Raw genomic sequence first — 98,982 nt, forward strand, 5'->3', positions numbered from 1 at the left:
GGGTCGCGAACACTTCATCGCCAAGCGCAATACCTCTTCCGACATCTAGGCTGTTCCTCCGGCAGGTATTGCCATGGCCATCCACCGCTCGCGCCCAGAGCGTTGTCATTCAAATTGTGCTAATTTGCTTCGAGGTGGAGTGAGCCCTATGAGCGAGATGCGCAAGATCGCAGCGATCCTGGTGTCCGACGTTGTCGGCTATAGCCGGCTCGCCGGCGCCGACGAAGAGCGCGTGCTGGCGCGCCTTCGCGCCCTGCGCAGCGACCTCATCGATCCGACTATTGCCGTCTACAATGGCCGTGTCGTCAAGCGCACGGGAGACGGCAGCCTCGTTGAATTCCGCAGTGTCGTCGATGCCGTGCGTTGCGCCATCGAGGTGCAGAATGCCATGGTCGAACGGAATGCGGGCCTGCCGCCCGAGCGCCGCATCGAGTTCCGGGTGGGCATCCACCTTGGCGACGTGGTCGAGGAAAGCGACGGCGATCTTATGGGCGACGGCGTCAATATAGCTGCTAGGCTGGAAGGCATCGCCAAGCCAGGGGCGATCTGCCTTTCCGAAGATGCCTACCGCCAGGTAAAGGCGAAGCTCGATCTCCTTGTCATCGATCTTGGCGCGACACAACTCAAGAACATTGCCGAGCCAATCCGCGTCTATTCGCTTGAAGCTGGACGTGCCACTTCACCGATAATATCAGAGCAACCATCTGCTCACGGCAAGCCGTCCATTGCCGTGCTGGCATTCAACAATCTAAGTGGCGATGTCGAACAGGAGTATTTCTCCGACGGCATTAGCGAAGACATCATCACGGATCTCTCGCGACTGTCCGAGCTGCACGTGATCGCGAGGAACTCTTCCTTCGTCTACAAGAAGGCTGCCGTTTCGATACCCGAAGTGGCCAAGGCGCTTGGCGTTCGTTATGTGCTCGAGGGAAGTGTGCGCAAAGCCGGCAACAGGGTGCGGGTGACAGCCCAGTTGATCGATGCGACTGATGGCGGGCATGTCTGGGCAAACCGCTTCGATCGCGACCTCACCGATATCTTCGCCGTTCAGGATGAGCTAACGCTGGAAATCGTGGCAGCGCTCAAGCTGAAGCTCACGGCGGGTGAGCGGGATCGGTTGGCCAAGTCGCGTGCTGTGGACGTGAAGGCCTACGAATTTTTCCTGCGCGGTCGGGAGTTGGCATGGATTACTACCAAAATCGGCAACATAGAGGCGCGCAAGCTGCTTGAGCGCACGATCGCCATCGATGCCGGATACTCTCCGGCCTATGCGTTCATCGCTTTCACGCATTGCATTGACTACATCAATGGCTTTTCCAGTGATCCCGAGTATTCGCTACGGACCGGACTGGAGCTTGCGCAGCGTGCGGTGGCGATGGGCGAGGAAGAACCCACCGGTCATTGGGCGCTGGGTATAGCCTATGGATGGGGGGGTGATCTCGACCGCGGGCTGGCCGAAGCGCATCGCGGGCTCGCGCTTTCACCGAACTTCGCGGCGATGATGCTTCTGCTGGCGAGAATTCAGATATATCTTGGTGATGCTGCCGCCGCGCTTGAGACGCTTGATGCCGCCAAACGGCGGGACCCGCATCATCCACAGTTCGCCATGCAGTTTCAGGCCGACGCACATTTTTCCTTGGGCCAGTATGAGCAAGCTATTGTCGCAATTGAACAGTGGCTCACGCGAAGTCCGAATTCCGAGAGCGCCTATGCTCTGCTCGCCTCCTGCTATGGCCATCTCGGCCGGCTGGAGGCAAGCCGGAAGGCTTGGTCACGTGCACTCCAGATCAATCCGGATTTTTCAATGGAACGCCGCCGACGCATCCTCCCCTACCGCAAACCCGAAGACTTCGAGCTCCGCATCGAAGGACTGCGCAAGGCAGGATTGGAGGTCTGACACCCGGCTGCGCAGCGGGGGCATGGGCTATCGCTACAGGCAAATCTACTTTCCGCTTGAGCGTCCTGTTGCCGGACGCACGTAAAGCTGATCACGGAGATATTCCGCGTCTAAGGGGAGTTCGTTCATGGCAGTTCAATAGTCGCGGTCCCCTTTCGTCTGCTATGCGCCCCCAAAGCGGACGGTCGCCCTCCGAGAGGTTATGATGCTGGGTGGCCCTCCGATTGTGGGGCATCATCACAAATCTCATACCAGCTCGGCTTTTCCGAAGCGCCTGGTCGGCCTCTAAGCGCGGCCTCTACTTTCGCGAAGGCAGCTCTGCTGTGCAAAGCGGAAATGTTTTCCACATTTAGCCGCGATTGGCCCGAAGCAGGTGTAATCGAGCAGTCCCGCGAGGGGCACTGAGATGAAGGGAGACGACGATGTTTTATGCTGCTTTGGACGTGTCGCTCCGCTCTCGCGCCACGGCGTTTGAATTAGAGCCATTCTCAAATCACCCAAACGACGACCTTAAAGACGGCTGCATTGCGATATTCGCAGGGGAGAAAGCTCAAGGGACGGAGCTCGCTGCAATAATCGGCCTGTTGTCGGATCACGTCGAGGGGGAAGAGCAACGAGCTAGCCTGGAACACAACGAGCGCTACAAGGGTGGTTTGGCAGAGAAACGGGAAGCGGCCAAACAACGACTTTTGTCGGGTGCTGACTGTGGTTGGACACAGCTTGAATGTGCTCCGATATCGTACTGCCGCGCCAACGGGCGCACATATCGGCTCGCTCCAGCTCCAAGTAACCGATAGGACCTTCATCGTGTAAGCTCTTTGTCAACAGATGAGAAGGGGCATGGGCGGCAAGCAAATTAAGAAATCATTGGATACGTCGGATGAGAGGCAAGCTCTGCGGATGGCCAACGAGATCCGGCACGAACAGAAATATTGCCTCATGATGGGGCTGAGGGATTGGCGCGCCGTAGTGTTCCGCGGGAGATGAATGCATAGGACAAGGCTACGACGGCCAAAGCATCGAACGTCGCCGTTCCATCGACTGCCAGACTGCAACCTCCCCAAATACAATTTGGCTGAGTGATTATCATTTTCATTCGACGATCTCCCGGCGATAGCTGAAGCGATGGGCTGAACTGCGGGTATGTGGTTGGCAATCGGAGGCATGTCGCCTTTCGTTGCGACGTGAAAAGCTCTTCCATAGCTCAGGTAAGGTAACACCTACGGATCATCCGCCCCCGCATCGGCGCCGCAAAGGCAGATGCGGAGGTGCCTTGGCTGCAGAGGTTTCCGCGTTCGCGGTGGAGAGGACAAATCGAATGAACGATATCAAATTCACGTCGGGACTGTCGGCTGTGGCGGGTGCCCGGGTCGCTTTTCGTGGCACACCCTTCGTGGAGCGCACAGCGCCGCTGAACCAGAACGCTCTCTGGATGCGCTGGGACAGGAACATGGTCGTCGATGCCTATTCCGATATGGTCGAGGAACTGGCGGCGATCCGCACGCGGGTTGCCATGGGCGACATGTCGCCACTATCGAAATACGTCATCGCCGGCCCGGATGCCGAAATGCTGATGGACAAGCTCATCCCGCGCGACATCACCAAGCTGAAGATCGGCCAGATCTATTATGCACCGTGGTGCGATGAAAACGGCCACGTGGTCGGCGACGGTCTTGTCTTCCGCATGGACGAAACCACCTTCCGCGTCTCGGCCGATCCCGGCTTTACCTGGTGGAAGCAGCATGCCAGTGGCCTCGATGTGCAGGTCACCGACATCACCGACACCTACGGCATCCTGACCTTGCAAGGCCCGCGCTCCCGCGAAGTCCTTCAAGCGGTCGCCCAGTCGCCGTTCGAGGAATTACCGTTCTCCCGTCTGGCTATGGTCACCATTGCCGGCAGGCAAGTCGAAATCCTGCGCCAGGGTTTTACCGGCGAGCACGGCTATGAGCTCTGGGTCAAGGCCGAGGATGGTGTCGCCGTCTGGGACGCCGTTCAGGAGGCCGGAAAGCCCTATGGCATTCTCCCCGCCGGTGCATGGGCGCTGGACATTGCGCGGCTGGAGGCGGGCCTGCTGATCGTCGGCTACGATTACACCAGCGCCGGACCGGATGATGGCGGTGCGGGCATCCAGGCGGCCGGAAAATACCGGGCTTCGCCGTTTGATCTCGGCCTCGGCCGGTTAATCGATTTCCGCAAGAGCGACTTCGTCGGCAAGGCGGCGCTGGAGCGCATGCAGGGCGCGGGCGATCACCGTCAGCTCGTCGGCCTCGACATCGAATGGTCTCAGGCGGCCGGTGGCGCCGGTCTCGAAGGTGGCGCGCCTGGCAATCTCCGTCGGGTGCAGTGGTATCCAGTGCCGGTGTTTCATGGCGCGGCTGAAGTCGGCCACGCTAGCAGCGTCGCCTGGTCGCCGACAACCGGCAAGATGATCGGCTTCGGCCATCTGCGCGGCGATGTCGCAGCCGTTGGAACGCAGTTGACGCTGCGCTGGAACAAGGATGGCACGACGATCGACGTCAATGCCCGCGTCGTCGCTCTGCCGTTCCTCTCGCTCAAGCGAGCAGTAAACGGCTGAGTGAACGCTGTTGGCGCGGTGACACTCCGGTCACCGCATTCTCCTGAATGACGTGCCGGGTGGTTTGACCCACCCGGCCACCGAGAATTCCCAGACGTCGCCCTTCAGGGCGGCGCACGCCTCCGGCTTGTCTATTGAACCCCAGGGAAGATCATGACGAAAACCAGCGAAACGCTCGCCGAAAGACCCGCCTTGTCCGCCTGGGCCGCTCAAGCGGAGACATCCATCGAACTCGCTCCGGAGCAGGTGCGCAATTTCGCCCCGCAGGCCGAGCATTTTCCCCTGGGCTCGCGCGTCTTCCTGACCCATCTGACCGGCAAGCCGGAAGCGATGCAGATCGAGGCGGCACTGCGCGTGAAGGAGATGGGCTATGTGGCCGTTCCTCATTTTGGCGCGCGAAATTTCAAGACCGAGAAGGACTATGTCGATCTCGTCACCGCCCACAGCCGCAATGGCATCACCGAAGCGCTGTTTCTCGGTGGCAATCCGCCCCTGTTTGCCGGACCGATGGGCGAAGCAGCGCAGTTGCTTGCCCATCCGGTGTTGAAGGACAGCTCGCTCGGGACCGCCTTTGTCTCCGGTTACCCCGAGGGGCATCCCGATATCAACGAGGCCAGTTTGAAGGATGCCCTGCGCCGCAAGATCGATATCTGCAAGGATGCATCGCGCGATGTGCGGGTCGCCTCGCAATTCGCCTTCGATGGCAACATGATTGCTGCCTGGGCAAAGAGCCTGCATGATACCTATCCGGGACTTCCCGTTCATGTCGGTCTGGCTGGCGTCACCAGTCTGACGAAACTCATCAAATTTTCGATGATGTGCGGGGTAGGGCCATCGATCGCTGCTTTGAGGCGCTCCGCAAGCGGTCTGTTCAACATCATCGCCGACCGCAACCCGGCCGAAGTTCTGGATGCGATGGCGGCAAGTTATCCCGTGCCCGTGGCGCCGCTGAATTACCATTTCTTCCCGTTTGGCGGATGGGAGAAGACGTTGTCCTGGTTTGCTGATTATCAGGAGGCTCGCGGGTTGCGGGCAACCGGGCAATGAATTGCCAGACACTCATGCAATCCTTCGTCCTGACGCTGTCGTGCGAGGATCAGGCCGGCATCGTTGCCGCGGTGACGACGCAGCTTGCCAAGCTCGGCACCAACATCGTCGAAAGCAACCAGCATTGGGATCAGGCGTCCAACCGCTTTTTCATGCGCATCGCCTTTACGATCCCCGCCCAGGCATCGAAGGCCTCCATCGAAAAAGGCCTCGGCCCGGTGATGGAACGGTTTGGCATACAAAGTGCCCTGTTCGACCGCGGCCGCAAGCCGAAGATGGTGATCATGGTCTCGAAGTTCGACCATGCCCTGCTGCATCTGCTTTACCAGATCCGCGTTGGCTGGCTGGATGCCGAGGTCGCCGCGATCATCTCCAATCATGAGGACAGCCGGGAAACGGCCGAGTGGGCAGGTGTTGCCTATCACGTGCTGCCGGTGACGAAGGACAACAAGCCGCAGCAGGAAGAGCGAATTCTGGCCATTGTGGAAGAAACCGGCGCCGATCTGGTGGTGCTCGGTCGCTACATGCAGGTCTTTTCAGACAACCTTGCGCGACGATTGTTCGGCAGGGTCATCAATATCCACCATTCGTTTCTGCCAAGTTTCAAGGGAGCCCGGCCCTATCATCAGGCCTGGGAACACGGAGTGAAGCTTATTGGCGCCACGGCGCATTATGTCACCGCCGATCTCGATGAAGGTCCGATCATCGAGCAGGAAACCGAACGGGTGACGCATGCCATGAGCGTCGAGGACTTTGTCGCGGCGGGCCGCGACATCGAAAGCCGCGTGCTTGCACGTGCCGTCAAGCGGCACATCGAGGGCCGCGTCATGCTCAACGGACGAAGAACAGTCGTGTTCGCATAGAACCCGCAAGACTGAACGCAGCAACTACAGCCATGCCTGCCCGGCCATCGGGCGCCGATGCGAGGGACGATCGCAGATCGTCGCGCGCCGTGACATCAATAGGAGGAGCACGTGATGAAGAATGGAACGACACATCTTTTTGTACCCGGTCCGACCAATATTCCGGAGGCCGTCCGCCGCGCCATGAACGTGTCGATGCAGGACATGCGGGCGCCGGATTTCCCGGAACTCGTCCTGCCATTGTTTGCGGACCTGAAGCGCATCTTCAAGACCGACACCGGCACCGTCTTCATCTTTCCCGGTTCGGGCACCGGCGCCTGGGAAGCGGCCATATCCAATACGCTCAATCGCGGCGACCGGGTGCTGATGTCGCGTTTCGGCCAGTTTTCGCATCTGTGGGTGGATATGGCCCAGCGGCTCGGGCTTGATGTCGAGTGCATCGATGTCGAGTGGGGCGAGGGCGTGCCGGTCGAGGAATATCAGCGCCGCTTGAGCGACGACAAGGGTCACAAGATCAAGGCGGTGTTCGTTACCCATAACGAAACCGCGACAGGCGTGACGTCGGATGTCGCCGGCGTGCGCGCGGCACTCGACAGCACCGGCCACGACGCGTTGCTGTTCGTCGATGGCGTCAGTTCGATTGGCTCGATCGATTTCCGCATGGATGCGTGGGGCGTCGATCTCGCCATTACAGGTTCGCAAAAGGGGCTGATGCTGCCGGCAGGACTTGGTATCCTTGCGGCGAGCGAAAAGGCGCTGGAGGCGCACAAGCAATCTCGTATGGAGCGCTGCTATTTCAGCTTCGAGGATATGAAGGCGCCATCGGCGACCGGCTACTTCCCCTACACCCCGCCAACCCAGTTGTTGCATGGCCTCAGGGCCTCGCTCGATCTGATCTTCGCCGAGGGCCTGGATAACGTCATTGCCCGCCATCACCGCCTTGCCGAGGGCGTGCGCCGCGGCGTGCATGCCTGGGGCCTGAGGCTCTGTGCCAAGGAGGAGAAGTGGTGGTCTGATACGGTTTCGGCGATCGTCGTTCCCGAAAACATCGACGCCCGCCATGTCATCGCCAATGGCTATGCCCGATACCGCACCTCGTTCGGGGCTGGTCTCAGCAAGGTTGCGGGCCGGGTGTTCCGGATCGGCCATCTGGGTGACCTCAACGAGGTCATGTGCCTGGCTGCTCTGGCCTCGGCGGAAATGTCGCTCCGTGACGCCGGTTCGCGCATTGAAGCCGGCTCCGGTGTCGCTGCGGCGCAGGAATGGTACCGGTCCGAGATCGCTCGAAACGAACAGATGCTTCGCGACCGCGCGGCTTGAGGGGACAAATTGATGACAAAGCCAAAGGTAATCGTAACGCGGCGTTGGCCGCGCGAGGTGGAAGCCCGTCTCGCCGATATGTTTGATGTAACACTCAACGAAGCCGACCGCCCCTACGGCCAACAGGAGCTTCGCGAGGCACTGCGCCAGGCGGATGCTGTGTTGCCCACGGTGACCGACAAGCTCGGCGCCGACATTCTGGCAGCCGGTATGCGCACGAAGATACTCGGCAACTTCGGTGTCGGTTTCAATCATATCGACATTCCGGCGGCGCGGTCGGCGGGATTGGTCGTGACCAACACCCCGGCGGTGCTGACGGACGCGACGGCGGATCTGGCGATGACGCTGCTGCTGATGTGTGCACGGCGTGCGGGGGAGGGCGAACGGGAACTACGCTCGGGCGCCTGGAGTGGCTGGAGGCCGACACATCTGTGCGGGACGCAGGTCACGGGAAAGACGATCGGTATTATCGGAATGGGTCGTATCGGCCAGGCGATGGCACGGCGCTGCCATTTTGGCTTCGGCATGGATGTGGTGTTTTTCGACAGCTATCCGGTCGCCAATCCGGGTGTACCGGCGCGCCAGCTGGCAACGGTCGAAGAGGTTCTGGCCGCAGCCGATTTCGTGTCGCTGCATTGCCCGGGCGGCGGTGAGAACCATAACCTGATCAATCAGCAACGCCTTGCCTGCATGAAGTCGACGGCCATTCTCATCAACACCGCGCGCGGCGATGTGGTTGACGAGGAGGCATTGGTGCAGGCCCTGGACAAGGGCCTCATAAAAGGGGCGGGACTGGACGTGTTCAAGAGCGAGCCGGTCGTGCCGAGCACGCTGACGGATCGTCAGGATGTCGTGTTGCTGCCGCATCTCGGAAGCGCCACCAGCGAGACACGCATCGCCATGGGCATGCGGGTGATCGACAATCTGTCGGCGTTCTTCGAGGGACGCACCCCGCCGGACATGGTGACCTAAGCACACGACTATCAGTCCAATCACAACGACAGACAACGGGCGGACGCCAATTTGCGTCCGTCATTCTTGCCAGGAGACAAACAGAATGTCCGGCTTCTTCCAACGAAACCTCGAGCGTCAGGACCCTGTGATTGCCAGCGCGATTGCGCGGGAAATGCAGCGCCAGCGGTCAGAGATCGAATTGATCGCTTCCGAAAACATAGTCTCGCCCGCCGTGCTGGCGGCGCAAGGCTCGGTGATGACCAACAAATATGCAGAAGGCTATCCCGGCCATCGCTATTATGGCGGTTGCCAGTTTGTCGACGAAGCCGAAGCGGCGGCGATCGACCGTGCCAAGCAATTGTTCGGCGCCGCTTATGTCAATGTTCAGCCGCATTCCGGCGCCCAGGCTAATGGTGCTGTCATGCTGGCGATGCTGAAGCCGGGCGATACCTTCATGGGCCTGTCGCTTGCTGCCGGCGGCCATCTTACCCACGGCGCAAGGCCTACGCTTTCCGGCAAGTGGTTCAACGCAGTCCAGTATGGCGTGCGCCAGGACAATTGCCTGATCGATTATGAGGAACTGGAGGTCAAGGCGCGTGAATGCCAGCCGAAACTGATCATCGCCGGCGGCTCTGCCTATCCGCGCGTCATCGATTTTAAGCGCATCCGGGCGATCGCCGATGCCGTCGGTGCGCTGATGATGGTCGACATGGCGCATTTCGCCGGCCTGGTTGCCGGTGGCGTCCATCCCAATCCGGTGGAGATCGCCGATATCGTCACCACCACGACGCACAAGACGCTGCGCGGTCCGCGCGGCGGCATGATCCTCACCAACAATCCGGACCTTGCCAAGAAACTGAATTCGGCAGTGTTTCCCGGTTTGCAGGGCGGGCCGCTGATGCATGTCATCGCCGCCAAGGCGGTTGCGCTGGGCGAGGCGCTTGAGGACGGTTTCAAGGATTATGCTCGGCAAATGGTCGCCAATGCGCGCGCACTGGCCTCCACGCTCACCGAGCGCGGCTTCGATATCGTTTCCGGCGGAACAGACACGCATCTGCTGCTGGTCGACCTGCGCAGCAAGGGCATATCCGGCAAGGACGCCGAGGAAGCGCTTGGGCGTGCGGGATTGACCTGCAACAAGAACGGCATTCCTTTTGATCCGGCACCGCCGGCGGTGACATCGGGCATTCGGCTCGGAACGCCTGCGGCCACCACCAGGGGGTTCCGTGAAACGGAGTTCGTCCAGGTGGGAACGTTAATTGCGGATGTGCTCGATGCCGTGGGCAAGGATAGCGCCGCCGAGCAGCAGCGTGCGGCGCACGTGCTGGCGAAAGCGCTTTGTGCGGCGTTCCCGATCTATTGATTGATTGCCAAGCCCGGTGCTGCGGGAAATGCCGCGCCGGGCACTTGCATCCGCATGTCTTTGCTCTGATGATTGTTTTGCGAAGCGAGGGTTGAACGCGATATGATATTGGCCCTGCGAGTTTCGCAGCCCGAGAATTGAAAGTGACATGATGCGCCTGCCCCCGATCGATCTAGGCCGCGAGAATACGTTTGGCGAATTGACCTATGAAAACGGCGGCGAATACGGCCCGATAAAAGGCGATTATCTCGCCTTCATGATCGTCCATATCGGATCGGTTACGATCGAGGCGGATTCGACGATCACGACGTTGGAGGCGGGGCAATGCGCGCTGTCTCTGACGCGTGAGCATTACACTTGCACGGCCACTCCCGGAATTTTGACACATACCAGCTGGTGCGACAGTCGCCCGGAAAATGCAAGCTGGCTATATCAGGAACATAAGAACATAGCAGCAAGCATCGCCACATCGCGACAGGTGCAAACCATCGTGCAGCTGGGCGTCGATCTCGGTCTCGGTGATCAGGACAGCCGCAGCGGGCTTCGTGAAGCGCTCACGAATGCCCTGCTTAATGCGTACATTTATGAGGCCGAGGTTGTCGAGGCCGAACGCCCGATCCCACAGACCATCCTTCAGGCGCGTCGTTTCCTGGACGAGAATTTTGCCGCCGACATTTCAATCGAGAAGGTGGCGCGGCAGGTGCGTGTCAGCCCTCAATACCTGGTATCGGCGTTCAAGAAGCACCTGGGGGTGACGCCGGCCAGATATCTCTGGCGCTGTCGCCTCGATTATGGCGCCCATTTGTTGCAGCGATCCGGGTTGACGATCAGCGAGATTGCCTACCAGGTGGGCTACAAGAACCCCTATCATTTTTCCCGTCAGGTAAAGCTTGCCTTCAACTGCTCGCCAACCGAACTGCGCGAGCAAAAGCGCGAGGGCTAGAGCCGACAAACGGCCCGCCTCCCTGGGAAGGTTTCCCGCACCGCCCATGCGCAGGTGAATTGGCGGTATGTCTTCTCCAAGGGCAGGCATGGTTCTTTCCCGGCCGCGCCACGACAATCCCACCAGTCCGAATGCAGCCAGACGCGAAACACCAAGCCATCGCGTTTGAGCCCCGCATCCCGACAGACCGAACATTGCCCGCCGATCTCCTGTGTTCGCTTGCAGACAGGTCGCGAGCCAAGCATTAGCTGGATGGCACGATGGAAAACCTCTCCCAAATCGATCACATCGCTCTCGACGAATGGCACGTTGTCGGCTCGCTGAATGAGCTGCCGAGCGAGGGTTTGCACCTGACCATTCTGTTGGGTGAGCGGATTCTGGTCGGGCGGCACGATAACAGGCTCGGTGTCTGGCGACGCTGTTCCAGCGACAAGGCGGGGAACGATGCGCTCGTCCCTGGGGATGAGCTGCGCATGATCCAGCGTTTCGGCTACATCTGGACGACGCTGGGAAATCCGACGCGCGATCTCTTCGAGATTGTCGAGTTTAACGAGCCGGACCGGAACTCGGTGGTCCAGGGCGTGACACGCGTCAGCGTTTCCGCACCGCGTGCGGTCGAAAACTTTCTGGACATGGGGCATTTCCCGTTTGTCCATACGGGATTTCTGGGCGAAGAGCCGCACACGGAGGTCAAGCCGTACAAGGTCAACGTGTATTCCGAGCCGCCGGAAATTCTGATCACCGAGTGCGAGTTTTACCAGCCGCAGGCCAATGCGGATTCAGACACCGGTGCCGATACCGAATATGTCTACCGCATCCCGCATCCGTTCTGCGCCGTTCTCTACAAGACCGGTTCGACGATTGCAGAGCGCCGTGACGTCATCGCACTGTTCGGTCAGCCCGTCGATGAAGATTGCGTGCTCGTGCACATCGTCATCTGCCTGGCCACCGAAATCAACGATCTGGCGTCGATGCGAAAGTTTCACCAAACCATCCTCGGTCAGGACAAGCCCATCCTGGAAAACCAGGTGCCGAAGCGCCTGCCGCTGGATTCGCGTTCGGAGGTTCCGATCCGCGCCGATGCGGCTTCGGCGGCCTATCGGCGCTGGCTGAAGGAACGTGGCCTCCGCTATGGCGTGGTGATCGGAACGCATGCTCAAGCGATGTGATGGGCTATTTTTTGCCTGATTAACTGGAGATATGAAGAGCCGGAATATTAGCCATTGTTGCCGTGCATCGTTCATGAAAGCCTCGGCAACAGATTGGATACCTCTGTCAGCGACGACAAGAAAACCAAAGGGGAAGTCGTTGGCGTGAAAATCCGGTTTGTCCGAACGTCGTTCGCATGGAGTTGCGGAGCCTGGCGTTGCGGCAACCGGCCGTGAATTGAAACTGAGAGGAAATGATATGGTAATGACCCTTACACGTCGCGCCACACTGCTTGGAGCAACGGGCGCACTCTTCCTGTCCTCCTTTTCGCGGCCTATGGCCGCTGAACCGCAAAAGCTGAAAATTGCGATCATCATGGAGAGCAACCTTGATGTCGGCTGGTCAAGCACGCTGATCGAATCGCTCAACAAGATCAAAGCGCAATTGGCCGGCACAATTGATGTTTCCTGGGAGCATACCGACCCAATGTGGGGCGATGATGCCGAGAATGCGATGCGGTTTTACGCCGAGAGCGGCGAATACGACATCATCTGGGGACATGGTCGCTATTCGGACCAGGTCAAGAAACTCAATGCCGAGTTTCCCGACACCATGTTCGTGGTCGCTGGCTCCGGCAACCTGCCGCTAGGCGGCAACCAGTACTGGCTTTACAAACGGCAGTACGAGTCCTCCTACCTGCTCGGTATGCTCGCCGGCCGTACTACCAAGACAGGCGTTATCGGACTGGTTGGCACCTTCGCGGCGGACGACGTCAACGACGAGATCAACGCGTATTTCGACGGTGCACGTTCGGTGCGGCCGGAAATAATGCACCGGCTATCCTTTATCGGCTCATGGTCAGACAATGCGTTGGCGGCAGAACATGCCAATGTCCAGATCGCCGCAGGCGCCGATGTCGTGTTCATGTTGACCGACAACTTCAAACCCTGCCAGGAGCACAAGATCATGTGCTTTGCCAATATCACCGACCAGAGCAAGAGTGCTCCTGATGCAATTGCCTCGAGCGCGATCATCGACTGGCAGCCCGATCTTACATGGCTCATCGAAGAGTGGCAGAAGCACAAGGCGGGCGTGGCCTTTAACGGTAACATCGAACCGAAATGGTTCTCCATGGCGCAGGGCGGCGTCGATATCGCTCCCTTCCACGAATTCGATACGAAGTTGCCGGACGCAGTCAAATTGGAACTCGCAACAATGCGGCAGAAGATTATCTCCGGAGAATTCGTCGTTCCCATGAACACGGCCGAGCCGAAGTAAGACAGACTGAAGGCGGCCGGTACGATCGAATGGAAAATCTTCTCAGCGTCCAAAATCTTACAAAGCGATTTGGCCCCGTCATCGCCAATGACGGTGTCAACCTGGAGGTACGAAAGGGCGAAATTCACTGTCTTTTCGGGGAAAACGGGGCTGGAAAGTCGACCCTGTCGTCCTGTCTATACGGCTATTATCGTGCCGACAGCGGCGTGATCCGTTTCAAGGGCGAAGTTGCGGAGCTGAATTCGCCAGCCGACGCGCTTCGCCTGGGGATCGGCATGGTGCACCAGCATTTCGTGCTGGTAGCCAATTTCACTGTCCTCGAGAACATCATCGTCGGCAGTGCCGATGCTGGCATGTTTCTGACGAAGTCCAAAGCTCGCCAGAAGATTGGCGAGCTTTGCGACGCCTGCGGAATCAAGATCGATCTCGATCGTGAAATCTGGCAACTTTCGGTTGGTGAGCAGCAGTGGGTCGAAATCCTCAAGGCGCTTTACTTCGGTGCCGAACTGCTCATCCTTGATGAGCCGACGGCGGTCCTCACACCGCAACAATCAGACCAGTTGTTCCGCATCCTCGATGGTATGCGCCGCCGTGGCCTGTCGATCATTCTGATCAGCCACAAGCTGCGCGAGGTCATGCAATCAGATCGGGTGACGATCCTGCGCAAGGGCAAGGCCATCGCCACGGTGGAAACGTCGCAGACCACCGCGGAAGCAATCACCTCGCTGATGGTTGGCCACAAGGTCAGCAAGCATGTGAAGGACAGGTCTGTCCAGCCGAGCGGCGAGGTTCTCGCCGTTGATCGCGCCTGCGCGACCGGCGATTGGGGCGAAGATCTTCTCAAAGATGTGAGCTTCAACATCGGGCGCCATGAAATTCTGGGACTCGCCGGCGTTGCTGGCAACGGCCAGAAGGAATTGTTCGAAGCTTTGATGGGGGTTCGTACCCTGAGCTCCGGCACGTTTTCGCTCGAAGGGGAGGTGATTGCCAAACCGACAGCGCGGGAGATGCTGGACAGAGGTGTGGGTTTCGTGCCGGATGACCGGTTCCTTGAAGGGTTGATACCGGAATTCGGCACCGCCGAAAACCTGATCCTCGGATGGCAGCGCGCGCGGGACTACTGTCGCGGTCCGTTTCTCGATCGGCGCAAGATGGAAGACCTGGCGCGCCGGAAAATCGAGGAGTTCAAGGTGGTCACCGCATCGCCCGAGTTGCCGGTAGAGCGGCTTTCGGGCGGAAACGCCCAACGCGTCATTCTGGCGCGCGAGTTCCTGCATTCCAGAGGTCTGTTGCTTGCCAACCAGCCCACACGCGGGCTCGACGTCGCGGCGTCGGAATTCGTCTATGAAAAGATCCTCGAGAAACGTTCAGCCGGTTTTGCGGTGCTGCTTGCATCCGAAGAGCTGGACGATCTCTTGCGCCTGTGTGACCGCATCGCCGTTATCTTCAAGGGACGGATCATGGGCATTGTGCGGCCTGAGGAAACTACGCTCCTCGAGCTTGGAATGATGATGGCGGGTGACGCCAAAGACCTGCAACGGACAGTTCAATGATTTCGATTCAAAGACGCTCGGGCAACAGTCCGGGATGGAACGCTGCCTGCTATTCGGCAGCACTGCTGGGTGCCCTCCTGTCTTCCGCATTGTTGCTTGCCTTGTCGGGCGGCGATCCGGCGAAGGCGTTCTCGGCGCTTCTGGTTGGCGCCTTCGGAAGTCAGAATGCCCTGCTTGGTTCGCTTTCGAAGGCGACACCGCTGCTTCTGGTCGGCCTTGGAACGGTCATCGCCTTTCGTGCGAAGATCTGGAATATCGGTCAGGAAGGCCAGGTGTTTGCCGGGGCGATGATGGCCTATTGGGCAAGCCTCATGGTTGGGGGCCTGCCTTACTGGATGGCGCTTGGTGTCATTGCACTGGCCGGATTATTGGGCGGTGCCGCCCTCGGTATGCTCGCCGGTTACCTGAAGACCCGGTTCGCCACCAGCGAGGTCATCTCGACGGTCATGCTGAACTACATCGTTATCTTCTTTCTCGCCTACCTCCTGGACGGTGGGCCGTGGATGGAAACCGGCGTTACCGTCGCCTACCACCAATCGCCGCCCGTCAATCCGGCGCTGGAGTGGCCTGTCCTGTTCGGTCAGGGCGCTGGCAAGCTGCATATCGGCTTTCTATTCGCACTAGCCGCTTCGGTTTTCTGCGCCGTCCTGATCGAGCGGACGTCGCTTGGCTATGAAATCCGGGCCTTCGGCTCGAACCCGACGGCGCTGCGTTTTCGTGGCACCAACATTCGCCGGCTGTTGCTGGTGGTGATGTTGATGTCCGGCGCGCTTGCCGGGCTTGCAGGGGCGGGGGATCTGTTCGGCACATCCCATCGTTTGCGTGCCGAGACGTTGTTGGGCATCGGCAGCTCCGGCATTGTAGTTGCCATGGTCGGCGGCCTGCGCCCGACCGGCGTCATGCTCGCGGCCCTGTTTTTCGGGGCGCTCAAGGCCGGCGCCATCTACATGCGGCTGCAAAGCGGAACCCCGGCTGGACTAGTGTCTGCCATGGAAGGGCTGGTTCTGCTGTTCTTCCTGTGCGCCGCGGTGGCTACCAAATTCAAGATTGTAAGGAACCACGTACATGCTTGAACTCCTGCAAGGCCCTATGCTCGTCAGTATTCTGGCTGCCATGGTCCGAATTGCAACTCCGTTGCTATTTTCTGCGATGGGGGAACTCGTGACACAGCGAGCCGGCATCTGGAACATTTCCGTCGAAGGCACCATGCTGCTCGGCGCAGTGGTGGCCTATGTGGTCGCCTCGACGACCGGTTCGCCATGGCTTGCGCTGCTGGTCGCCATTCTTGCCTGCGCGCTGATCAGCCTGATCATGTCGTTTGTGACCATTGTTCTCAAAGCCGAGCAGTTCGTTGCCGGCCTGGCATTGAACCTTCTCGCATCCGGCCTCACCCTGTTTTGGTTCCAGAACTACGTAATTGGCCGCGAGCCGCCGAAATTCGCCGGCTTCGAACAGGTCGATATCCCCTATCTCTCCGACATCCCGGTTCTGGGACCGGTGCTGTTTTCCCAGCGTCTGCTGACCTATGTCAGCTTTCTCCTGCCGGTGCTGGTGTGGTTTTTTCTCTATCGGACCAGGTACGGTTTGGAAATCAGATGTGTCGGCGAAAACCCCAAGGCGCTTGACGTCAAAGGCCTTGGCGTCGGTCGCCGCCAGTGTCTGGCAATCATGTTCGGCAGCCTGATGTCCGGCTTCGGTGGTGCCTTCCTCATGCTCGGTTATTCCGACCGGTTCGTGCCGGACCTGATTGCCGGCCGTGGATGGCTGGTGGTTGTTGCGATCATCGCCGGCAACTGGATGCCGTTCCGGATCGTGGGGGCGATCTTCATTTTCGCCCTGCTCGAGGCGGTGGGCATCCATGCGCAGGTTGTCGGTGTTGCCATACCCCATCATTTCTTTCTAGTCCTGCCCTACGTCGCCTCGCTGATATTGCTTGCCGGCCTGCGTTCGCGCACGCATCAACCCGTGGGGCTTGGTGTGCCCTACAGTCGCGAATGATGCGATGTGAATTGCCGGCATGTCATGCCGGTTCCTTCCGAACCGGCCGTGCGAGCATGCATGGCCGGTTTTGACGTTTGTGCGCTTTTCCTAAAGCTTTGATATTGCAGTATCTGATCGCTTTGCGTCAGAGCGAGGACTGATGGTGCTCGTTGAGCGACCTCCACCGGATCGTTGAATTTCAACCTTAACTGCGGGCATCCGCGAGGCAATGATAGACATTCTACTCTGAACTCGGGTGTGGGACGGTAGCTTGAGACTGAAGCACGCCTGCTGCCTGGAGCCGATTACACATGTCGGCCGTTGTGACGGAGAGAACTCCATGATGGTACAACCTTGTAACGACCGCATTCTGCTCAATGACTGGCATGTCGTGGCTGATTGCTCAATGCTGGTTCCGGACGTGCCCTTTTCAACCCGGCTGATGGGGGTCGATCTCACCATCACGCGCAATGGCTGCGAAAGGGTCAGGATAGTACGCACCGATACGGGTGACGAGGTGTGTGCCGAGAAGCGATATGGTTTTACCTGGGCATGTCTTGGCAAGCCCGAGCGGGATCCACATTACGTCAGGGAGTCGGATGAGAGCGACCGTCATCTGGTCAGCGGCGGCTCCATCGCGGTCAAGGTGTCGGGGCTTCGCCTGGTCGAGAACTTCCTTGATATGGGGCACTTCCCGTTCGTCCATACCGGCTGGCTGGGCGAGGAGCCGCATACCGAGGTGTTGCCCTACAATGTCTCGGTCACCGAGGAAGACGAAATTCTCGCAACCGAATGCAGGTTCTATCAACCGATAGCGTCGCCGACTGCCACCGAAGGCATGCTGGTGGACTACACCTACAAGGTTATCCGGCCCTATACGGTCGCGCTCTACAAAAGCAACCCGGTCGATCCGGCGCGCAAGGATGTTATCGTGCTCTTCGTCCAGCCGGTCGACGAGGACAATTGCGTCGCGCATTCCTACCTCTGCTACCTGAAGGATGGCATGGACGCGGCAACGGTGCGCAGCTTCATGCAGCTGATCTTCGCGCAGGACAAGCCGATCCTCGAAAATCAAGTTCCCGGACGCCTGCCGCTCAACCCGCGCGCCGAAACGCCGATCCGCGCCGATGTCGTTTCTGTTCACTATCGCCGCTGGTTGCGCGAGCGGGGTGTCACTTACGGCGCGATCCCGTTGCACGCCTGATCGGGACCCGGCGTCAAACGCCCGAATTGAAGGATGAAAAAGATGAAACAGCAAAAGACGTGTTCGGACCCTGTCGTGCTGAACCTCTGGCACCCCCTGGGTGCGGTGGATGAAGTGCCTGTTGGTATCGTGGTCGATACTGTTCTGCTGGAAGTGCGGGTCAGCTTTTCGGTTGACGCCGATGGCGCGGTTTTCGTCTGGCGCAGCTGTGCCGGTCTGCGATCGGGCGACCGGTTCGTCCCGTCGGCTATCGATGCCGCCCTGCCTGCCAAAAGCGCCTATGGCTATGTGTGGACGTCGCTTGGTATCCCGACGGACGACATTTTCCCGATCCCTGAATATGCCGAAGCCGATCGGCGCAAGCTCAATGCCGCCACTTTCGGCGTCAATGTCTCCGCACCCCGCGCCATCGAGAACTTCCTCGACATGGGGCACTTTCCCTATGTGCACACCGATATCCTCGGCGTCGAACCGCACACCGAGGTGAAGGAATACGACGTCGAGATTTCCGTCGACCGCGACGAAATTATCGCAACCCGATGCCGCTTCTATCAGCCTATGGCCTCGATCGCGTCGGGCGGCGGTGCGGATGTGGACTATGTCTATCGTGTGCCGCATCCCTATTGCGCGGTGCTCTACAAATCGAGCCCGCTCGACGAGACGCGGATGGATGTCATCGCCGTGTTCCTGCAGCCGCTCGATGAGGAGCGCATTCGTGCGCATATGATGCTGTGCGTGCTGGACGACACGAATGCGGACAAGATCATAAAGCGCTTCCAGCAGACGATTTTCGGTCAGGACAAGCCCATTCTGGAGAACCAATTCCCGAAGCGGCTGCCGCTCGACCCACGGGCGGAAACGCCGATCCGCGCCGACAAATCCGCCATCGCCTACCGTCGTTGGCTCAGCCAGAAGGGACTGACCTACGGGGTCATTCCGGCTGCGAATTGAGCGACGACCATTGCCGAACCTTGATAGTGAATTGGAGAAACAGATGCAGAATGACACTCGGAGCGAATGGCATCCGATTGCCGCGACGACCGATCTACCGCTGCGCCACGTGTTCCATGGCCAGCTTTTCGGCAGGGAATTCGCCGTCTGGCGTGCCGACGACGGTTTCGTCAATATCTGGGAGAACCGCTGTCTACATCGCGGCGTCCGGTTGTCGATCGGGATCAACGACGGGCGCGAGCTGAAGTGCCAGTATCACGGTTGGCGCTACTCGAACCGCACTGCCGGCTGCACCTACATCCCTGCCCATCCCGCCGATGCGCCAGCCCGCACGATCACCAACCGCACATTCCCGGCCGTCGAACGCTACGGGCTGGTATGGTCGTCAGAGCAAGCCGTCGGCGAAAGTCCCGTTGTTGGCGGCCTTGACGAGGCAAATGTGCTTGCCTTGCGTGCCATTCCGGTCAATGCGCCCGCCGCGCGGGTCGTCGAGGCGCTTCGCTCCTATCGCTTCCAGCCAAGCGCACGGATTGATGGAGCGGATGCCGAGGTTTCGGTGGAAACCGCGTCGGCAACAGCAGTTGCACTGCGAGCCCGCGCTGATGGCGCCGAAACGTTCGGAGTATTCTTCGTCCAGCCGGTCGATTCCAACCGTTCTGTGATCCGCGGCGTTTTGGATGGGCAGATGGAGGGCGCGCAGCGTGCCGCCGTTCTGCGCCACCACAACGAACATCTGTCGGCACTGCGTGTTGCTGTCGAACGCAAGGCCTCGTCGATGCCGGCACCGGCACCGATCGAACCGGTCTTCGAACCGGTCTCGGAAGAGCTTGCGTCCATGCCTGAGCTGACGGCCCATGGCCGCAAGGCGGGCATTCGGGTCCAGGTCGCCAGGAAATGGCCGGCGGCCGATGGCATCATGGGTTTTGAACTCCGGCCGCTCAAAGGCCTGCTGCCGACCTTCCAGCCCGGCGCCCATATCGACGTGCACATGCCGAACGGCGATATCAGGCAATATTCGATCATCAACGGCCCCGGCGAGACGGATTCCTTCACCATCGGGGTCAAGCTCGAGCGGGATTCGAAGGGCGGCTCCATATGCATGCACGAAATCGTGCGCGAGGGCGACGTTCTGGCGATTTCGGAGCCGCGCAACAATTTCCCGCTGCGCCGCGATGCGCTGAACACCATCTTCGTTGCCGGCGGCATCGGTATCACGCCGCTGCTGGCAATGGCCCAGGCGCTCAAGAACCAGAATTTGACACATGAGTTGCACTACTTTGCTCAGAACGAAGGCCAACTCGCCTTCCCGGAGCGGATGAAATATCTCGGTGAGACCGTCAAGCCGCATCTCGGCCTGTCGCCGGACACCACTGTCGAGCAACTGCGCACGCTGTTGACGCCTTATCGCCGCGACACGCATCTCTATGTCTGCGGCCCGGGCCCGATGCTGGAAGCCACGCGTGCTGTGGCAGCTGAAGCCGGCTGGCCCGAGGAAGCCGTGCATTTCGAATACTTCAAGAATACCAAACCCATCGACGACAGTTCGAGCTTCGAAGTGGCGCTGGCGCGCTCTTGCCTGACGCTCAAGGTGCCGGCGGGGAAGACTATTCTCGAGGTTATGCGCGAGGCCGGGATCGATATGCCGTCCTCCTGCGAGCAGGGGGCATGCGGCACCTGCCTGGCAACTGTCATCGAGGGCGAGCCCGATCACCAGGACGTCTTTCTGAGCGCGTCGGAGCGGGCGTCTGGAACCAAGATCATGACTTGCGTTTCCCGCAGCAAATCGGCCCGCCTCGTGCTCGATATCTAAGGAAGAAATGATGATTACCCTTTACGATTACGAATTGTCGGGCAATTGCTACAAGCTCCGCCTGCTGATGGGCTTTCTCGGTATCGATCCCAAGATTGTGCCCGTCGATTTCTATCCCGGCCGCGAGCACAAGTCGGATTGGTTCCTGAAGCTCAACCCGCTCGGCCAGTTGCCGGTGCTTGAGGACGACGGCCTGCTGCTGCGCGACGCTCAGGCAATCCTGGTCTATCTCGCAGCCAAATATGACAAATCCAACAGCTGGTATCCGCTGGGCAATCCGGCTCTGCTCGGCGAGATCAGCCAGTGGCTGGCCTTTGCTGATGGCATCACCGGCACCGCATCCGCCGCACGCCTACATGATGCGCTGTTTTATGATTTCGATATCGAGGCGGCGCGTGCGGGTGCGCACCGGCTGTTTCGCATCCTCGACGAGCATCTATGGTTCGGCGAGCAGGAGGGACGCGACTGGATCTGTTCGGCCCGGCAGCCGACCTTGGCGGATATCGCCTGCTTCCCTTACGTCATGCTGTCGGAGGAAGGGGGCATTCCGCGCCAGGACTATCCGGCGATCCGGCGCTGGTGCGATCGTTTCAAACGCATCAGCGGTTTTACCGTCATGTCCGGTGTCTTTCCCGCTGGTCCCGCCCAGGCCGCATGAACAAGCAAAGGCCAGGCGCCTCGCCAGGCAATCTCGATTTGAATTTGGAGAAGAAAAATGGACGTACGCGCCGCCGTCGCCGTTCAGGCTGGCAAACCGCTTGAGATCATGACCGTACAGCTCGAAGGTCCACGGGCCGGCGAAGTGCTGATCGAGGTCAAGGCCACCGGCATCTGCCATACCGACGACTTCACCCTTTCGGGTGCCGATCCGGAAGGCTTGTTTCCTGCCATTCTCGGCCATGAAGGCGCCGGTATCGTTGTCGATGTCGGTCCCGGCGTGACCTCAGTCAAGAAGGGCGATCACGTCATTCCGCTCTATACGCCGGAATGCCGCGAGTGCTATTCCTGCACATCCCGCAAAACCAATCTCTGCACCTCGATCCGCGCCACACAGGGCCAGGGCCTGATGCCCGATGGCACCTCGCGGTTTTCGATCGGCAAGGACAAGATCCACCACTATATGGGCTGCTCGACCTTCGCCCAGTATACGGTGCTGCCTGAAATCGCGGTTGCCAAGGTGCGTGAAGACGCGCCGTTCGACAAGATCTGCTATATCGGCTGCGGCGTCACCACAGGCATCGGCGCGGTCATCAACACCGCCAAGGTCGAGATCGGCGCAACCGCCATCGTCTTCGGTCTGGGTGGCATTGGTCTGAACGTGTTGCAGGGGCTTAGGCTCGCAGGTGCCGACATGATCATCGGCGTCGATATCAACAACGACCGCAAGGAATGGGGCGAGCGCTTCGGCATGACCCACTTCGTCAATCCCAAGGAAGTTGGCGAGGACATCGTTGCCCATCTGGTCAACATGACCAAGCGTGGTGCCGACCAGATCGGCGGCGCGGACTACACCTTCGACTGCACCGGCAACACCAAGGTGATGCGCCAGGCACTCGAATCGTCGCACCGCGGCTGGGGCAAGTCTGTCGTCATCGGCGTCGCCGGCGCCGGCCAGGAAATCTCGACGCGTCCGTTCCAACTGGTCACCGGCCGCAGCTGGATGGGCACCGCCTTCGGCGGCGCACGCGGCCGCACCGATGTGCCGAAGATCGTCGACTGGTACATGGACGGCAAGATCCAGATCGATCCGATGATCACCCACACCATGCCGCTCGAAGACATCAACAAGGGTTTCGAGCTGATGCATTCCGGCGAAAGCATCCGCGGCGTGGTGGTGTTTTAGTCGAGCATTTGCCTTTGATCCTGCTGGGGCGTGATCATGCCCGGGACACATCTGATCGGCCGGACCGCTGCTTGCGGTTCGGCCGTTTCACTTTGAAGACCATGCCATAGTGCCGCAACGAACGAGGCCGGCCATGTTCGGGCCGGCCTCTATTTTCGGAAACCCCTGATAAGCGTCACTTGATCAGGTAGGGCTTTTCGTAAAAATGCTCCTCGAGGTTGAGGCCTTCGCCGCCGCGATCAACCACGGCGAAGTCGGAGGTGGCGTCGAGAGGGGTGAGAATTCCGTGCCAGATATTGCGGCCGATATTGACGCCTTGACCGGGAGCGGTCCTGAAGGCGATCGGTTCGCCGGGGCCTTGATCAGTCTCTTCGGCCACGACCACCAGAAACGGATTACTGCTCAGTGGAATAAACGCCTGGCTGCCGAACGGGTGCCGCTCGACCATCGTCAGTTCCAGCGGTAAAGCGTAATGCTCGGCGCGCAGCAGGCTGATCATCGGGCGTGCTTTTTCGCCCGTTGCCTCGATCCTGGCGAGGTCGTGATAACGCATGCATTTTCCCGCATTGATGGAGAAGCTTGCTGCGCCTTCGGTTTCGAGGACCTCGCCGAAGGGGGCGAATGCTTCGCGGGTCAGCGGCCGGATGGGAATCGTCTTCATGGGGTGTTTCCTTCATCAATGGGGCAGGTTCGTCTTCATGCATTCGCAACAGGGGGAGCCCGTTTGAAGCGAGATTGATCGTGTTGCGTACAAAATCCGGCAGGGCGTCCGTAACGGGGCATCTCCTCACCATGGCAACATCTCGGACAGGCGCAAAAGCGCGATCCTCTCCACCTGCCGGCAGGCGGCGTTGAACTCGGTCTCGCGGTCGTTGCCGACGCGGCTTTCGAAGGAGGTCAGGATATCGCCCTTGCTCAATCCCCGGACCGCGATGATGAAGGGAAACCCGAAAATTTCGACGTAGCGGCTGTTGAGCGCGTCAAAGCGTGCCCGTTCGGCATCGGTCAGGGCATCGAGACCGGCCGAGGCCTGTTCGCTGGTCGAGCTTTCGGTCAGGCGTCTGGCCTGCGCGAGCTTGCCGGCAAGGTCGGGGTGGGCTTTGAGTACGCCGAGACGCTCGGTTTCGTCGGCGCTGCGAAAAACTGCCGTCAACGCTGCGTGCAAGCCGATTGCGGTGTCGTTGGCGGGCCCGAGTTCATCGGCGAACGCGCGTCGGGCAATCCAGTCCGAGTGTTCGAACACGCCACCGAAGCGGCAGACGAAAGCCTCTTCGGTGAGCCGTGACGGGCGATCCTTGCCCGCCTGAAAGGGATGGGTTTGAGCCCAATGGCTGGCGATGTCGATCCGGCGTGCAAGCCAGACCCTGTCGTGGCTCTTGACGTAGTCGATGAACCGGCCAAGCGCGGCAATGCGCCCCGGCCGTCCGGCAAGCCGGCAATGCAAGCCGATATTCATCATTTTCGGTGCCCCGGCGCGCCCTTCGGCATAGAGCACGTCGAACGTATCCTTGAGGTAGCTGAAAAACTGGTCGCCACTGTTGAAACCCTGCGCGGTGGCGAAGCGCATGTCGTTGGTGTCAAGCGTGTAGGGAATGACGAGCTGGTGCTTGCCGTTGTGTTCGTGCCAGTAGGGCAGGTCGTCGGCATAGCTGTCGGAAACATAGGCAAAGCCGCCGTCCTCGGTGATGAGATCGACAGTGTTTTCCGAACAGCGGCCGGTATACCAGCCGAGTGGGCGCTCGCCGGTGACGATTTCGTGCAGCTGGATTGCTTCTGTGATCTGCCGGCGCTCTTCGTCTGGGTCCATGTCCTTGTGCTCGACCCATTTCAATCCGTGCGAGGCGAGTTCCCAGCCGGCCGCCTGCATGGCCGCGACCTGCGCCGGCGAGCGCTTCAGCGCCGTTGCCACGCCATAGACCGTCGCCGGTGCAGCGTTTTCCGTCAGCAACCGGTGCAACCGCCAGAAGCCGGCACGCGCACCATAGTCGTAGATCGATTCCATGTTCCAATGGCGCTTGCCGGGCCAGGGCTGCGCGCCGACGATCTCGGACAGAAAAGCCTCCGAGGCGGCATCGCCATGCAAAACGCAGTTTTCGCCACCCTCTTCGTAGTTGACGACGAATTGCACGGCGATATGCGCCCCACCGGGCCAGACGGCATCCGGCGGGGTTGCGCCATAGCCGTGCAGATCTCGGGGATATCTCATGCGGCCGCTCCTCCCTAAGCTTGCGATTGGCCGATTCCTACCCAGAAAACGTGTCCACCATTCCCCTCGAAATATTTGAAAGTCTCGAACGATCAGCCCGCTACTCAAGGGAAGTCGGCTCAAGGATAGTGGATGGATGAATGCAGTCCCGGGGAGGTGAAACCATGCAAACGCAAGCGGCAAATGGCGGTCGGCTGACGACCCATGTGCTCGACGTCGCGCGCGGCAAACCGGCAGAGAACCTGCATATCGAACTTTTCCGCATCCAGGGCGGACTGGCCGAACCGCTGGATTCGGCCAAGACCAACGACGACGGCCGCTGCGATGCACCGCTGCTCAGCGGCGAGCGGATGAAGCCAGGTGTCTACGAGCTCAGGTTTCATGCTGGAAATTACCTCGGCCGCACCACCGGTGGCGTGCCGTTCCTCGACGTCATCCCCATTCGCTTCGGCATCGCCGACGCGACGGCGCATTATCACGTGCCGCTGCTGCTTTCGCCCTACAGCTATTCGACCTATCGCGGGAGCTGAACCATGGCTGCTGACACTCGCAACATCATCCGCTTCCTGCTCAACCACCGGCTTGTCGAGCTGTCCGCCGTCTCGCCGGTTCAGACGCTTCTCGATTTCCTGCGCATCGACCGCAATCTGCGCGGAACCAAAGAAGGTTGCGCCGAGGGGGATTGCGGCGCCTGCACGGTGCTGGTTGGCCGCTTGCTGGACGGGCGGCTGAAATACGAATCGGTGAATGCCTGTATCCGGTTCGTCGGCTCGCTCGATGGCTGCCACGTCGTGACAGTGGATTCGCTCGCCGCCGCCAATGGCCCGCTGCATCCGGTGCAGCAGGCCATGGTCGAGACGCACGGTTCGCAATGCGGCTTTTGCACTCCGGGCTTCGTCATGTCGCTCTATGGGCTCTGGATGGAAAACCCCAAGCCATCGGTCAATGAGATCGAGAAGGCGCTTCAGGGCAATCTCTGTCGCTGCACCGGCTATGCCGCCATCGTCCGCGCCGCCCAGGCGGTTTCGGTCATCGGCGACCTCGATCAAGACCCCCTGGTGCGCGAGCGAGCAGAAATCAGCCGGCGGCTGGCCGCACTGAAGGACGGCAGGCGCGTGGTGATTGGCGAAGGCGCCGAACGCATTATCCTGCCGGCGTCCGTCGATGATCTCGCCACGGTGTTTGAGGCCGAACCCAAGGCGCGGATCGTCGCCGGCTCGACCGATGTCGGCCTGTGGGTGACGAAGTTCATGCGCGACATTGCGCCGGTCATCCATCTCGCCCATCTCGACGCGTTGCGCGGCATCGCGCTGGACGAAACCGGCGTCACGCTCGGTGCAGGCGTCAGCTACACCGAGGCCTATCCGGTCATATCAAAACATTTTCCGCAAATGCGCGAGCTTTGGGACCGCATCGGCGGCCAGCAGGTGCGCAATATGGGCACGATCGGCGGTAATATCGCCAATGGCTCGCCGATCGGCGACACGCCACCCCCCCTGATCGCGCTTGGCGCTTCTGTCGTCTTGCGCAAAGGCGGTGTGCGCAGGACCGTGCCACTCGAACACTACTTCATCGAGTATGGCAGGCAGGATCGGCAGCCCGGCGAGTTCGTCGAGGCCGTGCGCATTCCCTTTCTTGATAAGGCAACCTGCTTCGCCGTCTACAAGATCACCAAGCGGCGGGATGAGGATATTTCCGCGGTCTGCGGGGCTTTCCGCGTCGCGTTCGACGGGCAAGGCATGGTCGCCAGTGCGGTCATCGCATTCGGCGGCATGGCCGGCACGCCCAAGCGTGCTGCAAATGTCGAAGCCATACTGGCCGGCGGCGCCTGGAACGATGCGACGATCGAGGCAGCGGCGGCGGCATTGGGCGAGGATTATTCGCCGCTCACCGACTGGCGGGCCTCGGCAGACTATCGGCTTCTGGTGGCAAAAAACCTTTTGCGCCGCTTCTATCTGGAAACGCAGGATGAAAAGCTTGTGCGGCTGGATCACAAGACGACGCTGACGGTGTGAGGAGATGACACAATGAACCTGATGCAGCCCATCGATCGCATCCGCGGCGGCGTGCATGAAAATGAACGCCACGAATCCGGCCACAAGCATGTGACGGGCACTGCCGAATATATCGACGACATTCCGGAGCCGGCCGGTACGCTGCATGCCTATCTGGGCCTGTCGCAACGTGCCCATGCTGATATCCTGTCGGTGAACTTCGACGCGGTTCGAGCGTCCCCCGATGTTATTGGCGTCCTGACCGCGGACGACATTCCCGGCGAAAACGATGTCAGCCCGGCGCATAAACATGATGATCCGGTCTTCGCCCGCAACAGGGTCGAGTTTCATGGTCAGCCGATTTTCGCCGTCATCGCCACCACCCGCGATGCTGCCCGGCGCGCGGCAGCGAAGGTAAGGATCGAATACCAGGATCTTCCGCATGTGACCGATGTCCTCGAGGCGGCGGCGGCCAGTTATCCGCTGGTTATCGATCCGCTGAAGCTGCAGCGCGGCGATATCGCCGCCGGTTTCGCCAGGGCGAAGCACATCATCGAAGGCGAGATGCGCATCGGCGGGCAGGATCATTTCTATCTCGAAGGCCAGATCTCCTTTGCCATTCCCGGGGAAGATGACGAGATCACGATCTACTCTTCGACCCAGCATCCGAGCGAGACGCAGCATATGGTCGGCCAGGTGCTGGGCGTTCCGTCCAATGCCGTGACGATCAATGTGCGGCGGATGGGCGGGGCTTTCGGCGGCAAGGAAACGCAGGCAAACCTGTTTGCCGCTGTCGCTGCGGTCGCTGCCAGGAAATATCGCTGCGCGGTCAAGATCCGCCCCGACCGTGACGACGACATGACCGCGACCGGCAAACGCCATGATTTCCATGTCGGCTACAAGGTTGGCTTCGACACCGATGGAAGGATCGAGGCGGTGGATGCGGTGTTTTCGGCGCGTTGCGGGTTTTCGGCCGACCTCTCCGGTCCCGTTACCGACCGGGCGCTGTTTCACGCCGACAACTGCTATTTCTATCCGCATGTCCGGCTGCGGTCGCGGCCGCTCAAGACCAACACGGTTTCCAACACGGCGTTCCGTGGTTTTGGCGGTCCGCAGGGCATGGTCGGCGGCGAGCGGATGATCGAGGATATCGCCTATACCCTGGGCAAGGATCCACTCGAAATCCGCAAGCTCAATTTCTACGGCGGCGAGGGGCGCAATCTGACGCCCTACCACCAGACCGTCGAGGACAACATCATCGGGCGCATCATCGCGGAGCTGGAAACCTCCTGCGATTATGCCGCGCGACGCAAGGAAATTCTCGCCTTCAACGGCAAGAGCCGGATCATCAAGCGCGGCATAGCGCTGACGCCGGTGAAATTCGGGATCTCCTTCACCAAGACGGAATACAATCAGGCCGGCGCGCTGGTGCATGCCTATGCGGATGGTTCGATCCATCTGAACCATGGCGGCACCGAAATGGGGCAGGGGCTCTATACCAAGGTGGCGCAGGTGGTTGCAGACGAGTTCCAGGTCGATCTCGACAGGATCAAGGTGACGGCGACGACCACGGGCAAGGTGCCGAACACCTCGGCGACCGCTGCTTCCTCCGGCTCGGACCTCAACGGCATGGCGGCGGCCAATGCTGTCCAGCAGATCAAGGCGCGGCTGGTGGCTTTCGCCGCCGAGCGTTACGGTGTCAGCGAGGCGGATATCGCCTTTGAGCCGAACACCGTTCGCGTCGGCACTCAGCGTTTTAGCTTCGCCGATTTCATCAAGATTGCTTATGGCGCGCGGATACAGCTTTCGGCGGCGGGCTTCTACAAGACGCCGAAGATCCACTGGAACCGCGCCGAGGGTTGGGGCAGGCCTTTCTTCTACTATGCCTATGGCGCGTCCTGCTCCGAAGTCAGCGTCGATACATTGACAGGCGAATACCGGGTCGAACGCGCCGATATCCTGCACGATGTCGGCCGGTCGCTCAATCCGGTGCTCGACATCGGCCAGATCGAAGGTGCGTTTGTGCAGGGCATGGGATGGCTGACGACGGAAGAACTCTGGTGGGATGCCAAGGGCAAGCTCAGGACCCATGCGCCATCGACCTACAAGATCCCGCTTGCCTCCGACCGGCCGCGCATATTCAACGTCAACCTAGCCGAATGGTCGGTTAATCCGGAGGAAACGATCCGCCGGTCCAAGGCGGTCGGCGAGCCTCCCTTCATGCTGCCGATTTCGGTGCTCGAGGCGATATCGATGGCGGCGGCGAGCGTTGCGGACTATCTGATGCCGCCACGCATCGATGCGCCGGCGACGCCGGAGCGGGTGCTGATGGCGGTCGAACGGCTGCGGGCTGCGGCCAGGGGGTAAATTCGATGGCGGGGCTGCGAGAGGATATCAGGAGCTTCCTGCGCCGAAACCAGCAATGCATGCTGGTCGAGGTGACGGATGCTGCCGGTTCCACCCCGCGCGACACCGATGCCTGGATGCTGGTGGCAGCAGATGGTATCTTCGGTACGATCGGGGGTGGCCAGCTCGAATATATGGCCATCGATCAGGCTCGACGCGCGCTCAGGCAAGCGCGACCGGCTGACGCGATGAGCGTCCCGCTGGGACCTGAAATCGGCCAATGTTGCGGCGGTCGCGTCGGTCTGTCATTTGTCGCAATGAACCCCGAACTGGCGACACGTCTCATCGTGCGCAGCGACAGGGAATTGGCCGCGCGTCCGCATGTCTATGTGTTCGGCGCGGGTCATGTCGGCAATGCGCTTGCCATGGCCCTGTCGCTGGTCCCTCTGCGGATCATCCTCGTGGACACGCGGGAAGAAGAACTTTCGACCTCAAACGTTCCTGGCATCGAAACCTGTCTGACGGCGATGCCGGAAGCAGTGGTGCGTACCGCACCGAAGGGCAGTTCCTTCGTCATCCTCACCCATGACCACGCGCTCGATTTTCTGATCGCGGCGGAAGCACTGGGCCGGATGGATGCCGCATATGTCGGCATGATCGGCTCGAGAACCAAGCGTGCGACGTTCAGGAACTGGCTTTCGCGTGAGGTCGGCAATCCCGAGCGTTTCGACCGGCTGACCTGTCCGATTGGCGGCGCTGAAGTGAAGGACAAGCGCCCGGCAGTGATCGCCGTTTTGGCGGCTGCCGAAATCACGGCAGCAGCGCTGGGCTACAAACCATCGCGGGTTGATGGCGTCCGCAGCCGAAGTTTGAAGGAAATGAGAACGAGCTAGGGTTATTCCAGCATCTTGCCGATCATCCGCTGGCAGCGCTCGGCCATGAAGTCGATCATCAAGCGGACTTTGGGATCCTGAAAGCGCTTGTGCGGATAGATGGCCGCAAGCTGCACGCTTGTCGGCGGCGTATCCTCCAATATTTCCACCAGCGTGCCGTCGTTCAGATAGCTCTTCACTTCGAAAAGTGGCTTGTTGATGATGCCGCGTCCCTCGAGCGCCCATTGGGTCAGTACGTCGCCATCGTCGGAATCATAGGGGCCGCCGATCTCGAACTTGCGGGTTCCCTCCGGCGTCTGCAGGTTCCAGTAATATTCCTTGGAACCGGGATAGCGCAACAGCAGACAATCGTGCTTGTCGTCGATCAACGCATCGGGCGTTTGTGGAATACCGCGCTTCTCTAGATAGGCGGGGCCTGCGCAGACGACCCGCTGGCAGTTCAGGATACCGCGCATGCGCAGGTTGGAATCCTCCAGAACGCCGAGCTTGAAGGCTACATCGACGCCTTCGCTGAGAATATCGACATTGTGGTCGGAGAGGCGTAGGCGCACCTCGATATCGGGATACCTGTCGTGAAATTCCGGGATGCCCGACGCGACCAGCCGCCGTCCGATGCCGAGCGGCGCGGTGATCCGCAGCGATCCCTTGGGATTGTGCGAGAGATCGGCGATGGCGCTTTCGGCCTCGTCCACCGCCTCGATGATCTTGACAGCACCCTGATAGAAGACATGCCCATGCTCGGTGGGCGAAAGCTTGCGCGTGGTGCGGTTGAACAGGCGTACCCCGAGATGCCGCTCCAGCTCCTTGATGCGATTGCTGGCAACGGCAGGTGTGACCCGCTGGTCGCGGCCGGCCGAGGAAAGTGTGCCGAGTTCGACGACCCGGACGAAGACGCGCACATTATCGAGATAGGACATGAAATTCTCTTACCACACCGCAAAGCGAACCACAGCTGGATCGATCTTATAGATTTTTTTGAAAGTGTTGAGGATTAACCGGCATTTCGGAGAAGATCGCCTGATGGCAGAAGTCTCCCGAACAGGGGGAGCCAACATGTATGATTACGCCATTGCCTGGGACTGGCTGACTTTCGCCGTCCGTTGGCTCCACGTCATCACAGCCGTCGCCTGGATCGGCTCGTCATTCTATTTCGTCGCGCTTGACCTTGGTTTGCGCAAGCGACCGGATTTGCCTGCTGGAGCGTATGGTGAGGAATGGCAGGTGCATGGCGGCGGTTTCTATCACATCCAGAAATATCTGGTGGCGCCGGCCAACATGCCCGAGCACCTCATCTGGTTCAAATGGGAATCCTACGTCACCTGGCTTTCCGGCTTCGGCATGCTCTGTCTGGTCTATTATGCCGGTGCCGACCTTTATCTGATCGACCCGGCCGTGCTCGATGTCTCCAAGCCGATGGCGATTGCCATCTCGCTGGCTTCCATCGGCTTCGGCTGGATCATCTATGACCTGATCTGCAAGTCGCCATTGGGGCGCGACAACACGCGACTGATGGTGCTGCTCTATTTCATCCTGGTCGGCATGGCCTGGGGGTACACGCAGCTATTCACCGGTCGCGCAGCGTTCGTGCATCTTGGCGCTTTCACCGCGACGATCATGTCGGCCAACGTCTTCTTCATCATCATCCCGAACCAGAAGATCGTGGTGGCCGACCTCATCGCCGGCCGCACGCCGGACCCCAAATACGGCCGGATCGCCAAGCAGCGCTCGACGCATAACAACTACCTGACGCTGCCCGTGTTGTTCCTGATGCTGTCCAACCATTATCCGCTCGCATTCGGAACCGAGTTCAACTGGATCATCGCGTCGCTAGTCTTCCTGATGGGCGTTACCATCCGGCACTATTTCAACACACGCCATGCCAATGCCGGCAACCCGACATGGACCTGGCTGGCCACCGTGCTGCTGTTCATCGTCATCATGTGGCTGTCGACCGTGCCCAAGGCACTGACCGGAGAACCGGAACGGGTAACGGAGGCACAGCATCGTTTCATCACCGCGCAAGCATTTCCCAAGGTGCGCGACACGGTGCTCGGACGATGTTCCATGTGTCATGCCAGGGAACCGGGTTGGGAAGGCATCGTGGTCGCGCCCAAGGGCGTGATGCTGGAGAGCGACGCCGAGATCGCCGCGCACGCCCGGGAAATCTATCTGCAGGCGGGGCGCTCGCATGCCATGCCGCCAGCCAATGTCACCGCCATTTCGGCCGAGGAGCGCCAGTTGCTGGTCGCCTGGTATGAAGCGGCCGTAAAGGGAGGAAACCCTGAATGAACGAGTTGTTGATCCGCGGGCGTGTGCTCACTTTCGTTGACGAGCCGCAAGGCATCGATGACACCGCCTCCTATCGCTATTTCGAGGATGGCGCCGTTTTTGTCCGGACCGGCAAGGTCGCAGCGATCGGTGACTATTCCGATGTCCGCAAACACCTGGCCGCAGACGTGAAGATCGCCGACCATCGGCCGCACCTCGTACTCCCGGGCCTGATCGACACGCATCTGCACTACCCGCAGACACAGGCGATCGCCTCTTACGGCGCGCAACTGCTCGAATGGTTGAACACCTATATCTTCGTCGAGGAGCAGAAATTAGCAGGGCCGGAGCATGCTGCCTTCATAGCAGGGCGGTTCATGGACGAGTTGCTGTCGAACGGTACGACGACGGCTGTCGCCTATTGCTCCGTTCACACCCAAAGCGTCGATGCCTATTTCACCGCCGCCGAACAGCGCGGCATGCTGATGGTTGGTGGCAAGGTGATGATGGATCGCAATGCGCCGGAAGCGCTGCGGGACACGCCTCTGCAGGGTTATGACGAGACGAAGCGGCTGATCGACAAATGGCATGGCAGGGGCAGGGCGCTTTATGCCATCAGCCCGCGCTTTGCCATCACCTCGACACCGGAGCAGATGGATATGAGCCGAGCGCTCGTGCGCGAGCATCCCGATTGCTACGTCCAGACCCATCTTTCCGAAAACAAGGACGAGATCGCCTTCGCGACATCGCTCTATCCGGACGCCAAGGATTACACCGACATCTACGCCCGCTATGACCTGCTGGGCCGCAAGACGCTGCTGGGACATTGCATCTATCTGAGCGACCGGGAGATCTCCGTTCTGGCCGAAACCGGCTCCGTCGGTGTCTTCTGCCCGACATCCAACCTCTTTCTCGGTTCAGGACTGTTTGACCGCGATCGTTTTGATCGGCTCGGCGCGCGCTGGTCGGTGGCCACCGATGTCGGTGCCGGCACAAGTTTTTCGATGCTGGAGACGATGGATGAGGCCTACAAGGTGCTGCATCTGCAGGGCCAGCGGCTGTCGCCACTCAACAGTTTTTACCGGATGACGCTGGGCAATGCGCGTGCGCTCGATCTGGAGGATCGCATCGGTTCACTGCATGCCGGTGCCGATGCCGATATCGTCGTTCTCGACAGCAACGGCAAATCGGCGATGGAGCTTCGGATGCGAACGGCGAAATCCCTGGCCGAGGAGTTGTTCATCCTGCAAACCATGGGTGATGACCGCTGCGTTGCCGAGGTCTATGTCGCGGGCACGCCGATGAAGGGAAGGATCGGTACAGTGGCAGCGGCTGACGGTTCCATCGTCGGAATTCAGCGGGAAACGGCCTGACGCCGTCGCTTGTCCTTATCCCATCTGGGAGGGGGATCCGCCTATTTTCTAATGACGGAAGGATTGAGACATGCAGGCAATTGCGAATCCGAAAGCGTTTCTTGAAACGCTGTTTTACACGGCGGTCTCTGCCGCCGATCCAGCCAAAGTTCTGGCGGCCAGCCTGCCTGAAAAACCCCGAGGCCATACGGTCGTGATCGGTGCCGGCAAGGGGGCCGCCCAGATGGCGCAGGTCTTCGAACGGCTGTGGGACGGACCGCTTTCTGGGACCGTGGTGACGCGCTACGGCTATGCCGTGGATTGCGAGCGCATCACGGTCCTGGAAGCATCCCATCCGCTGCCCGACAACAACGGGCTCCTGGCTTCGAGGCGTTTGCTGGATGAAGTTGCCGGGCTCAACGAGGACGATCTTGTCGTCGCGTTGATCTGCGGCGGCGGCTCGGCGCTCATGCCGATGCCGGCCGGTACCCTGACGCTGGAAGACGAAATCGCTGTCAACAGGGCATTGCTCGATTCAGGCGCGCCGATCAGCGCAATGAATGCTGTGCGCAAGCATGTCTCGCTGATCAAGGGCGGGCGGTTAGCGGAGGCCGCTTATCCTGCAAAAGTCGTCTCGCTGGTCGTCTCCGATATTCCCGGCGACGATCCGGCGCTTGTCGCGTCAGGGCCGACCATCGCCGACAACAGCACGCGCGAGGATGCGCTGAAAGTTATCGCGCGTTACCGGCTGCCTCTTTCCGACAAGGTGATGGAGTTCATCCGCAGCGACGCTTCAGGTGCACCTTTGCCGACCGACCCACGGTTTTCGCGCAATACCGTGCATCTGGTCGCGTCGGCGGCCGTCTCGCTCGAAGCGGCGGCGGCCAGCGCGCGCGCGGCGGGCATCGAAGCCGTCATTCTATCGGATGCCATTGAAGGCGAGGCGCGCGAAGTCGGGCGCGTGCATGCCGCGATCGCCCGCGAAGTCGCGGCGAAAAACAGGCCTTTCCGCAAGCCGGTCGTCATTCTCTCCGGCGGCGAAACGACCGTGACGATCAAAGGCAAGGGCAAGGGCGGGCGCAACAGCGAGTTTCTGCTGTCGCTCGCGCTGGGCATCGACGGCATCGAAGGCGTGTCGGCACTTGCCGCCGATACCGATGGCATCGATGGCTCCGAAGACAATGCCGGCGTGTTCGCCGACGAGACGACCGTCGCCCGCCTTGTCGCGCATAATCTCGATACAGCGGCCTTTCTCGACAGCAATGACAGCTGGTCTGCCTTCGCGGCAATCGGCGATATTTTCAAGCCAGGCCCGACCGGAACCAATGTCAACGACTTCCGGGCGATCCTCATTCAATGAAAGAGTCGATAAACGGATGCCGGTGGTATGAGCGCCTACTCAGCGACGTTTGCGCGGTATTTTGCTACGGAATTTGCTATGGTTTCATGTTTCTACGAGAATAAATATGTATTTAAAATCAAATGTTTGTTTTGAATTTACGCGCAAGATGGCGGGTGTCGGGTGCGCCATTTCCGTTCAAAACTGCGAACACCCGGCCAAAAATCTTGCTGCCTGTGACTGCGTGGTGAATGGCAGCCCCGATAATCCTGATCTGTTTGTCGCCGACTTCAACTTCATCGACGATCGCCTGGATATACGCCTTGCGGAAGGGAATGTCGCCGGAGTGAATAGCCCCTAGAATTGTAGACCCCTTCTTTCCTAAATTTGAGGCAAGAAGAGCATCATGAGCAAATCGAATTTCAGCGAAGAGTTTAAGCGTGACGCGGCGTCAGATCACCGAGCGGGGCTATCCGGTTTCGGAGGTTTCGCAGCGCTGGGTGTGAGCCAGCATTCTCTCTACGAGTGGAAGAAGAAGTTTTCTTCGACGCCCGGCGACCAAGGCAACGACCAGGCCGAGGAGATCAGGCGGCTCAAGAAAGAGCTGGCGCGTGTCACCGAGGAACGCGGCATATTGAAAAAAGCCACCGCGTATTTCGCCAGGGATGCAAAGTGAAGTACGCGTTTGTCGCCGAGCATCGACAGCAGTTTTCGGTGCGGGCGATGTGCCGGTTGTTGCGCATCCACCCCAGCGGATTCTATGCCTGGCTCCAGACGCCGTTGAGCAAGCGGGCTTGCGAAGACAAGCGACAAATTGATCTGCTTCGGAAAGCCTGGGAGGAAAGTGGCAAGGTCTACGGCTAACGCAAGCTTCACGACGACTTGCTCGACCATGGTGAGACATGCTGCCCCAACCGGGTTGCCCGCCTGACGCGGATTGCCGGGATAAGGGCTCAGATCGGTTACAAGCGTCGTCCTGGAATTTATGGCGGCAGGCCTTCCGTTGTCATCGACAACACGCTGGATCGGCAATTTGACGTCGAGGCTCCGGACAAAGCCTGGTTCACAGACATCACCTACATCCGAACCGGTGAAGGCTTCGCCTATCTGGCCGTCGTCATCGACCTCTATTCCCGCCGTGTCATCGGCTGGTCGCTGCGGAGCCGTCAGACCACCGATGTCGTGCTGCAGGCGTTGCTGATGGCTGTCTGGCGGCGAAAGCCAAAGGAACAGGTTCTGGTCCATTCCGATCAAGGCTCACAATTCACCAGCATGGACTGGGCAGCGTTCCTGAAGCACCACAATCTGGTTCATTCGATGAGCCGACGGGAACTGCCACGACAATGCAGTTGCTGAAAGCTTCTTCAATCTGCTGAAGCGAGAGCGGATACGCCGAAAGGTCTACCCCCAAAGGGACGAAGCCAGGCAGGATGTGTTCGACTACATCGAGATGTTCTACAATCCGAAACGCAAGCATGTCAGAAACGGAATGCTGTCGCCCGTCGAGTTCGAAAAGCGGCAGAAAACGTAACCTGAGGGTGTCTACGAAACTCGGGGCTATTCAGGTCAGGAAATTCGAACCCGCGCCATGGTCGTCCAGCAAAAGACCGGTCGTCCGGTACAGTTCGAGATCACGACCGAAGTCAGGGCAAGCCTGCTTGCATGGCTTGAACGGAGAGGCGGAACAATTGACGACTACGCCTTTCCCAGTCGAGTCGATCATGCCGATCATCTCAGCACTCGCCAGTATGCCCGATTGGTCGATGAGTGGGTGACTGCATGGGCTAAGACGCGAGGACTACGGCACACACTTGCTTCGACGCACGAAGGCCGCGATGATCTACAAAGTGACGGGCAATCTTCTGCAATCCAGATCCTGCTCGGGCGAAAACACAGTCAGGTACCTTGGTGTGGACATCGAGGACGCGCTGGAACCAGCGGTACAGAGATTTGAGCGAGTGCAGCCCCGCACCCAGCTGCTGAATTGGAATTTACTTGCCAGGGGACGCGGATCATCGTGCCCCACGCGGTTTGAACCGACGACATTGCCAGCGCAACTTCAGTTGCCGCGTAACAAGGCCACTGCCGCATTTCCATCATCTCCAGTTCTTGGGACTATTGCAGACACACCAGTGCCGCATTCTCGTGAGAGGGACGCGCTGCCGGGCGCTGGGGACCACCACCCGCCACATTCCTTCCAGAGATCGAGGCACCGTTTAAGATTTGTTGACCATATTTCTTCATGCTTTGCCCGTTCGGCGCAGTTGCGGGAGTCATCGCTCCGCACTCCGTTGGCAGCGTAACGACCTGCGGACAGTGTTTTCACGGCCGCGTCGCGTAACGAGTATCGGGTAACTTTAGTCATGGCGTCTCAGAATAGGTCCGCGCATTCCGCGTCGAAATCCCGCCGAGGTCGTTCCCTCAGTATCGCTGTCAGCGCCTTGCTTTCCTGCAGCGTTATCGCTGGATCCGCTTGGGGCATCGCTTCCACGCTCAGTGTAATGCACGAGGCGGCTCGCACATTGTCCGAAAACATGAGCCTCGCCACTCCTCTCCATCTCAAGGTGGTGGTGGCTGACGACCACCGCCGCGAGCGCAGGCTGAAAGTCGCTAAATTTTCACGCCTTTCGAAACCCTCCGAAAGCGAGATCCGGCGGAAGCAGCTGACTGTCGCGGCAATCCGGATGGCGTACCATCGCAGCGTTGCTGCCCAACTCGCCTTTGCGGAAGAAAACAAGAAAGCCGAGAAAGCAAAGATCGTGGCGGCCTTTGCGCTTGCTAAAAGTTCGGTGGAACAAGAGGAGAAGATCAGCGGCAAGCCAACTTTGGTAACTGCACTCGTGGAAGATGTTCCTGCCCACGACCTCCAGCCCTTCGGCCTTGTGCTGGCGAAGCCCGAAACAGAAGAAGACGTGGCTCTTCCCAGACAGATTCCGCTGCCTGAAGCCAGACCATTGATTGAGACGGTCGTTATTGAGCAAAAGCCAGCCGACGAAAAACCTGTCGCGCGCAGAAACCTCGACAACAAGGACGACAAGGAAGACGTCGCCTATGCAAAACCCGAGCGCTCGCTGTTCGGCGATCTGTTCAAGAGCAAGGCCAGCGACACCGCCTGGCCGGCAAAGGTCACGAAAGTCGCGATCTATGACGTTTCCAACGCGACCGTCTACCTGCCCGATGGAACCAAGCTGCGCGCCCATTCCGGCATAGGCGGAATGCGCGACAATCCGCGCTACGAGCACGTTACAATGAGAGGCCCGACGCCCGCCGGTATCTATCGCCTGTCGATGCGCGAGAAGCGTTTTTACGGCGTGGAGGCAATTCGTATGACGTCAATCGACGGGCGCGACCCGAAGAACCGAACCGGACTCCTGACGCATACCAATTTGCTGCGCGGGCAGAAGGGCTCGCACGGCTGTGTTGCCTTCCAGAACTATCAACCATTCCTCAGAGCCTTCAAACGCGGTCAGATTACAATGTTGGTCGTGGTGCCAGAGCTACCGTCATCACGTACGCAACTCGCCGCGCTCTATCGCAAGGCTGGCGCCTGATCGGTCTCTAAGCACGGCCTTTACTCTCGCGAAAGCAGCTCTGCGCCTCCTATTCGGCCATAGCGGTAGGCTTTTCCCCTTGGCTTCGATGGTTTGGTGATTTTCGAGTGATGAGAACTCACCTTCAGCTAAGCGCGAGCCAAATATGGCCCGCCTCCTCGCGCCAGGGGATGAGCTGAAGCGGCGCGCGGTTTTTCGAGATGTCCCCTAGCATTGGCATCTGTGGGGACACTCCGTCATCATTGAGCGCCTCACACCAGCCGACGATTTCACCGGACGTCAGATCGAAGCAGCTCTCATGCCAGCGGCATTTGATGGTCCCTTCGTCACCAATGCGGCTGGCAGGCGGAGTCGGGCCAGCGACCGCGGCCTCGAAAAATGGTAACTTCAGATGCGGGCAGGCATTGTTGAAAGCGAAGATCTGTTCGCCTTTCCTCACGACCACCGCATAAAGGCTTGGGAAACCCAGCACCTTCGGCTCACCCTCGACAAGAGAATCAATAGGTATGGCCTTGTGCCAAGTTTTGCCGCCGTGGTGTACTGTGTCGCGTGCGGAGACAGCGTTCAACGCACGTTCTGCCTCGGGGCGGAGGTTCGCGATTTCATAAAGCGTAATGCGATCTGAGGTGCCGGGGAGCCGCACACGGACGAAATCGGTCATCTCGACATCGTCTTTGACGCGATTGTATAGCGCCTCGGAGACGAGGAGCCGAGTGCCGGCTTCCTTGTTGGCCGCCTCAACGCGGCTTGCGACATTAACGGTGTCGCCAATCGCAGTAAGGCGCTCGTGACCGGGTGAGCCGATCGAGCCGATGACCGCGTCACCCAAATGCAAGCCGATACGGATGTCGAACTCTATCCCGTACATCGACGCAAAGAAGGGCTTCATCCGGTCGACAGCGGCAAGCGTCTGCAGTGCTGCGTTGACCGCGCGGATCGGCGCATCGAGCTGGCCGTCGACGCCAAATATCGCCATCAGTCCATCACCGACGAACTTGTCGATATAGCCGTTGTTCCGTTCGATCAGTTCGCCAACCTGCGCGAAATACCGGTTAAGGAGATACATAACGTCATAAGGTGTCAGCGTCTCCGAGAAATGGGTGAAACCAGCGACGTCGGAGAAAAAGAGAACAACGGATTTCAGCTCGCCGGACTTTGTGGCTGCGCCCCGCTGCAATTGGTTTGCGATCAGGAGATCCGTCTCGTCGAGCACGAGGCGACGGAAAACGACATCGCCGGTTGGGCGTAGCTGGCAGGCCAGGCGGATCTCTTCGGTCAGACGCAGTCGGCCGGTTAGATCGCGCTCTAGTTCGCCCTGTGCTGGACAAGCTTCGACGCCATTCAGGATCCAAATACGGCAAGTGGAGCATTTTGCCTTGCCGCCGCACGCATGAGTGATAGGGAGATGCGCGCGCCGCGCAGCCTCAAGGATCGACTCGCCGGTGGCGCAATCGATTGCTATGTTGTCTGGCAGAGAACGAAGAGTCGGCATGACCTGAGCGGCTCCACTGATTGGTCCGGGGGTAGATCTTGGGCCCTGTGACAGCGCCGCAAAGGTCTCGCCCGCACCTGGAATCGACCCGGATAGGCTTGGCAGATATGGCTTTCGACAGCGCGCTGCTTGCCGATCCTCATCGCTAACAGCATCATATCTAGGCCCCATGGTTTCGGCAAGGTCCTCCGGCGAAATGCTTCGGAAGCCCCGCGGTGACGCAGCCTGAGCGAACGATGGCATATGACCTGGCGTGCCGAGAGGCGTCGCGTCCTCCTACAAAGAGCTTGATTGTGTTGCGGCGCACCGAGGATGTATGTGCAATATCTGCTCCTTCTGGTTTTGAATCCAGAAGCTGCCAGTCCGCTTGCGGCCCCAAGTCGGTCGTCTATCGCGGGCGCGTGGACGTCCGCGTACAGCGCCAAGCTGCCGTGATGCGGCGGCTGTTGGCCCAAAGCAATCACTCCTGTGAAGCATGCGGCATCTCTGAGCCGCGTCACTCACGTTGGCCTGTGCTTCTCTAAGCTGACTCCTGCCGCCTCGCTCTTCTCCTGTGACAAGCTGTGTCGTCGCCTTGCCTGATAATCAAGTGAGTATCTTCCTGAGAACATTTCGGCGCAGGCACGGGATATTCTCCAGTTCCAATCCGAAGTTCAATTCGCTCGTTGATGTAGCTTTTTGATTGATTTTCGCGCCATGGTGGTGTTGAATGGGGTATGACAAGCGGTGACGGCCAAGAGAAATTGCGACATTGCTTGCATGCCTCTCTGGAGGCTTGGCTCGCGCAGTATCAGTTGTCGCATCTCGCTCCCATTTTCAGGGAGAACGCCATCGACATCGATGTGATCAACGATCTGTCTGCTGAAGATCTCGTGGAAATGGGGCTGTCGCTAGGCGATCGAAAACGCATCCTGAAGGCTATCGGGGTCAGCCCGACCAAGGCACCAGACCCGGGGGCCATTGCACCAGCGGCGGCGGACCAGCCGTTCGCAGCGGAACGACGACAGATCACTGTCGTCTTTTGCGACCTTGTTGGATCATCCCGTCTCATTGCGTCGCTCGATCCCGAGGAGTCGCGAGAAATCATCCGAACCTACCGTGGAATTGTCGCCGCAAGTATCACAACTCTTGATGGCTACGTCGCGCAGTATCTCGGCGATGGAGTGCTGGCCTATTTTGGCTGGCCCACAGCACATGAGAATTCAGCGATACGCGCTGCAACTGCCGCTCTGAATGCGGCAGGCGCCGTGGCAGGATACAAGCCGGAACACGCGAGCCAACTTTCAGTGCGGATCGGCATTGCCACGGGCCTTGCCGTCATTGGCGCAAGCGAGTCAAACCCGGAGACCGAGGATTTCACCGCGGTCGGTGATGTGGTCAACATCGCGGCTCGGCTGCAGCAGTTGGCGGAGCCAGGATCGGTGATGATTGCGGAGTCCACGCGTTCGCTTCTGGGCTCCCATTTCCGTGTTACTGAGATCGGCGAGCGCGAGCTGAAGGGCGTGGGACGGATAAATGTATTTCAGGTTACGGAACCGGATGGCCAGTCCGGGCCTCCGACGGTCCCATCTCCTACGCGCGCGCCGACGCTCCTCGGTCGAGAAGGCGAGTTTCAGCAGGTCATGTTGCGCTGGAAGCAGGCGCAACGCGCCTCCGGCCAGGCCGTTCTGGTCACAGGCGAAGCTGGCATTGGCAAGTCGCATCTTACGGGTGCTCTGGTGCAGGCGATCGCCGAGACTGGCGCTTTTGTAACGCGGTATTTCTGCTCGCCCTTTCAAATGAGCGCCGCCCTCCACCCCATCATCCAGGAGCTTCGCGCCACAGCGGGCATTTCGATAGGCGAGGAGCCGTCATCAAGCCTTGCCAGGCTGGAAAAACTGGTTGTCGGTGAAGGGGGCGAGCCGTCAGAATGCATGGCCTATCTCGCACGGCTCCTTAGCTTGCCGACCGAGAAGTTTCCGGAGCCCGAGGGCGTAACCCCGATGATCCGCAAGGCGCGCACCTTCGCGGCTCTCACGGCCCTGATTTCGGCCCGCACGCGCCGGTCGCCAGTGCTTATCGTGTTTGAAGATGCACATTGGATCGACCCCACGACACTGGAGTTTATCGACCAGTTGATTGCCAGTTCACGTGCTTTGCCGGTTATGGTGGTCATAAATGGACGGCTTGATTTTCATCCTCCATGGTCGGGGTGGGTAAACTTTACCTCTATCCCGTTGCAGCGATTGCAAGACGACCAGGTGAAAGCCGTCATCGAGCGGGTCAGCAGAGGGCATCCGTTGCCAGATGTAATCGCGCAGCGTATCGCCGAACGCAGCGACGGCATTCCGCTGTTTGTCGAAGAGCTGACGAAAGCGGTGATAGAGTCGGGTCAGACTACCGAGATCGGCGGCCTCCTCGAACTGGAGAATCCGACAGCAGCTTCTTCCGTGCCGTTTAGTCTGCGTGACACCCTGATGGCGCGGCTGGACCGTCATCCCGAAGCGCGAGAAATCGCGCAGGTTGCCGCCTGCATCGGCCGCGAATGTGACTACGAGATACTGTCGGCAGTCGTTGGCAAGAATTCCGACAAGCTAGACGAAGCGCTGGCGAAGCTGAGTAAGTCGGAAATCCTTTTCGAGGAGGGGGAGCCGCCTCAGTCCACTTATACCTTCAAGCACGCGCTGGTTCAGGAGGCGGCTCGCGAAAGCCTGCTGAATTCGAGGAAGCGCCAGATCCATCTCCAGATAGCGAATTTCCTGGAAACCCAACGTCAGGATATTGTCCAGGCGCGGCCCGAATTGATGGCACATCACTTCACCGAAGCGCAGGTCTACGAGCAGGCCATCGCCTACCGGCAGAAGGCGGCCAATCTGGCACTGGCGTCGTCCGGCAATCTCGAGGCTATTGGCGAACTCAAGGCGGCACTGGAGCTCATCACGTTGCTGCCACCGTCGGAAGCCCGGGACCGAGCCGAGCTCGATATCCTCATCACCCAGGCCATCCCCTATACACTTACAAAGGGCTATGCAGCGCCCGAAGTCGAGACCGTCTACCGGCGGGCGATGGAGACGTGTTCAAGACTGGCTGAGAACACACAGAGCTTTGCCGTCATCTACGGCTTCTGGCGCTTTTACCTGCTGCGCGCCGACTATGAAAATGCCCTCAACCTCAGTGAGCAGCTTGTCCGCATGGCATCTGACAGCGGCGACCTGGCAGAGACCGTTACGTGTAACCGCGCCGCCGGTGCGACGCGTTTTTACACGGGCCGGTTTGGCGACGCTCTTGATCATCTCGGGCAGACGGCCCGCATCGAGCCGGCGAGCGACCTGCGCAAGGCAATTCTCGCCTACGACGTCGTCGATCCGTGGGTCGTGAACCACGCCTATTCGGGGCTTGTCATGTGGATTGCAGGCAGGCCGGAAGAAGCCTGTCAGGAGAGTGATCTGGCCATCAGCCTGGCTCGAGAAGTCAACCACCCTTTCACGCTGGCGCTGGCATTGTGTTTTGCTCAATGGACTTACCAGTTCTGCGGCAACTCCGAACGCGTGAAGGAGCTCGCCAGCGAGGCCCTCGCCCTGTCGGACCGGTACGGCTTTACCTTCTGGACCGGCTGGGCAGAAATACTCCTTGCCTCGGCGGAGACCGGATCCGATGAAGCTGAAACGCGCCGCCGCATGCGGGCGGGCCTTGCGACCTGGCAATCAACGGGTTCGGAGCTTGGCCTGAGTTACTTCCAGTGTCTTCTTGCCGAACACTCGAGCGGTACCGATGCGCAGTCGCTGCTCGATGCGGCCGAACACTTTGCGCACGAGCGCGACGAGATGTTCTGGCTCCCCGAAATTCATCGCCTGCGCGGGCGACTGGCGCTTGGCGAAGACTTGGTTGGGGGTGCTGTCCAAGCCGAATCGTCATTCAGAACGGCGCTGGCACAGGCCGACGCTCTCGGCGCCAAGTCGCTTGCGCTGAGGACTGCCCTCGATCTCGCGCGCCTGCTTGAGCGTCGCGGCGATCGCAGCGCGGCTTCGGAAGCGCTGACGCAGCGTATCGCTCCGTTCGCCGGAGCCGGCAGTTTTGCCGATCTCGATGCCGCTCGCGCTGCTCTGGCCCGGGCGGAGCAGGGCCGTTCACTGTTCGAAGACGAGGACGCAACATGACGCGGCCATCAATGTAAGGAAGCGATTTTCGGTCTTACCGTTACCCAGGAGAGCAGCATGAGCCCTGCAGCAGCCAATGTCATGCCCCCCTTCAATCCGCCGTTCTGGTACGGTTCGTTTGCGGGTCTTTGGGTCTACTATGTAGTCGATGTCAACAAGCTGAACTCCGCGCTGGCAAGCCAGACCACCAGCTTCCGCGCCTTTGACTTCGGAGGCGGCAAGGGCCTCGTGAACATCAACTTCATGACTTACGCCGGCCATTCGGGCGAGAACGACCCGCAGGCCTACATTGACATCTTGAAGAAGCCCGAAGATCCTTTAAATCCAAGCGCCTCATCACCTCCGAGCCTTGGCGTAGAGGCCAGCAACGAATGCGAGTTCAGCATCGTGTGCTACCCGCAGGCGCGCCAGGCCCAGGTTCCGTTCGGGCTCAGCGTTGCCGACTTCATTGCTGGCAACGATCACACCAAGACGCTCGGCAGTTATCGGATGGCCGTGCCTTGCGACGACCGCATCGCGGTTTACTGGGGCAAGAAAAACTTTGGCGAGACCAAAGTGATGACACACCCGTTTCTCTACAATGTCCCGACGCCGAACAACACGCCTGCAGGAGGTCAGGTAGGCCAGACAGCATGGCTATTCACGGTTCCCGGCACGGTCGATGAAGGGTTCGAGTTCAATTCTAAAAACTTCACCTGCGCTCCCTTCATGTTCTCGCTCAATCTGGATTGCTCGACCTCGCCGTCCTTCCCATGCAACGCGTCCGAAATCGTCAACTACAGCACGTATCCCGATACGACGTCCGGACGACCGGTAGGTTCGCGACGAAACATGTTCGGCAGCTTCGTCGGGTTTGATTTCAGCACGAATCCGCCAACCGCTGCGCAGCTCACGATCGGCAACAGCACACACCCGCTCGGCCGCCTGATGAGAGGCTTGCTTGGCTCGGCCCCGAGCCCTGTCGCCGCACAGGTGTTCCAGTCGCAGCCGGTGATTGCCGAGAGCTCGCCCTACTATGTCGACCTCTAGGCGGAAGATGACATCAGGGGCAACGGCGATCGTTTTCGCCGCCGCCGCGGCGTGGCTCGTCGGGTACGGGGGGAATGACGGAGTGACGGCGGCGGGGTCACTGCCGTCACTCAGCGCGACGATTCCGGGCGATGTGGCGCCGGGCGCAAACGCCTCCGACATCGATAACTTCTCCTGGCAAAGTTTTGTGGCGGTGAACTGGCCCGCAAACGGTAACGAAAAAATCGGTGCGAACGGTGACAACGTCGCGGTCTGGCAATTCTGGAAGCAGGACGCGGACGTTCTGGTGCCAGACGGGCAGGTTCCCAAGCCGTGGACCGCTCCGCCAACCATCCCGCCGTATTGCACCCAGAAGGCGCCGGCTGGTACCCGCATTCTCACCCACTACACCAAGGGCGGAGAGCTGGGTGATTTCCTGACGCCGGGCAATGGCCCGCTGATCGACCAGAACGGCGAATATGTGCGCTTCGAGATTCTGGTGAACGAAGCCATGTACGACTTCATCCTTACCAACAAGCTCTATTCGAAGGCCGGGCAGGCAGCCTACAATCCTGGTGGCGTCGTGGCCTTTCCGTCCGGCCAGAAGGGCGGTGCGCCCGGCGCGATCATGCTTAAAGTCGCATGGAAGATCCTGGGTCCCGGCGACGACCCGAAACGTTTCCACACGGCGCTGGCATATATCTACGATCCAGGACCGACACCCAGTTGCAAGCTCGAGCAGGTGGGACTGGTGGGGCTGCACATCAGCCACAAGACGACGAACGCGCCGCAATGGATCTGGTCGACCTTCGAGCATATCGACAATGCGCCGTTGGTGGGCAACATGGTGCCGGCGCACTACAACTTCAATAATGGCAAGGATTGCGAATCCGCCGGCCTGTGCAATGTCGTGCCCGTGGGCGCGTGGAATCCGAACTCCGGCGTAAAAACACCAGTGCAGGTCGCACGGCTTGATGATTTCACCCCTAGTGCCAAATTGCAGAACGACGCCTATTCGCAGGCCCTGGCTGCGGTCAATCCCAACTCAGTCTTTGCCAACTACCGTCTGGTCGGCACGCAATTTCCGAGCGACGTGACGAGCAAAAGCGCGCCATCCGGCGTTCCCATACCGCGCTTTCTCGCCAACACGACCATGGAAACCTATTTGCAGGGACAGGTCCCGATCGTGTCCTCGAATTGCGCTGGTTGCCACTATCAGGCCACGATGTCCGACCAGCGGCTCAGTGACTTTTCCTTCATTCTTGCCCGCGTGAGCTCACCGTGAGGACGGCCATGGATTCCAGCACCCGCCTGCAAACATTCATCGATCTGGTTTCCGCTCTGACGGGCGTCTCCGCCCGGGTCGCAGGCCAAGCAGAGGCCGCTGCCCAATATCTGGAAAACTATACGCATGCGGCCGACGGCATTGCCGGGGCCGGCGCCACGGATGCCCTGCTTGGTGTCTTTGCGGCGGGACGCCAGAAGCTGCCACCTGAAAAAGTTGCCAAAATGCTGTTCTACAAGGAACTTGATGGCTCGTCGCCGGACCCGGCATGGCCCTTTTCCGCCATGACTAGAAATCTCATGAAGTTCGTGCTGCTCGGCGTCTGGTACGATCCCAACAAACCCGGTGACGACGGGACAATCCCCACGGCCGCGTCCTATTCGGAAGGCCTCGTCTGGCTGATAGCCCAGGCGCATCCCGTCGGCGCCAGCCAGCTCGCCTATGGCTACTGGGCCAATCCACCGCCATCTCTCAAGGACCTGATCGGATAGCACTATGGCAGACTATGATGTGATCATTGTCGGCGCAGGCATTTCGGGAGCCATCATGGCCCTGGAGCTGGGCAAGCAAAACAAGCGCGTGCTGGTGCTCGATGCCGGGCCGGCTGATCCGAACTCGCGCAAGGATTTTCAGGACCAGTTCCTTCGGTCCGTCATCAAGCTGCCGGAATGCCCCTATCCGCCCTATGAGGACGATCCGGCACAGCAAAATGCGCCGCGCGCCAACAGCCACATGCTATTCAAGTGGCCGGGTTACAAGAACCCGGACCGAAAAGGCCAGATCGACAAATTCAATGCAACGAGCCATCTGACGGTGTCGCCAGCCTCGGAAATTCCCTTCCTCAGCACCTATGAAAGGGTGGTCGGCGGCACGACGTGGCATTGGCTGGGCACCTGTCTGCGCCTGCTTCCCAACGACTTCCGGATGAACTCCATGTACGGACGCGGCATCGATTGGCCAATCGGCTACGACGACCTCGTCGAGGACTATGGCAGGGCCGAACACGAGATCGGTGTTTCGGCCAGTGTAGATGAACAGGAAAAACTCGGTATCGCGTTTCCGCCCGGCTACAGCTATCCCATGCCGCGCATCGCGCCGACCTATTCGGACGTGCAACTCGACGCATGGATGGCGGGATTGAAGCTGTCGTGGCTCAACAACCAGATGCCCCGCATGACCAACACGCCACAGGCACGCAATTCCATCTTCCATGACGGGCGCCGTGCCTGCGCCGGGAACACGTCGTGCATCCCGATGTGCCCGATCCAGGCCAAATACGACGCCACCATCACGCTGCAAAAGGCGATAAATACGAATTATGTGATCGTTCAGGCCCAAAGCGTCGTGAAGAAAGTCAATGTCGATGCTGAGACCCATAAGGTCACGTCCGTCGATGTGGTTCGCTACGACAGCACAGCCGGCGGAACCCATAAATGTGAGACACTTACAGCGACGGCTTTCGTAATTGCCGCCCATGCCATCGAAACGCCGCGCCTGCTGCTGAACTCCAAGTCCGACACCACGCCCAAAGGCGTCGCCAACAAGAGCGGTCAGGTCGGGCATAACCTCATGGACCACATCGTCTACCTCGGCTGGGGATTGAGCCCAGAGCCCGTCTATCCCAATCGCGGGCCGCGCTCGTCCGGCGGCATCGAGACGCTCCGCGATGGACCTTTCAGGAAAGACTTCGCGGCGTTCCGCGTCGATGTCGGCAATGAAGGGTGGGGCTGGGCCGATGGCGATCCCAACACCATCACCAACGACTTCATCGACGGGACGAACAACTCAGGCACAAATCCCGACGGCGCGACCCTTTGTGGCGATGCGCTGGTGAAAGAACTCAATGACAGGCTCACGCGCATGGTGCGCTTCTGCTATCTGGTGGAACAGCTACCCTGCCATAAGAACAAGATTGCGCTTTCGGGAACTGAAAACGATGGCCTCGGCATTCCACGGCCCGAGATTACCTATAACCTGGATGACTACACCTTTGCCGGACTTGCCAGTGCGGCGAAAGCCACCAGCGTGATCTTTGAAAAATGCGGTATCACCAACTACACCCGGCTGCGCGACTACGCTCATGACGGCAACGGATATCCCACGGCGGTCGATTCATCGGGCACGCCCTACAATGTCTACGGTGCGGGCCATATTGCCGGCACCTACCGAATGGGCAGCAATCCGGATGAATCCGTCGTGAACGACCGCCTACAGAGCCACGATCACAGCAATCTCTTCCTGCTCGGCAGCGGCGTTTTCCCGACGATTGCCACGGGCAATCCGACATTGACGATCGCGGCCCTAACCTATCGCGCGAGTCGCGAACTGCTGAAGCAGCTCTAGCGCTACGTCACATGCTCGGTCATCCGGTTGGCAATGAGCACTTTTTCGGCCAGCGCCCGGCTGACCAGCTGGTTGAAGAGGATCGCAAGTGGCTGGTTCTCCCGAGCCAAACGCTCGGCCTGCTCTGACGACATGCGGAGCAGGACGACCTCCGTCTCAGCCTCAACATCCGCTGTCCGCAGCATACCGAGGCTATAGGCCAGCTCCCCGAGTACGGCGCCAGCGGTCATGGTGCGTAGCCGCTTGCGGCTAGTATCCTGTGCGGAGCGGAAGATAACCGCGCGACCCGTTTCCAGGAAGAAGATATCTTTCGCTTCTGCCCCGGCCTTGATGATTATATCGCCGGGCGCATACACCTCGCGTGCCATTGCGGCGAACAGCTGATCGAGTTGCCTTTCATGTTCCGGCGACTTGGCGAAGTGGCCTGCGAGAGACTTTCCGTTCATGCCGTGGCCGACCGATTGCAGAATGTCTTCTTCAGCCTTCTCGAGGGCGAGGTCGAGATTGTCGTAGACGGGAATGCGCCCGCCCAGGCCCATGTCGAGTCCCGAGCGGAGCAGAGCCTCCGTGATCTTCGGGTTAAGCGCGCAGAACGTCAATGCGAAGCCGCTTGCCTCGGCCAGGTTCTGGATCCGCTTGAAGGCGTTTGCCGAGGCGCTGTCGAGGTCGGTGGCGCGCGAGAAATCGATGATAACTGAGCGAAGCGGCATCGCGGCATCGGCCGCGACGGCGTGGCGCACTTTGTCGACGACCTGTTCCGAGGTGCCGAAAAACAGGAAGCCCTGCAGCTGGATCACATGCACGGCTTTGCCCTGGTTGGCCAGCTTCGTCATTTCCCCCGGCGCCCGTTCCGTCGTGCTCGGTAGCCGGGCGAGCGAGGTGACGTTCCTGATCACTGGCGCATGGGAATAGCTGTAGGCGAACAGCACGGTCGCGATGAGGAAGCCGGCGAGGATCGCGACCAGGAAGCTGTAGAAAAGCGATATCGCGACAATGGCGACAACGACGCTCCACTCCCGCAAGCTGAAGGTCTTTCGCGTGGCGACGAGCCAGTCATGCACGAGGTCGAATCCGTAGTAGAGTACGAGGCCGGCTGACAGGAAAAAGGGTACAAGGCTGACGACCTGTGGGGCAAAGACCAGGCCCAGCAACCCCACCAGCGCTACGAGAAACCCGGCGCCGCGGGCCGTGACGCCGCTCTTGTTCAGAAGTTGCGTGGTCGCAAGATCAGGATAGCCTGGCGGCGCGCCCATGCCGCTGACCAGGGCATTGACTGCCCCTGTCAGCCTGAGTTCGCGGTTGACGTCTAGCTCCTTGCCGGTTGCCAGTTCCAGCGCAGAGATGTTCATCATGGCGGCAAAGAGACTGAGCAGTGCAGCGGTGCCTATCACTGGCGCAGCCGCGACGACGGCCGGCCAATCGACCAGTGGCAGCAGGTCGGGAAAGGGGAGCTGCAGGGATTGTGACGCAGGGACCGAGGGAAGCAGGCCAAGGGCCGCTGCATCCGCCGTGGTCATACCGGCCATCCAAAGCCAGCCATGGAAGAGGAACGCTGCCCCGACGAGATTGGCCAGCACGACGAAGGGTTTTCTCAAATGGGCCATGGCAAGGTAGATCAGTCCCGCCAGCAGCACGGCCGGCATCATGTTCAGCATTTGAGACGGCTTGACCGACAGGACGCCGTGCAGGCTTGGCTCAACATGGCAGACCATGGCGATCCCGCCCATAAGCAGCAGACATCCTGTCGCGGCCATGAAACCCGCCAGCACTTCAAGCGGAAAGAAGCGTACGAGGCGCCCGGCTCGGAAGAAGCCGGTGGCGAAAATAATGATTCCTGTTGCGAGCGTTGCAGTGGCGACAATGGCAAAGGCCGTTGCCAACTTTGAATCCGGCGAGACGGTGGATACCGCGCCAACGAGAGACGCAGCGAGGATTGCCGCACCGACATCCTGGGCGCAGGCCATATTGATCTTGAGCTGGCTGCGCCACCCGACGAGGAATGACAAGAGTATCGTGCAGCCCAGCGCGCCCGTGACCGCCATGCCGAGGCCTTGCGACAGCTCTCCGGCAAACAACAATGTTGCAAGCGCGATGGCGAAGCCGATGCCATCGAGGCCAATGACCACGGATAAAGGGATCAGGCGCGGCAATTGCCGCATCAGACTGGTCGCTTGCGCTCTTGCAAACGGCCGCGCGTCGAGTGCCGGTGCGATGTCGCCAATGCTGTCCTCCATACTGCGTTCCCCCTGAGCCTTATGCGACGATGCAAAAAGTCATTTCGGCAATCAAAAAGCAGCTTATTGTTATCGGCGACCTCGCGCTATGGTAGTCAAGTAACCTTGGAGTAGATGCGGACTGGAGTCCAGATCGACTAACAAGTTGTCAGCCGGCCTCCGATGGAGTTTTGTCATCAATGCTCACCGGAGGGCGGTCCCTTCTTGGCGCGTTGGCGACCATCGGCTTTTGATCGTAGTCACGTTTTCACAGCTCGATCTGCTCTGCTAGCGGACACGGTAGTGAAGATCGTGAACGTCTAGGGATTTTCGCGGGCGAGCGCAAATGCCAGTAGGCCGATGATATCAAGGACTATCGGCTTGCGGAAAATGCCAAACAGAAGTGCAAAGAAAATGCCATGATTGATGTATGGGGTGCGCTGGAGCGGACACAAACGCGATGCGAACTTCCGTTTCGTCCACCTCGAGCTGATCGACAACTGCGCGGATACAGGGACGGCGGAATGGCGCGGGCTTCCAGAGCATTGCGAACCGTACTTCGACAAGACGGCGATCTTCTCCCTGCGAGAGGTGGGCGTCCGGTCGCAATTCTGCGCCCACCTCTTCGCGTCGACTAGCAGTAATAGACGCCAACGGCACAACGCCGTGCCGTGCGCCGCGCGACGCCGGCCACGCTGACCGGCGTCAGCGGTCTGCCGACTCTGGCGCTCGCGTCGGACACGAAGCTGGGGATCGGAACCAAGGACTGGTTGCTCGCCAGATCGCCGACAATAAGCAGGGCCGCCCAAGCGACGCAGATGATTCCCATGCGCTTTAGAAGGGTCATTTTCCATCTCCTACTACGAAGTTCTCGGGCAGTTCGTTCAGGCTGTGCTTGAGGTCTTCCACGTCGATCTTTTCGGCCTTTGATGTGTTCTTGAAGTCATAGTCGTCGTGCATGACCGCGTCTCCAGTTTTCCAATCCCTGATCTGGACGCTGTATTCCGGCCCCCCCACGACCATTGTGGACGTAATCACCATGCGGCAAGGATAAGGTTGTTCCCCCTGAGCGACCCAGATCTGAAAATCCACATCGTCCTTGCGGAAGGCGAGAGAGTCGCACTCCTTCCCATTGACGATACCGCTTCCCAGGTCCTTGGCATCGTAGACACCCTGCATCAGTTCGTCATATGCATTGGTCAGCAACAAATCTGCCGCGGGCAACGGCAGTCCGTACTTGTCCTTCAACGCGTCGATCAGATGATCGACCGTGCCGGGGATCTCGACTTGCGTATATTTGTTGACGTTCTTTCCCAGAAGGGTGAGCGTTTTACCGTCGAACAGTGACTCCACATCGACAAAGCCGCCGGAACGGGTCGCATGCACCTTGTCAGGCCGGCTGAGGCTGACGGTTCCCGAACTTGCCAATCCAAGCCTTTGACCGCTGTTGGTCACGATCTGCAGACTGGCATCGTAAGCGAACGATATGGCCTTCTGGGCCGCGAGGTAATCGGACATGGCCTTGAGGAGCTTACGGGCTTCGGCCGAGTCTGTGAACCTCATGAGTTCGACGCGCCGATTGAGAGTTCTTCCTTCATCTGTGTCGTTGCTGGCAATCGGCCGGTCCTGTCCCGCGCCCGCCGCAAGTAACCTGTTGGGATCAATCCCTCGCTCGACCAGCGCCGCCTTGATGGTGTTGGCGCGCTCAAGCGAAAGCTTTGCATTGGCTTCTTGGCTGCCGCTTGCATCGGTATGGCCGACAATTCTGAGGCCCCAATCGGGGAGGTTCTTCAGCGCCGTCGCGATGTCATCGAGCAGCGTTTTCGCACCGGAACCAAGCGTTGATTTGCCGATGTCGAAATGTAGGCCATAGACATCGTACCGCTCTTTGGTTTGCAGCGCCTGCTGCATGGCTTCCTTGCTGTACTGCGGAGGCGGGCCATCCATATCGGCTGACCAGGATGGAGCATTCGCCATTGCCACGAGGGCAACCGTTGCAAATATTTTTAGAGTTATTGCCTTGTTCCCGCGCGTATTTTTTCGAAATACACGCCAAGCTGAAGCGCATTCGTTGTACTTCAGAAGATTTATACGGCTGTATAACATTGAGATCATCCTCCACGCTGGCTTGTGCAATTCATTGCAGAGCAATGCATTCTTTAGTCTTGATCACTAAATGCTGGGGAAGGCGAAGTAACTGTAACAGGTCCGTATCAGAAAGTGTAGGTCAGATTTTCGGGCGAAACTGCCCACACAATGTGCATTCGCACGACCTGCGCGGTATGCTTATGGTGCCGAAGGGCGGTCATCGAATTGATCCCGACAGGCGACCAATGCCACCTATTCACCGACCGGACGAATGCTCGCAATCGCCGCCACAAAATCCGCTTGTCTTGACATTCCGGACTTCGACAAGATCGCCTTGACATGGCTGCGGACGGTTTCTGCACTCAGCGACAGCCGGTTCGCCGTTGCAGAAACGTCGCTTCCAGCAGCTATCGAACGGGCAACGCGGGCCTCTGCCGGCGAAAGGTCGAACAGGCCTTGTATGACCTCGGCGCTTGGAACGCGTGAGCGGTCGACAGGCGTTACAATGAGGAAATAGGCGGCCCGGACAAAGATATCGCGGGCGCTTCCCCGCACAGGCACGAGATGGACGATAGCCGGTGCTGCGTTTTGGTGCTGCGGCAGAGGAAACGAGTGGCTGGCGTGAGCCATTTGCATCGGGTTAGCTTGCGCCCGGGAGATCGCATTTGCCAGAAGCGCGTTGCCTGCAGAATGCACACAACGGATCTGATCTCGTGCACCGATGGCGACCTGCTGCGAAAAATTCTCGAAGAGTTGGTTGCTCGCAAGTACCTTTCCATCAAACCCAAGCACTGCCGAAGGCAGTCCTGTCAGCTGAAGCGCCTCGATCGCTGCATTCATGCGCTCGAACTCCAGGCGGCTCGACATCAGCGCGGCTCGAGCAAGATGTGGGCGCAATTGGTCCAGGTAGTCGATCGACCCTCTATCCACCGGTCCCTTGACCTTCTTCTTCTCGATGGAGAAGATCAGCCTGTCGCCGCTGGGCAGCTGGATCGCAGTTGCCGCGCCAAAGCCGAAGCCATTCGGCCTCAGGAAGTCCTTGTACATGGGTTCTTCGGACATCTCGTCCTGGGTAAACAAATCGCCATCATTGAGAAAACCCTCATGGCATGCTGCAAACAAACGCGCTGCCCTGATATTGCGTGAAGACCACTTCTGCTCGTTGAATTTGTCAACCAGATCCACAATTCCATCTGAGACGAGTGAACGGCTGGTGCTGTCGGTGGCGCAAAACAGCAGCGTTCCCTCAGCGTCAATCGAACGCGCCATTCTATCCAAGACGGAGTACCAGTTTTCAGGGACAAATGCCGCTTCGTAAATCCGGTCGATGGTTTGTGCTGTGTCAGTCATAATATTTTTGAAGCTTATCGAATATTGAAAATGGCACTCAACTAACTCAAAGGTCGTTGGTTGATGATTTGTTGAAACCTATGCCTGTATTTATGCGTTTAGCAACATGCAGATAGGCGTTGCACCTGCTTAAGTAGCGTCGAATGGTGCTGACGGCAGATATTCAAGCTCGTAGAATGCTCGCCTGTCTGACCCCAGGCCCCATCGTCAGTCGCGAGTGATCAGCACATGCGCCGGCACCGCGTGATCGATGCCCTTCGGTGTCAGCATGCGCAAATCAGCGCCGGACATCATGTCCGGAGCCGCCGCTGCGGCTTCTTGCGAGACCAGGATCTCTTTTGCTGCTGCCAGCGATTCAAGCCTTGCCGCAAGATTTACCGTGCCGCCGATCGCAGTAAAGTCGCTTCGAAAGGTCGAGAATTCGCCAATTTCCACCTGGCCGGTATGTACTCCGACTCCAACGCCGAGCGCTTCGATCAATGGCTCGTCGAAGCGAGATGTCAGATTGTTCAATGCCCGAGCGCATCGCCGCTGGATGTCCATGGCGGCTGATATAGCGGCATCGGCATGACGAACAATCTTGATCGGAAAATTGAAAATCGCCATCAGACCGTCGCCCATCTGCTTGTTGACGATCCCGTCATGGGCCCAGATGGCTTGTGCACATTGATCCTGGAAGATGCTGACGATCTCGCTCAGGATGACCGGGTCTATGCGTTCAGACAGGCGGGTATATCCTCGGATGTCGGCGAACAGGATCGTGGCGGTGGCGGTAATGCGCCGCTGTTTCTTGACATACTGAAACGAGCGCTCGCAGATCGTGCAAATGTTCGGGTTCATCTTGCTTCGGGCAATGCCACAAACGCGAAACGGGATCGAGAGCGGCCCGCGAATAGGAATGGGCATGTGCATCTGGTCCCAACACCCGCGGCAGATGAGCGCGTGGGAGTTTGCGGTCGGTTCCATCCTTCGATACCTTGGCCTGTTCGGCAGTTCGTGTTGCCTAAGTCAGCTTGTCGGGCACTTTGTGATGGCTAGCTTCGCGTGTTCAATGGCGTTTGGCAATACCAACCTGGCAGGCTGGCTTCCCCGAAACATCTAGCCATGCGCCGTGGACTTTCGACGTGTCACGGCTTCGCGCCAGATGGTAAACAGCCCGGCGCTCACGACGATGATCGAGCCGACGACGACATTGATATGCAGCGTCTCGCCGAAAACCAGCACCCCGACGAAGGAACTCAATACCAGTTGCAGGTAGCCGAAGGGCTGTACCAGGACCGCATCAAGGTGATCGTAGGCCTTGATCAGGCAGAAGTGGCTGACGATCCCCGTCGCACAGAGCAGCGCCATCCAGATCCAGTCGGAAGGCGCCATGTTGGTCCAGTAGAACGGCCCGATAACAAGCATGGCGATCGCACCGGCGACGCCGGTATAGAAGAAGCTGGTCATGGTGGTGTCGGTGCGGCTGGCAAGCCGTGTTGCAATGGAATAGACAGCCATCATGCACGACGACAGGACCGGGATGAGTAGCACCTTGTCGAAGCTTGCAGGTTCCGGATTGAGAATGATCAGCACACCGATCATGCCGACACAGATCGCCGTCCAGCGTCGCCATCCCACCGCTTCGCCAAGGATTGGTACAGAGAGCATGGCGACGATCAGCGGTTGGGCGGAAAAGATCGCCTGCGAATGAATGAGGCCCGCCATCTTGAACGACGTTATTGTTACCACGATTTGCAGCGCCAGTAGCACGCCGCGAAAAACCTGCAGGTATGGTCGGTTGCTGTTTGCGACGCCCCCGACACCAAGTTTCGAACGCCCCGCCAGAATGATGGCAAACGTGCCGAATGCCCAGTAGCGGATCATGGTGATGAGGATCGGCGGATAGCTTTCGGATAGATGTTTCGAAAGCGCATCCTGTGTCGTGAAAATCACAAAGGCGAGCAGGGCGAAGAGGTAACCGGTCTGGTGAGATTTCATGGCGAACTGTTCGTATCATGTGCCGAAGCGGCGGAAGGCATCGAGCGATACAAGATCTTTCCCGCGCCGTGGTCCTTAGCGCCTGAGTCGCGCCGATGCGGCAAGGGCAGCCAAGGCGAAATCGGCCTTGCACTCTCTATTTATTAGCGTCTTGTGAGAAGTGTGCCGCGTATCAGCCCGCGTAGGGAATTGCCGAGATAGAAAGGGTAGCGCTCAAGCATGTCGGGTGTGATCCGTTCGACGGTCGCTTTCTTGGCGCAAATCAGCGAAGTCCGGAGCACACCGGCGAGGCAACCGGACGAAAGCGCTGGTGTCAGCAACTTGCCGCCGCCGGCATCCACGAACACATTGGTTATCGTGCCTTCGCAGATTTCATCCTTCTCATTAAGCAGCAGAACCTCGTCGCATTCCTGTCGGGAATATTCCGATCGGGCCTGCTCGTAAGCCTGACGCTCCGATGTCTTGTGGCGCAACAGCGGCTCGGAAGAGCTCAGGTGGGCAGACTTGGCAACGCCGACCGCCCACACGGTGTCTTCGGGAAGCGGCGCAAACGGAGAGGTCACAATCTCGCACCGACCGTCGCGAAAGAGCTCAAGCCGTATGCGACACGTCTCCGCAAGGCTTGCAACGGTTGCCTCCAGGCCGGATCTGGCCTGATCAAAGCCCGCAAAACCCAGCTTGCGGGTGGAATTGCCAAGCCGCGCCATGTGAAGGTTGAGGCGAACAATGCCTTGACCGGGCTCATAGCGCATCGTCTCGATCAGTGAAAAATTGATCATCGGCCGATCGCTTCCTCGCCGATGGCGAAACGCGCCTTGAGAAGGCACTCGGCATATTCATCCTCAGCGCGGGAATCGAAGACAATGCCGCCGCCGACATTGAAGACCGCCTTGCCGTCCTCGAACAGTGAAATCGTCCGGATCGCCACGTTGAAGCACATCTGTCCGTCAGGGGCGATGTAACCGATCGAGCCGCAATAGGCGTCTCGAGGACCGGTCTCGAGCTGATGGATGATCTCCATCGCCCGCATTTTCGGCGCGCCGGTGATCGAGCCACAGGGAAACAGTGCGGCGAAGATGTCGGCAAGCGTCAGATCCGGCAGCAACTTTGCCCGTACATGCGACACCATCTGGTGAACCGTGGGATAGGTCTCGACATCGAAGAGCACGGGAACCGACAGAGTGCCGACTTCGGTGATGTGGGAAATGTCGTTACGCAACAGGTCGACGATCATGCGGTTCTCGGCCTGCGTCTTCTCGTCTGCCTTCATGTTGGCGATGATGGCACGATCCTCGTCCGGTGAGTGGCCGCGCGCCGCCGTGCCCTTCATCGGGTGCGTCTCGATCCAGCCGTCCTTGTCGACATTGAAGAACAGTTCCGGCGAACGCGACAGCAGCACTGGGCCGCCAAGATTGACGAGTGCGCCGTATCGGACCGGCTGGCGCTCGATCAATGACCAGAAAGCGGCGATCGGGTCACCGCTCCACTCGGCCCGTACAGGCATGGTCAGGTTTGCCTGATAGCAGTCGCCCTGACGCAGATGCCAGTGCAGGCGATCGAAGCGCTCCCGGTAATCGGCAAAGCTCCAGTCCGGGCGGGCACCTTTCAGCAACGGTTCGTTTTCGGTCCGCTGGCGCGGCACGGCGAGCGGATGGTCTTCGACCGGCCGGTCGAAGACGCCGAAAGCCATCAGCGGCGTTTCACGTTTGATACCGGCAGAAGGGGCCAGCTTTTCCTCGAAAAGGTAGCCTGCCTCATAGGACATGAAGCCGACGATCCATTTTCCCTGACCGCGAAGTAGCTCCAGACGCTCAAGGCCGACGCGAAAACTCGCTGCGTCATAAGCCCGCACAAGTTCGCTCGGTTCGGCAAAGACAAGCGTGCTGTCCGCCGGGTCGTCCCTGAGCAGTATGAAAGGATGGTCTGGCTGCATGCGCATTTTCCTGGCCGGTATCAGTCAGCCTTATCAAGCGCCTCCAGTTCGTCAATAAGCCCTTCGATCATCGACAGGCCCTTGTCCCAGAACGACGGGTCAGTGGCGTCCAGTCCGAAAGGCTTGAGAAGCTCGGCGTAGTGCTTGGTTCCACCGGCCTTGAGTAGCTCGAAATATTTCTGTTGGAAGCCTTCGGCGGCATTCTGGTAGACGGCGTAGAGCGAATTTACCAGGCAATCGCCGAATGCATAGGCATAGACATAGAACGGCGAATGGATGAAGTGGGGGATGTAGGCCCACCAGCATTCGTAACCTTCCGAGATCCGGATCGCAGGGCCGAGGCTTTCCTGCTGCACTGAAAGCCAGAGTTCACCAATCTGCTCCGATGTCAGTTCGCCGTCCTTGCGGGCGGTGTGCAGCTTGCGTTCGAATTCATAGAAGGCGATCTGGCGGACGACCGTGTTGATCATGTCCTCCACCTTCTGGGCGAGCATCGCCTTGCGCTCGGCCTTGTCCTTGGTCTTGGCAAGCAGCGCGCGGAAAGTCAGCATCTCGCCGAAGACCGATGCGGTCTCGGCGAGGGTCAGCGGGGTCGAGCACATCAATGCACCCTGCTTGCCGGCCAGCACCTGGTGCACGCCGTGGCCAAGTTCGTGGGCAAGCGTCATGACGTCACGCGGCTTGCCCAGGTAGTTGACCAGAACGTAGGGGTGGGCTGATGGGACGGTCGGGTGTGCAAAGGCGCCCGGTGCCTTGCCGGCGCGGGTCGGTGCATCGATCCAGTTCTTGTCGAAGAAGTCCTGGGTGATCGCGGCCATTTCCGGCGCGAAATCCTGATAGGCCGAAAGCACGATCTGGCGTGCCTCTTCCCAAGGTACCAGCTGGGCCGGGGTCTCCGGCAGCGGCGCGTTGCGATCCCAGTAGTTGAGCTGATCCATACCGAGCCAGCGCGCCTTCATCTTGTAATAGCGGTGCGAGAGCCGGGGGTAGGCGGCCTTGACGGCTGAAGCGAGCGCGTCGACCACTTCGCCTTCGACGCGATTGGAAAGGTGGCGGCTATCGGCAATATCCTTGAAGCCACGCCAGCGGTCGGAGATTTCCTTGTCCTTGGCGAGCGTGTTGGTGATCTGCGTGAAGATACGGATATTGTCCTTGAATACCTTGCCGATCGTTGCCGCTACGGTCCGGCGGGTCTCGGGATCGGGTTCTTGCAGCTTGTCGAGCGCGGCTTCCAACGGAACCTCTTCGCCGTCGACCGGAAAGCGGAGCGATGCGATGGTTTCGTTGAACAGGCGGTTCCAGGCGGCTGCCCCAGTCTGCGACTTCTCAAGGAAAAGCTGCTCGATACGATCGTCCAGCTGGAACGGTTTTTCCTTGCGCAGGTCTTCGATCCATGGACGAAAATGACCGGCGGCCGCATCCTGTTGCATCGCGCTTTCCAGCAGATTGTCCTCGACGCGATTGAGTTCCAGTCCGAAGAACAGCAGATTGGCTGCAATATCCGTGATGGCCGCACTGATGTCGGCAAAGAACTTGCCCTTTGCCGGGTCGGTCATGTCGCCGTAATAGGTCAGTCCGGCATAGGATCCGATCCTGCCGATCAGGTCTTCCAAACCTTCGAATTCATGCAGCGCCTGGCCGAGGCCCGTCGCGCCCGTCTGCGTGCAGGCAGCTTCAAGCTTGCCCTTCCACTTATCCTGGAAGCTTGCAGCTTCGACCTTTGCTTTTTCGAGATCGCCGAGGAATTCGGGACCGTTCTGCGAGGGATAAAGGTCGGCGAGGTTCCAGTTGGGCAGTTCACCGAGCCTGCTGTCATGGCTTGCCGCATCGCCGGCGGAATGGGCGATTCCTCCGAAAACAAGGTCACTCTTGGAGAAATGGATCGGTGTCATCGCAGGTATCCTCACAAATCATACGGCCCGCTTTGTTTGATGCGCCGATGATTAAAATGCAAGTCTTTCTCAAAACGGGATTTTCAAGCCTGCGTGTCAGATTGGCGGAAATAGACCAAGAACCACAGGGAGACAGCCCGTGAACACGCACATTCTTCTGATCGATGACGATCCGGTGCAGCGACGGCTCCTCAGGCATGCCGTCGAGCGTATCGGGCATGTTGCCCACATTGCTGAAAACGGCAAGCAGGGCCTTGAGGCGCTTGCGCGGCATGGAGACAAGATCGGTATCATCATCCTCGACCTGATGATGCCCGAGATGAACGGCATTGCCTTCCTCAATGCGATGCGCGACCAGGGGATCGATACCCCGGTGATCGTCCAGACGGGACAGGGCGGCATCGAAACAGTTGTCATGGCGATGCGCGCCGGGGCTTTTGACTTCGTCGTCAAGCCAGTGAGCCCCGAGAGGATCGGCTCGGCAATCACCAACGCGCTGAAGGTCGACCGCAGCGGCGCTGCACGTTCCCCTTCCAAGGCACGCTCCGGCGCCATACGGTTTGGCGACATCGTTGCGGTCAGCCCATCCATGACACGTGTCATGGATCTTGCACGCCGCGCCGCGCAGTCTGACATTCCGGTGGTTCTCGAAGGCGAATCCGGCGTCGGCAAGGAAATGGTTGCCCGTGCGATCCAGTCCGGCAGTGACCGCGCCAACAAGCCCTTTATCACTGTCAACTGCGGCGCCATTCCCAACAATCTGGTCGAAAGTATCCTGTTCGGTCATGAGAAGGGGGCGTTTACCGGTGCTACGGAAAAACATGCCGGCAAATTCGTTGAGGCCGACGGCGGCACGCTGTTTCTCGATGAAATCGGCGAACTGCCGCTCGATGTGCAGGTCAAGCTCCTGCGTGCCATCCAGCATGGCGAGATCGAGACGATCGGCGCGCGCAGGACCCAGAAGGTCGATGTGCGGCTGATCTCGGCGACCAACAAGGACCTGATTGCCGCGGTCAAGGCGGGCGAGTTTCGCGAAGACCTCTATTATCGTCTGAATGTGTTTCCGATCACCATTCCCGCACTCCGCCGCCGCAAGGAGGATATCCCGGTGCTCGCGCGTGCCTTCGTCGAGCGGTTTGCCGCGACCCAGAAGCTCGATCACGTGCCGGAACTGACGCCGCCGGCCATGGCGCTGCTGACGGCCTTCGACTGGCCGGGCAATATCAGGCAGCTGGAAAACACGATCTTCCGTGCGATTGTGCTGGCGCAAGGTCCGCAGCTCGATATCGAGGACTTTACCCAGATCGCGGCCCAGATCCCTGGATATATATCGGCGGACGGCGAAAGCATATTCTCGGGCATTCGCGATGTCGTGCAGGTTCCCAGCCTGTCGGCTGCAGATATGCCGGGCGCCTATGCCGAATTCTCGAGCGACAGCCCGGCGCGCTTCGACGAACGGCCGGTTGCGAGAAATCATGCTGCAAGCCATGCGGTAAATTCCGGCAACTCAAGCGAGAACATTTCCTGTCTGGGCCCGGACGGTGGCGTCAGGACGATCGCGGCAGTCGAGGAGGAGCTTATTCGTTTCGCCCTCAGATTCTATCGCGGCCAAATGAGCGAAGTCGCGCGCAGGTTGGGAATTGGACGTTCCACACTTTACCGCAAACTCAAGGATTACGGGATCGATCCTGACGATCCGCTCAAGCACCAGGTGCTGGAAGACGCTGGAATCTGATGGTCCGCGCCAATTTTTTTCGACTGATTTGCCCGCCGAACGATATCGGCGGGCTTTGTGCTGTTGGTGGATGTTCGCGGTCAATGAAATCAATCAATTGCCATCAAGGTGAGTCGCGAAATTTTTCGCGCCAATTCGTTTGCGGAACAGAAAATTCGTTCACAAATCGTTGCCAATTTGCAAGGCTGAAGAAAAAAGTATTGGAAAAACTCGATAAAATGGGCATAAAGCGGCCTCTTGGTAAAAATACCTGGTTGGCGTTTATTCCTTGTTAGTGCATCGTTCACTATAGTTTTGGATATAACGTTAAGTATCGCATTCGCCATCGTCTGACCGTATTCAACCTTCAAAAGGGCGTTCGGACGGTGACCAGTGGACGGGGATAGAGTTGTATCAAACGAGAGAAACCAAAAACCGGCTTCACAAAGCCCTGGTTGGTTTGGCTGCACTCATGCGCAAGTCCGGCGCCGGGATCAAGCTCGCCATTCCGACTTTCGCGCTTGCCGCGACGCTTTTGACGTCAGGTGTTGCAGAAGCGGGACAGACCCGCGCGTTGAAGATCTATCACGTTCACTCGCATGAGAAGGCGACCATCGTTTTCAAGCGCAATGGCCGCTATGATGCCGCCGGCCTGAAGAAGCTCAACGTTATCCTGCAGGATTGGCGCCGCAAGGAGCCGACCCGCATGGATCCTCGGCTCTTCGACCTTATCTGGGAAGTCTACCAGAAGTCCGGTTCGCGCGACTACATCCACGTCATCGGCGGCTATCGTGCGCCTGAGACCAATGCCATGCTCCGTTCGCGCTCCAAGGGTGTGGCCGAAAAGAGCCAGCACGTCCTCGGCAAGGCGATGGATTTCTATATTCCCGACGTTTCACTGCGCAAGGTGCGTGAAATCGGCGTGAAATTCCAGGTCGGTGGTGTTGGTTTCTATCCGACATCAGGTTCGCCGTTCGTGCATATGGATGTCGGCGGCGTTCGCGCCTGGCCGCGCCTGCCGCGCCGCGAACTGGCCCGCCTGTTCCCCGACGGCAAGACGCTTCATCGGCCGGCCGAAGGTGGCCAGATGCCGGGCTATGCGGCCGCTGTTGCCGACTACAAGCGTCGTGTCGATTCTGACTCGATCATGATTGCCGGCGTGCCCTCCAAGAATTCCGATTCCGATAACGGCCGGCGCAAAAGCCTGCTTGCCGCGCTGTTCTCCTCCGGAGACGAGGACGAGGGCGAAATCGTCGAGGCGCAGACCCAGATGGCTGCGGCCAAGCCGGACCGCCGCGCCAAGGCGGTCGAGGAGCAGCCAATTCTGACGGCTGCCGCCGATGACCAGACGCAGATTAATGCTCCTGTTCCAAAGGTTCGCCCTGCTTTCAGCGGAGATGATCAGCAGACATTTGAGACGGCGCTACTGTCGCCGAAGAAGGATGCCGCTGCCGAGGCTATCAACGCTGCGCTCGTACCGCAGCCGGGTGATGCCGCCGCGAACGCACAAGAACAGTCAGCCGAATTCACCAATCTTGCGCAGTACCGCATTCCGGTTCCGCAGCTTCTCGGTGCCCGCAAGCGTCCTGGCGACAGCGAAGGCGACTTGATGACCGCATCGCTCGATCCAAACAGCGTAGCCGCGCTGGCCGCCGTTCCCGTGCCGGGTGCTCGGCCCGAGGTGAAGGTTGCCGATGCCGAGGATGTCGTCGTCCCGGCCGGAAACCTGAAGCCGGAAGAGATTGCGGCGCTGGCAGCCGAAACCGGTGATTCCCATGACGACGGGTCCACGGACGAAGATGAAGTCGCTGGCATTCTCGACAGCCTCGATAACGCCGATGCCAAGGACGATCAGAGCAAGCTTGCTGAAATGGCGTCGCTTGACATTTCGAAGGACACGGCAACCCGTTCGTTCGAACTTCCGGCAGGAACCGTTGTCGGCGACACCCGGCCCGTGGTGGAGAAAGCCGTCAAGGGTGGCCGTCCGAAGAAGGGTGATACCCATACGGCGTCCATCGACGACAGCATCCGTACCGAGCCGAAGCTGACGAAGAACCTGATCGCACAGTGGGCGATTACCAAGGGACGCGTCGAAGAGCTTTCCAAGCCGGTCAAGGCTCCCCGTTTCGTCAGCCGGACCATGCGCGTCCAGCCGACGGAGGTTTACTCCGATGGCTTCACGCCCAACAAGGTGAAGGTCGATCCGGCCCGCTTTTCCGGCGCTGCCGTAAACTTCCTTGCTGTGAAGAAGTTTGCCCAGTCCAACTGAGCCAGTCCAACCGAGTTTGTAACTCAGTCACAAAAAAAGCCGCCAGATCGAAGATCGGGCGGCTTTTTTGTTGTCGTGACGCCGGCGTGGCGTGACGTCTCATTCCGCTTCCGGAGCAGTCTCCAGCATTCCGAGCGCCAGCAGATAGGTCTCGAGGATGGCTTCCTGTTCCATCCGTTCGTCCTTGTCCTGCTTGCGAATGGAAATGACCTTCTTGAGGATCTTGGTGTCGAAGCCTGTGCCCTTGGCTTCGCCGTACACGTCCTTGATGTCGTCCGCGATCGTCTTCTTTTCTTCTTCCAGCCGTTCGATCCGCTCAATGAATGACCTGAGCTGGTCGCGGGCCACGCCATGTGCATCTGACATGTGTCTGCTCCTTCGATGATTCCGTGGTTTCAAAACCCCGCGGTTCAGGTGCCGCGAAAGGCTTTCGACGTCAAGTGGAATCGGTATCTTGCTCGCGCGCTATTGCTTGGGCTTGCTGGCTTCGAAGGCTGCTTTCTGGCTGTCGGTGGCCTCGCCCTGGTGAAGTTGTTTCCAGTCTTCATAGGGCATGCCGTAGATCAGTTCACGCGACTCTTCCCTGGTAAGAGGCGCGCCGGCTGCGTTGGCGGCGTCGAGATACCAGTTGGAGAGGCAATTACGGCAGAAGCCTGCGAGGTTCATCAGGTCGATGTTCTGGACATCGGTGCGTTCACGCAGATGGTTCACCAGCCTGCGGAATGCCGCTGCCTCAAACTCTGTCTGCTGCTCTTTGCTCAAATTGGTCATTGTCGCCTCCATGGGGTGCGTCAGCTCTCATAGGGGCCGGTTCGCGAGGTGTGTATCTCATACTTATGAAGTGCGGGATCGCCGTTCAATGCGGCAAAAACGGGTGCCAGCCTATCCGCCCACGCCGCCACTCCGGCTTCGTCGCCAATGAGGTCCTGGCGAACCTCCAGCAGCAGATGCGGAATGCCCTTGCGCATGCAGTGGCGGTACATCGTGTCGCCTTTGAGTGCGCCGTCATAAGGCTCATTGTCGCCGATCACGATATCGTCCATCCTGCCGAGCGCATCGAGAAGAGAGATCGGCGCACGGGGGTCGGCATCCCAGAGCACGCTTGCGTGCCAGGGGCGGGCAACGCCCTTCCAGAATGGGGTAAAGGAATGCAGCGAGATCACCAGCGGTGCCGAACCGCAGCTTTCCGCGACCGAACCGATCACTTCGGAAACGGCATCATGATAGGGCCGATGGTAGGAGCGGATCCGCCTTTGCCATTCCTGGCTGCTGATCGGGTGATTGCCGGGGACAATCGCTCCGTCCGAAATCTTCATGATCAGGGTGGGATCATCCTCGCCACGGTTCGGATCGATGAGCAGGCGCGAGAATCGGCTCATGACTGCTGGCACACCCAGCCGATCGGCCAGCGCCCGTGTCAGAGTTTCAATGCCGATGTCGTAGGCGATATGGCGTTTGAAGGATTCTGGGGCAAGTCCAAGAGAGCCATATTCGGGCGGCAAATGATTGGTGGCGTGGTCAGCCAGCAAGACGCAACCTGTCTTCAGGTCGCCAGAAATGATTTCGAAGGGGGCAAAGTCCTGCATCGGCACACTTTTTGACATTTTTATCCTGTCTTTGCATGGAGAGCGCCTCCTTTCAAGGTTGCTGTTATTGAGAGTTTGCCTCAGGACGCATATGAGTATGATTCAGCACACGCGAAGCGCAGGAGCGGTTCGCGTCAGCCGGATGCATCGGCGGCGGCAATGTCCGGATCGAATGTCCGGACGTGGTCGCAATGTGTAATATAATCGATTGAAAATGCGTTGACATTCGTTCCGGATCAACGCACAAGAGCCTCATGGCAGGTGGGAGCCAGCTGACGTCATGCTCGTAAAATCAATGACCCGTAAAGTCGACACTGCCCGAAACATCCTGTCCGGATCCTACGGGCGGCCTCCAAAGGGAATTTGGATGCGAAATTCTATTCTGGCTGGTCTTTTCGTGCTCACCTCGGCCGTTTCCCTTTCCTTCGCGGCGCCTGCGCAGGCAGAGTTCCGCGTTTGCAACGCGACACAGAACCTGGTTGGCGTGGCCATCGGCTATCGTGCGAAGGAAGGCTGGATTTCGGAAGGCTGGTGGCAGATACCGGCCACCACCTGCGCTACCCTCATCGAGGGACAGCTGCAATCGCGCTACTACTATCTCTATGCCGAAGATGCCGCCCGCGGCGGCCGCTGGGCTGGCGGCGTCAACATGTGCGTCGCCGAAAACGAGTTCAAGATTACCGGTGTACAGGATTGCTATGCGCGCGGCTTCCAGCAGTTCGGTTTCAAGGAATACGACACGGGGCGACAGGGTAGCTGGATGGTTCAGCTGACTGATACGCCCGCATCGCAAGAAAGTCAGAATTGATGAAGCGGAATAGGAAAGTCAAAATCCTGGCCACACTCGGCCCGGCGTCGGCCGAAGAGCATATGATCGAAAAGCTGCATCGTGCAGGGGCAGATGTCTTTCGCATCAATATGAGCCATGCAAGCCATGACATGATGCGCACGCTTATTGGCCGCATCCGCGCTGTGGAGGCACGTTCCGGCCGGCCGATCGGCATTCTCGCCGACCTTCAGGGTCCAAAGCTTCGCGTCGGCAAGTTCGCCAATGGGTCGGTGGAGCTCAAGGCGGGACAGACTTTCACGCTTGATAACAACGAAGAACCGGGCGACGAAAACCGGGTATACCTTCCGCATCCGGAAATCCTCGAAGCTGTCAAACCCGGTCATCGGCTTTTGATCGATGACGGCAAGCTGCACCTCAGAGCAGAGGAGTGCAACGGCACGAGCATCGTCACGACAGTCGTTGCGGGAAACAAGATTTCCGACAAGAAGGGTGTGAGCCTGCCCGACACGCTGCTGGCCATCGGTGCGCTGACGGAGAAGGATAGGGTCGACCTCGATGCGGTGCTGGCGACCGGCAGCGTCGACTGGGTTGCACTCTCCTTCGTGCAGCGGCCGGAAGATCTGGCTGAAGTCCGCAAGATTTCCAAAAACCGCGTCGGCCTGATGTCGAAGATCGAAAAGCCCCAGGCTATCGAGCGGATCGATGAGATTATCGAGCTTTCCGATGCGCTGATGGTGGCGCGCGGAGATCTCGGCGTGGAAATGCCGCTCGAGGCCGTGCCTGGCATCCAGAAGCAGTTGACCCGTGCCTGCCGCCGCGTCGGCAAGCCGGTGGTCGTTGCCACCCAGATGCTTGAATCGATGATCTCAGCCGCGGTGCCAACCCGCGCCGAGGTTTCCGACGTCGCGACAGCGGTGTTTGAAGGTGCTGATGCGATCATGCTGTCGGCCGAATCCGCATCCGGTCAGTACCCGATCGAAGCGGTGACCACGATGGCGTCCATTGCCAGCACGGTCGAGCGCGATCCCTACTATTCCAACATCATCCATGCGCAGCGGCCGCAGCCGGAAGCGACGGGCGCAGATGCCATCTCGCTTGCCGCGCGCGAAATTGCCGAGACGCTGAAGCTGTCGGCAATCGTCTGTTACACGGGGTCGGGCAACACCGGCCTGCGCGCGGCGCGCGAACGTCCCGAGGTGCCGGTGCTGGCGTTGTCGCCGATCATCGAGACGGCCCGTCGTCTGTCTGTTGTCTGGGGCCTGCATTGTGTCGTCACTGAAGATGCCTCCGACCTCGACGATATGGTCAACCGCGCCTGCCGCATCGTGCACAATGAAGGATTTGGCAAGCCGGGTGATCGCCTGATCATCACCGCTGGCGTTCCGCTCGGCACGCCGGGCGCCACCAACATGCTGCGCATCGCGTTTATCGGCTCGGACGGCCAAAGCGGCATCTGATCATTTGCGAGCAATGCGTCTTTCGACGGCGTGTGCCAGACTTTCGAGATCGCGGGGTTTTCCCGCGATCTTTTCTATTGCGGCAATCGCAAGATCGCGCGTAGTCCGGCTTGTGGCCGAGATAGCGGATCCAGTAGAGCTTGGATCCCGGAACATCGTGCTTGAGACCGGGAGAATGCGCGCCGGATGATCGCCCCTCAGCCACCCTGCCGGGTATCTTCTGCCCGTCTCCACGGGGGGGTCAGGTCTTCTGGCCGGCCAGCTTGTTGATGAGATCGAGTGCTTCTTTCTGGGCGTCCCGGTCGGCGGGATAGTATTCGAGATACTGTTGCCATGCCAACAGCGACTGTGCGTCGCGACCGCCGTCATTGAGCATGCCCGCAAGCCCGGCCAAGGCGCCGATGTGGCGCGGCTCCAGCGCCAGCACGTGGGCGGTATCGGCCATCGCCTTCGGTATATTGCCCATGAGGTAGTGGACCGTGGCGCGCCTGTTCCAGCCTTCGGCGTACTCCGGATCGATCAGCGTGACGAGATCAAGGAAATCGAGTGCGGCGCCGTAGCGCTTTGCATCGATGGACTTGGTCGCGTTGGACATCAGCAGATCGACTGTTGGGCTGCCGGAGCGGGTCAGCGCTTGGCGGATCTCTTCCGCGATTATGCTGGCCGCTTCCGGATTCCGCTCTTTCTTCAACTGGGTATAAAGTCTGCCCAGCCGAGCATCGTCGGGGGCGAGGGGCCCAAGCGGCATCTCCGCGGACTTATCGATTGTCGCTGATGTCAGGGCACGGTCAACCTGGCCGGCGAGCGCGGGGCCGGCTACAAGCACAAAGGATATCAGGTATGTAGAAAAGCGCATGGCGGACATCGTAGCCCGCCATTGCAAATATTCAACCATAAACTCGACCTGCGTCGGTACGCGGGCAATCAGCCCTGGCGTGCCTTGTAGCGCGGGTTGAGCTTGTTGATGATGTAGACGCGGCCCTTGCGGCGGACCAGGCGGTTTTCACGATGGCGTGCCATGAGCGCTTTAAGCGAATTTTTGATCTTCATTGTATTGATCCGCGAGGGTTGGCGGGTTGCCCCGATGTGACTGACAATCATAGGCGTGCTGTCTTACAAGAGCGCGCCCGAAGTTGAGGTGGGATGTAACGACAGATATAATTCATGTCAACCGCTACAAGCAGCTATTTCGCCGCGATACCCTGTTAAATCAGCACAAAAGCCGCCTTTCGGGCGGCTTTTGAACCAATCTGCCGATACGTTCAGTGTACGCCGAAAGCCGTCTTCAGCAGTGAAAGCTGCGCCTGAACCGAGTTCTGGTTGTTGGCGGTGATCGACGGTGCTTCGCTCGGGCGGTAGATCTCGCGATCCAGTACCGCAACGCGATTCTGCAGGCGAACAGACTTTTCCACGAGGTCCTGGAACTCTTCGGGCAGGTCCATCCAGCCTGGGGCAGTATGGTCTACATTGAATGTATCGAGGCGAACCTTCTTCTTTTCAGACATCACCTGATCGCGGGTCATCTCGCCATTGTTGATGGCGCGCTGCAGCAGCAGCCAGGATGCTACCTGCATGAGCCGCGTGGTCAGGCGCATTGATTCTGCAGCATAAAGGACGGATGCCATCCGCGGTAGGCTCTTCGACGCCAGGCGTCCGGCACCATCGAGGTAGGACGCGGTCTCCTCGACCAGCGACATACCTTCGGCATAGAGGCCTTTAAACTGTGCGGATGATGCCGCATGGCCGGCGAAGCTGATCGTATTGGCTCCGGATTCAAGCATTTTCGTTCCCTGTTATACGCATGACAGTAAAAGGATCCCGAAGGACTAAGTCTTGATAACAGGATGATGCCGCCTGTTTAGTCCTAGCGCAAGATGATTCTTAAGGAAGGGTTAATCTCCACAGATTGCATAAAATTCTCGTAAACTTCAGGCGATCCAGAACGTAAAAAAAGAGCCGCGAAGAGCGGCTCTCAAGGTAAAACAGGGAGAAAAATCAGAACCGGTCCCGTGTGGAAACTGTCTGAGTCCAGAAGCTCTGGATAACAATAGTAATACGCTGGAAAGGTTAATATTGAGTATAGTGATGCGCGCCAAGGCGGCTTGCCGGCACGAAGCTGTCTCCTTTTGCAGCATCCGGCGCACTGTGGAGCTGATGCGCCTGAAACTCGCCTCTTCAATTCGGCGCAATCTTCCTCTAGGCTCCCGCCACATCGTTCGGGGAGTTGATGAATCGCATGACGGGACCGGGTTTTTTCGATCGAGATGAAAGTGGAGTCCAGTCGGTCTACGGCAGAAAGCTTTCGAGTCCGATGTCCTATTTCTGGACGATGGTGATCTTTTTGATCCTGGTCGGCTTTGCCGCGGCGATTCTCTTTCGGCAGGCCCACAACGCATTCCTTGCCAATCCCGGTCTCAACAGCCTGATTCTCGGTGTTTTGCTGATCGGGATCCTGCTGGCCTTCAATCACGTGATTTCGTTGCGCCCGGAAGTTCGCTGGTTCAACTCCTTCAGGGCGGCGGGCTCGACGGAGAAAGCCGGCCGCGAGCCGGTTATGCTGGCCCCCATGCGCGCGCTTATTTCCTCGAGCAACACAGGGGCGCTCTCCACCGCCGCCCTGCGCTCCATTCTCGATTCGATTGCATCACGGCTCGACGAATCGCGCGACACGACCCGCTACCTGACGGGCCTGTTGGTTTTCCTCGGTCTTCTCGGAACCTTCTGGGGCCTGCTCGGCACCATCGGATCGATCAACACGGTCATCCAGGGACTTGACGCGGGAACGGGAGAAACCGCCGACATTCTCAATACGCTCAAGGAAAGTCTTTCGGCGCCGTTGCAGGGAATGGGAACCGCATTTTCGACATCGCTGTTCGGTCTTGCCGGTTCTCTTGTGCTGGGCTTCCTCGATCTTCAGGCCGGCCGGGCACAGAACCGATTCTATAACGAGTTGGAGAACTGGCTTTCCTCGGTCACAGACGTGTCATCCGATTTCGCGGTCGCGCCAGTGGTTGAGAGCCTGAATACCGGTTCGACGGAAGAGCTCAAGAATCTTTCCGAGCAGTTGGTGCGCATTTCCCAGGATGGCGGTTCTAGCCAGCGGTCAACTGCCGCCATGGCGCATCTCGCCGAGGGTATTCAGGGGCTCGTGCGCAACATGCGAACCGAACAGCAGATGCTGCGCGACTGGATCGAAGCGCAGCAGGAGGAATCGAAAGCCCTGCGCCGTACTCTCGACCGGCTGACGGACAAGATCGAGGAAGAGTAAGATGGCTTTGCGGCGCAAGGGCGGCCGGGAACGGACGATCGATTACTGGCCGGGTTTTGTCGATGCGCTATCGACCCTGCTGCTTTCGATCATGTTCCTGTTGACGGTTTTCGTGCTCGGCCAGTTCATTCTCAGCCGGGAGATTTCCGGCAAGGACGAAGTGCTTGACCGGCTCAACAACCAGATCAACGAACTGACGGAATTGCTGGCGCTGGAAAAGAGCGGCAAGCAGGATCTCGAGGATTCGTTCGCCAACCTGCAGGCGCAGTTGGCGCTGGCCGAAGGCGAACGCTCCAAGCTGCAGAAACTTCTCGACCAGGGCGCCGGAACGGCCGGCACCGCCGAGGCACGCGCCGGCACGCTCAGCAACGAGCTCACCCAGCAGAAGGATATCTCCGAGCGGGCGCTTAACCAGGTCGAACTGCTCAACCAGCAGATCGCGGCATTGCGCGCCCAGATCGCCGCCGTCGAAGAGGCGCTGCAGGTATCAGAAGCCAAGGACAAAACTTCGCAAGCCAAAATCTCCGATCTAGGACGGCGGCTGAACGTCGCCTTGGCGCAGCGTGTACAGGAACTGAACCGGTACCGGTCCGATTTCTTCGGGCGGTTGCGCGAGATCCTTTCGGATCGCGAAAACATCAGGATCGTCGGCGACCGCTTCGTGTTCCAGTCCGAGGTGCTTTTCCCGTCTGGTGGTGCGGAGCTTAATGAGGCCGGCAAGGCCGAGATGGGCAAGTTGGCGACCGCGCTCCTCGAGCTTTCCAGGGAGATACCCTCGGAGATCGATTGGGTGTTGAGGGTGGACGGCCATACCGACAATGTCCCGCTATCCGGTACCGGCCGCTATGCCGACAATTGGGAGCTTTCTTCAGCGCGCGCCACCTCCGTCGTGAAATTCCTGATTTCGCAGGGCGTGCCCGCCAATCGGCTGGTGGCTGCAGGTTTCGGCCAGTACCAGGCGATCGCAGAAGGCGACAGCGACGAGGCCAAGGCGCAGAACCGCCGCATCGAATTGAAGCTGACAGAAAAATAGTCGCGGCTAGTCGCGCAGCACGGCAGCAAACAGGACGGCGGCGATCATCAGGATGGCGATTTTCCAGAAATCCCGCCGCCTCTTCAGCCCAGGCAGGCCGAGTGGGCGGATAAGATGCAGGAGCATGAGCAGGATTGCCAGCAGCGGGACGATTTTCGCCAAAATCTCAAATCCTTAACCATTCTGCCACACAATCGGCGCGATTATTTCATTGGGTGAAATTCCCAACCGGCCGGCGATCCAAAGGTGCGTTGTTCAAAGCGTTGCGCGAACGAATCACCATGCTCCGTCCAATCCATATCACCCGTATATCCCACCGTCAGGCTCTGCTATCGTGCCGCGCCGGATTGGTTTCCAGTGTCGTTTCGAGAGCTCGTTCATGAAGCAAAACCTCATTTCCGTCCTCGCGTTGCTGACTGGTACGCTGTTTTTGTTCCTCGGCAATGGTCTGCATAGCCTGTTGATGCCGATGAGGGGTACGTCGGAAGGCTATTCCGAAACGGTGATGGGTTTCTTCGGCACTTCATGGGCAGGGGGGTTCGTGCTGGGGTGCATTTTTGCGCGCGGCCTGGTCAAGCGCATGGGGCATGTTCGGGCGTTCTCTGGGTTTATCTCGATCATCGCGATCACCGCATTGCTAACCGGCATTGTCGTTGAACCCAATTTCTGGATCCTGTCGCGTGCCGTCACCGGCTTCAGCACCGCGGCGACCTCGATGATCATCGAAAGCTGGCTCAACGAGCGCGCGAGCAACGAGAGCCGCGGGATGATCTTCTCGCTCTATATCTCGATCACGCTGATCGGGGTCGTGGGTGGCCAGATGACGGTGGCATTCTCCGACATCCACACGCCGATCCTGTTCATGATCGCCGGTATCTATTATTGCGTGGCCATGCTGCCGACGCTGATCTCAACGGCGCAAACCCCCAAGCCGCTCAACGAGGTGAGCCTCGACCTGACGGCGCTCTACAAGAACTCTCCGGTCTCGTTCATCGGTATCCTGCTCGTCGGCATCGCCAATGGCGCTTGGGGTACGTTGGGTGCGGTATTCGGTGCCAAGGCGGGGCTGAGCGCGGGCGATATCGCCCTGATGATGACGATCACCATTTTTGCCGGTGCAGCGATGCAGATGCCGGCCGGGCGGATGTCCGACCGCATGGACCGGCGCTATGTGCTGGCCATCCTGTCTGGCATCGCATGCCTCGCCGGGTTCCAGATGTTCGTACTCGAGCCTGCCAATGTCATCGTGCTGCTGATCCTGATCGGCGTCTATGGTGCAACGGCCAACGCGCTCTATCCGATCGCGGTTGCCCACGCCAACGACTTTGCAAAACCATCGGAGTTCATGAATGTGTCCGGGGGACTGCTGCTGCTCTACGGCATCGGCACCGTCATCGGCCCATCGGTTGGCGGCCCGGTCATGCAGTATTTCGGACCCTATGCGCTGTTTGGGGTTACGACTTCGGCACATATCCTGATTGCCGCCTATGCCATTATCCGCTCCAAGCTGCGCGCGCCCATTCCTGTCGGGGAACGCGACGCCTACTCGTCGGTTTCGTCCGGCACGCAGACGACACCGGAAAGCCTCGCCCTCAACCCGCGCTCGCAACCCTTGCCGCCCGGCGGCGAAGAGGGTAGTTTCGGGGCCCGGGACGCTGGAGCGGAGGCGACATGAGCCTATTTGACGACGACAAACAGGTCAAAAAGACGGTCCATGAGATCGGCGCGGATCTGGCAACGATTTCCGTCGAGGAACTTCGCGCACGGATAGACCTTCTTCGCGCGGAGATCGCGCGGCTGGAAGCGGAGATCGCTTCGAAGTCGTCGAGCCGGAACGTTGCCGAAGGACTTTTCAAGAAATAGTCGATACTCGATTGCGCCGGGGGTAATCAGCGAATGGATATGGCCGTGCTTCGTCATGTCAGGGCGCGACCAAGGCTGGTCTTGTGCACGCTCGCCGGCATCGGACTGTTCATGTTCTATCCGTTCGATGGCGATGCTTCGGCACGCTTGTTGTTGTCCTGGGACATTTCCGCCGGGGCGTTCCTCATTCTGACGACCTTCATGATGGTCGGCGCAACAGACGAGCAGATGCGTACGCGCGCCGAGCGTGCTGACGAAGGGCGCTTTGCCGTGCTTGCCCTGTCGGTTGTCGCTGCGGCCGCAAGCTTGGTGGCGATCATTGCCGAACTGGCAAAGACCAAGGCGGAGCATTCCGGCGATCCCGGCTTCTACATCGCCGTGTCGATCGCCACGATCGTTATCTCATGGGCGTTCATTCAGGTCATTTTCACCGAGCACTATGCCCACGAATACTACATGGAGCACAAGGGCGGCAAACGGGTGCGCAACGCCAGGGGCGGTGGCCTGGATTTCTTCGATGAGAAGAGCCCTGACTATATCGACTTCCTCTACTTTACCGTGACGATCGGCGTTGCCAATCAGACGGCGGATATCAATATTCGATCGCGCTCCATGCGCATTCTGGTGCTCATCCAATCGGTGATCTCGTTCTTCTTCAACACCACGATTCTGGCGCTGAGCATTAACATCGCCACCAGCATTGTCTGATTGGACTTGAACATCATCTTTTCTGGTCCTAGACATCGCCTCTCAAAAGCAGGACTGCAGGGGCCTCATGGACGCCAAGATCAACAAATTGCAACTCCGCAAGGCGAGGCTGGCAGCTCGCGACGAGATACCGGTTGGCGACAGGATCGAGAAAAGCCTGCTGATGGCCGATCTGGCATCCGAGATCATCGCGTTCGAGCCGGGCGAGGTGATCTCCGGCTTCTTTCCCATCAAGACGGAGGCCGACATACGGCCCCTGATGCACCGCCTGAAAGGACGTGGCGCGCGCCTCTGCCTACCCGTGGTTCTCGACCGGCATACGATCGAGTTTCGCGAGATTGCCGATGGAATGCCCATGGTAGACACCGGCTTCGGCACAAGCGGACCGGGATCGGCCGCACCGGTGCTGGACCCGGATGTGCTGCTTGTGCCGCTATCGGCCTTCGACGCCACCGGCCATCGCATCGGATATGGTGCCGGATACTACGACCGGGCGATCGCCAAGCTCTATGCCAAGGGGCGAAGCCCGCGGCTGATCGGCATTGCGTTTGATTGCCAACAGGTCGAAACCATCCCTTTCGAGGCACATGATGTGCCGCTCGATGCCGTGCTGACCGAGAGTGGTCTGCACATGTTTCAAAAGGACAAGTGAATGCGGTTGCTGTTTCTCGGCGATATGGTGGGCAGAGGCGGACGTGAGGCGGTGTGGAGCCGGCTGCCTGGACTGGTGTCCGATCTCAAGCTCGATTTCGTCATCGTCAATGGCGAGAACGCCGCTGGGGGATTCGGGATCACCGAAGACATATTCACCTCGACGATCGCCGCAGGGGCAGATGTCGTTACCACCGGCAACCACGTCTGGGACCAGCGCGAAGCACTGGTTTATGCCGACCGCCACGACCAGTTCCTCCGGCCAGCGAATTACCCTGCCGGTACCCCCGGCAAGGGATCGGGCCTCTACATCGCCCGCAACGGCGCCCGCGTGCTGGTCGCCAATATCATGGGGCGGGTGTTCATGCATCCCGAACTCGACGACCCCTTCAAGGCTGCGGAAGCGATCCTGCATGCCTGCCCGCTTGGCGAACAAGCTGACGCCGTCGTGTTCGATTTCCACGCCGAGGCAACGAGCGAGAAACAATGTTTCGGTCATTTCGTCGATGGCCGCGCGAGCTTCGTCGTCGGCACGCACACGCATGTGCCGACGGCGGATCATCAGATCCTCAACGGCGGCACCGGCTACATGTCGGATGCGGGCATGTGCGGCGACTATGATTCCTCGCTCGGCATGGACAAGGAAGAGCCGTTGCACCGTTTCCTGACCAAGGTGCCGCGTGGCCGGTTTGAGCCCGCAGGCGGACCGGCCACAATCTGCGGCGTCGGCGTCGAGATTTCCGACCGCACGGGACTGGCCGAGAAGATCGCGCCGCTCAGGATTGGCGCGAGACTTCAGGAAACGCTGCCTGAATTCTGGGCTTAGACGGTCCTCTCAACGAGGCGGTCAAAATCCTCGCGACCCCTTGAACGAGGGCTTTTGAGGCAATATAAGGCCGCATCCATAAAAATCAGAATTCTACATTGCAGGGGTGCCATGGCTGGCCATTCACAATTCAAGAATATCATGCACCGCAAGGGCAGGCAGGATTCGATCCGGTCCAAAATGTTCTCCAAGCTTGCGCGTGAAATCACGGTTGCCGCCAAGTCGGGCCTGCCCGACCCGACGATGAATGCGGCGCTGCGTCTGGCGATCCAGAACGCTAAGGCGCAGTCCATGCCCAAGGACAACATCGACCGCGCCATCAAGAAGGCGGCGGGTGCCGACGGCGAAAACTACGATCAGGTCCGCTACGAAGGCTATGGTCCGGGCGGCATTGCCGTCATCGTTGAGGCGCTGACGGACAACCGCAACCGTACGGCCTCGAATGTCCGTTCGATCTTCACCAAGGCAGGCGGGGCGCTCGGCGAAACCGGTTCGGTATCGTTCTCCTTCGATCATGTGGGCGAAATCGTCTATCCGCTGTCGGCCGGCGATGCCGACAAGGTCATGGAAGCGGCGATCGAGGCGGGTGCCGACGACGTCGTCACCGATGAGGACGGCCACTACATCTATTGCGGCTTCGAGGCCATGAACGAAGTGTCCAAGGCGCTCGAAGGCATGATCGGCGAGGCCTCGACGGTCAAGGCCATCTGGCGCGCCCAGAATACCGTTCCGGTTGACGAGGAACGCGCGCAGTCGCTGATGAAGATGACGGATTCGCTTGAGGACGATGACGACGTGCAGAATGTCTACACCAATATGGACATTCCCGAGGACGTGCTTGCCAAGCTTTCGGCCTGACCAATCCGGCAGACCAGACTTTTTGTGCCCGGACGCGCCCAGCGCGTCCGGGCATTTTCATGCGGCTTTGCGGATGAAGTCCCGCATGGCGGCGAAGTGCTCGATCGAGCGAAGACGCGTTTGGAAATCGTGCACCGGCGTCGAGATGATCAATTCGTCGGCCCCCGTGCTTTCAAGAAAGAGGGCAAGCTTGGCCCGCGCGGTTTCCGGAGAGCCGACCACGGCGCAACTCAGCGCATGCTCGACGCCGAACCGTTCGTTTTCGCTCCAGAAGCCGTCCATGCTGGCAATCGGCTTCGGAAACGGACCTCTGACATTGCGACGCAGGTTGACGAACTGTTGCTGCGACGAGGTGAATTGATAGGCCGCCTCTTCGTCAGTCGCGGCGATGACGCCCATGATGCCCACCATCGCATAAGGCTTGTCGAGCTGGGTCGATGGGGTGAAGCGTTCACGGTAGATAGCAAGCGCTTCATAAAGTGCATCCGGCGCAAAATGCGAGGCGAATGCATAGGGCAGGCCGAGCATCCCGGCGAGGTGGGCGCTATAGTGGCTCGATCCGAGGATCCACAGAGGCACTTCGGTGCCGTGGCCGGGAACGGCCAGCACCTGGGTCCCGTCTGTCGCCGGCGCCAGATAGGACTGCAGCTCCAGCACATCCTGGGGGTATCCGTTGGCGCCCGCCTCCAGGTCGCGCCGCAACGCGCGGGCGGTGCGCATATCCGTGCCGGGCGCTCGTCCCAAGCCGAGATCGACGCGGCCGGGAAACAGCGAGGCGAGCGTGCCGAACTGTTCGGCGATCACCAGCGGTGAATGATTGGGCAGCATCACGCCGCCGGAGCCGATGCGAATTCTGGATGTCGCCGCTCCTACATGGCCAATAAGTACAGCCGTGGCGGCGCTTGCTACTGCCGGCATGCCGTGGTGTTCGGCGAGCCAATATCTGGTATAGCCGAGTTCTTCTGCCCGGGTCGCCATCTGCCTCGTATTTTCCAGTGCTTCCGGTATCGAACTGCCTTCGGCAACCGTTGCGAGGTCGAGAATGGAAAATGGGATCATGATGCGGTTCCTGGGTCAAACGCCTGTCAGGCGGAGTTAGGGACTGCGGCGGATCAATTCAAGGAAGCCTTCCCCAATTCAACGGTGGCGGTTGATGGCTGCGGGCCGGCTTTCCGTTGGCGCGCCGGCGCGATGGGCCTATAGATGTGCGATGAACAGCTTGATTCGTATCATCGGCATCGATCCGGGCCTGCGCCGTACGGGCTGGGGCATTATCGAGACCCTTGGCAATTCGTTGAAATTTGTCGCGTCCGGCACGGTCAAGTCTGACGACAAGGCCGATCTGGCGTCACGCCTTTGCCAGCTTCACGACGGGCTGGCCGAAGTCATCCATTCCTATCAACCGCATGAAGCTGCGGTGGAGCAGACCTTCGTCAACAAGGACGCAACAGCGACGCTGAAACTCGGACAGGCCCGCGGCATTGCCATGCTGGTGCCGGCGCGTGCCGGCCTGCCGGTCGCCGAATATGCGCCGAATGCAGTGAAGAAAGCGGTGATCGGCGTCGGTCACGGCGAGAAGCAGCAGATCCACATGATGCTCAAGGTGCTGATGCCGAAGGCGACATTCGTCGGCAATGATGCAGCCGATGCGCTGGCGATCGCCATCTGCCATGCCCACAATTCCGGCGGCGCACGTGCCCGGCTGAAGGCGCTTGGCGGCTAGTTTGTTCTTGACTTGTTCCTCAAGTAAGAATATTTCTTACTGAAAGGAAAGGGCGAGTTCATGCGTGTTACCTCCAGGGGTCAGGTCACCATACCACGCGATCTTCGCGAGCTTACGGGCATAAAGCCCAACAGCGAGGTCGTCTTTTCGATCGAGTCCGGAAAGCTTGTCGTGACCCCCAAGGATGGTGAGCAGCAACTTGCGGATAGAGAGCGGCTCGGCAAGTTTCTCGAAACGCTCGATCGTCTTGAAGGTACCGGCGACCAGGCTATCGATGCAGAGGCATTGATGTCTCTGACACGCGACAGATAATCCGATGGCTGTCCTCGTTGATACAAATGTTCTCGTCGATGTCGCGGTGCGTGATGAAAACTGGCTGAAGTGGTCGCGCGGGCGCTTGGCCGCGTTTGAAGGGTCGCTGATTATCAACCCGGTTATCTATGCCGAGTTTTCAGTTCGCTACGAATCCCCCGAGAAAGTCGAGCAGCTTTTACCCGAGCGCGATTTTCATCGCGAGAGCCTGCCCTGGACGGCGGCGTTTGCGGCGGGTGCGGCATTTCGCAAGTATCGGCAGGCTGGAGGAGGCCGCGAAAGGGTGCTGCCGGATTTTCTGATCGGCGCCCATGCCGTTGTTCGAGGCTATTCAATCCTGACTCGCGATCCCAAAGGCTATCGCGCATATTTTCCGACTGTCGACCTTATCACTCCTGAAACCCATCCCTGAAAGCGCTCCTCCATGATCGGAAAACTCAAAGGCACTATCGAGGAAATCGGCGAGGACCACCTGCTCGTCGACGTGCACGGGGTCTGCTATGTCGCCTTCTGTTCGTCGCGCACCCTTTCCCGAGCGGGTTCGGTGGGCGAAGCGGTGGTGCTGTTCATCGAGACCTACGTGCGGGAAGACCAACTTAAGCTGTTCGGGTTCACGTCGGCGCTCGAGCGGGAGTGGTTCCGTTTGCTGCAGATCGTCCAGGGCGTTGGCTCCAAGGTCGCCCTGGCGATCCTGTCGACGCTGACACCGTCGGAGCTCGCCAATGCCATTGCGCTGCAGGACAAGACGTCGATTTCGCGCGCACCCGGCGTCGGTCCCAAGGTGGCCGTTCGTATATTGACCGAACTCAAGGCCAAGGCGCCCGCATTTGCCGGTGACAGCTCGCTCAACATCGGGCTCAAGCAGGAACTCGGGGAAGGGGTGGCTGCAGCACCTGTGGCCGATGCGGTTTCGGCGCTGACCAACCTCGGCTATTCGCGCGACCAGGCCGCAAATGCGGTGGCCGCAGCGCTGAAGAATGGCGGCGAGGGGGCGGACAGTTCCAAGCTGATCCGGCTGGGTTTGAAGGAGCTGGCGCGTTGAGTCCATTTTCATCGGTGGCCCGGGCTGCTAAGCCAGGAAAATCAAATGCCATGGAACTTCTGCAATGAGCGGTCCCAATACCCTGCTGACGCCTGAAAAGCGTGGCGACGATCTCGATACCGCGCTCCGGCCGCAGTCGCTCGACGAATTCACCGGGCAGGCCGAAGCACGCGCCAATCTCAAGATCTTCATCGAGGCGGCCAAGAACCGCGGCGAGGCGCTGGACCATGTGCTTTTTGTCGGGCCGCCCGGTCTCGGCAAGACGACGCTGGCGCAGATCATGGCCAAGGAACTGGGCGTCAATTTCCGTTCGACGTCGGGGCCGGTGATTGCCAAGGCCGGTGATCTCGCGGCGCTGCTCACCAATCTCGAAGAACGCGATGTGCTGTTCATCGACGAAATCCATCGCCTCAATCCGGCGGTCGAGGAAATCCTCTATCCCGCGATGGAGGATTACCAGCTCGACCTGATCATCGGTGAGGGGCCGGCGGCACGCTCGGTGAAGATCGACCTGTCGAAATTCACGCTGGTGGCTGCCACCACTCGCCTCGGCCTGCTCACCAATCCCCTGCGCGACCGCTTCGGCATTCCGGTGCGGCTGAATTTCTATACGGTGGAGGAACTTGAGCTGATCGTCCGGCGGGGCGCCCGGCTGATGGGACTTGGCATGACCGATGAGGGCGCGCGCGAAATCGCACGACGGGCGCGCGGCACGCCGCGCATTGCCGGTCGCCTGCTGCGGCGCGTGCGTGACTTTGCCGAGGTGGCGAAGGCCGAGGCGGTAACGCGCGAGATCGCCGACATGGCGCTCACCCGGCTCGATGTCGACCATATGGGATTTGACCAGCTCGACCGGCGTTATCTTGTTATGATCGCCACCAATTTTGGCGGTGGCCCGGTGGGCATCGAGACGATATCGGCCGGCCTGTCGGAACCGCGCGACGCCATCGAGGACATTATCGAACCTTATCTCATCCAGCAGGGTTTCATCCAGCGCACGCCACGCGGCCGTGTTTTGACCGCAAATGCGTGGAAGCATCTCGGTCTCACCCCGCCGGCCAATCTGTCGGTTACACAGTTCGCGCTGTTTCAGGACGAGGACTAATTGCTCACCAGGCGACGGTTTCTGAAACTCGTTTTGAGCGGAATCGTCGCTGGTGCGGCCTTCATCGGTTTTCCGGTGACGGAAGCGATGGCCACGCCAAGGATCACCCGCTATGCGTTCCGGCCGCCGAACTGGACGCGGGGGCTCAACTTGAAGATTGTCGTCCTTTCCGATTTTCACGCCTGCGAGCCATGGATGACTGCCGAACGCGTTGGCGCGATTTGCGCCCAGGCCAATGCGCTTCAGCCGGATCTCATCCTGCTGCTGGGCGACTATGTCGCCGCCACGCAGTTCGTGACAGGAGAGACTGATCCGGCAAGCTGGGCGCATGCGCTTGCTGAACTCAAAGCGCCGCTGGGCGTTCACGCGATCATGGGCAATCACGACTATTGGCACGATCTTGCTTTTCAGCGAGATCCGGCGCGACCGGCCCTGGCGGAAACCGCTCTCAGGAATGCCGGCATTCCCGTCTATATCAACGAGGCCGTGCGGCTTGACAAAGACGGCCATCCGTTCTGGCTCGCGGGGTTGGGCGATCAGCTTGCCATGCGCAGTCACGGGCTCGACGACCTGTCGGGTACTCTGGGGCAGATCACCGACATGGCACCGGTCGTCCTGCTTGCCCACGAGCCGGATATTTTTCCTCAAGTCCCGGAGCGCGTGCAACTGACGCTGTCAGGACACACACATGGCGGGCAGGTCAACTTCTTCGGCTGGGCGCCGATAGTACCTTCACGTTTCGGTCGCCGCTATCTTGGCGGACACATCGTGGAAAATGGCAATCACATCATCGTCTCGCGCGGATTGGGCTGCACCGGACTGCCGGTCCGTTTCGGCGCGTGGCCGGAGATTGTTGAAATCGATCTGGGTTGATACGAAGCGGACGGCCAATGGCCGCCCGCTGAGCGTGGACCTTGCAGCCGTGGGTTTACGGCTTGACGCGCTTGCCGGTCTTGATGCTGGCGAGCGCGGCGTCTGCAAGCTGGAGCGCCAGCAGGCCATCCGTGCCATTGGGGCTGATCGCCGAACCTTTTTCGATGGCCGAGATGAAGGAGGCGATTTCGTTTGCGTAGGCCTCGGTGTAGCGGGTCATGAAGAAGTCGTGCAGCGGCGGGCGCGTGTAGCCGTCGCCATTGGCGATTTCGATCGACACTGGGCGCTGGTTTTCTGCCGACACGACGCCCTTGGAGCCATGCACCTCGATGCGCTGGTCATAGCCGTAGGTGGCACGGCGGGAATTGGTGATGACTGCCTGTCTGCCGGAGGCCGTTTCCAGGATGACGGTGGCGGAATCGTAATCGCCGGCCTCGCCGATCGCGGGATCGACCAACACCGCAGCGTGTGCGCTCACCGAGCTGATTTCTTCGCCGAGCAGGAAACGGGCCATGTCGAAATCATGGATGGTCATGTCGCGGAAGATGCCGCCTGAGCGCTTGATGTAGTCCACCGGCGGTGCGCCCGGATCGCGCGAGGTGATCGTGACCATCTCAACTGTGCCAATCCTGCCATCATCGATTGCCTTGCGCACGGCCATGAAATGCGGATCGAAGCGACGATTGAAGCCAACCATGAGCTTGGCGCCGGTTTCCTCGACCACCTTGAGGCATTCCCTTACGCGCTGGGCGTCGAGATCGACAGGCTTTTCGCAGAAGATCGCCTTGCCAGCGCGCGAAAATCGTTCGATCAGGTCCGCATGCGTGTCGGTCGGAGTGCAGATGATGACCGCGTCGATATCATTGGCCACTTCGATCTGGCTGATAGATCGCACCTCCGCAGCGTATTGTGTGGCAACGGCAGTCGCTGCGTCGGCCATCGCGTCAGCCACCGCTACGAGTTTCGCGTCGGGATTGCCGCTGACCGCCTTCGCATGCACCTTGCCAATCCGGCCTGCGCCGAGGACACCAAATCTAACCGTCATCGCTTTGCTCTCTGTTTGCCCGGCAACGCCGGTCCGTTCGTTGTCCACCATGAAACGCGCAGCCCTCGCGCTGCTGCCGGAATATCATGGAAAAGTGTCGGAAGTTACGGAACGCCTTGGCACTCCATACAGCCTCCTGCTTCCTCCATATCAAAATGGAACGAGTTGCTCAATGCGCTGAATATGGAATGCATATTCTATTTTGCATCGGTATTTCACGTTGCCCCTTGCGCGCTTGCCGATGTGACCCAGATATGCGAAGGCCATCACAAGACACTTGGGGGAACTCGACGCCATGGCGCCGAAAAATAACAAAACGCCGTTCTATCTGATCGACACCGGAAGCACGTTCTACAAGCCAATGTGGATCAGGGCGGTGATTTGCGTCTTGGTGGCGCTATGGGCGGCGCTGGAAGTCTTTGCCAAGAATCCTTTCTGGTCGGTGATTTCCCTCGCGCTGGCGGTCTACTGTGTCTATGTGCTTTTCATCAGTTACAAGCCGCCGGTCGAACAACCCGTCGTGGCCAGGCCCGACGATGAAGATGACGATGCTGACAGCGACGCGCCCAAGGCAGAATAGACTCAGGTTTTTTCAAGTTTCGCCAAAGCCCGGTCGGTGAGCAGATTGGCAATCGTCATCCGCAATGTGGCGACGGCGCGGTATTCCGGCGCGACCCGGTCAGGGTGATTGTCGCGAGCGAACCTGCGGCGCCTTTCACGCAGCTGTCGGGCAGTGAGCTTTTCATCAAGGTCCAGATCCTCAGCAATTTCAGCGTCGGTGAGGCGATCCAGCCAAATGGGCTTTTCGAGCCCCGGTGGGATGATGTGTTGTTCAGAGGCGAGCGCAGGATCGTCATCAAAGCCAAAGCCCCCGAACAGGGTGGCCGGATCGCTCTCGGCAAGATCATCCAAATAGGAAGGACGTCCGACGAAGCCGCCGTTGAGCCCGCGCACGGCGGGGGCTACGACGTCTTCGTCATCTGCTTCCTGCTGTCTGGCGTCGAGACCTGCAAGCACGGTCTCAAACAGCGATTTTCCGAACACGGTCATGGCGACTCCTCGTCGGGCATCTTGGCAGCATGCGGTTAAGCGAAGCTGACGTCGCTGCTGAGTTGTCCTTCTTCGAGGATGAGATCGTGCAAGAGCTTGGCTGATGGCGGCAGGGCGCGCCCTTGGGCGGTGATCAGGCTATAGGGCTGCAGGACGATCTCGAAATCGGTGGAGAGAATGGCAATTTCGCCCATGCGGCTTTGCTGGCTGGCGATGAAGCGGGCCACATCCTCGGCAATCGGGGCGATGGCATCGCTTTCGCAGACCAATGCCATGGTCAGCAGTACGGAGGATGTGCTGACGACGTTTGCTGGTAGTGGAATGTCCTTTTGCAGGAACATCAATTCCATTTCCCGTCTGAGCAGCGTGTTTGCCGGTTGGAATACCCAGTCATAGGTGCTCAGCTCCTCCAGCGTCGAAACCGGGCGCCGCAGCGCCGGGTGGCCCGACCGTACGATGAGACAGGCTTTTTCCACGCCGAGCGGGATGGCGCGAAATAGGCCGGGGTTCAGGTCATCGGGAATGCGTCCGATGACGAAGTCGTAGCGCGCAGCGATCAGGTCACGGGCCAGTACATTGCTCGTTTCCACCTGGCAGTTGATCGAGATTGCGGGGTAGATGGTCCGCACCTTCCTGATCGCAGGTACGGCAAGGCCGATGGCTGGTGCCGTCACCGATCCCATGCTGACCGATCCGCCGTATCCGGTCCTGAGTTCGGTGATCTCCCTGTTAGCCTCACGGATCTCGAGCAGGATGGAACGGGCACGGCGTGCCAGCGCCTCGCCGAAGCGCGTCATGATCACTCCCTTCGCCGCGCGCTCGCACAATGGTGCCTTGAGAATGCTTTCGGCCTCATGCAGCATGCGGGAAGCCGCAGGTTGGGATATGTTTAGCGCATCGGCCGCAGCACTTACCTGTCCGTGTTCGGCGATTGCCGAGATCAGCCTGAGATGGTTAAGCTTCAGGCCCGCCTTGATCAGAAAATCGTCCTCGTTTTCAGCTGGATAGCCAGCCTTGCGGACGCTTGGAGATTTTTCCAGATGTTTTGGCTTCGAGTCCATTTCCGGCTTCCATTTGAAAAGTATGACTTTTTGGTTATTATATCAAAATCGGTATGTCTTGCTATGCTATTTGTATTTGACAGTTATAAAAGATTGATAGCAGTTTGCGCGAGAACGCATGGGGGAAAGAGGAGGAGTTCCGAACCGGCATCGTAAGCGCCTTTCTGAAAGGCGGGTGCGGAGGGATCGGCTTGCCTTCCAGCCATTGTGTTTGTCCAGCGGGCGATGCCAGTCGCCCGTCGCAGTAACTAGGGAGAGAACCAAATGAAACTCGTGACATCGCTGCTCGCAGCGGCAGCTATTTCTGTCGCCTCGTTCGTCGCACCGGCATTTGCCGACAAGGGCGTCGTTGGCATATCCATGCCGACCAAAACCTCCACCCGCTGGATTTCCGACGGCGAAACCATGGAAAAGCTCTTCAAGGACGCCGGCTACACGCCTGACCTGCAGTTTGCGGACGACGACATTCCGAACCAGCTTTCGCAGATCGAGAACATGGTCACCAAGGGTGCCAAGGTGCTCGTGATCGGCGCCATTGACGGCACGACGCTTTCTGACATCCTGCAGAAGGCCCATGATGCAGGCGTCAAGGTCATCGCTTACGACCGTCTGATCCGCGATTCGGGCAATGTCGATTACTACGCGACATTCGACAATTTCCAGGTCGGCGTCCTGCAGGCGAGCTCGCTGGTCCAGGGCCTTGCGCTCGACAAGGCTAGCGGCCCGAAGAACGTCGAACTGTTCGGCGGCTCGCCCGACGACAACAATGCCTTCTTCTTCTATGACGGCGCGATGTCGGTTCTGCAGCCGCTGATCGATGCCAAGAAGATCGAGATCAAGTCCGGCCAGATGGGCATGGACCAGGTCGGCACGCTGCGCTGGGACGGTGCTGTCGCACAGGCCCGCATGGAAAACCTGCTGTCCTCCACCTACACCGATGCCAAGGTCGATGGCGTCCTGTCTCCCTATGATGGCCTGTCCATCGGTATCCTGTCGGCTCTGAAAGGCGTCGGCTATGGTTCTGGCGATCTTCCGATGCCCGCTGTGACCGGTCAGGACGCCGAACTGCCGTCGGTCAAGTCGGTTCTGGCAGGTGAGCAGTATTCATCGGTGTTCAAGGATACCCGCGAACTCGCCAAGGTCACCGTCAACATGGTCGACGCGATCATGAGCGGCAAGGAACCCGAGATCAACGACACCAAGACCTACAACAATGGTGTCAAGGTCGTTCCGTCCTACCTGCTGAAGCCGGTTGCCGTCGACAAGGCCAACATCAAGGACGTCCTGGTCGGCGCCGGTTACTACACCGAAGATCAGATCAACAACTGATCCTTGATCCAAACGAAATCGAGGGTCCGCGTGCCATTGCGGACCCTTTGTCTCTTCCATTGAGAAGGCCAATAGTCGCCGGGTCCGTCATTCAAGCGGGTCGGTTGGGAATGCTTGGACATGGATAAAACTATTCTCGAAATGCGCGGCATCACCAAGACGTTTCCGGGTGTCAAAGCCCTTGATAACGTCAACCTGAAGGTTCGCGAGGGAGAAATCCACGCGTTGGTCGGCGAAAACGGCGCGGGCAAATCCACGCTCATGAAAGTGCTGAGCGGCGTCTACCCGGCCGGTAGCTACGACGGTGATATCGTCTTTGACGGTGAAGTCCGCCGGTTCGGCACGATCTCGGACAGCGAACATCTCGGCATCATCATTATTCATCAGGAGCTGGCGCTGGTGCCGCTCCTGTCCATCGCCGAAAACATCTTTCTCGGCAACGAGGTCGCCACCAAGGGCGTCATCGACTGGCCGCAGACATTTTCCCGGACCCAGGCCCTGCTAGACAAGGTCGGCCTGAGGGAAGCGCCCTCCACGCTGATCACCGATATTGGTGTCGGCAAGCAGCAGCTGGTGGAAATCGCCAAGGCACTGTCCAAGAAGGTGCGATTGCTGATCCTGGACGAACCGACCGCGTCGCTTAACGAAACGGATTCCGATGCCCTGTTGACGCTGTTGATGGAGTTCCGGAAGCAGGGGATGACCTCGATTATCATCTCGCACAAGCTCAACGAGGTGAAGAAGGTCGCCGATCAGGTCACCGTGCTGCGTGACGGTACGACGGTGGAGACGCTTGATGCGGGCACCCAGGACATCAGCGAGGACCGCATCATCAAGGGGATGGTCGGTCGCGAACTGAACGACCGGTATCCGCCGCGTGAAGCCAGCGTCGGCAGTACGATCTTCGAAGTGAAGAACTGGAACGTCTTTCACCAAAACCACCGTGACCGGCAGTTCCTGCACAACGTGAACCTCAACGTCAAGGCGGGCGAAGTCGTCGGCATTGCCGGCCTGATGGGTGCGGGGCGCACTGAAACGGCCATGAGCATTTTCGGTCGGGCCTGGGGGCACAAGATTACCGGCGAGGTGTTCATGCACGGCAAACCGGTCGATGTGAGCACCATTCCCAAAGCGATTGACGCAGGCCTCGCCTATGTCACTGAGGACCGCAAGCAGCTGGGTCTCGTGCTGATCAACAACATCATGCAGAACACGACGCTTTCCAACCTCGATGCAGTTTCGAATGCGGGCGTCATTGACAACCATGCCGAGGCCAAGGTCGCGACCGACTACCGTTCGCGGCTCCGTATCCGCTCGCATTCGATCTACCAGGAGGCGGTCAACCTGTCGGGCGGAAACCAGCAGAAGGTTGTGCTGTCGAAGTGGCTGTTCACCAATCCGGACCTGCTGATCCTCGACGAGCCAACGCGTGGCATCGATGTCGGCGCCAAATATGAAATCTACACCATCATCAACCAGCTTGCAGCAGAAGGCAAAGGCATCCTGATGATCTCATCGGAAATGCCCGAACTGCTCGGCACCTGCGATCGCATCTACGTGATGAACGAAGGGCGCATGGTCGCGGAGCTTTCCAAAGCGGAAGCAAGCCAGGAATCCATCATGCGCGCTATCATGCGTTCCGGGGAGAAGCACTAATGGTCTCGGAAACCACCACAGCAAAAACCAGCCCGTCCATCAGCGAATATCTCAGGAAGAACATCCGCGAATACGGCCTGCTGGTCGCACTTGTCGTCATCATGCTGTTTTTCCAGATCGTGACCGGCGGGGTGCTGTTTCGTCCCGTCAACATTACGAATCTGGTGCTGCAGAACAGCTTCATCGTCATTATGGCGCTAGGTATGCTTCTGATCATTGTCGCCGGTCATATCGATCTGTCCGTTGGCTCGATCGTGGCGCTCGTCGGCGGTCTATCGGCGATCATGCTGGTGAAGTGGGGTATTCATTTCGCCATCGTCATTCCGGTGTGTCTCATTCTGGGGGGGCTGCTTGGCGCGGCGCAAGGCTACTGGGTCGCCTATCAGAAAATACCGGCCTTCATCGTTACGCTCGCAGGCATGCTGGTGTTCCGCGGCCTGACCTATCTTGTGCTGCAGAACCGGCCGATCGGCCCGTTTCCGAAGGACTTCCAGATGCTGTCGACCGGGTTCGTCCCGGACCTGCTGCCGTTTACCGATCCTTCGACCAGCTTCATCAAGAACTATTTTGCGCTGGTAATCATCGTGGCGCTGGTGGCACTGGCTATCTACAACGGTTTCCGCAAGCGCCGCACCAACGAACTGCACGGGTCGGAAAATGAGCCATTCGTGTTCTTTGCCCTGCAGATGGCGATCATCAGCATCGTGTCGATTTTCCTCGGCTTCCAGCTTTCGACCTATCGCGGCCTGCCGAACGTGCTCGTTGTCATGGGCCTGCTGATTGCCTTCTACACCTTCATCACCACACGTTCGACCATCGGTCGGCGCATCTTTGCGATGGGCGGCAACGAGAAAGCGGCGAAGCTTTCCGGCATCAACACCGAGCGGCTGACCTTCTATGCCTTCGTCAATATGGGTGTGCTGGCCGCATTGGCGGGCATGATCATCGCGGCGCGCCTGAACTCGGCCACGCCCAAGGCCGGCGTTGGATTCGAACTTGACGTGATCGCGGCCTGTTTCATCGGCGGCGCCTCGGCCTCCGGCGGCGTCGGCAAGATCACCGGAGCAGTCATCGGTGCCTTCATCATGGGCGTGATGAACAACGGCATGTCGATCATGGGCCTGGGCATCGATTACCAGCAGCTTGTGAAAGGCCTGGTGCTGCTCGCAGCCGTGTATTTCGACGTCTACAACAAAAGAAAAGGCTGAGGAAGAAACAGCCGGTCCGGGCTGTGCCCGCCAGTTCAGTATGCCATGCGCGGGGCAGGGTTGCCTGCCTCGAACGCCGGTGGCTTGCCAGTTGAAAGGATAAGAACGTGCTCATTTCCCAGATCAAGGACGGCAAAGGTGGCATCATCGTCGCCGCGCGCGAAGTCGGCGGCGAAGCCCGCGCCGTCAATGGCGCTGCCAGCGTGCATGCGCTGGCGATGGAAGCTGCAAAGGCGGGCAAGTCGCTTGTCTCCGTCATCGAAGCGCATGGTCTCGGCGATGTTGTCGATCTGCTGAAGGCGCGCGACGAAGGCCGTTTCCTGCCGCCGATCACCCATGGCGATCCGGCACATCTGCATCTGACCGGCACCGGGCTCACCCATCTCGGTTCGGCTGCTACCCGCGATTCCATGCACAAGAAGGCAACGGAAGCTGCCGAGGAAACGCTGACCGATTCCATGAAGATGTTCCGGATGGGGCTTGAAAACGGCAAGCCCAAGCCCGGCGAAAAGGGCGTACAGCCCGAATGGTTCTACAAGGGCAACGGCACGCAGGCGGTTGCCGGCGAGCAACCGCTCGTCTCGCCCTCGTTCGCGCTCGATGGCGGCGAGGAGCCGGAAATGGCCGGCATCTATGTGATCGGCGAGGATGGTACGCCGTTCCGGGTCGGCTTTGCCGTGTCGAACGAGTTTTCGGACCACGTCACCGAGCGGATCAACTACCTCTATCTTGCCCATTCCAAGTTGCGCCAGGCGAGCTTCGGGCCGGAAATCCGCATCGGTGTACCGCCGGAGGACATTCGCGGCACTTCGCGCATTCGTCGCGGCGACAAGGTGATCTTCGAAAAGCCGTTCCTGTCGGGCGAAGCGAACATGTCGCACACATTCGCCAATCTCGAATATCATCACTTCAAATACGAGCTGTTTCGCCAACCCGGCGAGGTGCATGTGCACATGTTCGGCACGGCAACGCTGTCGTTTGCGGACGGTGTCAAGCCCGAAGCCGGGGATGTGTTCGAAATCGAGGTTCCCGAATTTGGACTTGCGCTGCGCAATCCACTGAAGATCGCGGCGGAGCAAGACATCACGGTTCGGATACTCTGAACGCGACCGCCTCCCAATTGCACCGACAAGACGTCCGGATACCGGACAAAGGAATGAACCAATGAAAAAGAAAGCTGAATGGCCGCGCAGGCTGAGATCCTACGACTGGTTCGGCGGCACCGGCAAGAACGCGATCATGCATCGCTCTTGGATGAAGAACCAGGGCTTGCCTGCCGACACCTTCGACGGCCGGCCGATCATCGGCATCTGCAACACCTGGTCCGAGCTTACGCCCTGCAACGCGCATCTGCGCGATCTTGCCGAGCGCGTGAAGCGCGGTGTTTATGAGGCGGGTGGCTTCCCCGTGGAATTTCCGGTCTTCTCTGTCGGCGAAAGCACGCTTCGCCCGACGGCGATGATGTTTCGCAATCTCGCAGCCATGGATGTCGAGGAAGCGATCCGCGGCAATCCGGTCGACGGCGTGGTGCTGCTCGGCGGCTGCGACAAGACCACGCCGAGCTTGCTGATGGGCGCGGCTTCGGTCGATATTCCGGTCATTCTGGTTTCCGGTGGCCCGATGCTGAACGGCAAGTGGCGCGGCAAGGATGTCGGTTCGGGCACTGCCGTCTGGCAGTTCTCCGAAATGGTCAAGTCCGGCGAAATGACGCTTGAGGAGTTCATGGATGCGGAGCAGGGCATGGCCCGTTCGGCCGGCAGCTGCATGACCATGGGCACGGCGTCGACCATGGCGTCGATGGCCGAAGCGCTGGGCATGACATTGCCCGGCAATGCCGCGATCCCGGCTGTCGATGCACGTCGTCGCGTCATCTCGCAGCTGTCGGGGCGGCGCATCGTCGACATGGTCAAGGAGGATCTGAAGCCGTCCGACATCCTGACCAAGGAAGCGTTCGAAAACGCCATCCGCGTCAATGGCGCCGTTGGCGGCTCGACCAATGCGGTGCTGCATCTTTTGGCACTCGCAGGTCGTATCGGGGTGGAGCTGTCGCTCGACGATTGGGATCGCCTCGGTCGCGACGTGCCGACGATCGTCAACCTCCAGCCGTCCGGCAAGCATCTGATGGAAGAGTTCTACTATGCGGGTGGCCTGCCGGTGGTCATCAAGGCTGTCGGCGAAATGGGCATTCTGCACAAGGATGCGATCACCGTCACCGGCGATACGATCTGGAACGGCGTCAAGGACGTGGTCAACTACAACGACGACGTCATTCTACCGCGGGAAAAGGCGCTGACGCAGTCGGGTGGCATCGCGGTGCTTCGCGGCAATCTCGCACCCAAGGGTGCGGTGCTGAAGCCGTCGGCGGCATCTCCCCATCTGATGCAGCACAAGGGGCGGGCGGTGGTGTTCGAAAGCATCGAGGACTACCATGCCCGCATCAACAGGGACGATCTCGACATCGACGAGACCTGCATCATGGTGCTGAAATACTGCGGTCCGAAGGGTTATCCCGGCATGGCCGAAGTCGGCAATATGGGGCTTCCTCCTAAGGTGCTGAAGAAGGGCATCACGGACATGATCCGCATTTCGGACGCGCGCATGTCAGGCACTGCCTACGGCACGGTCATTCTCCATACCGCGCCGGAAGCGGCCGAAGGCGGACCGCTCGCGCTGGTCCAGAACGGCGACACGATCGCGGTCGATGTGCCGGCCCGGACGATCCAGCTGGAGGTTTCTGACGAAGAACTGGCACGCCGCCGCGCGGCTTGGGTCAAGCCCGACATGCCGATCTCAGGCGGCTACGGCAAGCTCTACATCAATACGGTGATGCAGGCGGACCAGGGCGCCGATCTCGACTTCCTGGTCGGCAAGCGCGGCGATGAGATTCCGATGGGCCGCGACAGCCATTAGCATCAGCAGGGTTCGATGGCTTGGCACGTTGGCGCCACTGTTGAGTGCCTGTTGGAACCCAAGACCAAAAGAGGCGGCCTATCGGTCGCCTCTTTTCGTTTTCCGATTAGTTCTTCAGCAATCAAAATTCATTGTACGGGTTGGCACTTGCGGTTGCTGGCCCCGCGCTGGTCGAGGTGACTGGCGCCGTCGAAGCGGCGGCAAAAGCGACGGGTGCACTTGGAGCAATCGCCTGGGGACTTGAAGCTTGCGAGAAATGGCTTAATGAGTTCTTTGCCGATACGACTTTCAAGGTAGAAAGCTGACCTTCCATTGAATGCAGCTTAATTTCTTCGGGTGTCTTGAAAATAAATCCAGTTTACCTATATAGTGAAGTATCGAAATAAATCTGTAACAATTTGCAGATATAAGAATTGGCATTCGAGCCTTCCTGCGACCACGGATGTACTGGCGCGGTTGAAGGTCAGAATGCCAGGGAGGCCAGGCTTATGCTTGGCCTTTTTCTTTTTTAGGCATCTTTCGATCTGATGTATTCGTGCGCGATTTGCTGCATCTGCGAATTGTCGAAACTCGGTCCGTGGCCGCCGTGGCCGATACGGATCTCCAGATCCAGAAGACGCGTCATCGTCCGGAGATAGGACTGCACATCGGCGCCGGGCACATCGTCCACCAGTCCTCCGACATAAATTGCGTCGCCGGAGAACAGTTCGCCATGGTGTTCGTCGAACAGGGCGATCGAACCCGGTGAATGGCCCGGCAAATGCAAGACCATGAACTTGCGATCGCCGAGATCGACGATGTCGCCTTCATCAAGCTGCTGGGTCAGCGGTGCGACCTTCAACCCGAAGTCCTCCATCCGCCAGCCGGGATAGGGGAGTTTCGCGACAGGTTGCTCCTGGGTCCGGAACCAGGATTCGACGGTGCCCGCGTCATCCATATCAGCGAAGGTGTGGGCCTCCAGTAGATGTCCTCCGCGCCTGGCATAGCGGTGAAAACTGCCGATGTGATCGACGTGGGCGTGGGTGGCGATGGCAAAAACGGGCTTTCCGGTTGCTGGCGAGACCTCCGTGAGGTCCATGACTCCGACCCCGAAATCCAGTTGGATGTCAAAATCCCGCCCCGTTATGCGAAAGCAGTTGGCACGATAGAAGCTATGCACTTGGGGTTCGGTGATCCGCAGCACAGCCCTATCCATGGCCTCAACGTTGAACCATTGGGTCATTAGGCCAGTACCTTTTCTCTGACGTCGCCGACAGCTGGCATCGTCTGGTCGAGATAGACAAGGCCCCGCATCAGCCCGCCTTCGCGTATCAGCGCCCTGTAGTCGAGGTAGCTATCGATGACGCTGACGGTGACGGGCAATCCGAAAACCGGTTTCGTCATCGCTTCCTCGAGGCTTTCCATCATCAGGTCGAGGACCGCGGCGCCCTGGCCGGCGAAGACGAGGGGGATCGGATCGAAGATGGTAAACAGATTTCTAAGCCCGGTGCCGATTGCCTTGCCTGCCGCGCGGAACGCTTGTCGCTCAGGTCCGTCGCCGGCGCGTGCGCGGGCCGCAAGTTCGGCCATTGCCGTGTCCTCCGGATCGTCTTCGGTAACGGATAACGGGTCCTCCCCATGCGCCGCCCGCCAGATTCCATATCCTCCGGCGTAGGCCTCGATGCAGCCACGGCGGCCGCAACGACACAGCGCACCGTTCGGCTCGTGGCAGACATGGCCGAACTCCACCGCCGAGGTCCGGACGCCAGAGAAGAGTTTGCCGTTGAGGTAGAGGCCCATGCCGACGCCGGTCGAAAGCAGGACGGTGGCGAAATCACTCCCGTAGCGGGCCGGTGCCTTCCAGTGAAGCGCTTCGGCGATCATGTTGCTTTCATTGTAGACCTCGACGTGAACGCCGAAAGCGGCCTCTAGGGCAGGCCCGAGCGGGACATCGGTCGCATCGGTGGCAGGCGAGGACAGAAGCGTATTGCCGTCGATATCGACGATACCCTCGGTTCCGACGATGATGCCGGACAGCGGCCCGAATCCCGGTTCTTGCATGTCCAGCAACCGCTTCAGGGTGGACGTGATCGCGTTGTTGAAGGATTCCGCGTCGAGATGCTTGGTCGGCGTTCTCTCGAACAGCGATCCGAGCGCATTGCCCGCGTAGTCGGCAACCGTCGCTTGGATTGTGTTGAGGCCGAGCACGATGACCGCGACGGTCGCATGGGCGGGATTGGGCGACAACCGAACCTGCGGACGGCCGCGTCGCTGGCTGGTGGTTTCGCCAATGGAGTGGGCGACCAGCGCGCCCCGCTCCAAAAGGCTGTTGGTGATAACAGTGACCGTGGACGCAGACAGCCCCGTGACTGCGCTGAGATCGGTGCGTGACATAGCCCCGCCGCGCCTTAGGGCCATCAAAACGCCAAACTGATTCTGACGCCGGACATCATCCTGGCGCACTATGATTGACACTGTTCCAGCTCCTCCCACTGGTCGATTCGATTCTGCATTGCGAAATTCTATCGCATTGCAGCGTTCTAATCGATTTGAAATTCATCTTGACACGGAACACGTTGTGCGTCACTACTTTTTTCGAACCTCGAAATAAAGAGGCTCAAGAGCGGTTGGCTTGGATGCCCGGTAGGAGGAGCGTTCAGGCGAAAACCTGATTTTGTTTGATGCGTTGCGCATCGGGAGGACAAGATGAAGAAATATGCTGTTGCGCTTGCTAGCGCAGTATTTGCCATGTCCATTGCCGGTCCGGTTCTGGCCAAGGACAAGACGATTGCCGTATCCTGGAAGATCTTCCAGGAAGAACGTTGGAAGACCGACGAAGCCATCATCAAGAAGATCGTCGAAGCCAACGGCGACAAGTACATCTCCGCCGACGCACAGGGATCTGCCGCCAAGCAATTGACCGACGTCGAATCCCTGATGTCGCAGGGCGCCGATGTCCTGCTGATCGTCCCCTACGATTCCGAAGCCATCATGCCGGCCGTCGAAAAGGCTGCCGCCGAAGGCATTCCGATGATCGCCTACGACGTGCAGATCGAGCATCCCTCGGTTCTCTACATGACCTTCGACAATGTCGGCGTCGGTCGTCTGATGGCCAAGGAGATCGTCAAGGTTAAGCCAGAAGGCAACTATGCCGTCATCAAGGGCGATCCGGGCGACCCGAATGCGACGTTCCTCTACAACGGCATGATCGAAGTGCTCAAGCCGAGCCTCGATTCCGGCAAGATCAAGATCGTCGGTGAAGCTTCGTCCGATGGCTGGAAGCCGGAAAATGCCCAGAAGAACATGGAACAGATCCTGACTGCCAACAACAATGCAGTCGACGCGGTGTTGTCTGAAAATGACGGCATGGCTGGCGGCGTCGTTGCTGCTCTCCAGGCGCAGGGTCTGGCCGGCACCGTTCCGGTTACCGGCCAAGACGGCGACAAGGCCGCTCTGAACCGTGTTGCCCAGGGCACCCAGCTCGTGTCGATCTGGAAAGACTCCCGCGCACTCGGCAAGATTGCTGCGGAAGCTGCCCTGATGCTGTCCGAAGGCAAGTCCATGGAAGAAGTGCCGAATGTCGGCAAGTTCAAGGACGGCGCACGCAAGGTCGAGATGAACGCTGTTCTGCTCGCACCGACGCCGATCCTGAAGGACAACCTCAATGCCGTCATCGACGCCGGCTGGGTTGACAAGGCCACCGTTTGCGCAGGCGTAGACGCTGCCAGCGTGGCTGCCTGCAAGTAATATCCGACATTGAACCGACGATCTGATGCGCCGCCTTTTTGAACCGAAAGGCGGCGCATTTTGTAAACCCGTGCCCAGGGACCAGTCGGCTCACGGATTTGCGCAGGAACTTTATTGAAGCGGGCGTTCGGGCTCTGGACAAAACGACCCGCCAAGCGAACAATCATCGACGGAGAGGATCGCAAGATCCTGGAGGACAGGGAGGCCTACGCATGTCCCAAGTACAAACCACCCATTCCGGCCCCGCGCTGGTGCAGGAGGGGCCGATTAAAACATTTCTTCGAGCAACCGAGATCGACACGCGCATGCTCGGGATGCTCGGGGCATTGCTGCTGATCTGGCTGGGCTTCCATTTCTATGGCTATTTCGCCAATGGCAACGGTGCCTTCCTGACCTATCGCAACCTGTGGAATCTTTCGGTGCAGACGTCTTCGATCACCGTCATGGCGACCGGGATGGTGCTGGTCATCGTCACCCGCAACATCGACCTGTCGGTGGGCTCGATGCTCGGCGTCACGGCCATGATGATGGGTGTGCTGCAGGTCTGGATCCTGCCGAACATTCTGGGGATCGGCCATCCTTCGATCTGGATCCTGACCGTGATATTCGGGCTGATCGCCGGTACCTTGATCGGCACGTTCCAGGGTTACCTGATCGCCTTTCTCGAGATTCCCTCCTTCATTGTTACGCTGGGAGGCCTGCTGATCTGGCGTGGTGCGGCCTGGTGGGTGGCGCGCGGCGAAACCATTGCTCCCATCGATGCGAACTTTGCGCTCATTGGCGGCGGGCCCTACGGTTCGGTCGGAGCGACCTGGAGCTGGGTTGTTGCCGTGATTGCCTGCATCGGCATCGTGGCATTGCTGGTCAACGGCCGCGCCCAACGCGCGCGCTTCGGCTTCCCCATGCGTCCACTTTGGGCTGAATATTTCATCGGCGTCGTCAGCGCCGCCATCGTTCTGGCCGCAACATTCACGATGAACAACTATTTTTGGCCAAAGGGCATCGTCAAGGAATATGCGGCTGCCCATAACCTCGATCCGGCCACCTTGGTCAATATCGGTCACGGTTGGGCTGTTCCGGTGCTGATCGCGCTGTTCGTCGTCATGGCCATGACCTTCGTGACCACCCGCACGAAATTCGGCCGTTACGTCTTTGCCATGGGCGGAAATCCGGAAGCTGCGGAGCTGGCCGGTATCAACACCCGCCGGATGACGATGCTGATCTTCTCGCTGATGGGCTTCCTGGTGGGCATTTCGGCCTGCATATCGTCGGCACGCCTGAAGGCGTCGACCGTGGCACTGGGCCAGTTCGACGAACTCTATGTGATCGCAGCAGCCGTCATCGGCGGCACGTCGCTCGCTGGTGGCTCGGGCACGATCTATGGTGCGCTGATCGGCGCGTTGGTCATGCAGTCGCTCTATTCCGGCATGGTGCTCGTCGGCTTCGACGCGGCCATCCAGAACATGGTCGTCGGTGCGGTCCTCGTGCTCGCCGTCTATATCGACACCATCTATCGTCGCCACGCCAAGTAACGGAGGATTTCAGATGAATGCTACCTACAAGAAACCCTCCGGCACTCCGCTGGTCGAAATGAAGGATGTGTCGATTGCTTTCGGCGGCATCAAGGCAGTTGATCATGCTTCGGTCGATCTGTTTCCGGGCGAGGTCGTTGCCCTTCTCGGACACAACGGCGCCGGCAAGTCGACCCTGATCAAGGTGCTCTCCGGCGCCTATCAACGCGACCATGGTGATATCTTCATCGATGGCGAAGAGGTGGCGATCAGCAATCCGCGTGACGCCAAGGCACAGGGGATCGAGACGATCTACCAGACGCTGGGACTGGCCGACAATGTCGATGCCGCTGCCAACCTGTTTCTCGGCCGCGAGATCCTGACCAAATGGGGTACGCTCGATGATGTCGCCATGGAGGCGCAGGCGCGCAAGGTGATGGGCCGGCTCAACCCCAACTTCCGCCGCTTCAAGGAGCCGGTGAAAGCGCTTTCCGGCGGTCAGCGGCAGTCGGTGGCGATCGCCCGGGCGATCATGTTCAACGCACGCATCCTGATCATGGACGAGCCGACCGCCGCGCTCGGGCCGCAGGAAACGGCCCAGGTCGGTGAACTGATCAAGGAACTGAAGAAGGACGGCATCGGCATCTTCCTGATCAGCCACGACATCCATGACGTCTTCGACCTTGCCGATCGTGTATCGGTCATGAAGAATGGCCGTGTCGTCGGCCATGCGCGTACCGAGGATGTCACCAAAGACGAAGTGCTGGGGATGATCATTCTCGGGAAATGCCCTCCGGCTGCGGAACCCGGCCCCGGAGCGATGCTCAGCTGAGTTGATATCGACGCGACAAACAACGAAATGGGCGGCGCTGCGGCGTCGCCCTTTTCGTTATGAAGTAAGTAAACCTCCACCTACGGTGGAGGACTGGACGTGTTCTACATCGTAGTTGAGAGACCTCCGTGCTTGGACCGCTATTTTATGCGCGACACAGAACGGAGGTTCTAT

90 protein-coding genes and 1 pseudogene are annotated in these 98,982 nt (G+C 59.4%); 65 read left to right on the forward strand and 26 right to left on the reverse strand.

What is annotated here, in order from left to right:
• Nucleotides 1-148: 148 nt before the first annotated feature.
• The 18 genes from JJB09_RS21350 to JJB09_RS21435 all read left to right on the forward strand — a co-directional run bounded on the left by JJB09_RS21350 (nt 149) and on the right by JJB09_RS21435 (nt 22,733).
• Nucleotides 149-1,897, forward strand: coding sequence for an adenylate/guanylate cyclase domain-containing protein (locus JJB09_RS21350; RefSeq protein ID WP_201663111.1), 1,749 nt, complete (start codon nt 149-151; stop codon nt 1,895-1,897).
• Nucleotides 1,898-3,215: 1,318 nt separating this feature from the next.
• Nucleotides 3,216-4,475, forward strand: coding sequence for an aminomethyl transferase family protein (locus JJB09_RS21355; protein WP_201663112.1), 1,260 nt, complete (start codon nt 3,216-3,218; stop codon nt 4,473-4,475).
• 153 nt (nt 4,476-4,628) lie between these two features.
• The gene (locus JJB09_RS21360) at nt 4,629-5,522 is read left to right on the forward strand and encodes a methylenetetrahydrofolate reductase (protein WP_201663113.1); all 894 of its coding nucleotides are present in this window, start codon (nt 4,629-4,631) and stop codon (nt 5,520-5,522) included.
• Nucleotides 5,519-6,385, forward strand: a complete 867-nt coding sequence (purU, locus tag JJB09_RS21365; protein WP_201663114.1) for a formyltetrahydrofolate deformylase — start codon at nt 5,519-5,521, stop codon at nt 6,383-6,385. The genes JJB09_RS21360 and purU overlap by 4 nt, the downstream gene beginning before the upstream one ends.
• A 114-nt stretch (nt 6,386-6,499) precedes the next feature.
• Nucleotides 6,500-7,705 carry an aminotransferase class V-fold PLP-dependent enzyme gene (locus JJB09_RS21370; protein ID WP_201663195.1) on the forward strand — a complete coding sequence of 402 codons (1,206 nt, stop codon included), beginning with the start codon at nt 6,500-6,502 and terminating at the stop codon, nt 7,703-7,705.
• A gap of 12 nt (nt 7,706-7,717) precedes the next feature.
• Entirely contained in the window at nt 7,718-8,677 is a 960-nt protein-coding gene (locus JJB09_RS21375) for a 2-hydroxyacid dehydrogenase (protein WP_425523756.1), read from the forward strand.
• 85 nt (nt 8,678-8,762) lie between these two features.
• The gene (gene glyA / locus JJB09_RS21380) at nt 8,763-10,022 is read left to right on the forward strand and encodes a serine hydroxymethyltransferase (protein WP_201663116.1); all 1,260 of its coding nucleotides are present in this window, start codon (nt 8,763-8,765) and stop codon (nt 10,020-10,022) included.
• Nucleotides 10,023-10,170: 148 nt separating this feature from the next.
• A complete protein-coding gene (locus JJB09_RS21385; protein WP_246748868.1) occupies nt 10,171-10,965 on the forward strand; it encodes a helix-turn-helix domain-containing protein in 795 nt (264 codons plus the stop codon).
• Between the two features lie 260 nt (nt 10,966-11,225).
• Nucleotides 11,226-12,134: an aromatic ring-hydroxylating oxygenase subunit alpha gene (locus JJB09_RS21390; protein WP_201663117.1), complete on the forward strand. Its 909-nt coding sequence runs from the start codon at nt 11,226-11,228 to the stop codon at nt 12,132-12,134.
• 244 nt (nt 12,135-12,378) lie between these two features.
• Complete coding sequence (locus JJB09_RS21395; protein ID WP_246748870.1) at nt 12,379-13,392, forward strand: BMP family lipoprotein; 1,014 nt, start codon at nt 12,379-12,381, stop codon at nt 13,390-13,392.
• 29 nt (nt 13,393-13,421) lie between these two features.
• Nucleotides 13,422-14,945 (forward strand): ABC transporter ATP-binding protein, encoded by a 1,524-nt coding sequence (locus tag JJB09_RS21400; protein WP_201663119.1) that lies wholly within the window; start codon nt 13,422-13,424, stop codon nt 14,943-14,945.
• Nucleotides 14,942-16,018 (forward strand): ABC transporter permease, encoded by a 1,077-nt coding sequence (locus tag JJB09_RS21405; RefSeq protein ID WP_201663120.1) that lies wholly within the window; start codon nt 14,942-14,944, stop codon nt 16,016-16,018. Before JJB09_RS21400 ends, JJB09_RS21405 begins: the two co-directional genes overlap by 4 nt.
• Nucleotides 16,011-16,943 carry an ABC transporter permease gene (locus JJB09_RS21410; RefSeq protein WP_201663121.1) on the forward strand — a complete coding sequence of 311 codons (933 nt, stop codon included), beginning with the start codon at nt 16,011-16,013 and terminating at the stop codon, nt 16,941-16,943. The genes JJB09_RS21405 and JJB09_RS21410 overlap by 8 nt, the downstream gene beginning before the upstream one ends.
• A gap of 325 nt (nt 16,944-17,268) precedes the next feature.
• Nucleotides 17,269-18,129, forward strand: coding sequence for an aromatic ring-hydroxylating oxygenase subunit alpha (locus JJB09_RS21415; protein WP_201663197.1), 861 nt, complete (start codon nt 17,269-17,271; stop codon nt 18,127-18,129).
• Nucleotides 18,130-18,171: 42 nt separating this feature from the next.
• Nucleotides 18,172-19,080 (forward strand): aromatic ring-hydroxylating oxygenase subunit alpha, encoded by a 909-nt coding sequence (locus JJB09_RS21420; protein WP_201663122.1) that lies wholly within the window; start codon nt 18,172-18,174, stop codon nt 19,078-19,080.
• 43 nt (nt 19,081-19,123) lie between these two features.
• Entirely contained in the window at nt 19,124-20,890 is a 1,767-nt protein-coding gene (locus tag JJB09_RS21425) for a Rieske 2Fe-2S domain-containing protein (protein WP_201663123.1), read from the forward strand.
• A gap of 10 nt (nt 20,891-20,900) precedes the next feature.
• The gene (locus JJB09_RS21430) at nt 20,901-21,548 is read left to right on the forward strand and encodes a glutathione S-transferase family protein (protein WP_201663124.1); all 648 of its coding nucleotides are present in this window, start codon (nt 20,901-20,903) and stop codon (nt 21,546-21,548) included.
• 57 nt (nt 21,549-21,605) lie between these two features.
• The gene (locus JJB09_RS21435) at nt 21,606-22,733 is read left to right on the forward strand and encodes an S-(hydroxymethyl)glutathione dehydrogenase/class III alcohol dehydrogenase (RefSeq protein ID WP_201663125.1); all 1,128 of its coding nucleotides are present in this window, start codon (nt 21,606-21,608) and stop codon (nt 22,731-22,733) included.
• Between the two features lie 175 nt (nt 22,734-22,908).
• On the opposite strand, the gene JJB09_RS21440 is transcribed toward JJB09_RS21435, so the two are convergent.
• The gene (locus JJB09_RS21440; RefSeq protein ID WP_201663126.1) at nt 22,909-23,394 is read right to left on the reverse strand and encodes an ureidoglycolate lyase; all 486 of its coding nucleotides are present in this window, start codon (nt 23,392-23,394) and stop codon (nt 22,909-22,911) included.
• Between the two features lie 126 nt (nt 23,395-23,520).
• A complete protein-coding gene (puuE, locus tag JJB09_RS21445) occupies nt 23,521-24,939 on the reverse strand; it encodes an allantoinase PuuE (RefSeq protein WP_201663127.1) in 1,419 nt (472 codons plus the stop codon).
• 164 nt (nt 24,940-25,103) lie between these two features.
• On the opposite strand from puuE, the gene uraH reads away from it, so the two are divergent.
• From uraH to xdhC, 4 genes are read left to right on the forward strand one after another with little or no spacing between them, the layout of a single operon-like run.
• Nucleotides 25,104-25,469 (forward strand): hydroxyisourate hydrolase, encoded by a 366-nt coding sequence (gene uraH, locus JJB09_RS21450; protein ID WP_201663128.1) that lies wholly within the window; start codon nt 25,104-25,106, stop codon nt 25,467-25,469.
• Between the two features lie 3 nt (nt 25,470-25,472).
• Nucleotides 25,473-26,954, forward strand: coding sequence for a xanthine dehydrogenase small subunit (gene xdhA, locus JJB09_RS21455; protein ID WP_201663129.1), 1,482 nt, complete (start codon nt 25,473-25,475; stop codon nt 26,952-26,954).
• Nucleotides 26,955-26,966: 12 nt separating this feature from the next.
• Nucleotides 26,967-29,300, forward strand: a complete 2,334-nt coding sequence (gene xdhB, locus JJB09_RS21460) for a xanthine dehydrogenase molybdopterin binding subunit (RefSeq protein ID WP_201663130.1) — start codon at nt 26,967-26,969, stop codon at nt 29,298-29,300.
• Nucleotides 29,301-29,305: 5 nt separating this feature from the next.
• Nucleotides 29,306-30,172, forward strand: a complete 867-nt coding sequence (gene xdhC / locus JJB09_RS21465) for a xanthine dehydrogenase accessory protein XdhC (protein ID WP_201663131.1) — start codon at nt 29,306-29,308, stop codon at nt 30,170-30,172.
• Nucleotides 30,173-30,174: 2 nt separating this feature from the next.
• Here xdhC and JJB09_RS21470 read toward each other — a convergent pair whose 3' ends face one another.
• The gene (locus JJB09_RS21470) at nt 30,175-31,089 is read right to left on the reverse strand and encodes a LysR family transcriptional regulator (RefSeq protein ID WP_201663132.1); all 915 of its coding nucleotides are present in this window, start codon (nt 31,087-31,089) and stop codon (nt 30,175-30,177) included.
• Between the two features lie 136 nt (nt 31,090-31,225).
• On the opposite strand from JJB09_RS21470, the gene JJB09_RS21475 reads away from it, so the two are divergent.
• The 10 genes and pseudogenes from JJB09_RS21475 (at nt 31,226) to JJB09_RS21505 (ending at nt 38,682) form a co-directional block, all read left to right on the forward strand.
• Entirely contained in the window at nt 31,226-32,461 is a 1,236-nt protein-coding gene (locus tag JJB09_RS21475) for a urate hydroxylase PuuD (protein WP_201663198.1), read from the forward strand.
• Nucleotides 32,458-33,813 (forward strand): guanine deaminase, encoded by a 1,356-nt coding sequence (gene guaD / locus JJB09_RS21480; protein ID WP_201663133.1) that lies wholly within the window; start codon nt 32,458-32,460, stop codon nt 33,811-33,813. The genes JJB09_RS21475 and guaD overlap by 4 nt, the downstream gene beginning before the upstream one ends.
• Before the next feature lie 70 nt (nt 33,814-33,883).
• The gene (locus JJB09_RS21485; RefSeq protein ID WP_201663134.1) at nt 33,884-35,152 is read left to right on the forward strand and encodes a glycerate kinase type-2 family protein; all 1,269 of its coding nucleotides are present in this window, start codon (nt 33,884-33,886) and stop codon (nt 35,150-35,152) included.
• 106 nt (nt 35,153-35,258) lie between these two features.
• Nucleotides 35,259-35,492 carry a hypothetical protein gene (locus JJB09_RS21490; protein ID WP_201663135.1) on the forward strand — a complete coding sequence of 78 codons (234 nt, stop codon included), beginning with the start codon at nt 35,259-35,261 and terminating at the stop codon, nt 35,490-35,492.
• Between the two features lie 45 nt (nt 35,493-35,537).
• On the forward strand, nt 35,538-35,807 hold the full coding sequence (locus JJB09_RS27170; protein ID WP_425523757.1) for a transposase: 270 nt from the start codon (nt 35,538-35,540) through the stop codon (nt 35,805-35,807).
• Nucleotides 35,804-35,995, forward strand: coding sequence for a hypothetical protein (locus JJB09_RS27175; protein ID WP_425523758.1), 192 nt, complete (start codon nt 35,804-35,806; stop codon nt 35,993-35,995). Before JJB09_RS27170 ends, JJB09_RS27175 begins: the two co-directional genes overlap by 4 nt.
• A gap of 18 nt (nt 35,996-36,013) precedes the next feature.
• A complete protein-coding gene (locus tag JJB09_RS27180; protein WP_425523759.1) occupies nt 36,014-36,487 on the forward strand; it encodes an IS3 family transposase in 474 nt (157 codons plus the stop codon).
• A gap of 31 nt (nt 36,488-36,518) precedes the next feature.
• Entirely contained in the window at nt 36,519-36,662 is a 144-nt protein-coding gene (locus JJB09_RS27185; RefSeq protein WP_425523760.1) for an IS3 family transposase, read from the forward strand.
• A gap of 30 nt (nt 36,663-36,692) precedes the next feature.
• Nucleotides 36,693-37,062: pseudogene (locus tag JJB09_RS26765) on the forward strand (site-specific integrase); the annotation flags it as partial.
• Nucleotides 37,063-37,653: 591 nt separating this feature from the next.
• Nucleotides 37,654-38,682 (forward strand): DUF2778 domain-containing protein, encoded by a 1,029-nt coding sequence (locus JJB09_RS21505; protein ID WP_201663137.1) that lies wholly within the window; start codon nt 37,654-37,656, stop codon nt 38,680-38,682.
• 124 nt (nt 38,683-38,806) lie between these two features.
• Here JJB09_RS21505 and JJB09_RS21510 read toward each other — a convergent pair whose 3' ends face one another.
• Nucleotides 38,807-40,174 carry an adenylate/guanylate cyclase domain-containing protein gene (locus JJB09_RS21510; protein ID WP_201663138.1) on the reverse strand — a complete coding sequence of 456 codons (1,368 nt, stop codon included), beginning with the start codon at nt 40,172-40,174 and terminating at the stop codon, nt 38,807-38,809.
• A gap of 716 nt (nt 40,175-40,890) precedes the next feature.
• Between JJB09_RS21510 and JJB09_RS21515 the strand changes: the two genes are divergently transcribed.
• The 5 genes from JJB09_RS21515 to JJB09_RS21535 are packed head-to-tail and all read left to right on the forward strand — an operon-like array spanning nt 40,891 to nt 48,946.
• Nucleotides 40,891-44,310 (forward strand): AAA family ATPase, encoded by a 3,420-nt coding sequence (locus JJB09_RS21515; protein WP_281431858.1) that lies wholly within the window; start codon nt 40,891-40,893, stop codon nt 44,308-44,310.
• A 57-nt stretch (nt 44,311-44,367) separates the two neighbouring features.
• Complete coding sequence (locus JJB09_RS21520) at nt 44,368-45,339, forward strand: hypothetical protein (protein ID WP_201663140.1); 972 nt, start codon at nt 44,368-44,370, stop codon at nt 45,337-45,339.
• A 7-nt stretch (nt 45,340-45,346) separates the two neighbouring features.
• A complete protein-coding gene (locus JJB09_RS21525) occupies nt 45,347-46,603 on the forward strand; it encodes a hypothetical protein (protein WP_201663141.1) in 1,257 nt (418 codons plus the stop codon).
• 8 nt (nt 46,604-46,611) lie between these two features.
• Entirely contained in the window at nt 46,612-47,094 is a 483-nt protein-coding gene (locus tag JJB09_RS21530) for a hypothetical protein (RefSeq protein WP_201663142.1), read from the forward strand.
• A gap of 4 nt (nt 47,095-47,098) precedes the next feature.
• The gene (locus JJB09_RS21535) at nt 47,099-48,946 is read left to right on the forward strand and encodes a GMC family oxidoreductase (protein WP_201663143.1); all 1,848 of its coding nucleotides are present in this window, start codon (nt 47,099-47,101) and stop codon (nt 48,944-48,946) included.
• A gap of 2 nt (nt 48,947-48,948) precedes the next feature.
• Here JJB09_RS21535 and JJB09_RS21540 read toward each other — a convergent pair whose 3' ends face one another.
• The 9 genes from JJB09_RS21540 to JJB09_RS21580 all read right to left on the reverse strand — a co-directional run bounded on the left by JJB09_RS21540 (nt 48,949) and on the right by JJB09_RS21580 (nt 60,402).
• Nucleotides 48,949-51,180: an SLC26A/SulP transporter family protein gene (locus JJB09_RS21540; RefSeq protein ID WP_201663144.1), complete on the reverse strand. Its 2,232-nt coding sequence runs from the start codon at nt 51,178-51,180 to the stop codon at nt 48,949-48,951.
• 613 nt (nt 51,181-51,793) lie between these two features.
• Nucleotides 51,794-52,006: a hypothetical protein gene (locus JJB09_RS21545; RefSeq protein ID WP_201663145.1), complete on the reverse strand. Its 213-nt coding sequence runs from the start codon at nt 52,004-52,006 to the stop codon at nt 51,794-51,796.
• Complete coding sequence (locus tag JJB09_RS21550) at nt 52,003-53,136, reverse strand: DUF2092 domain-containing protein (RefSeq protein WP_343229072.1); 1,134 nt, start codon at nt 53,134-53,136, stop codon at nt 52,003-52,005. The genes JJB09_RS21545 and JJB09_RS21550 overlap by 4 nt, the downstream gene beginning before the upstream one ends.
• Before the next feature lie 363 nt (nt 53,137-53,499).
• A complete protein-coding gene (locus JJB09_RS21555) occupies nt 53,500-54,597 on the reverse strand; it encodes a helix-turn-helix transcriptional regulator (RefSeq protein ID WP_201663146.1) in 1,098 nt (365 codons plus the stop codon).
• A gap of 207 nt (nt 54,598-54,804) precedes the next feature.
• Entirely contained in the window at nt 54,805-55,563 is a 759-nt protein-coding gene (locus tag JJB09_RS21560; protein WP_201663147.1) for an adenylate/guanylate cyclase domain-containing protein, read from the reverse strand.
• Between the two features lie 132 nt (nt 55,564-55,695).
• On the reverse strand, nt 55,696-56,577 hold the full coding sequence (locus JJB09_RS21565) for a DMT family transporter (RefSeq protein WP_201663148.1): 882 nt from the start codon (nt 56,575-56,577) through the stop codon (nt 55,696-55,698).
• Between the two features lie 143 nt (nt 56,578-56,720).
• Nucleotides 56,721-57,356 (reverse strand): aminotransferase class IV family protein, encoded by a 636-nt coding sequence (locus tag JJB09_RS21570; protein WP_201663149.1) that lies wholly within the window; start codon nt 57,354-57,356, stop codon nt 56,721-56,723.
• Nucleotides 57,353-58,510: an aminodeoxychorismate synthase component I gene (locus JJB09_RS21575; RefSeq protein WP_201663150.1), complete on the reverse strand. Its 1,158-nt coding sequence runs from the start codon at nt 58,508-58,510 to the stop codon at nt 57,353-57,355. Before JJB09_RS21575 ends, JJB09_RS21570 begins: the two co-directional genes overlap by 4 nt.
• Before the next feature lie 20 nt (nt 58,511-58,530).
• Entirely contained in the window at nt 58,531-60,402 is a 1,872-nt protein-coding gene (locus JJB09_RS21580; RefSeq protein WP_201663151.1) for a M3 family oligoendopeptidase, read from the reverse strand.
• A 139-nt stretch (nt 60,403-60,541) separates the two neighbouring features.
• On the opposite strand from JJB09_RS21580, the gene JJB09_RS21585 reads away from it, so the two are divergent.
• A complete protein-coding gene (locus JJB09_RS21585) occupies nt 60,542-62,137 on the forward strand; it encodes a sigma 54-interacting transcriptional regulator (RefSeq protein ID WP_201663152.1) in 1,596 nt (531 codons plus the stop codon).
• A 451-nt stretch (nt 62,138-62,588) separates the two neighbouring features.
• A complete protein-coding gene (locus JJB09_RS21590; RefSeq protein ID WP_201663153.1) occupies nt 62,589-64,385 on the forward strand; it encodes a peptidoglycan L,D-endopeptidase MepK in 1,797 nt (598 codons plus the stop codon).
• Between the two features lie 99 nt (nt 64,386-64,484).
• Here JJB09_RS21590 and JJB09_RS21595 read toward each other — a convergent pair whose 3' ends face one another.
• The 3 genes from JJB09_RS21595 to JJB09_RS21605 all read right to left on the reverse strand — a co-directional run bounded on the left by JJB09_RS21595 (nt 64,485) and on the right by JJB09_RS21605 (nt 65,971).
• Nucleotides 64,485-64,751 carry a DUF2312 domain-containing protein gene (locus JJB09_RS21595; RefSeq protein WP_201663154.1) on the reverse strand — a complete coding sequence of 89 codons (267 nt, stop codon included), beginning with the start codon at nt 64,749-64,751 and terminating at the stop codon, nt 64,485-64,487.
• Nucleotides 64,752-64,850: 99 nt separating this feature from the next.
• The gene (locus JJB09_RS21600; RefSeq protein ID WP_201663155.1) at nt 64,851-65,156 is read right to left on the reverse strand and encodes a DUF1244 domain-containing protein; all 306 of its coding nucleotides are present in this window, start codon (nt 65,154-65,156) and stop codon (nt 64,851-64,853) included.
• Nucleotides 65,157-65,176: 20 nt separating this feature from the next.
• Nucleotides 65,177-65,971 carry an N-formylglutamate amidohydrolase gene (locus tag JJB09_RS21605; RefSeq protein ID WP_201663200.1) on the reverse strand — a complete coding sequence of 265 codons (795 nt, stop codon included), beginning with the start codon at nt 65,969-65,971 and terminating at the stop codon, nt 65,177-65,179.
• 367 nt (nt 65,972-66,338) lie between these two features.
• On the opposite strand from JJB09_RS21605, the gene JJB09_RS21610 reads away from it, so the two are divergent.
• Both JJB09_RS21610 and pyk read left to right on the forward strand, forming a co-directional pair.
• Nucleotides 66,339-66,779 carry a DUF1036 domain-containing protein gene (locus JJB09_RS21610; RefSeq protein WP_201663156.1) on the forward strand — a complete coding sequence of 147 codons (441 nt, stop codon included), beginning with the start codon at nt 66,339-66,341 and terminating at the stop codon, nt 66,777-66,779.
• Nucleotides 66,779-68,218: a pyruvate kinase gene (pyk, locus tag JJB09_RS21615; RefSeq protein ID WP_201663157.1), complete on the forward strand. Its 1,440-nt coding sequence runs from the start codon at nt 66,779-66,781 to the stop codon at nt 68,216-68,218. Before JJB09_RS21610 ends, pyk begins: the two co-directional genes overlap by 1 nt.
• A gap of 241 nt (nt 68,219-68,459) precedes the next feature.
• Here pyk and JJB09_RS21620 read toward each other — a convergent pair whose 3' ends face one another.
• The 3 genes from JJB09_RS21620 to rcdA form a co-directional block, all read right to left on the reverse strand.
• Nucleotides 68,460-69,074 carry a tetratricopeptide repeat protein gene (locus JJB09_RS21620; RefSeq protein WP_246748874.1) on the reverse strand — a complete coding sequence of 205 codons (615 nt, stop codon included), beginning with the start codon at nt 69,072-69,074 and terminating at the stop codon, nt 68,460-68,462.
• 68 nt (nt 69,075-69,142) lie between these two features.
• Complete coding sequence (gene ykgO / locus JJB09_RS21625) at nt 69,143-69,268, reverse strand: type B 50S ribosomal protein L36 (protein ID WP_201663159.1); 126 nt, start codon at nt 69,266-69,268, stop codon at nt 69,143-69,145.
• Between the two features lie 212 nt (nt 69,269-69,480).
• The gene (gene rcdA, locus JJB09_RS21630) at nt 69,481-69,999 is read right to left on the reverse strand and encodes a protease adaptor protein RcdA (RefSeq protein WP_201663160.1); all 519 of its coding nucleotides are present in this window, start codon (nt 69,997-69,999) and stop codon (nt 69,481-69,483) included.
• Nucleotides 70,000-70,454: 455 nt separating this feature from the next.
• Between rcdA and JJB09_RS21635 the strand changes: the two genes are divergently transcribed.
• Both JJB09_RS21635 and JJB09_RS21640 read left to right on the forward strand, forming a co-directional pair.
• Complete coding sequence (locus JJB09_RS21635) at nt 70,455-71,486, forward strand: flagellar motor protein MotA (protein ID WP_425523761.1); 1,032 nt, start codon at nt 70,455-70,457, stop codon at nt 71,484-71,486.
• Nucleotide 71,487: 1 nt separating this feature from the next.
• Nucleotides 71,488-72,519, forward strand: a complete 1,032-nt coding sequence (locus JJB09_RS21640; protein ID WP_201663162.1) for a peptidoglycan -binding protein — start codon at nt 71,488-71,490, stop codon at nt 72,517-72,519.
• A 6-nt stretch (nt 72,520-72,525) separates the two neighbouring features.
• Here the strand turns inward: JJB09_RS21640 and JJB09_RS21645 are convergent, their stop codons facing one another.
• On the reverse strand, nt 72,526-72,681 hold the full coding sequence (locus JJB09_RS21645) for a hypothetical protein (protein ID WP_201663163.1): 156 nt from the start codon (nt 72,679-72,681) through the stop codon (nt 72,526-72,528).
• A gap of 217 nt (nt 72,682-72,898) precedes the next feature.
• Between JJB09_RS21645 and JJB09_RS21650 the strand changes: the two genes are divergently transcribed.
• From JJB09_RS21650 to JJB09_RS21675, 6 genes are all read left to right on the forward strand, one after another.
• Complete coding sequence (locus JJB09_RS21650) at nt 72,899-74,194, forward strand: MFS transporter (RefSeq protein WP_201663164.1); 1,296 nt, start codon at nt 72,899-72,901, stop codon at nt 74,192-74,194.
• Nucleotides 74,191-74,382, forward strand: a complete 192-nt coding sequence (locus tag JJB09_RS21655; RefSeq protein ID WP_201663165.1) for a DUF1192 domain-containing protein — start codon at nt 74,191-74,193, stop codon at nt 74,380-74,382. The genes JJB09_RS21650 and JJB09_RS21655 overlap by 4 nt, the downstream gene beginning before the upstream one ends.
• A gap of 33 nt (nt 74,383-74,415) precedes the next feature.
• Complete coding sequence (locus JJB09_RS21660) at nt 74,416-75,090, forward strand: DUF1345 domain-containing protein (protein WP_201663166.1); 675 nt, start codon at nt 74,416-74,418, stop codon at nt 75,088-75,090.
• A gap of 67 nt (nt 75,091-75,157) precedes the next feature.
• The gene (locus JJB09_RS21665; protein WP_201663167.1) at nt 75,158-75,742 is read left to right on the forward strand and encodes a 5-formyltetrahydrofolate cyclo-ligase; all 585 of its coding nucleotides are present in this window, start codon (nt 75,158-75,160) and stop codon (nt 75,740-75,742) included.
• On the forward strand, nt 75,743-76,567 hold the full coding sequence (locus tag JJB09_RS21670) for a TIGR00282 family metallophosphoesterase (RefSeq protein ID WP_201663168.1): 825 nt from the start codon (nt 75,743-75,745) through the stop codon (nt 76,565-76,567).
• Nucleotides 76,568-76,678: 111 nt separating this feature from the next.
• A complete protein-coding gene (locus JJB09_RS21675) occupies nt 76,679-77,425 on the forward strand; it encodes a YebC/PmpR family DNA-binding transcriptional regulator (protein ID WP_201663169.1) in 747 nt (248 codons plus the stop codon).
• 57 nt (nt 77,426-77,482) lie between these two features.
• On the opposite strand, the gene JJB09_RS21680 is transcribed toward JJB09_RS21675, so the two are convergent.
• Nucleotides 77,483-78,484 (reverse strand): LLM class flavin-dependent oxidoreductase, encoded by a 1,002-nt coding sequence (locus JJB09_RS21680; RefSeq protein WP_201663170.1) that lies wholly within the window; start codon nt 78,482-78,484, stop codon nt 77,483-77,485.
• Between the two features lie 151 nt (nt 78,485-78,635).
• On the opposite strand from JJB09_RS21680, the gene ruvC reads away from it, so the two are divergent.
• The 6 genes from ruvC to JJB09_RS21710 all read left to right on the forward strand — a co-directional run bounded on the left by ruvC (nt 78,636) and on the right by JJB09_RS21710 (nt 82,480).
• Nucleotides 78,636-79,148, forward strand: a complete 513-nt coding sequence (gene ruvC / locus JJB09_RS21685) for a crossover junction endodeoxyribonuclease RuvC (protein ID WP_201663171.1) — start codon at nt 78,636-78,638, stop codon at nt 79,146-79,148.
• A 60-nt stretch (nt 79,149-79,208) separates the two neighbouring features.
• The gene (locus tag JJB09_RS21690; protein WP_201663172.1) at nt 79,209-79,460 is read left to right on the forward strand and encodes an AbrB/MazE/SpoVT family DNA-binding domain-containing protein; all 252 of its coding nucleotides are present in this window, start codon (nt 79,209-79,211) and stop codon (nt 79,458-79,460) included.
• Between the two features lie 4 nt (nt 79,461-79,464).
• Nucleotides 79,465-79,872, forward strand: a complete 408-nt coding sequence (locus JJB09_RS21695; RefSeq protein ID WP_201663173.1) for a type II toxin-antitoxin system VapC family toxin — start codon at nt 79,465-79,467, stop codon at nt 79,870-79,872.
• A gap of 12 nt (nt 79,873-79,884) precedes the next feature.
• Complete coding sequence (ruvA, locus tag JJB09_RS21700; RefSeq protein WP_201663174.1) at nt 79,885-80,502, forward strand: Holliday junction branch migration protein RuvA; 618 nt, start codon at nt 79,885-79,887, stop codon at nt 80,500-80,502.
• A 64-nt stretch (nt 80,503-80,566) separates the two neighbouring features.
• Nucleotides 80,567-81,607 carry a Holliday junction branch migration DNA helicase RuvB gene (gene ruvB, locus JJB09_RS21705; RefSeq protein WP_201663175.1) on the forward strand — a complete coding sequence of 347 codons (1,041 nt, stop codon included), beginning with the start codon at nt 80,567-80,569 and terminating at the stop codon, nt 81,605-81,607.
• A complete protein-coding gene (locus JJB09_RS21710) occupies nt 81,608-82,480 on the forward strand; it encodes a metallophosphoesterase (RefSeq protein WP_201663176.1) in 873 nt (290 codons plus the stop codon). It begins immediately after the preceding gene.
• Between the two features lie 55 nt (nt 82,481-82,535).
• Here the strand turns inward: JJB09_RS21710 and iolG are convergent, their stop codons facing one another.
• Nucleotides 82,536-83,525, reverse strand: coding sequence for an inositol 2-dehydrogenase (gene iolG / locus JJB09_RS21715; protein WP_201663177.1), 990 nt, complete (start codon nt 83,523-83,525; stop codon nt 82,536-82,538).
• Nucleotides 83,526-83,820: 295 nt separating this feature from the next.
• Between iolG and JJB09_RS21720 the strand changes: the two genes are divergently transcribed.
• Nucleotides 83,821-84,105, forward strand: coding sequence for a hypothetical protein (locus JJB09_RS21720; RefSeq protein ID WP_201663178.1), 285 nt, complete (start codon nt 83,821-83,823; stop codon nt 84,103-84,105).
• 2 nt (nt 84,106-84,107) lie between these two features.
• Here the strand turns inward: JJB09_RS21720 and JJB09_RS21725 are convergent, their stop codons facing one another.
• Both JJB09_RS21725 and JJB09_RS21730 read right to left on the reverse strand, forming a co-directional pair.
• Complete coding sequence (locus tag JJB09_RS21725; RefSeq protein WP_201663179.1) at nt 84,108-84,575, reverse strand: hypothetical protein; 468 nt, start codon at nt 84,573-84,575, stop codon at nt 84,108-84,110.
• A 35-nt stretch (nt 84,576-84,610) separates the two neighbouring features.
• Nucleotides 84,611-85,636: a LysR family transcriptional regulator gene (locus JJB09_RS21730; RefSeq protein ID WP_201663180.1), complete on the reverse strand. Its 1,026-nt coding sequence runs from the start codon at nt 85,634-85,636 to the stop codon at nt 84,611-84,613.
• A gap of 264 nt (nt 85,637-85,900) precedes the next feature.
• Here JJB09_RS21730 and chvE point away from each other — a divergent pair, with 264 nt between their 5' ends.
• The 6 genes from chvE (at nt 85,901) to JJB09_RS21760 (ending at nt 93,044) form a co-directional block, all read left to right on the forward strand.
• Nucleotides 85,901-86,965: a multiple monosaccharide ABC transporter substrate-binding protein gene (gene chvE / locus JJB09_RS21735; RefSeq protein WP_201663181.1), complete on the forward strand. Its 1,065-nt coding sequence runs from the start codon at nt 85,901-85,903 to the stop codon at nt 86,963-86,965.
• A 120-nt stretch (nt 86,966-87,085) separates the two neighbouring features.
• The gene (gene mmsA, locus JJB09_RS21740) at nt 87,086-88,621 is read left to right on the forward strand and encodes a multiple monosaccharide ABC transporter ATP-binding protein (protein ID WP_201663182.1); all 1,536 of its coding nucleotides are present in this window, start codon (nt 87,086-87,088) and stop codon (nt 88,619-88,621) included.
• The gene (gene mmsB, locus JJB09_RS21745; RefSeq protein WP_201663183.1) at nt 88,621-89,829 is read left to right on the forward strand and encodes a multiple monosaccharide ABC transporter permease; all 1,209 of its coding nucleotides are present in this window, start codon (nt 88,621-88,623) and stop codon (nt 89,827-89,829) included. The genes mmsA and mmsB overlap by 1 nt, the downstream gene beginning before the upstream one ends.
• 107 nt (nt 89,830-89,936) lie before the next feature.
• Nucleotides 89,937-90,932 carry an AraD1 family protein gene (gene araD1 / locus JJB09_RS21750; protein WP_201663184.1) on the forward strand — a complete coding sequence of 332 codons (996 nt, stop codon included), beginning with the start codon at nt 89,937-89,939 and terminating at the stop codon, nt 90,930-90,932.
• A 61-nt stretch (nt 90,933-90,993) separates the two neighbouring features.
• The gene (gene araD / locus JJB09_RS21755) at nt 90,994-92,739 is read left to right on the forward strand and encodes an L-arabinonate dehydratase (RefSeq protein ID WP_201663185.1); all 1,746 of its coding nucleotides are present in this window, start codon (nt 90,994-90,996) and stop codon (nt 92,737-92,739) included.
• A 131-nt stretch (nt 92,740-92,870) separates the two neighbouring features.
• Nucleotides 92,871-93,044: a hypothetical protein gene (locus JJB09_RS21760; RefSeq protein ID WP_201663186.1), complete on the forward strand. Its 174-nt coding sequence runs from the start codon at nt 92,871-92,873 to the stop codon at nt 93,042-93,044.
• Nucleotides 93,045-93,247: 203 nt separating this feature from the next.
• Here the strand turns inward: JJB09_RS21760 and JJB09_RS21765 are convergent, their stop codons facing one another.
• A complete protein-coding gene (locus tag JJB09_RS21765; RefSeq protein ID WP_343229071.1) occupies nt 93,248-93,817 on the reverse strand; it encodes an MBL fold metallo-hydrolase in 570 nt (189 codons plus the stop codon).
• Nucleotides 93,818-93,960: 143 nt separating this feature from the next.
• Nucleotides 93,961-95,112 carry an ROK family protein gene (locus JJB09_RS21770; RefSeq protein ID WP_201663188.1) on the reverse strand — a complete coding sequence of 384 codons (1,152 nt, stop codon included), beginning with the start codon at nt 95,110-95,112 and terminating at the stop codon, nt 93,961-93,963.
• A gap of 354 nt (nt 95,113-95,466) precedes the next feature.
• On the opposite strand from JJB09_RS21770, the gene JJB09_RS21775 reads away from it, so the two are divergent.
• The 3 genes from JJB09_RS21775 to JJB09_RS21785 all read left to right on the forward strand — a co-directional run bounded on the left by JJB09_RS21775 (nt 95,467) and on the right by JJB09_RS21785 (nt 98,808).
• A complete protein-coding gene (locus JJB09_RS21775; RefSeq protein WP_246748880.1) occupies nt 95,467-96,465 on the forward strand; it encodes a substrate-binding domain-containing protein in 999 nt (332 codons plus the stop codon).
• A gap of 212 nt (nt 96,466-96,677) precedes the next feature.
• Nucleotides 96,678-97,997, forward strand: a complete 1,320-nt coding sequence (locus JJB09_RS21780; protein WP_201663190.1) for a sugar ABC transporter permease — start codon at nt 96,678-96,680, stop codon at nt 97,995-97,997.
• Between the two features lie 13 nt (nt 97,998-98,010).
• Nucleotides 98,011-98,808 carry an ATP-binding cassette domain-containing protein gene (locus JJB09_RS21785; RefSeq protein ID WP_201663191.1) on the forward strand — a complete coding sequence of 266 codons (798 nt, stop codon included), beginning with the start codon at nt 98,011-98,013 and terminating at the stop codon, nt 98,806-98,808.
• Nucleotides 98,809-98,982 lie beyond the last annotated feature (174 nt).

It is taken from the genome of Phytoamicus setariae, assembly GCF_016722925.1.
Classification (GTDB): Bacteria; Pseudomonadota; Alphaproteobacteria; order Rhizobiales; family Rhizobiaceae; genus Rhizobium_E; species Rhizobium_E setariae.

Bases quoted from the DNA above. Each gene is read 5' to 3' on its own strand.
- JJB09_RS21350 (WP_201663111.1), top strand. From the start codon at position 149: ATGAGCGAGATGCGCAAGATCGCAGCGATCCTGGTGTCCGACGTTGTC.
- JJB09_RS21355 (WP_201663112.1), top strand. From the start codon at position 3,216: ATGAACGATATCAAATTCACGTCGGGACTGTCGGCTGTGGCGGGTGCC.
- JJB09_RS21360 (WP_201663113.1), top strand. From the start codon at position 4,629: ATGACGAAAACCAGCGAAACGCTCGCCGAAAGACCCGCCTTGTCCGCC.
- purU (WP_201663114.1), top strand. From the start codon at position 5,519: ATGAATTGCCAGACACTCATGCAATCCTTCGTCCTGACGCTGTCGTGC.
- JJB09_RS21370 (WP_201663195.1), top strand. From the start codon at position 6,500: ATGAAGAATGGAACGACACATCTTTTTGTACCCGGTCCGACCAATATT.
- JJB09_RS21375 (WP_425523756.1), top strand. From the start codon at position 7,718: ATGACAAAGCCAAAGGTAATCGTAACGCGGCGTTGGCCGCGCGAGGTG.
- glyA (WP_201663116.1), top strand. From the start codon at position 8,763: ATGTCCGGCTTCTTCCAACGAAACCTCGAGCGTCAGGACCCTGTGATT.
- JJB09_RS21385 (WP_246748868.1), top strand. From the start codon at position 10,171: ATGATGCGCCTGCCCCCGATCGATCTAGGCCGCGAGAATACGTTTGGC.
- JJB09_RS21390 (WP_201663117.1), top strand. From the start codon at position 11,226: ATGGAAAACCTCTCCCAAATCGATCACATCGCTCTCGACGAATGGCAC.
- JJB09_RS21395 (WP_246748870.1), top strand. From the start codon at position 12,379: ATGACCCTTACACGTCGCGCCACACTGCTTGGAGCAACGGGCGCACTC.
- JJB09_RS21400 (WP_201663119.1), top strand. From the start codon at position 13,422: ATGGAAAATCTTCTCAGCGTCCAAAATCTTACAAAGCGATTTGGCCCC.
- JJB09_RS21405 (WP_201663120.1), top strand. From the start codon at position 14,942: ATGATTTCGATTCAAAGACGCTCGGGCAACAGTCCGGGATGGAACGCT.
- JJB09_RS21410 (WP_201663121.1), top strand. From the start codon at position 16,011: ATGCTTGAACTCCTGCAAGGCCCTATGCTCGTCAGTATTCTGGCTGCC.
- JJB09_RS21415 (WP_201663197.1), top strand. From the start codon at position 17,269: ATGGTACAACCTTGTAACGACCGCATTCTGCTCAATGACTGGCATGTC.
- JJB09_RS21420 (WP_201663122.1), top strand. From the start codon at position 18,172: ATGAAACAGCAAAAGACGTGTTCGGACCCTGTCGTGCTGAACCTCTGG.
- JJB09_RS21425 (WP_201663123.1), top strand. From the start codon at position 19,124: ATGCAGAATGACACTCGGAGCGAATGGCATCCGATTGCCGCGACGACC.
- JJB09_RS21430 (WP_201663124.1), top strand. From the start codon at position 20,901: ATGATTACCCTTTACGATTACGAATTGTCGGGCAATTGCTACAAGCTC.
- JJB09_RS21435 (WP_201663125.1), top strand. From the start codon at position 21,606: ATGGACGTACGCGCCGCCGTCGCCGTTCAGGCTGGCAAACCGCTTGAG.
- JJB09_RS21440 (WP_201663126.1), bottom strand. From the start codon at position 23,394: ATGAAGACGATTCCCATCCGGCCGCTGACCCGCGAAGCATTCGCCCCC.
- puuE (WP_201663127.1), bottom strand. From the start codon at position 24,939: ATGAGATATCCCCGAGATCTGCACGGCTATGGCGCAACCCCGCCGGAT.
- uraH (WP_201663128.1), top strand. From the start codon at position 25,104: ATGCAAACGCAAGCGGCAAATGGCGGTCGGCTGACGACCCATGTGCTC.
- xdhA (WP_201663129.1), top strand. From the start codon at position 25,473: ATGGCTGCTGACACTCGCAACATCATCCGCTTCCTGCTCAACCACCGG.
- xdhB (WP_201663130.1), top strand. From the start codon at position 26,967: ATGAACCTGATGCAGCCCATCGATCGCATCCGCGGCGGCGTGCATGAA.
- xdhC (WP_201663131.1), top strand. From the start codon at position 29,306: ATGGCGGGGCTGCGAGAGGATATCAGGAGCTTCCTGCGCCGAAACCAG.
- JJB09_RS21470 (WP_201663132.1), bottom strand. From the start codon at position 31,089: ATGTCCTATCTCGATAATGTGCGCGTCTTCGTCCGGGTCGTCGAACTC.
- JJB09_RS21475 (WP_201663198.1), top strand. From the start codon at position 31,226: ATGTATGATTACGCCATTGCCTGGGACTGGCTGACTTTCGCCGTCCGT.
- guaD (WP_201663133.1), top strand. From the start codon at position 32,458: ATGAACGAGTTGTTGATCCGCGGGCGTGTGCTCACTTTCGTTGACGAG.
- JJB09_RS21485 (WP_201663134.1), top strand. From the start codon at position 33,884: ATGCAGGCAATTGCGAATCCGAAAGCGTTTCTTGAAACGCTGTTTTAC.
- JJB09_RS21490 (WP_201663135.1), top strand. From the start codon at position 35,259: ATGTATTTAAAATCAAATGTTTGTTTTGAATTTACGCGCAAGATGGCG.
- JJB09_RS27170 (WP_425523757.1), top strand. From the start codon at position 35,538: ATGAGCAAATCGAATTTCAGCGAAGAGTTTAAGCGTGACGCGGCGTCA.
- JJB09_RS21510 (WP_201663138.1), bottom strand. From the start codon at position 40,174: ATGCCGACTCTTCGTTCTCTGCCAGACAACATAGCAATCGATTGCGCC.
- JJB09_RS21515 (WP_281431858.1), top strand. From the start codon at position 40,891: ATGACAAGCGGTGACGGCCAAGAGAAATTGCGACATTGCTTGCATGCC.
- JJB09_RS21520 (WP_201663140.1), top strand. From the start codon at position 44,368: ATGAGCCCTGCAGCAGCCAATGTCATGCCCCCCTTCAATCCGCCGTTC.
- JJB09_RS21525 (WP_201663141.1), top strand. From the start codon at position 45,347: ATGACATCAGGGGCAACGGCGATCGTTTTCGCCGCCGCCGCGGCGTGG.
- JJB09_RS21530 (WP_201663142.1), top strand. From the start codon at position 46,612: ATGGATTCCAGCACCCGCCTGCAAACATTCATCGATCTGGTTTCCGCT.
- JJB09_RS21535 (WP_201663143.1), top strand. From the start codon at position 47,099: ATGGCAGACTATGATGTGATCATTGTCGGCGCAGGCATTTCGGGAGCC.
- JJB09_RS21540 (WP_201663144.1), bottom strand. From the start codon at position 51,180: ATGGAGGACAGCATTGGCGACATCGCACCGGCACTCGACGCGCGGCCG.
- JJB09_RS21545 (WP_201663145.1), bottom strand. From the start codon at position 52,006: ATGACCCTTCTAAAGCGCATGGGAATCATCTGCGTCGCTTGGGCGGCC.
- JJB09_RS21550 (WP_343229072.1), bottom strand. From the start codon at position 53,136: ATGGCGAATGCTCCATCCTGGTCAGCCGATATGGATGGCCCGCCTCCG.
- JJB09_RS21555 (WP_201663146.1), bottom strand. From the start codon at position 54,597: ATGACTGACACAGCACAAACCATCGACCGGATTTACGAAGCGGCATTT.
- JJB09_RS21560 (WP_201663147.1), bottom strand. From the start codon at position 55,563: ATGGAACCGACCGCAAACTCCCACGCGCTCATCTGCCGCGGGTGTTGG.
- JJB09_RS21565 (WP_201663148.1), bottom strand. From the start codon at position 56,577: ATGAAATCTCACCAGACCGGTTACCTCTTCGCCCTGCTCGCCTTTGTG.
- JJB09_RS21570 (WP_201663149.1), bottom strand. From the start codon at position 57,356: ATGATCAATTTTTCACTGATCGAGACGATGCGCTATGAGCCCGGTCAA.
- JJB09_RS21575 (WP_201663150.1), bottom strand. From the start codon at position 58,510: ATGCAGCCAGACCATCCTTTCATACTGCTCAGGGACGACCCGGCGGAC.
- JJB09_RS21580 (WP_201663151.1), bottom strand. From the start codon at position 60,402: ATGACACCGATCCATTTCTCCAAGAGTGACCTTGTTTTCGGAGGAATC.
- JJB09_RS21590 (WP_201663153.1), top strand. From the start codon at position 62,589: ATGCGCAAGTCCGGCGCCGGGATCAAGCTCGCCATTCCGACTTTCGCG.
- JJB09_RS21595 (WP_201663154.1), bottom strand. From the start codon at position 64,751: ATGTCAGATGCACATGGCGTGGCCCGCGACCAGCTCAGGTCATTCATT.
- JJB09_RS21600 (WP_201663155.1), bottom strand. From the start codon at position 65,156: ATGACCAATTTGAGCAAAGAGCAGCAGACAGAGTTTGAGGCAGCGGCA.
- JJB09_RS21605 (WP_201663200.1), bottom strand. From the start codon at position 65,971: ATGCAGGACTTTGCCCCCTTCGAAATCATTTCTGGCGACCTGAAGACA.
- JJB09_RS21610 (WP_201663156.1), top strand. From the start codon at position 66,339: ATGCGAAATTCTATTCTGGCTGGTCTTTTCGTGCTCACCTCGGCCGTT.
- pyk (WP_201663157.1), top strand. From the start codon at position 66,779: ATGAAGCGGAATAGGAAAGTCAAAATCCTGGCCACACTCGGCCCGGCG.
- JJB09_RS21620 (WP_246748874.1), bottom strand. From the start codon at position 69,074: ATGCGCTTTTCTACATACCTGATATCCTTTGTGCTTGTAGCCGGCCCC.
- ykgO (WP_201663159.1), bottom strand. From the start codon at position 69,268: ATGAAGATCAAAAATTCGCTTAAAGCGCTCATGGCACGCCATCGTGAA.
- rcdA (WP_201663160.1), bottom strand. From the start codon at position 69,999: ATGCTTGAATCCGGAGCCAATACGATCAGCTTCGCCGGCCATGCGGCA.
- JJB09_RS21635 (WP_425523761.1), top strand. From the start codon at position 70,455: ATGACGGGACCGGGTTTTTTCGATCGAGATGAAAGTGGAGTCCAGTCG.
- JJB09_RS21640 (WP_201663162.1), top strand. From the start codon at position 71,488: ATGGCTTTGCGGCGCAAGGGCGGCCGGGAACGGACGATCGATTACTGG.
- JJB09_RS21650 (WP_201663164.1), top strand. From the start codon at position 72,899: ATGAAGCAAAACCTCATTTCCGTCCTCGCGTTGCTGACTGGTACGCTG.
- JJB09_RS21655 (WP_201663165.1), top strand. From the start codon at position 74,191: ATGAGCCTATTTGACGACGACAAACAGGTCAAAAAGACGGTCCATGAG.
- JJB09_RS21660 (WP_201663166.1), top strand. From the start codon at position 74,416: ATGGATATGGCCGTGCTTCGTCATGTCAGGGCGCGACCAAGGCTGGTC.
- JJB09_RS21665 (WP_201663167.1), top strand. From the start codon at position 75,158: ATGGACGCCAAGATCAACAAATTGCAACTCCGCAAGGCGAGGCTGGCA.
- JJB09_RS21670 (WP_201663168.1), top strand. From the start codon at position 75,743: ATGCGGTTGCTGTTTCTCGGCGATATGGTGGGCAGAGGCGGACGTGAG.
- JJB09_RS21675 (WP_201663169.1), top strand. From the start codon at position 76,679: ATGGCTGGCCATTCACAATTCAAGAATATCATGCACCGCAAGGGCAGG.
- JJB09_RS21680 (WP_201663170.1), bottom strand. From the start codon at position 78,484: ATGATCCCATTTTCCATTCTCGACCTCGCAACGGTTGCCGAAGGCAGT.
- ruvC (WP_201663171.1), top strand. From the start codon at position 78,636: ATGAACAGCTTGATTCGTATCATCGGCATCGATCCGGGCCTGCGCCGT.
- JJB09_RS21690 (WP_201663172.1), top strand. From the start codon at position 79,209: ATGCGTGTTACCTCCAGGGGTCAGGTCACCATACCACGCGATCTTCGC.
- JJB09_RS21695 (WP_201663173.1), top strand. From the start codon at position 79,465: ATGGCTGTCCTCGTTGATACAAATGTTCTCGTCGATGTCGCGGTGCGT.
- ruvA (WP_201663174.1), top strand. From the start codon at position 79,885: ATGATCGGAAAACTCAAAGGCACTATCGAGGAAATCGGCGAGGACCAC.
- ruvB (WP_201663175.1), top strand. From the start codon at position 80,567: ATGAGCGGTCCCAATACCCTGCTGACGCCTGAAAAGCGTGGCGACGAT.
- iolG (WP_201663177.1), bottom strand. From the start codon at position 83,525: ATGACGGTTAGATTTGGTGTCCTCGGCGCAGGCCGGATTGGCAAGGTG.
- JJB09_RS21720 (WP_201663178.1), top strand. From the start codon at position 83,821: ATGGCGCCGAAAAATAACAAAACGCCGTTCTATCTGATCGACACCGGA.
- JJB09_RS21725 (WP_201663179.1), bottom strand. From the start codon at position 84,575: ATGACCGTGTTCGGAAAATCGCTGTTTGAGACCGTGCTTGCAGGTCTC.
- JJB09_RS21730 (WP_201663180.1), bottom strand. From the start codon at position 85,636: ATGGACTCGAAGCCAAAACATCTGGAAAAATCTCCAAGCGTCCGCAAG.
- chvE (WP_201663181.1), top strand. From the start codon at position 85,901: ATGAAACTCGTGACATCGCTGCTCGCAGCGGCAGCTATTTCTGTCGCC.
- mmsA (WP_201663182.1), top strand. From the start codon at position 87,086: ATGGATAAAACTATTCTCGAAATGCGCGGCATCACCAAGACGTTTCCG.
- mmsB (WP_201663183.1), top strand. From the start codon at position 88,621: ATGGTCTCGGAAACCACCACAGCAAAAACCAGCCCGTCCATCAGCGAA.
- araD (WP_201663185.1), top strand. From the start codon at position 90,994: ATGAAAAAGAAAGCTGAATGGCCGCGCAGGCTGAGATCCTACGACTGG.
- JJB09_RS21765 (WP_343229071.1), bottom strand. From the start codon at position 93,817: ATGGACCTCACGGAGGTCTCGCCAGCAACCGGAAAGCCCGTTTTTGCC.
- JJB09_RS21770 (WP_201663188.1), bottom strand. From the start codon at position 95,112: ATGTCACGCACCGATCTCAGCGCAGTCACGGGGCTGTCTGCGTCCACG.
- JJB09_RS21775 (WP_246748880.1), top strand. From the start codon at position 95,467: ATGTCCATTGCCGGTCCGGTTCTGGCCAAGGACAAGACGATTGCCGTA.
- JJB09_RS21780 (WP_201663190.1), top strand. From the start codon at position 96,678: ATGTCCCAAGTACAAACCACCCATTCCGGCCCCGCGCTGGTGCAGGAG.
- JJB09_RS21785 (WP_201663191.1), top strand. From the start codon at position 98,011: ATGAATGCTACCTACAAGAAACCCTCCGGCACTCCGCTGGTCGAAATG.